Source organism: Planococcus rifietoensis, from assembly GCF_001465795.2.
GTDB classification, from domain to species: domain Bacteria; phylum Bacillota; class Bacilli; order Bacillales_A; family Planococcaceae; genus Planococcus; species Planococcus rifietoensis.
Map to the genome: position 1 here is coordinate 1,280,676 of NZ_CP013659.2, position 115,343 is coordinate 1,396,018.

General features: G+C 44.4%; 127 protein-coding genes, 1 riboswitch and 1 other annotated feature (2 of these 129 cut by a window edge). Of the genes, 109 read left to right on the forward strand and 18 right to left on the reverse strand.

Going from position 1 to position 115,343, the window contains the following annotated elements; translation table 11 throughout:
* From AUC31_RS06225 to AUC31_RS06300, 16 genes are all read left to right on the forward strand, one after another.
* On the forward strand, positions 1–198 hold the 3' portion of the coding sequence (locus AUC31_RS06225) for a M24 family metallopeptidase (protein WP_058380881.1). Its footprint begins 861 nt before the window's first position; only the last 198 of its 1,059 coding nucleotides appear in the window; its start codon lies off the left edge, out of view; it ends in the stop codon at positions 196–198.
* A 20-nt stretch (positions 199–218) separates the two neighbouring features.
* The gene (gene efp / locus AUC31_RS06230; RefSeq protein WP_058380880.1) at positions 219–779 is read left to right on the forward strand and encodes an elongation factor P; all 561 of its coding nucleotides are present in this window, start codon (positions 219–221) and stop codon (positions 777–779) included.
* 125 nt (positions 780–904) lie between these two features.
* Positions 905–1,417, forward strand: coding sequence for an acetyl-CoA carboxylase biotin carboxyl carrier protein (gene accB, locus AUC31_RS06235; protein WP_058380879.1), 513 nt, complete (start codon positions 905–907; stop codon positions 1,415–1,417).
* A gap of 12 nt (positions 1,418–1,429) precedes the next feature.
* Positions 1,430–2,782, forward strand: a complete 1,353-nt coding sequence (accC, locus tag AUC31_RS06240; protein WP_058380878.1) for an acetyl-CoA carboxylase biotin carboxylase subunit — start codon at positions 1,430–1,432, stop codon at positions 2,780–2,782.
* Positions 2,783–2,796: 14 nt separating this feature from the next.
* Positions 2,797–3,192, forward strand: a complete 396-nt coding sequence (locus AUC31_RS06245; RefSeq protein WP_058380877.1) for an Asp23/Gls24 family envelope stress response protein — start codon at positions 2,797–2,799, stop codon at positions 3,190–3,192.
* A 165-nt stretch (positions 3,193–3,357) separates the two neighbouring features.
* Complete coding sequence (gene nusB, locus AUC31_RS06250; protein WP_058383644.1) at positions 3,358–3,747, forward strand: transcription antitermination factor NusB; 390 nt, start codon at positions 3,358–3,360, stop codon at positions 3,745–3,747.
* A gap of 17 nt (positions 3,748–3,764) precedes the next feature.
* Entirely contained in the window at positions 3,765–4,640 is an 876-nt protein-coding gene (gene folD, locus AUC31_RS06255; protein ID WP_058380876.1) for a bifunctional methylenetetrahydrofolate dehydrogenase/methenyltetrahydrofolate cyclohydrolase FolD, read from the forward strand.
* Between the two features lie 72 nt (positions 4,641–4,712).
* Complete coding sequence (gene xseA, locus AUC31_RS06260; protein ID WP_058380875.1) at positions 4,713–6,065, forward strand: exodeoxyribonuclease VII large subunit; 1,353 nt, start codon at positions 4,713–4,715, stop codon at positions 6,063–6,065.
* Positions 6,066–6,302, forward strand: a complete 237-nt coding sequence (xseB, locus tag AUC31_RS06265) for an exodeoxyribonuclease VII small subunit (RefSeq protein WP_058380874.1) — start codon at positions 6,066–6,068, stop codon at positions 6,300–6,302.
* Positions 6,299–7,177 carry a polyprenyl synthetase family protein gene (locus AUC31_RS06270; RefSeq protein WP_058380873.1) on the forward strand — a complete coding sequence of 293 codons (879 nt, stop codon included), beginning with the start codon at positions 6,299–6,301 and terminating at the stop codon, positions 7,175–7,177. Before xseB ends, AUC31_RS06270 begins: the two co-directional genes overlap by 4 nt.
* Before the next feature lie 94 nt (positions 7,178–7,271).
* Positions 7,272–9,182, forward strand: coding sequence for a 1-deoxy-D-xylulose-5-phosphate synthase (gene dxs, locus AUC31_RS06275; RefSeq protein ID WP_058380872.1), 1,911 nt, complete (start codon positions 7,272–7,274; stop codon positions 9,180–9,182).
* Complete coding sequence (locus AUC31_RS06280; RefSeq protein WP_058380871.1) at positions 9,179–10,024, forward strand: TlyA family RNA methyltransferase; 846 nt, start codon at positions 9,179–9,181, stop codon at positions 10,022–10,024. Before dxs ends, AUC31_RS06280 begins: the two co-directional genes overlap by 4 nt.
* 175 nt (positions 10,025–10,199) lie before the next feature.
* Positions 10,200–10,649, forward strand: a complete 450-nt coding sequence (ahrC, locus tag AUC31_RS06285; protein WP_058380870.1) for a transcriptional regulator AhrC/ArgR — start codon at positions 10,200–10,202, stop codon at positions 10,647–10,649.
* Positions 10,650–10,667: 18 nt separating this feature from the next.
* Entirely contained in the window at positions 10,668–12,365 is a 1,698-nt protein-coding gene (recN, locus tag AUC31_RS06290) for a DNA repair protein RecN (RefSeq protein WP_058380869.1), read from the forward strand.
* Positions 12,366–12,398: 33 nt separating this feature from the next.
* Positions 12,399–13,151, forward strand: coding sequence for a sporulation transcription factor Spo0A (gene spo0A / locus AUC31_RS06295; RefSeq protein ID WP_058380868.1), 753 nt, complete (start codon positions 12,399–12,401; stop codon positions 13,149–13,151).
* A gap of 199 nt (positions 13,152–13,350) precedes the next feature.
* On the forward strand, positions 13,351–14,082 hold the full coding sequence (locus AUC31_RS06300; protein WP_058380867.1) for a glycerophosphodiester phosphodiesterase: 732 nt from the start codon (positions 13,351–13,353) through the stop codon (positions 14,080–14,082).
* Between the two features lie 70 nt (positions 14,083–14,152).
* On the opposite strand, the gene AUC31_RS06305 is transcribed toward AUC31_RS06300, so the two are convergent.
* Positions 14,153–14,389, reverse strand: a complete 237-nt coding sequence (locus AUC31_RS06305) for a DUF2627 domain-containing protein (protein ID WP_058380866.1) — start codon at positions 14,387–14,389, stop codon at positions 14,153–14,155.
* Between the two features lie 128 nt (positions 14,390–14,517).
* Between AUC31_RS06305 and AUC31_RS06310 the strand changes: the two genes are divergently transcribed.
* The 13 genes from AUC31_RS06310 to AUC31_RS06370 all read left to right on the forward strand — a co-directional run bounded on the left by AUC31_RS06310 (position 14,518) and on the right by AUC31_RS06370 (position 31,614).
* A complete protein-coding gene (locus AUC31_RS06310; RefSeq protein WP_058380865.1) occupies positions 14,518–16,560 on the forward strand; it encodes a sigma-54 interaction domain-containing protein in 2,043 nt (680 codons plus the stop codon).
* Between the two features lie 131 nt (positions 16,561–16,691).
* Positions 16,692–17,600, forward strand: a complete 909-nt coding sequence (gene yqiS, locus AUC31_RS06315; protein ID WP_058380864.1) for a phosphate butyryltransferase — start codon at positions 16,692–16,694, stop codon at positions 17,598–17,600.
* A 96-nt stretch (positions 17,601–17,696) separates the two neighbouring features.
* Complete coding sequence (locus AUC31_RS06320; protein WP_058380863.1) at positions 17,697–18,797, forward strand: Leu/Phe/Val dehydrogenase; 1,101 nt, start codon at positions 17,697–17,699, stop codon at positions 18,795–18,797.
* A gap of 28 nt (positions 18,798–18,825) precedes the next feature.
* Positions 18,826–19,911 (forward strand): butyrate kinase, encoded by a 1,086-nt coding sequence (gene buk, locus AUC31_RS06325; RefSeq protein WP_058380862.1) that lies wholly within the window; start codon positions 18,826–18,828, stop codon positions 19,909–19,911.
* 23 nt (positions 19,912–19,934) lie between these two features.
* A complete protein-coding gene (lpdA, locus tag AUC31_RS06330) occupies positions 19,935–21,362 on the forward strand; it encodes a dihydrolipoyl dehydrogenase (protein ID WP_058380861.1) in 1,428 nt (475 codons plus the stop codon).
* Between the two features lie 13 nt (positions 21,363–21,375).
* On the forward strand, positions 21,376–22,380 hold the full coding sequence (locus AUC31_RS06335; RefSeq protein WP_058380860.1) for a thiamine pyrophosphate-dependent dehydrogenase E1 component subunit alpha: 1,005 nt from the start codon (positions 21,376–21,378) through the stop codon (positions 22,378–22,380).
* The gene (locus AUC31_RS06340) at positions 22,380–23,363 is read left to right on the forward strand and encodes an alpha-ketoacid dehydrogenase subunit beta (RefSeq protein WP_058380859.1); all 984 of its coding nucleotides are present in this window, start codon (positions 22,380–22,382) and stop codon (positions 23,361–23,363) included. Before AUC31_RS06335 ends, AUC31_RS06340 begins: the two co-directional genes overlap by 1 nt.
* A 344-nt stretch (positions 23,364–23,707) precedes the next feature.
* Positions 23,708–25,054, forward strand: coding sequence for a dihydrolipoamide acetyltransferase family protein (locus AUC31_RS06345; protein WP_058380858.1), 1,347 nt, complete (start codon positions 23,708–23,710; stop codon positions 25,052–25,054).
* Positions 25,055–25,152: 98 nt separating this feature from the next.
* Positions 25,153–26,847 (forward strand): methylmalonyl-CoA mutase family protein, encoded by a 1,695-nt coding sequence (locus AUC31_RS06350; protein ID WP_058380857.1) that lies wholly within the window; start codon positions 25,153–25,155, stop codon positions 26,845–26,847.
* Positions 26,848–28,995 carry a methylmalonyl-CoA mutase gene (gene scpA, locus AUC31_RS06355; RefSeq protein WP_058380856.1) on the forward strand — a complete coding sequence of 716 codons (2,148 nt, stop codon included), beginning with the start codon at positions 26,848–26,850 and terminating at the stop codon, positions 28,993–28,995. It abuts the gene before it with no gap.
* A complete protein-coding gene (gene meaB / locus AUC31_RS06360) occupies positions 28,995–30,062 on the forward strand; it encodes a methylmalonyl Co-A mutase-associated GTPase MeaB (protein WP_058380855.1) in 1,068 nt (355 codons plus the stop codon). The genes scpA and meaB overlap by 1 nt, the downstream gene beginning before the upstream one ends.
* Positions 30,063–30,127: 65 nt before the next feature.
* On the forward strand, positions 30,128–30,568 hold the full coding sequence (locus AUC31_RS06365) for a BrxA/BrxB family bacilliredoxin (RefSeq protein ID WP_058380854.1): 441 nt from the start codon (positions 30,128–30,130) through the stop codon (positions 30,566–30,568).
* A gap of 53 nt (positions 30,569–30,621) precedes the next feature.
* A complete protein-coding gene (locus AUC31_RS06370; protein ID WP_174519999.1) occupies positions 30,622–31,614 on the forward strand; it encodes an aromatic acid exporter family protein in 993 nt (330 codons plus the stop codon).
* Between the two features lie 111 nt (positions 31,615–31,725).
* Here AUC31_RS06370 and prli42 read toward each other — a convergent pair whose 3' ends face one another.
* Positions 31,726–31,821: a stressosome-associated protein Prli42 gene (gene prli42, locus AUC31_RS17680; protein ID WP_156889046.1), complete on the reverse strand. Its 96-nt coding sequence runs from the start codon at positions 31,819–31,821 to the stop codon at positions 31,726–31,728.
* A 165-nt stretch (positions 31,822–31,986) separates the two neighbouring features.
* Between prli42 and mce the strand changes: the two genes are divergently transcribed.
* From mce to AUC31_RS06550, 35 genes are all read left to right on the forward strand, one after another.
* Entirely contained in the window at positions 31,987–32,385 is a 399-nt protein-coding gene (mce, locus tag AUC31_RS06375) for a methylmalonyl-CoA epimerase (protein WP_058380853.1), read from the forward strand.
* Between the two features lie 15 nt (positions 32,386–32,400).
* Positions 32,401–33,942, forward strand: coding sequence for an acyl-CoA carboxylase subunit beta (locus AUC31_RS06380; protein ID WP_058380852.1), 1,542 nt, complete (start codon positions 32,401–32,403; stop codon positions 33,940–33,942).
* A gap of 122 nt (positions 33,943–34,064) precedes the next feature.
* Positions 34,065–35,183, forward strand: a complete 1,119-nt coding sequence (locus AUC31_RS06385; RefSeq protein WP_058380851.1) for a M20/M25/M40 family metallo-hydrolase — start codon at positions 34,065–34,067, stop codon at positions 35,181–35,183.
* Between the two features lie 720 nt (positions 35,184–35,903).
* Positions 35,904–37,145, forward strand: coding sequence for a DNA polymerase IV (locus tag AUC31_RS06390; protein ID WP_058380850.1), 1,242 nt, complete (start codon positions 35,904–35,906; stop codon positions 37,143–37,145).
* Positions 37,145–38,098 (forward strand): ribonuclease Z, encoded by a 954-nt coding sequence (rnz, locus tag AUC31_RS06395; RefSeq protein WP_058380849.1) that lies wholly within the window; start codon positions 37,145–37,147, stop codon positions 38,096–38,098. The genes AUC31_RS06390 and rnz overlap by 1 nt, the downstream gene beginning before the upstream one ends.
* An 84-nt stretch (positions 38,099–38,182) precedes the next feature.
* Positions 38,183–38,890: a DNA alkylation repair protein gene (locus tag AUC31_RS06400; protein ID WP_058380848.1), complete on the forward strand. Its 708-nt coding sequence runs from the start codon at positions 38,183–38,185 to the stop codon at positions 38,888–38,890.
* A 90-nt stretch (positions 38,891–38,980) separates the two neighbouring features.
* Positions 38,981–39,202: a hypothetical protein gene (locus AUC31_RS06405; protein ID WP_058380847.1), complete on the forward strand. Its 222-nt coding sequence runs from the start codon at positions 38,981–38,983 to the stop codon at positions 39,200–39,202.
* 212 nt (positions 39,203–39,414) lie between these two features.
* Entirely contained in the window at positions 39,415–42,150 is a 2,736-nt protein-coding gene (locus AUC31_RS06410; RefSeq protein ID WP_058380846.1) for a tetratricopeptide repeat protein, read from the forward strand.
* A 25-nt stretch (positions 42,151–42,175) separates the two neighbouring features.
* Positions 42,176–42,832, forward strand: coding sequence for an NAD(P)H-binding protein (locus AUC31_RS06415; RefSeq protein WP_058380845.1), 657 nt, complete (start codon positions 42,176–42,178; stop codon positions 42,830–42,832).
* A 388-nt stretch (positions 42,833–43,220) separates the two neighbouring features.
* Positions 43,221–44,300, forward strand: coding sequence for a M1 family aminopeptidase (locus AUC31_RS06420; protein ID WP_058380844.1), 1,080 nt, complete (start codon positions 43,221–43,223; stop codon positions 44,298–44,300).
* Positions 44,301–44,603: 303 nt separating this feature from the next.
* The gene (locus tag AUC31_RS06425) at positions 44,604–45,485 is read left to right on the forward strand and encodes a LysR family transcriptional regulator (protein WP_058380843.1); all 882 of its coding nucleotides are present in this window, start codon (positions 44,604–44,606) and stop codon (positions 45,483–45,485) included.
* Between the two features lie 231 nt (positions 45,486–45,716).
* A complete protein-coding gene (locus AUC31_RS06430) occupies positions 45,717–46,037 on the forward strand; it encodes a hypothetical protein (protein WP_058380842.1) in 321 nt (106 codons plus the stop codon).
* Positions 46,038–46,099: 62 nt separating this feature from the next.
* Complete coding sequence (locus AUC31_RS06435; protein ID WP_058380841.1) at positions 46,100–46,615, forward strand: hypothetical protein; 516 nt, start codon at positions 46,100–46,102, stop codon at positions 46,613–46,615.
* 330 nt (positions 46,616–46,945) lie between these two features.
* A complete protein-coding gene (locus AUC31_RS06440) occupies positions 46,946–48,586 on the forward strand; it encodes a M4 family metallopeptidase (RefSeq protein WP_058380840.1) in 1,641 nt (546 codons plus the stop codon).
* A gap of 251 nt (positions 48,587–48,837) precedes the next feature.
* Positions 48,838–49,662 carry an undecaprenyl-diphosphate phosphatase gene (locus AUC31_RS06445; protein ID WP_058380839.1) on the forward strand — a complete coding sequence of 275 codons (825 nt, stop codon included), beginning with the start codon at positions 48,838–48,840 and terminating at the stop codon, positions 49,660–49,662.
* Between the two features lie 265 nt (positions 49,663–49,927).
* Positions 49,928–50,377: a transcriptional regulator GutM gene (locus AUC31_RS06450; RefSeq protein ID WP_237150718.1), complete on the forward strand. Its 450-nt coding sequence runs from the start codon at positions 49,928–49,930 to the stop codon at positions 50,375–50,377.
* Positions 50,378–50,389: 12 nt separating this feature from the next.
* Positions 50,390–50,917 (forward strand): PTS glucitol/sorbitol transporter subunit IIC, encoded by a 528-nt coding sequence (gene srlA / locus AUC31_RS06455; RefSeq protein ID WP_058380837.1) that lies wholly within the window; start codon positions 50,390–50,392, stop codon positions 50,915–50,917.
* A gap of 40 nt (positions 50,918–50,957) precedes the next feature.
* The gene (gene srlE, locus AUC31_RS06460; RefSeq protein WP_058380836.1) at positions 50,958–52,013 is read left to right on the forward strand and encodes a PTS glucitol/sorbitol transporter subunit IIB; all 1,056 of its coding nucleotides are present in this window, start codon (positions 50,958–50,960) and stop codon (positions 52,011–52,013) included.
* A 24-nt stretch (positions 52,014–52,037) separates the two neighbouring features.
* Entirely contained in the window at positions 52,038–52,403 is a 366-nt protein-coding gene (locus tag AUC31_RS06465; protein ID WP_058380835.1) for a PTS glucitol/sorbitol transporter subunit IIA, read from the forward strand.
* A gap of 19 nt (positions 52,404–52,422) precedes the next feature.
* Entirely contained in the window at positions 52,423–53,724 is a 1,302-nt protein-coding gene (locus AUC31_RS06470) for an NAD(P)H-dependent oxidoreductase (RefSeq protein ID WP_058380834.1), read from the forward strand.
* A gap of 111 nt (positions 53,725–53,835) precedes the next feature.
* The gene (locus tag AUC31_RS06475; protein ID WP_058380833.1) at positions 53,836–54,174 is read left to right on the forward strand and encodes a hypothetical protein; all 339 of its coding nucleotides are present in this window, start codon (positions 53,836–53,838) and stop codon (positions 54,172–54,174) included.
* A 138-nt stretch (positions 54,175–54,312) separates the two neighbouring features.
* On the forward strand, positions 54,313–55,296 hold the full coding sequence (locus tag AUC31_RS06480; RefSeq protein WP_058380832.1) for a thiamine pyrophosphate-dependent dehydrogenase E1 component subunit alpha: 984 nt from the start codon (positions 54,313–54,315) through the stop codon (positions 55,294–55,296).
* A 24-nt stretch (positions 55,297–55,320) separates the two neighbouring features.
* Entirely contained in the window at positions 55,321–56,304 is a 984-nt protein-coding gene (locus AUC31_RS06485) for an alpha-ketoacid dehydrogenase subunit beta (RefSeq protein WP_058380831.1), read from the forward strand.
* A gap of 17 nt (positions 56,305–56,321) precedes the next feature.
* Positions 56,322–57,695 carry a dihydrolipoamide acetyltransferase family protein gene (locus tag AUC31_RS06490; RefSeq protein WP_058380830.1) on the forward strand — a complete coding sequence of 458 codons (1,374 nt, stop codon included), beginning with the start codon at positions 56,322–56,324 and terminating at the stop codon, positions 57,693–57,695.
* 7 nt (positions 57,696–57,702) lie between these two features.
* Positions 57,703–59,091 (forward strand): dihydrolipoyl dehydrogenase, encoded by a 1,389-nt coding sequence (lpdA, locus tag AUC31_RS06495; RefSeq protein WP_058380829.1) that lies wholly within the window; start codon positions 57,703–57,705, stop codon positions 59,089–59,091.
* Between the two features lie 178 nt (positions 59,092–59,269).
* Entirely contained in the window at positions 59,270–60,205 is a 936-nt protein-coding gene (locus AUC31_RS06500; protein WP_058380828.1) for a sugar-binding transcriptional regulator, read from the forward strand.
* 168 nt (positions 60,206–60,373) lie between these two features.
* On the forward strand, positions 60,374–61,198 hold the full coding sequence (locus AUC31_RS06505) for an MBL fold metallo-hydrolase (protein WP_058380827.1): 825 nt from the start codon (positions 60,374–60,376) through the stop codon (positions 61,196–61,198).
* Positions 61,199–61,788: 590 nt separating this feature from the next.
* Positions 61,789–62,184, forward strand: coding sequence for a hypothetical protein (locus AUC31_RS06515; protein WP_237150720.1), 396 nt, complete (start codon positions 61,789–61,791; stop codon positions 62,182–62,184).
* 355 nt (positions 62,185–62,539) lie between these two features.
* Positions 62,540–63,184: a DUF4304 domain-containing protein gene (locus AUC31_RS06520; RefSeq protein ID WP_058380825.1), complete on the forward strand. Its 645-nt coding sequence runs from the start codon at positions 62,540–62,542 to the stop codon at positions 63,182–63,184.
* A gap of 77 nt (positions 63,185–63,261) precedes the next feature.
* Positions 63,262–63,543, forward strand: a complete 282-nt coding sequence (locus tag AUC31_RS06525; protein WP_058380824.1) for a hypothetical protein — start codon at positions 63,262–63,264, stop codon at positions 63,541–63,543.
* Positions 63,544–63,887: 344 nt separating this feature from the next.
* Positions 63,888–64,673, forward strand: a complete 786-nt coding sequence (locus AUC31_RS06530; RefSeq protein WP_058380823.1) for an SMI1/KNR4 family protein — start codon at positions 63,888–63,890, stop codon at positions 64,671–64,673.
* 87 nt (positions 64,674–64,760) lie between these two features.
* Positions 64,761–65,135 carry a hypothetical protein gene (locus AUC31_RS06535; RefSeq protein WP_157073466.1) on the forward strand — a complete coding sequence of 125 codons (375 nt, stop codon included), beginning with the start codon at positions 64,761–64,763 and terminating at the stop codon, positions 65,133–65,135.
* A gap of 75 nt (positions 65,136–65,210) precedes the next feature.
* Positions 65,211–65,951 carry a hypothetical protein gene (locus AUC31_RS06540; RefSeq protein ID WP_058380821.1) on the forward strand — a complete coding sequence of 247 codons (741 nt, stop codon included), beginning with the start codon at positions 65,211–65,213 and terminating at the stop codon, positions 65,949–65,951.
* Between the two features lie 25 nt (positions 65,952–65,976).
* Positions 65,977–66,630, forward strand: a complete 654-nt coding sequence (locus tag AUC31_RS06545) for a hypothetical protein (protein ID WP_058380820.1) — start codon at positions 65,977–65,979, stop codon at positions 66,628–66,630.
* A 44-nt stretch (positions 66,631–66,674) separates the two neighbouring features.
* Positions 66,675–67,223 (forward strand): GNAT family N-acetyltransferase, encoded by a 549-nt coding sequence (locus AUC31_RS06550; RefSeq protein WP_058380819.1) that lies wholly within the window; start codon positions 66,675–66,677, stop codon positions 67,221–67,223.
* 172 nt (positions 67,224–67,395) lie between these two features.
* Here the strand turns inward: AUC31_RS06550 and AUC31_RS06555 are convergent, their stop codons facing one another.
* On the reverse strand, positions 67,396–67,668 hold the full coding sequence (locus AUC31_RS06555; protein ID WP_058380818.1) for a hypothetical protein: 273 nt from the start codon (positions 67,666–67,668) through the stop codon (positions 67,396–67,398).
* A gap of 344 nt (positions 67,669–68,012) precedes the next feature.
* Between AUC31_RS06555 and AUC31_RS06560 the strand changes: the two genes are divergently transcribed.
* Positions 68,013–68,459, forward strand: coding sequence for a VanZ family protein (locus AUC31_RS06560; RefSeq protein ID WP_218916838.1), 447 nt, complete (start codon positions 68,013–68,015; stop codon positions 68,457–68,459).
* 87 nt (positions 68,460–68,546) lie between these two features.
* On the opposite strand, the gene AUC31_RS06565 is transcribed toward AUC31_RS06560, so the two are convergent.
* The gene (locus AUC31_RS06565; RefSeq protein WP_058380816.1) at positions 68,547–69,953 is read right to left on the reverse strand and encodes a bifunctional metallophosphatase/5'-nucleotidase; all 1,407 of its coding nucleotides are present in this window, start codon (positions 69,951–69,953) and stop codon (positions 68,547–68,549) included.
* A gap of 221 nt (positions 69,954–70,174) precedes the next feature.
* Between AUC31_RS06565 and AUC31_RS06570 the strand changes: the two genes are divergently transcribed.
* From AUC31_RS06570 to AUC31_RS06585, 5 genes are all read left to right on the forward strand, one after another.
* Positions 70,175–71,203: a S66 family peptidase gene (locus AUC31_RS06570; protein ID WP_335339137.1), complete on the forward strand. Its 1,029-nt coding sequence runs from the start codon at positions 70,175–70,177 to the stop codon at positions 71,201–71,203.
* Positions 71,204–71,249: 46 nt separating this feature from the next.
* Positions 71,250–71,924, forward strand: coding sequence for an HAD family hydrolase (locus AUC31_RS06575; protein ID WP_418054977.1), 675 nt, complete (start codon positions 71,250–71,252; stop codon positions 71,922–71,924).
* A 46-nt stretch (positions 71,925–71,970) separates the two neighbouring features.
* Positions 71,971–72,099 (forward strand): hypothetical protein, encoded by a 129-nt coding sequence (locus tag AUC31_RS17685; protein ID WP_237150750.1) that lies wholly within the window; start codon positions 71,971–71,973, stop codon positions 72,097–72,099.
* Between the two features lie 58 nt (positions 72,100–72,157).
* On the forward strand, positions 72,158–72,667 hold the full coding sequence (locus AUC31_RS06580; RefSeq protein WP_058380814.1) for an NUDIX hydrolase: 510 nt from the start codon (positions 72,158–72,160) through the stop codon (positions 72,665–72,667).
* Positions 72,668–72,737: 70 nt separating this feature from the next.
* Positions 72,738–73,205, forward strand: a complete 468-nt coding sequence (locus AUC31_RS06585; protein WP_058380813.1) for a GNAT family N-acetyltransferase — start codon at positions 72,738–72,740, stop codon at positions 73,203–73,205.
* Positions 73,206–73,355: 150 nt separating this feature from the next.
* On the opposite strand, the gene AUC31_RS06590 is transcribed toward AUC31_RS06585, so the two are convergent.
* Positions 73,356–74,129, reverse strand: a complete 774-nt coding sequence (locus tag AUC31_RS06590) for a DUF2268 domain-containing putative Zn-dependent protease (RefSeq protein ID WP_058380812.1) — start codon at positions 74,127–74,129, stop codon at positions 73,356–73,358.
* Positions 74,130–74,340: 211 nt separating this feature from the next.
* Between AUC31_RS06590 and pyrH the strand changes: the two genes are divergently transcribed.
* The 4 genes from pyrH to lepB all read left to right on the forward strand — a co-directional run bounded on the left by pyrH (position 74,341) and on the right by lepB (position 77,112).
* On the forward strand, positions 74,341–75,084 hold the full coding sequence (gene pyrH, locus AUC31_RS06595; protein WP_058380811.1) for a UMP kinase: 744 nt from the start codon (positions 74,341–74,343) through the stop codon (positions 75,082–75,084).
* A 30-nt stretch (positions 75,085–75,114) separates the two neighbouring features.
* A complete protein-coding gene (locus AUC31_RS06600) occupies positions 75,115–75,585 on the forward strand; it encodes a GNAT family N-acetyltransferase (protein ID WP_058380810.1) in 471 nt (156 codons plus the stop codon).
* Positions 75,586–75,675: 90 nt separating this feature from the next.
* Positions 75,676–76,425, forward strand: coding sequence for a hypothetical protein (locus tag AUC31_RS06605; protein WP_058380809.1), 750 nt, complete (start codon positions 75,676–75,678; stop codon positions 76,423–76,425).
* A gap of 144 nt (positions 76,426–76,569) precedes the next feature.
* Entirely contained in the window at positions 76,570–77,112 is a 543-nt protein-coding gene (gene lepB / locus AUC31_RS06610; RefSeq protein WP_058380808.1) for a signal peptidase I, read from the forward strand.
* 267 nt (positions 77,113–77,379) lie between these two features.
* On the opposite strand, the gene AUC31_RS06615 is transcribed toward lepB, so the two are convergent.
* Positions 77,380–78,024 carry a hypothetical protein gene (locus AUC31_RS06615; protein WP_058380807.1) on the reverse strand — a complete coding sequence of 215 codons (645 nt, stop codon included), beginning with the start codon at positions 78,022–78,024 and terminating at the stop codon, positions 77,380–77,382.
* A 154-nt stretch (positions 78,025–78,178) separates the two neighbouring features.
* Between AUC31_RS06615 and AUC31_RS06620 the strand changes: the two genes are divergently transcribed.
* The 14 genes from AUC31_RS06620 (at position 78,179) to AUC31_RS06685 (ending at position 86,642) form a co-directional block, all read left to right on the forward strand.
* Positions 78,179–78,619 (forward strand): GNAT family N-acetyltransferase, encoded by a 441-nt coding sequence (locus AUC31_RS06620; RefSeq protein WP_058380806.1) that lies wholly within the window; start codon positions 78,179–78,181, stop codon positions 78,617–78,619.
* A gap of 47 nt (positions 78,620–78,666) precedes the next feature.
* Positions 78,667–78,849 carry a hypothetical protein gene (locus AUC31_RS06625; RefSeq protein WP_058380805.1) on the forward strand — a complete coding sequence of 61 codons (183 nt, stop codon included), beginning with the start codon at positions 78,667–78,669 and terminating at the stop codon, positions 78,847–78,849.
* A 53-nt stretch (positions 78,850–78,902) separates the two neighbouring features.
* On the forward strand, positions 78,903–79,490 hold the full coding sequence (locus AUC31_RS06630; RefSeq protein ID WP_058380804.1) for a GNAT family N-acetyltransferase: 588 nt from the start codon (positions 78,903–78,905) through the stop codon (positions 79,488–79,490).
* Between the two features lie 59 nt (positions 79,491–79,549).
* Positions 79,550–79,957: a hypothetical protein gene (locus AUC31_RS06635; RefSeq protein WP_058380803.1), complete on the forward strand. Its 408-nt coding sequence runs from the start codon at positions 79,550–79,552 to the stop codon at positions 79,955–79,957.
* A gap of 185 nt (positions 79,958–80,142) precedes the next feature.
* Complete coding sequence (locus AUC31_RS06640; RefSeq protein WP_058380802.1) at positions 80,143–80,625, forward strand: RNA polymerase sigma factor; 483 nt, start codon at positions 80,143–80,145, stop codon at positions 80,623–80,625.
* Positions 80,615–81,454 carry a zf-HC2 domain-containing protein gene (locus AUC31_RS06645; protein WP_058380801.1) on the forward strand — a complete coding sequence of 280 codons (840 nt, stop codon included), beginning with the start codon at positions 80,615–80,617 and terminating at the stop codon, positions 81,452–81,454. Before AUC31_RS06640 ends, AUC31_RS06645 begins: the two co-directional genes overlap by 11 nt.
* An 89-nt stretch (positions 81,455–81,543) precedes the next feature.
* Positions 81,544–81,798 (forward strand): hypothetical protein, encoded by a 255-nt coding sequence (locus tag AUC31_RS06650; RefSeq protein WP_058380800.1) that lies wholly within the window; start codon positions 81,544–81,546, stop codon positions 81,796–81,798.
* A gap of 111 nt (positions 81,799–81,909) precedes the next feature.
* Positions 81,910–82,197, forward strand: coding sequence for a hypothetical protein (locus AUC31_RS06655; protein ID WP_058380799.1), 288 nt, complete (start codon positions 81,910–81,912; stop codon positions 82,195–82,197).
* Positions 82,198–82,471: 274 nt separating this feature from the next.
* Positions 82,472–83,308, forward strand: a complete 837-nt coding sequence (locus AUC31_RS06660; RefSeq protein ID WP_058380798.1) for an alpha/beta fold hydrolase — start codon at positions 82,472–82,474, stop codon at positions 83,306–83,308.
* 49 nt (positions 83,309–83,357) lie between these two features.
* Positions 83,358–83,903, forward strand: coding sequence for an NUDIX hydrolase (locus AUC31_RS06665; RefSeq protein ID WP_058380797.1), 546 nt, complete (start codon positions 83,358–83,360; stop codon positions 83,901–83,903).
* 252 nt (positions 83,904–84,155) lie between these two features.
* Entirely contained in the window at positions 84,156–84,518 is a 363-nt protein-coding gene (locus AUC31_RS06670; protein WP_058380796.1) for a hypothetical protein, read from the forward strand.
* Between the two features lie 33 nt (positions 84,519–84,551).
* On the forward strand, positions 84,552–85,052 hold the full coding sequence (locus tag AUC31_RS06675) for a zinc metalloprotease (RefSeq protein ID WP_058380795.1): 501 nt from the start codon (positions 84,552–84,554) through the stop codon (positions 85,050–85,052).
* A gap of 380 nt (positions 85,053–85,432) precedes the next feature.
* The gene (locus tag AUC31_RS06680) at positions 85,433–85,882 is read left to right on the forward strand and encodes a hypothetical protein (RefSeq protein ID WP_058380794.1); all 450 of its coding nucleotides are present in this window, start codon (positions 85,433–85,435) and stop codon (positions 85,880–85,882) included.
* A 235-nt stretch (positions 85,883–86,117) separates the two neighbouring features.
* A complete protein-coding gene (locus AUC31_RS06685) occupies positions 86,118–86,642 on the forward strand; it encodes an SMI1/KNR4 family protein (protein ID WP_058380793.1) in 525 nt (174 codons plus the stop codon).
* Between the two features lie 104 nt (positions 86,643–86,746).
* On the opposite strand, the gene AUC31_RS06690 is transcribed toward AUC31_RS06685, so the two are convergent.
* The gene (locus AUC31_RS06690; protein ID WP_058380792.1) at positions 86,747–87,307 is read right to left on the reverse strand and encodes a hypothetical protein; all 561 of its coding nucleotides are present in this window, start codon (positions 87,305–87,307) and stop codon (positions 86,747–86,749) included.
* Positions 87,308–87,509: 202 nt separating this feature from the next.
* Here AUC31_RS06690 and AUC31_RS06695 point away from each other — a divergent pair, with 202 nt between their 5' ends.
* Entirely contained in the window at positions 87,510–88,259 is a 750-nt protein-coding gene (locus tag AUC31_RS06695; protein ID WP_167549931.1) for a HEAT repeat domain-containing protein, read from the forward strand.
* A gap of 1,306 nt (positions 88,260–89,565) precedes the next feature.
* A complete protein-coding gene (locus AUC31_RS06700) occupies positions 89,566–89,793 on the forward strand; it encodes a hypothetical protein (RefSeq protein WP_058380790.1) in 228 nt (75 codons plus the stop codon).
* A 392-nt stretch (positions 89,794–90,185) separates the two neighbouring features.
* On the opposite strand, the gene AUC31_RS06705 is transcribed toward AUC31_RS06700, so the two are convergent.
* The 6 genes from AUC31_RS06705 to AUC31_RS06730 form a co-directional block, all read right to left on the reverse strand.
* Positions 90,186–90,590, reverse strand: coding sequence for a hypothetical protein (locus AUC31_RS06705; RefSeq protein WP_058380789.1), 405 nt, complete (start codon positions 90,588–90,590; stop codon positions 90,186–90,188).
* A 150-nt stretch (positions 90,591–90,740) separates the two neighbouring features.
* The gene (locus AUC31_RS06710) at positions 90,741–91,415 is read right to left on the reverse strand and encodes an ABC transporter ATP-binding protein (protein WP_058380788.1); all 675 of its coding nucleotides are present in this window, start codon (positions 91,413–91,415) and stop codon (positions 90,741–90,743) included.
* Complete coding sequence (locus AUC31_RS06715; RefSeq protein WP_058380787.1) at positions 91,415–91,963, reverse strand: hypothetical protein; 549 nt, start codon at positions 91,961–91,963, stop codon at positions 91,415–91,417. Before AUC31_RS06715 ends, AUC31_RS06710 begins: the two co-directional genes overlap by 1 nt.
* A gap of 11 nt (positions 91,964–91,974) precedes the next feature.
* The gene (locus tag AUC31_RS06720; RefSeq protein WP_058380786.1) at positions 91,975–92,769 is read right to left on the reverse strand and encodes a hypothetical protein; all 795 of its coding nucleotides are present in this window, start codon (positions 92,767–92,769) and stop codon (positions 91,975–91,977) included.
* 119 nt (positions 92,770–92,888) lie between these two features.
* A complete protein-coding gene (locus AUC31_RS06725; protein ID WP_058380785.1) occupies positions 92,889–94,196 on the reverse strand; it encodes a sensor histidine kinase in 1,308 nt (435 codons plus the stop codon).
* The gene (locus AUC31_RS06730) at positions 94,196–94,915 is read right to left on the reverse strand and encodes a LytR/AlgR family response regulator transcription factor (protein WP_058380784.1); all 720 of its coding nucleotides are present in this window, start codon (positions 94,913–94,915) and stop codon (positions 94,196–94,198) included. The genes AUC31_RS06725 and AUC31_RS06730 overlap by 1 nt, the downstream gene beginning before the upstream one ends.
* 396 nt (positions 94,916–95,311) lie before the next feature.
* Between AUC31_RS06730 and AUC31_RS06735 the strand changes: the two genes are divergently transcribed.
* The 5 genes from AUC31_RS06735 (at position 95,312) to AUC31_RS06755 (ending at position 99,193) form a co-directional block, all read left to right on the forward strand.
* Entirely contained in the window at positions 95,312–95,569 is a 258-nt protein-coding gene (locus tag AUC31_RS06735) for a hypothetical protein (protein WP_058380783.1), read from the forward strand.
* Positions 95,570–96,010: 441 nt separating this feature from the next.
* Positions 96,011–96,568, forward strand: coding sequence for a hypothetical protein (locus AUC31_RS06740; protein ID WP_058380782.1), 558 nt, complete (start codon positions 96,011–96,013; stop codon positions 96,566–96,568).
* Between the two features lie 568 nt (positions 96,569–97,136).
* Positions 97,137–97,390 (forward strand) — a binding site (T-box leader).
* Between the two features lie 84 nt (positions 97,391–97,474).
* Positions 97,475–98,050, forward strand: coding sequence for a GNAT family N-acetyltransferase (locus tag AUC31_RS06745; RefSeq protein ID WP_058380781.1), 576 nt, complete (start codon positions 97,475–97,477; stop codon positions 98,048–98,050).
* Positions 98,051–98,205: 155 nt separating this feature from the next.
* Entirely contained in the window at positions 98,206–98,451 is a 246-nt protein-coding gene (locus tag AUC31_RS06750) for a hypothetical protein (RefSeq protein WP_157073467.1), read from the forward strand.
* Between the two features lie 244 nt (positions 98,452–98,695).
* Positions 98,696–99,193, forward strand: a complete 498-nt coding sequence (locus AUC31_RS06755) for a YcxB family protein (RefSeq protein ID WP_058380779.1) — start codon at positions 98,696–98,698, stop codon at positions 99,191–99,193.
* Positions 99,194–99,478: 285 nt separating this feature from the next.
* Here the strand turns inward: AUC31_RS06755 and AUC31_RS06760 are convergent, their stop codons facing one another.
* Positions 99,479–99,889, reverse strand: coding sequence for an Lrp/AsnC family transcriptional regulator (locus AUC31_RS06760; RefSeq protein WP_058380778.1), 411 nt, complete (start codon positions 99,887–99,889; stop codon positions 99,479–99,481).
* Between the two features lie 452 nt (positions 99,890–100,341).
* Here AUC31_RS06760 and AUC31_RS06765 point away from each other — a divergent pair, with 452 nt between their 5' ends.
* The 4 genes from AUC31_RS06765 to AUC31_RS06780 all read left to right on the forward strand — a co-directional run bounded on the left by AUC31_RS06765 (position 100,342) and on the right by AUC31_RS06780 (position 104,513).
* The gene (locus AUC31_RS06765; protein WP_058380777.1) at positions 100,342–101,544 is read left to right on the forward strand and encodes an MFS transporter; all 1,203 of its coding nucleotides are present in this window, start codon (positions 100,342–100,344) and stop codon (positions 101,542–101,544) included.
* A gap of 49 nt (positions 101,545–101,593) precedes the next feature.
* Positions 101,594–102,172: a GNAT family N-acetyltransferase gene (locus AUC31_RS06770; RefSeq protein ID WP_058380776.1), complete on the forward strand. Its 579-nt coding sequence runs from the start codon at positions 101,594–101,596 to the stop codon at positions 102,170–102,172.
* Between the two features lie 437 nt (positions 102,173–102,609).
* Positions 102,610–103,935: a PQQ-dependent sugar dehydrogenase gene (locus AUC31_RS06775; RefSeq protein ID WP_058380775.1), complete on the forward strand. Its 1,326-nt coding sequence runs from the start codon at positions 102,610–102,612 to the stop codon at positions 103,933–103,935.
* Between the two features lie 293 nt (positions 103,936–104,228).
* Positions 104,229–104,513, forward strand: a complete 285-nt coding sequence (locus AUC31_RS06780; RefSeq protein WP_058380774.1) for a hypothetical protein — start codon at positions 104,229–104,231, stop codon at positions 104,511–104,513.
* Between the two features lie 261 nt (positions 104,514–104,774).
* Here AUC31_RS06780 and AUC31_RS06785 read toward each other — a convergent pair whose 3' ends face one another.
* Entirely contained in the window at positions 104,775–105,311 is a 537-nt protein-coding gene (locus AUC31_RS06785) for a Rossmann-fold NAD(P)-binding domain-containing protein (protein ID WP_058380773.1), read from the reverse strand.
* Between the two features lie 55 nt (positions 105,312–105,366).
* Between AUC31_RS06785 and AUC31_RS17940 the strand changes: the two genes are divergently transcribed.
* A complete protein-coding gene (locus AUC31_RS17940; protein ID WP_237150722.1) occupies positions 105,367–106,188 on the forward strand; it encodes a helix-turn-helix domain-containing protein in 822 nt (273 codons plus the stop codon).
* Here AUC31_RS17940 and AUC31_RS06795 read toward each other — a convergent pair.
* Positions 106,129–107,373 carry an MFS transporter gene (locus tag AUC31_RS06795; protein WP_058380772.1) on the reverse strand — a complete coding sequence of 415 codons (1,245 nt, stop codon included), beginning with the start codon at positions 107,371–107,373 and terminating at the stop codon, positions 106,129–106,131. The genes AUC31_RS17940 and AUC31_RS06795 overlap by 60 nt on opposite strands.
* A 271-nt stretch (positions 107,374–107,644) precedes the next feature.
* Between AUC31_RS06795 and AUC31_RS06800 the strand changes: the two genes are divergently transcribed.
* On the forward strand, positions 107,645–108,193 hold the full coding sequence (locus AUC31_RS06800) for a sigma-70 family RNA polymerase sigma factor (protein WP_058380771.1): 549 nt from the start codon (positions 107,645–107,647) through the stop codon (positions 108,191–108,193).
* A complete protein-coding gene (locus tag AUC31_RS06805) occupies positions 108,168–109,268 on the forward strand; it encodes a DUF4179 domain-containing protein (protein WP_058380770.1) in 1,101 nt (366 codons plus the stop codon). The genes AUC31_RS06800 and AUC31_RS06805 overlap by 26 nt, the downstream gene beginning before the upstream one ends.
* Before the next feature lie 51 nt (positions 109,269–109,319).
* On the opposite strand, the gene AUC31_RS06810 is transcribed toward AUC31_RS06805, so the two are convergent.
* Positions 109,320–110,030: a hypothetical protein gene (locus tag AUC31_RS06810; RefSeq protein WP_058380769.1), complete on the reverse strand. Its 711-nt coding sequence runs from the start codon at positions 110,028–110,030 to the stop codon at positions 109,320–109,322.
* A gap of 299 nt (positions 110,031–110,329) precedes the next feature.
* Here AUC31_RS06810 and AUC31_RS06815 point away from each other — a divergent pair, with 299 nt between their 5' ends.
* The 7 genes from AUC31_RS06815 (at position 110,330) to AUC31_RS06845 (ending at position 114,974) form a co-directional block, all read left to right on the forward strand.
* Positions 110,330–110,974: a nitroreductase family protein gene (locus AUC31_RS06815; RefSeq protein WP_058380768.1), complete on the forward strand. Its 645-nt coding sequence runs from the start codon at positions 110,330–110,332 to the stop codon at positions 110,972–110,974.
* Positions 110,975–111,080: 106 nt separating this feature from the next.
* Positions 111,081–111,509 (forward strand): MarR family winged helix-turn-helix transcriptional regulator, encoded by a 429-nt coding sequence (locus AUC31_RS06820; RefSeq protein ID WP_058380767.1) that lies wholly within the window; start codon positions 111,081–111,083, stop codon positions 111,507–111,509.
* A 29-nt stretch (positions 111,510–111,538) separates the two neighbouring features.
* Positions 111,539–111,835, forward strand: coding sequence for a putative quinol monooxygenase (locus tag AUC31_RS06825; protein ID WP_058380766.1), 297 nt, complete (start codon positions 111,539–111,541; stop codon positions 111,833–111,835).
* A gap of 97 nt (positions 111,836–111,932) precedes the next feature.
* A riboswitch (TPP riboswitch) is annotated at positions 111,933–112,042 on the forward strand.
* A gap of 128 nt (positions 112,043–112,170) precedes the next feature.
* Positions 112,171–113,178: an ABC transporter substrate-binding protein gene (locus AUC31_RS06830; RefSeq protein ID WP_058380765.1), complete on the forward strand. Its 1,008-nt coding sequence runs from the start codon at positions 112,171–112,173 to the stop codon at positions 113,176–113,178.
* Positions 113,178–113,471, forward strand: coding sequence for a thiamine-binding protein (locus AUC31_RS06835; RefSeq protein WP_058380764.1), 294 nt, complete (start codon positions 113,178–113,180; stop codon positions 113,469–113,471). The genes AUC31_RS06830 and AUC31_RS06835 overlap by 1 nt, the downstream gene beginning before the upstream one ends.
* Positions 113,471–114,238, forward strand: a complete 768-nt coding sequence (locus AUC31_RS06840; protein ID WP_058383639.1) for an ABC transporter permease — start codon at positions 113,471–113,473, stop codon at positions 114,236–114,238. Before AUC31_RS06835 ends, AUC31_RS06840 begins: the two co-directional genes overlap by 1 nt.
* Complete coding sequence (locus tag AUC31_RS06845; RefSeq protein WP_058380763.1) at positions 114,231–114,974, forward strand: ABC transporter ATP-binding protein; 744 nt, start codon at positions 114,231–114,233, stop codon at positions 114,972–114,974. Before AUC31_RS06840 ends, AUC31_RS06845 begins: the two co-directional genes overlap by 8 nt.
* Before the next feature lie 38 nt (positions 114,975–115,012).
* Here the strand turns inward: AUC31_RS06845 and AUC31_RS06850 are convergent, their stop codons facing one another.
* Positions 115,013–115,343 carry the 3' end of an alpha/beta fold hydrolase gene (locus tag AUC31_RS06850; protein WP_058380762.1) on the reverse strand. The gene runs 437 nt beyond the window's last position, so the window shows 331 of its 768 coding nt (coding positions 438–768); the start codon falls outside the window, past its right edge; its stop codon occupies positions 115,013–115,015.

Here is a 115,343-nt window from a genome sequence, read left to right on the forward strand (position 1 = left end):
ATCGGCCTTGAGGTCCACGAAGGGCCAGGGCTGTCGTTCCGTTCGGAAACCGTCCTTGAACCCGGAATGGCAGTCACGGTCGAACCGGGCATCTATTTGCCGGGAATTGGCGGAGTGCGCATCGAAGATGATATACTGATAATCGAAACGGGGAATGAGCGCTTGACGCATTCTTCTAAAGAGCTTCGCATTTTATAACAAACGGAGGAACTATTATTATGATTTCAGTAAACGATTTTAAAACAGGATTGACCATCGAAGTGGATAACGATATTTGGCGTGTGATGGAATTCCAGCACGTTAAACCGGGCAAAGGGGCGGCGTTCGTCCGTTCGAAGCTTCGCAATTTGCGTACAGGAGCGGTCAATGAAAAGACATTCCGCGCCGGCGAAAAAGTCGCAAAAGCACAAATCGACAACCGCAAAATGCAGTATTTGTATGCAAATGGCGATATGCACGCATTCATGGATACAGAAACTTACGACCAGATCGAATTGCCGGAAAAAAGCATTGCATATGAGCTGAAATTCCTGCAGGAAAACATGGACGTGCAAGTCATTCAATACCATGGCGAAGTGCTGGGCGTCGAATTGCCGAACACAGTTGTCTTGGAAGTGGCTGAAACAGACCCAGGGATCAAGGGAGACACGGCAAGCGGCGGATCAAAACCGGCCATCTTGACAACCGGGCTTTCTGTCCAAGTGCCATTCTTCATCAACCAAGGGGATAAACTAATCATCAATACGACCGATTCTTCATACGTCTCGCGTGCCCAATAAGTAGAAAAGGCCTCTTTTAGGGGCCTTTTTTTAAAATGTCGGCCTTGCTATTTCAAAATGATTCGAAAAAGTCTAAAATGGTGGAGTAGCTAAAATTAAATACATAACAGGGGAGTAGGTATTATATGAAAATCCAAGAAATTCGTGAAATCATTAAATTGGTGGACCAGTCATCCATCGACGAATTCAGTTATGAATTCGATGGCGTCAAAGTGAAGATGAAGAAAAATTCATCCAGCCCTTCACAATCGGCAGCTGTCCAAACAAAAGCGGCGGAAGAGCCAGCGCAGGCATCTGCACCAGCAGCGCCAAAACAAGCAGAAGCAGTTGAAGCTGCACCGACAGAGCAGCCGGTGCAAACGGAAGCGGCTGATACTGGCAACGCATCAAATGAAGATTTGCACAAGATCCTGTCTCCGATGGTCGGCACGTTCTATCAATCGCCATCACCGGAAGAAGAGGCTTACGTGGCTGTCGGAACGAAAGTTTCTGCAGACCAAGTCGTTTGCATCGTTGAAGCGATGAAGCTCTTTAACGAAATCGAAGCAGAAGTGGATGGGGAAATCGCTGAAATCCTAGTCAAAGATGGCCAATTGGTCGAATACGGTCAGCCTTTGTTCCTCGTAAAAGCAAACTAAGGGGGGCTGACAATGATGAAAAAAGTATTGATTGCCAACCGCGGGGAAATCGCCGTTCGGATCATTCGTGCCTGCAAAGAGCTCGATATCCAAACTGTAGCGGTTTATTCAGAAGCGGATAAAGAAGCGCTCCACGTTGAACTGGCCGATGAAGCTTACTGCATCGGGCCGAAACTATCAAAAGACAGCTATTTGAACTTTTCCAATATCATCAGCGTCGCTAAATTGACGAATTGCGACGGCATCCATCCGGGATATGGTTTCCTCGCTGAAAACTCGAGCTTTGCCGAATTATGCGAAGCGTGCGATATCATGTTCATCGGACCGACAGCGGCCGCAATTTCGAAGATGGGCACAAAAGACGTAGCCCGTGAAACGATGCGCCAAGCAAACGTACCCGTCGTTCCGGGCTCTACAGGAATCGTCGGAAGCGAAGAGGAAGGCTTGGAAATCGCCGAAAAGATCGGTTTCCCGGTCATCATCAAAGCAACTGCAGGCGGTGGAGGCAAAGGGATTCGCGTGGCGAGAACGCGCGAAGATTTTGTCAAAGGCTTGAATATGACGCAAAAAGAAGCCGCCGCAGCATTTGGCAACCCGGGCGTTTATATCGAGAAATTCATCGAGGATTTCCGCCATATCGAAATCCAGGTGTTGGCCGATTCGCATGGCAATGCCATCCATCTCGGCGAACGCGATTGCTCGATTCAGCGCCGCATGCAAAAACTTGTCGAAGAAGCGCCGTCTCCTGCTTTATCAGCCGAATTGAGAGCAGAAATGGGCGAAGCAGCCGTCAAAGCGGCGCAAGCGGTTAATTACCGTGGCGCTGGGACGGTCGAGTTCATCTTTGATGTAGAAAACCAGAAATTCTACTTTATGGAAATGAATACGCGTATCCAAGTGGAACATCCGGTCACCGAAATGATCACAGGCATCGACTTGATCCAGCAGCAATTGAAAGTCGCTTCCGGCGAGACACTCGCCTATAAACAGGAAGACGTCACGTTCAAAGGCTGGTCCATCGAATGCCGCATCAACGCTGAAAACCCGCTGAAAAACTTCATGCCTTCTGCAGGGCGTGTAGATATGTACTTGCCGCCGGGCGGCATGGGCGTGCGCGTTGATTCAGCGATGTATTCAGGTTACACAATCCCGCCTTATTACGATTCAATGGTGGCTAAGCTCATCACATTCGCCGATACACGCGAAGAGGCCGTGGCCAAGATGAAGCGTGCGCTGGACGAATTCGTGGTGGAAGGCGTCTTCACGACCATTCCATTCCATCTTCGCCTCATGGATCATGAGGTGTTCAAATCCGGGGACTTCAATACGAAATTCCTGGAAAAATACGATGTAATGGGCTCCTGAGGAGGAACATTCAAATGGCTGAAAAAGTAATCCCATATGTAAAAATGAAATCACCCGGTGCTCAGGATCTCGGGAATATCGAAGTTGCCTCGGAAGTGTTGGAAATTATTGCCAGTATCGCTGCGACTGATATCGAAGGTGTTGCCAGCATGCGCGGCAATTTTGCCTCAGGCGTCGTTGAACGTTTGGGCAAAAAAGTCCATGGCAAAGGCATCAAAACCGAACTGTCGGACGAAGGCTTGGCGATCGACGTCTATTGCGTTATCGATTATGGCGTATCGATCCCGAATACTGCCAAGAAAATCCAGGAACAAGTCCGCCAGACCTTGGAGACCATGACTTCGCTGCAGACGCAGGAAGTGAATGTGCACATTACCGGTATACATTTCGACAATCCTCAAGTGGACTGATAAGCAGGCTGCCCGGACATGCTGATGCATGTGTCGGCCAGCCTTCTTTTTTATGGATGCGCTGCGCCCGCGGTGATTTGTTGGAACATTTCAAACTTGGAAGTTCCGCGCGATTACCTGTATAATGGGGGGATAATCAGCTTGAAAAAGGAGACCGGAATTATGATGAAACGACACGAAGCACGGGAAAAAGCGCTTCAGACGCTATTCCAGCTCGATGGAACCGAATTAACGATTGAAGAAGCGATGGAACATGTCATGAACGGGGAAACCGACCAGTTCTATAAATTGCTGGTAGAAGGCACCAACAGCAAGCAACAGGAAATCGATGAAAAACTAAAAGGCCATTTGGAAAACTGGTCGCTCGAGCGCTTGCCGAAAGTCGAACGCACCATTTTGCGCATGGCTGTTTTCGAACTTGAATATATGGATGATGCGCCGAGCCGCGTCGTCTTGAACGAAGCAATCGAATTGAGCAAGACCTTCGGGGACGATAAATCAAGCCGTTTCGTCAACGGCGTTCTTTCGAAATTCACTGACCAAACTGCGAACTAATCATTGGAGGAATCTACGTGACTGCTGAATTGATTGATGGAAAAGCCGTAAGCCTGAAAATTAAAGAGCGAGTGCAACAACGTGTAGAGAAACTGAAAACAAACGGAATCACCCCTGGCCTGTCGGTCATTTTAGTGGGCGATGATTCCGCTTCGCAAACGTATGTCAAAAACAAAAAGAAAACTTGCGAATCACTCGGCATGCGTTCAGATCTTCATTTATATCCTGCTTCACTGACCGAGCAGGAACTGCTTAAAAAAATTGATGAACTGAATAACGACCCGGACATCCACGGCATTTTGGTGCAATTGCCGCTTCCTGCCCAGATCGATGAATTCAAGATCATCACGGCAATCGCTCCCGAAAAGGACGTCGATGGCTTCCACCCGATTTCCGTCGGCAATTTGATGATCGGCAAAGACACCTTTTTGCCATGTACGCCCCACGGGGTGATGGTGCTCCTTGAGCATTACGGCATCGATCCTGCAGGCAAGCATGCCGTCGTCATCGGCCGCAGCAATATCGTCGGCAAGCCGGTCGGCCAGCTGCTGCTGCAAAAAGATGCGACCGTGACCTATTGCCATTCAAAAACACCGGATTTGAAGGCGATGACCCAGCAGGCGGACATCATCATTGCCGCCATCGGCCGTGCGAAATTCATCGGAGCAGACCATATCAAAGAAGGCGCAGTCGTCATCGATGTCGGCATGAACCGTGACGAAAACGGCAAGCTGTGCGGCGACGTCGATTTCGAGGCGGTGCGCGAGCGGGCAAGCTTCATCACGCCTGTACCGGGCGGCGTTGGACCGATGACCATCGCGATGCTGATGGAAAATACGTTGCTGTCGGCTGAAAAAGGATTATCAAAAGACAAAGCTAGCGAAAGCGTGTAAAATGAATAGCAAATAGAGCTGTTTTTCGAAAGAAAGACAGCTTTTTACTTTCTATAGACAGGGGTTGACATTTTGGCGACCGACCCGTACTTAAGTGTTGCAGCATTAACGAAATACATAAAAAAGAAATTCGATGCCGACCCTCATTTGCGTGATGTCTACGTAAAAGGGGAGCTATCGAACGTAAAAATCCATACGAGCGGGCATATCTATTTCACGTTGAAAGACCAGAAAGCACGCATGCCGGCGGTGATGTTCTCAGCGAAGGCAAAATCGATGAAATTCCGTCCAGAAAGCGGCATGACCGTCCTGATCCGCGGAGATATCTCTGTGTATGAAGCATCGGGACAATACCAATTATATGCCCAATCGATGCAGCCCGACGGCATCGGCGATTATTATTTGGCGTTTGAACAATTAAAGGAAAAGCTCAGCAAAGAAGGCTTATTCAATGCTGCGCATAAACAGCAACTGCCTCAGTTTCCTGAAAAAGTCGCAGTCATCACCGCACAAACAGGGGCAGCGGTGCGTGACATCATCACGACGCTCAGGCGCCGTTACCCGCTTGCGCGAATTGTGCTGTTTCCGACATTGGTGCAAGGCCAGGGAGCCGTCCAGTCGATCGTCCAGTCCATCCAACAAGCGAACCGCACAGACAGTGACGTTTTGATTGTCGGGCGGGGCGGCGGTTCGATTGAAGACCTGTGGGCATTCAACGAAGAAGCAGTGGCGCGGGCGATTTATGATTCGGCCATTCCGGTCATCTCGGCGGTCGGTCACGAAACGGACACGACGATCGCCGATTTTGTAGCCGATTTGCGCGCAGCCACCCCGACAGCCGCAGCAGAGCTCGCGGTGCCGAGCCGCATCGAGTTGCTCGAGCGCGTCATGGGGCAGCGCCAAGTGATGTTCAGGCTCTTGTCGAACGATTTGGAACAGCGCCGCATCCGACTGACGCAGCTGCAAAATTCCTATCCGATGGCCTATCCAGACCGGCTCTACCGCCCCTTCATCGAACGCATCGAGCGGGCGACGGATGCACTGCAGCGCGAGACTGTGTTGACGGCCAGGCGTTCAAGAGACCGGTTGGCTATGCTTTCGCGCCAATTGGAAAATCGCAACCCGTCTGACCGCATCCGCCAAGCAGAACGTGATTTAGCCAGTCTTGGAGATCGGCTCGACCAGCGCATCACACAAGTTTTCCGTCAGCGGGACCAGCAATTAAAGTCTGCGATCCGTACGCTGGATGCGCTCAGTCCGCTAAAAATCATGGACAGGGGCTATGCGATTCCGTTCAAAGAAGGCGGAGTAGTGAAATCGGTTGGCCAGCTGAAACGCGGCGACCGGCTGAGCCTTTCATTGAAAGACGGGGAAGTCGAGACCGTCATCGAAGCGATCAACCCAAAAGATAAGGAGCGCGACTAAATGGCAGAAAATAACATGATGTTCAACGACGCAATGGAGCAGTTGGAGGAAATCGTCAAGCTGCTCGAACAAGGCGATGTGCCGCTCGAAGAAGCACTGACGCTTTACCAAAAAGGCATGGAGTTATCGAAGCTGTGCCACGATAAATTGAAAAATGCCGAAACCCAGCTGGTGACAATGATGAAAGATGGAAAAGAAGTGCCTGCTGAAATCGAAGGGGAAGGGAATGCACAATGAACTTAAAACAATTCAGAACCCATTATGAACCGGTCATCCAGCAGGAGATGGCGGAATTGATTAGCGGATTGGCCATTCCCGAATCCTTGAAGGAATCGATGCATTATTCGCTTCAGGCAGGGGGCAAGCGCATACGCCCGATGCTTGTGCTCGCCACTATGCATGAACAAGGCGCAGCCCATCCGGATGCTTTGAAAGTGGCGGCTGCAATTGAAATGATCCATACATATTCCTTGATCCATGATGATTTGCCGAGCATGGACAACGATGACTTGCGGCGCGGGATGCCGACGAACCATAAAGTGTTCGGGGAAGCTGTCGCCATTCTTGCGGGAGATGCTCTGTTGACGTTCAGCTTTAGCATCATGGCGCGTCTGGACGATGTTTCTGCAGAAGACAAAGTGCGCCTCATCGACTTATTATCGACAGCGGCCGGTGCAGAAGGCATGGTCGGCGGCCAAGTACTCGATATTGAAGGAGAAGAAAAGCAGCTGGGCTTGGAGCAATTGGAGCAAGTGCATTTACTCAAGACCGGCGCGTTATTGACCTACAGCATCATTTCAGGAGCCATCCTCGCAGGAGCCAGTTCCGAGCAATTGGTGGCGCTTTCAACATTCGGCCGCCATCTCGGATTGGCGTTCCAGATCCAGGATGATATCTTGGATGTCACCGGCACTTCCGAAGAGCTCGGGAAAACGGCCGGCAAAGACGAAACGAGCGAGAAAAGCACGTACCCTGGCATCTTGACCTTGCCGAAAGCGAAAGAAAAATTGGATTACCATGCGCAACAAGCGCTAGATGCGCTAGATGGGCTTCCTGGCCAACAGCAGCTATTGAAGGAATTGACCGAGCTGATCGTCCAGCGAAAAAGCTGAAATTAGGGCTCTTGTTTGTACATTTGCCCAGTCTTGCTATAATATGGGGAGACAACAATACAGGAAAATATAGAAAAAAGGTGTGTGATGGCAAATGGATCTTCATTCGATAACTGGTCCATCTTTCCTAAAAGAGCTGAATCCCGAGCAATTGGAGCTCTTAAGTGAAGATATCCGTCGATTTCTCATAGAAAATCTTTCGAAAACCGGTGGCCATATCGGCCCGAACCTCGGCGTAGTGGAATTGACGATTGCACTTCACCGTGTTTTCAACAGCCCCGACGACAAATTGATTTGGGATGTCGGGCATCAGTCTTATGTCCATAAAATTTTGACAGGGCGTGCAGATCAATTCGATACGCTGCGCCAGTTCAAAGGCCTGTGCGGCTTCCCGAAACGCAACGAAAGCGATCACGATGTCTGGGAAACCGGCCATAGCTCGACTTCCCTATCTGCGGCAATGGGCATGGCGGCAGCACGCGATATTAAAAAAGACAAAAATTATGTCATTCCGATCATCGGCGATGGCGCATTGACTGGCGGCATGGCGTTTGAGGCGCTGAACCACATTGGTCACGCGCAAACCGACATGACCGTCATCCTCAACGACAACGAAATGTCGATCGCACCGAATGTCGGGGCGCTACATAGCGTTCTTGGACGCATGCGGACGGCCGGGAAATACAATAAAGTCAAAGACGACCTTGAATACTTGCTGAAAAAAGTACCGGCAGTCGGAGGCAAGCTCGCTTCAACGGCAGAGCGCGTCAAAGACAGCCTCAAATATTTGGTCGTTTCCGGCATGTTCTTCGAAGAGCTTGGATTCACCTATCTCGGCCCGATTGACGGGCATGACCTCGAGGAGCTTGAAGACAACCTGGAATACGCTAAGAAAACAAAAGGACCTGTTTTGCTTCACGTCATCACGAAAAAAGGCAAAGGCTATTTGCCGGCTGAACAGGATAAAATCGGCACATGGCACGGAATTGGGCCGTATAAAATGGAAACAGGCGATTTGGTGAAATCTTCCTCCACTGCTCCTTCTTGGAGCGGTTTGATCGCCGAAACCACTCGCAAGCTTGCCCGCACCGATGAGCGCATCGTCGCCATCACGCCGGCAATGCCTGTTGGGTCGAAATTGGAAGGATTTGCCTCTGAGTTTCCTGAGCGCATGTTTGACGTGGGAATCGCTGAACAGCACGCGACCACAATGGCTGCAGGACTTGCAACGCAAGGCATGAAGCCGTTCCTGGCAATCTATTCGACATTTCTCCAGCGCGCGTATGACCAAGTGGTCCACGATATTTGCCGCCAGAACTTGAATGTCTTTATCGGCATCGACCGCTCGGGGCTTGTCGGAGCGGATGGCGAAACGCATCAAGGCGTTTTCGATATCGCCTTCTTGCGCCATCTTCCGAACATGGTCTTGATGATGCCAAAAGACGAAAACGAAGGGCAGCACATGGTCAAGACGGCAATCGATTACGATGGCGGCCCGATTGCATTGCGCTATCCACGCGGCAATGGCCTAGGAGTGCCAATGGACGATGAGCTGAAGGCAATTCCGATTGGCAGCTGGGAAGTGTTGGAAGAAGGAACGGATGCTGTCATTTTGGCATTCGGCACGACGATTCCGATGGCGCTTCATGCTGCCGAGCAATTGCGTGAAGAAGGAATCCAGGTAGAAGTCGTCAACTCACGCTTCATCAAGCCGCTGGACGAAGAAATGCTTGCATCGATTTTCAGCCGCAAAGTGCCGGTTCTGACAATCGAGGAAGCGGTCTTGCAAGGCGGTTTCGGCAGTGCGGTTCTCGAATACGCACACGACAATGGCCACGAAGGCGCGGTTATCGACCGGATGGGCATTCCGGATCTCTTTGTTGAACACGGTGATGTTGCTGAGTTGATGGACGAAATCCATCTCAACAGCGACGAAGTGGTCAAACAAGTGAAACTGCGTGCAAAACAAAATTCACAACAGCAGGAGCGGTCGAACGCTCTATGAATAAAGTGAAAAAAGAACGGGTGGATGTCCTGCTAGTCGAGCGGGGCATTTGCGAAACACGTGAAAAAGCCAAGCGTGCCATCATGGCTGGAGTGATTTTCTCTGGAACTGAACGCCTTGAGAAACCCGGCGAAAAAATCCCTGAAGATGCGCCGCTTGAAAAAAAGGGCAACGATCTGCGTTACGTCAGCCGCGGGGGCTTGAAACTGGAAAAAGCGCTCGCTGAATTCGATGTTGCAGTGGAAGGCAAAATGATGCTCGATATCGGTTCATCGACCGGTGGATTCACCGATTGTGCATTGCAAAACGGTGCCCGCCATGGTTATGCGCTCGATGTCGGCTATAATCAACTGGCTTGGAAAATTCGGCAAGATCCGCGTGTCACCGTTATGGAACGCACCAACTTCCGCCACTCGAAACCTGAAGATTTTCGGGAAGGCTTGCCGGAAGTAGCGACCATTGACGTTTCCTTCATTTCGCTGCGCATTATCCTGCCGGTGCTGAAAACCATTTTGATCCCGGGCGGCGATTGCATTGCGCTCGTCAAACCACAGTTTGAGGCGGGGCGTGAGAAAGTCGGCAAAAAAGGCATCGTCCGCGATCCGAAAGTTCATCAGGAAGTGCTGCAAAAAGTGGCTGCCTATGCAATCGACTGCGGTTTCGAAGTCAAGGCGATGACCCATTCACCAATTACCGGCGGTGAAGGCAATATCGAGTTTTTATTCCATCTTGTTTCCAACGAACAGGCAACAAAAAGTGAATTGCCGGATGCGCATTCGTTCGCTCAAACGGTGGAGCGTGCCCATTTAGCATTCAAGGAAAAAAACACACAATCCGATTAACCGGGCAGGGGAATTTATTCCCTGCCTTTTTTCTGTCTGGCCAACGAAAATGAGTGAAGCTTGCCCATAAGGGGTAAATAGTTCTAGTGGGGCCAGGAAGTTTCCTTGTTTTCAAAACGGTTTAGAGGTACGATATAAAGTATATGGAATAATTATTCACTCAAGGGGGAGCACCATGAATAAAGGACAACGTCATATCAAAATCCGCGACTTGATCTCAAATCGCGAAATCGAAACGCAAGATGATTTGGTCGACTTATTGAAAGCTGCGGGCTATGAAGTGACGCAAGCAACCGTTTCTCGCGATATCAAGGAACTGCATTTAGTGAAGGTCCCATTGCAAGACGGCCGCTATAAATACAGCTTGCCGGCGGACCAGCGTTTTAACCCGATGCAGAAACTGCACCGTGCGCTCACCGATGCGTTTGTCAGCATCGATGGGGCCAGTCATTTTCTGGTCATGAAAACCTTGCCGGGCAATGCCCATGCGATCGGTTCGTTGATCGACCATTTGGATTGGGAAGAAATTTTAGGGACCATCTGCGGAGATGATACGTGTTTGATCATTTGCCGTGATGTAGAACACCGCGAAGTGCTGAAACAGCGTTTGATTGAAATGCTTTAATTAAAGAGGTGGATGTATATGCTGCGAGAATTGGATATCCGCAATTTTGCGATTATCGATACATTATCGGTCAGTTTTACAGAAGGCATGACAGTTCTGACAGGGGAAACCGGTGCCGGGAAGTCGATCATCATCGATGCCGTGCACTTACTAGCCGGAGGGCGAGGAAGCCAGGAATTCATTCGCCACGGGGCCCAAAAAGCTGAAATCGAAGGCTTGTTCCAGATCGAGAGCGAAAAGCATCCAGTCCATAAAAAACTGGAGGATTTCGGGATTCAGGCGAGCGACGGGGATGTTTTGCTGCGCCGCGAGCTGAATGGCAAAGGAAAAAACGTTTGCCGCATCAATGGTAAACTGGTGACCATTTCCATTTTGCGTGAAGTGGGGGCCGCGTTGATCGATATCCATGGCCAGCACGAGACGCAGGAATTGATGGATGAAAAGCAGCATCTTCATCTATTGGATCAATTTGCCGGGAAACTTCTAACCAAAGCCAAAGAAGGCTATAGCCATACATTTGAAAAATACACGAAATTAAAGCGTGAATTTGCCAGCTATAATGAAAACGAACAGCAGATCGCACAGCGCATCGACTTGCTGACGTTCCAATTGCGTGAAATCGAAGAAGCCCAGCTCGTGCCTGGGGAAGAAGAAACTTTGCTGGAAGAACGCAAGCGACTGCAGAATTTCACCAAAATCTTCGAGTCGATTTCACAAGCCCATGAAGCGATTCAAGGGGAGTCGAAGGGGCTCGATTGGGTCGGCAATGCGATGAGCGAACTTGAACACGCAGCAGCAGTCGATGAGCAGTTCCAAGAAGCGTCGGAATCGGTTGCCGGGGCCTTTTATCAACTTCAGGACACGTCAACTGAAATCAAGCGCATTTTGGACCAGCTGGAGTTCGACCCGGAACGGCTTAATGAAATCGAACAGCGCCTGGCATTATTGCAATCCTTGAAGCGCAAATACGGCGCATCGGTTGAGGACATGTTGTTGTATCAGGAAGAGCAAGCGGACGAGCTCGATAAATTGCTCAACCGCGACCAACGCCTGCGCCTTGACCAGGAGAAACTGAAGGAATTGACCGAGGATTTGCGCATCGAAGCGGAAGAACTAACGATGCTGAGAAAACAAGCGGCAGCCAAATTATCGAAAGCGATCATGGAACAGTTAAAAGAGCTCCATATGGGTAAAGCCTCGTTTTCGGTGCAATTCAACTTGCTGCCAAAAGGCAAATTCGACCGTTTCGGCCAGGACAGCATCGCATTCCATATTTCGACGAATGTCGGGGAGCCGTTAAAGCCGCTGACAAAAGTCGCATCAGGCGGTGAATTGTCGCGCATGATGCTCGCATTGAAGACAATTTTTTCCAAGCACCAAGGCATCACATCGATCATTTTCGATGAAGTCGATACGGGAGTCAGCGGGCGTGTAGCGCAGGCGATTGCCGAGAAAATCGCTGCCATTGCCCGCCATTCCCAAGTGCTGTGCATTTCCCATTTGCCTCAAGTCGCAGCCATGGCAGATCAGCATCTGTTTATCGAGAAAAAAGTATCAAAAGACCGCACGACCACATCGGTGAAAGAACTGGCAGGGCGCAAGCGCACTGAAGAAATGAGCCGTATGCTGTCAGGGGCGGAAATCACCGAATTGACCTTGCAGCATGCTGATGAATTACTGACTTTGGCGAGGGACCGGAAGCTGTTGATGAAATAAGGGTCCGGAGCCTGTATTTTAGGAGAGAAAAATATGGAGAAAATAAAAATCGCCATTGCCGATGACAACCGAGAGCTTGTCGAATTGATGACCGAATTTCTCGAATCACAGCCGAATATGGAAGTGGTGGGCGTTGCGTACGATGGCAGGGAATGCATCGGTATACTGGAACAGACCGAAGCGGATATCTTGCTGCTCGACATCATCATGCCGTACCTCGATGGGATTGCCGTGCTTGATGTCTTGCGTTCCGATGAGCGTATGAGCAAGATCCACGTCATTATGCTTTCTGCATTCGGCCAGGAATCGATCATGAGCCAAGCAGCCGATTATGGGGCTTCCTATTTTATCATGAAACCTTTCGAAACTGAGCGCCTGGTCGTCCAGATCAACCACATCATGAAAAATGGCGACCAAACAGCGAAGAGCGGCATGGTGACAAAAGACGAGCTCATTACCTTGAGATTGAAAGACATCGGCGTGCCGCCTCATTTGAAAGGCTATATGTATTTAAAAGCGGCGGTGTCGATCGTCGTGGATGAACCTTCTGCGCTTGGCAAAGTGACGAAAGAGCTGTATCCGAAAATTGCTTTGAAATTTGATACGACGGCAGCACGGGTCGAAAGGTCGATCCGCCATGCCATCGGGCAAGTGTGGGTGCGCAGCGAATCCGTAGCCCACATCGCAAACGTCTTTGGCTATAGTGAATCGCACCTCCAGTCGAAGCCGTCCAATTCTGAATTCATCGCCATGATCGTCGACAGTCTCGGCACGCAAGAACAATAATATGCACGAACCGGCGCCTGGAATGGGTGTCGGTTTTTTTTGCGCGATAGCGCGCCAATAATAAATGTATTAAACTACATAAGGTAATAGAAGGAAAACAAAAAACCGCCAACAAGGAAGCCCAACACTTGCAGCCAGTTCATGACATGATAAAATTAATGATTAAAGCTAGGTCCTATCCAGAAAAGGGGAGGAAGCTATGTCTGAAATTGAAATTTATGCGCATCGTGGTGCCTCGGGGCATGCACTCGAAAATACATGGCGGGCGTTTGAATTGGCTCATCAATTGGACGTCGGCATCGAGCTGGATATCCAGATGACACAGGACGGCATTGCGATCATTTACCATGACGATCAATTAAAACGATTGGCCGGTATGCAAGCGGATATTTATGAAATGTCGTATGAATCGCTGAAGTCGCTATCGATCCGCAAAAGGTTCAGGCGCTTCGGGCGCCATTCGATTCCACTAGCTTATGAAGTGATCGACTGGGCGAAAAAGAAACATATTCCCTTGAACGTTGAATTGAAAGCGTCCGTTGCCAGCCATCCAGAAGGGCCTGAAATCGTCTGCGCTTTGCTAGAAGGGGTGGAAGATATCCATCTTTCCTCATTTGACCCAGAGCTTCTTCGAAAGATGAAGAGCTTGTTGCCGCACGTGGAAATAGCATGGATTTTAAAACGCGCCGTGCAGTGGAACGAACTGGAGAATTGCCAGTGGCTCGACAGCTTTCACTTCCATAAGAGGTTTCATAAGCCAAAATGGCTAGAACCGATTGCCAAGCTCGATAAACCGGTACGTCTTTACGGCATATCGGGAAATGAGCGCTTTCTGCGAAGTCTTCATCCTTCGGTTAAAGGGATCATCACAGACTATCCTGCACGCGTAAAAGCTGTATGGGCGCAGGAAACCACCAAATTACAACCGTAACAACGGAAAAGAACGCCAGGAACCTTAGTCCCTGGCGTTCTTTTTAATTTGTTCAAATGCCTGCAGTCATTTAACGCTTTTGGAACCGTTCGGACACATTGCCTTTTTTACGGTCGCGGTTCAATAGAAATCCAGCGAAGAAGCCGATGCCAATTATTGTAAAAAGCGTCCCGAGCGTGAATTGCATCCAAAGAGCCGGATACGGTTCGAGCAATTTATTAAAAAGGGTATCCCGCATTAATTTGATGCCGTAAGCGGCCATGACGCCGGGAATGAGCAAAATGATAAATGCAATCAATCGTCCCATCTATTCCACATCCTTCATGTTCCATTGTTTCCAATCCACTCAAAGTTGTCAAGAATTGTCCCCTGCGGTAGTCTAGAAATATGTGTGCAGTCCATTGCACGAATCGCAGCGGAAAGGTTTGAAGAGAATTGCAAAAAGTGATCATTATCGGCGGCGGCATCGGAGGATCCGCTATCTTAAAACTGCTTGTTGAGTCTGGTTGGTTTCATGTCGAAGGAGTCGCGGATATCCATGCGGATGCCCCGGCATTGAAAGAAGCCGAAAAGTTCCGCATTGCCACCGGCACCGATTATCGGGAGTTGCCGAAAACGGTCGACATTGTCTTTAATGTAACCGGCGACGATGACTTGACTCAGCGGCTGCGCCGCTATTATCCTCCCCGGACCGTCATTATCCCGGGCAGCGTCGCGAACATCTTCGTTCGCCTGATGGATGAAAAAGAGCATTACATCAACCGGCTGAGCAACGAGAGCCATAAAGGATCGATCATTTTCAATTCAATCGATGAAGGCATGGTCGGCATCGACCTCGACAACCATATCAACTTCATCAACCGCAGTGCCGCACGCATGCTTTCGGTCAAGCAGGATGAAGCCATCGGCCGCCATATCCACGAATTGATTTCGATGAGCGAATTGCCAAGAATCATTGAGACCGGCAGGACAGAATTAAACCGGGAGCTCGAGCTGAGAGACGGATCGAAAATCGTCACGAGCCGTTTCCCGATGATCGATGAAACGGGCGAATTGATCGGTGCGTTCGCCGTGTTCAAAGATATTACAGAAGTGGTTTCACTCGCTGAAGAAATTACCGACTTGAAAGAAATCCAGACAATGCTGCAAGCGATCATCCAATCCAGCGACGATGCCATTTCAGTGGTTGACGAAAAAGGCAACGGCTTGCTTGTCAATCCAGCCTATACGCGAATCACGGGACTTGAGATGGAGCAAGTGATTGGCCGGCCGGCATCTGCGGATATCTCGGAAGGTGAAAGCATGCACTTCAAAGCCTTGCAAACCCGAAAGCCGGTGCGCGGGGTCAATTTAAAAGTCGGCCCGGCCAAACGGGAAGTCATCGTCAATGTTGCACCAATCATTGTCGACAATCAGCTGAAGGGGAGCGTCGGGGTCATCCATGACACGACGGAAATTCGCTCGCTCATGAAAGAGCTGGACCGGGCGAGGAGCATCATCCGGACGCTAGAGTCGAAATATACATTCGACGACATCATCGGCTTGTCCCCTGAAATGCAATTATCGCTGCAGCAAGCGAAACTCGCCGCACAGACGCTTGTGACGGTACTGCTGCGCGGGGAGTCGGGAACGGGCAAGGAATTATTTGCTCATGCAATCCACAGCGCAAGCGAGCGCCAATTCAATAAATTTGTCCGCGTCAATTGTGCGGCGGTATCGAGTGAACAGCTCGATGCCGAATTGTTTGGCTACGAGGAAGGTGCGACGATCGAACACAGGACCGGAGCGAAACGCGGTTTATTGGAAGAGGCAAACAACGGCAGCATCTTTCTCGATGAGATCGGGGAATTGTCACCGCAGATCCAAAGCAAATTGCTGCGCGTATTGCAAGAACACGAAACGATGCGCATCGGCGGGACCAAGCCGATCCCAGTCAATGTCCGTGTCATCGCTTCGACCAATGCCAATATGGAAAAAGCGCTGCTTGATGGGACCTTCCGTGAAGATTTGTATTACCGGCTGAACCGCATGCCGATCTTGATTCCCCCGCTGCGCAGCAGGAAACAGGACATTCCGCGCATCGTCGACCGGCTGCTGTTGAAGCTTAACCAGGAATACGGGCGCAACGTCGAAACTGTTTCGGAGAAAGCTGTGCAATTTTTGAAAATGTACGATTGGCCAGGCAATGTGAGGGAACTGGAAAACATTTTGAGCCGCTCGATGATCTTTATGCAAATGAACGATAAAATAATGACAGAAGAACATATCCCCTTGAACATGCTGAAGGCTAAAGAAGCGAAGAACGAAGTGGTCATCCCGGCATCTGCGCCTTTACAGGAACAATTGGAAACAGTTGAACGCGGCATCCTTCACCGTGCACTCGAAGAGGCGAAAGGGAACAAATCAAAAACAGCCAAGCAGCTTCAGATTTCCTTGCGTACTTTATACTATAAATTGGAAAAATTCGGACTACTATAGGGTTTTGCAACTCTTTGCAAGGTTTTGCAAGAATTTGCAAAGAGAACTGCCGTATTTTGCAAATAAAACGCTTACATCCCTTATATCTCAGGCTTTCATCTGTTTTAATTAAAAAGAATGAGGTGATAGACATGACCACTTTGCAGAACATCGTCGATGAAATCGACTTGCAAGAAGAACACGCCGTCGCAGTGGCAGCTGCTGCTGACCACGCAGTAATGGAAGCCATTTCATTAGCGCTCGACCAAAACCTCGCAAGCTTTCATCTATACGATGACGAAGCAACATTGAAGCAATTAATCGCAGCTGATTTCCCGCATTTGAAAGGCCATCCGAAACTGATGCTCCATCACGTTAAAGGGCCAAACCTAGCAGCTAAAGAAGCAGTTCGTGCGGTCTTCATGAACGACGCCAGCGTCTTGATGAAAGGCCATATCCCGACCGCAACTTTGATGAAAGCGGCACTTAACGCGGATTACGGCCTTCGCACAGGCTCGGTACTGTCCCATGTGGCAGCTTTTGAAGTCGAAGGCTATGACCGGCTCATTTTCGTCACAGACGCCGGTATGAACCTCGAACCGTCGCTTCAGGAAAAAGCACAGATCATCCGCAATGCCGTTCAAGTGGCGCGGGCGACTGGCGTCGATTTACCGATCGTAGCGGCGCTGGCGGCGGTGGAAGTCGTCAATCCAGCAATGCAGGCAACTTTGGATGCTGCAGCACTGACCGCCATGAACAAACGCGGCCAGATCACCGATTGCATCGTTGACGGGCCACTCGCCTTGGACAATGCAATCTCTGTCGAAGCGGCAAAGCATAAACGCATTGAAGGGGATACGGCGGGGCACGCAGACATTTTGCTAGTGCCAAATATCGAAGCCGGCAACATCCTCTATAAATCGCTCGTCTATTTTTCCAAAGCCAAAGTCGGCGGCATCATCGCGGGTGCTAAAGCGCCGATCGTGTTGACCTCGCGCGCCGACAGTGCAGAAAGTAAATTATTTTCCCTCGCTCTAGCCTTGCGCTCAGCGACTTTATAAAAAGCAGCATCTATACAAGGGGAATCTTGCCGAATGACTGCTTTTAACCGGATCTATATAAAACTATAAAGCTTACATTATTAGGAGGAATTTACGATGGAAATTTTCAAAAAGATGGAAGAACACGATTACGAGCAATTGGTATTTTGCCAAGATAAAAACTCTGGGCTAAAAGCCATCATCTGCATCCACGATACAACGCTTGGGCCAGCACTTGGCGGTACGCGCATGTGGAACTATGAAACAGAAGAAGAAGCGATTGAAGATGCGATCCGCCTTGGCCGCGGCATGACATACAAAAACGCAGCAGCAGGACTCAACCTTGGTGGCGGCAAAACCGTTATCATCGGCGATCCGTTGAAAGACAAAAACGAAGAAATGTTCCGCGCTTTCGGCCGTTTCATCCAGGGCTTGAACGGGCGCTATATCACAGCTGAAGATGTTGGAACGACTGTTGCTGACATGGACATGATCCACGAAGAGACAGATTTCGTCACAGGCATCTCGCCAGCATTCGGTTCATCAGGAAACCCATCCCCAGTGACTGCCTACGGTGCGTACATCGGCATGAAAGCAGCTGCGATGGAAGCTTACGGCGACGATTCACTTGAAGGCAAAACAGTAGCTGTACAAGGCGTCGGAAACGTCGCTTACCCGCTATGCGAGTACTTGCACAAAGAAGGCGCGAAATTGATCGTCACTGACATCAACAAAGAAGCGGTCCAGCGTGCTGTTGAAGCATTCGGCGCTACAGCTGTCGAGCCAAACGAAATCTATTCAGTGGATGCGGATATCTTCGCACCGTGTGCAATGGGTGCCATCATCAACGATGAGACGATTCCACAGTTGAAAGTGAAAGTGGTCGCAGGATCTGCGAACAATCAATTGAAAGAACAGCGCCACGGCGATGAACTCGAAGCACGCGGCATCGTTTACGCACCGGACTTCGTCATCAACTCGGGCGGCGTCATCAACGTAGCGGATGAGCTTTACGGCTACAACAACGAACGAGCGATGAAACGCGTCGAAACGATCTACGACAGCATTACACGCATTTTCGAAATCGCCAAACGCGACGGAATTCCAAGCTATATCGCAGCTGACCGCATGGCGGAAGAACGCATTGAGCGCGTACGCAACTCAAGAAGCCAGTTCTTGCGCAACGGACATGGCCACGACATTTTAAGCAGACGCTAAGATTGAAGGAAGAAACGGAGGAATCGATGTGCAAAAACAGCTGAATCGAATTCTGGTCATTAACCCCGGCTCAACTTCGACAAAGATCGGCGTTTTTGACAACGATGTCCAGATCCTTGAAAAGACTATCCGCCACTCGACTGAAGAGTTGGCGGATTTCCCTGCCATTATTGACCAGTTTCAATTTCGGAAACAAAATATATTAGAAGCGCTTGATGAGGAAGGCATGAACGTCTCGAAACTTTCGGCCGTATGCGGAAGAGGCGGATTGCTGCGCCCGATCGAAGGCGGTACCTACGCTGTCAACGAAGCGATGCTCGAAGACTTGCGTGAAGGCTATTCTGGCCAGCACGCTTCCAATCTTGGCGGGATCATCGCCCATGAAATTGCCGAAGGGCTCAACATCCCGGCATTTATCGTCGATCCTGTCGTTGTCGATGAATTGTCGCCCATCTCGCGCATTTCAGGCTTCTCATTGATTGAACGAAAATCGATTTTCCATGCCCTGAATCAAAAGGCAGTGGCCAGACGCTACGCCAAAGAAACAGGGCGTGCTTATAAAGATTTGCGCCTTATCGTTACACATATGGGCGGCGGCATCACGGTCGGAGTCCATGAAGATGGCAAGGTCGTCGACGTTAATAACGGCTTGCATGGCGACGGTCCTTTCAGTCCCGAGCGGGCAGGAACCGTTCCGGCGGGCGATTTGGTCGAATTGTGCTTTTCCGGGCAATATTACCGCCACGAAATCATGAAAAAACTAGTCGGGCAAGGCGGACTAGTGGGCTATCTTGGCACGAATGATGCCGTGACGGTCGAAAAACGCATCCAAAAAGGCGATAAGGAAGCAGCGCTGATTTACGATGCGATGGCTTATCAAGTCGCCCGGGAAATCGGTTCTGCAAGTGCTGTGTTAAAAGGTCAGGTCGATGCCATCATCTTGACGGGCGGACTGGCTTACGGTAAAGATTTCGTTAAAGCGATTTCAGATCGGATTTCCTGGATTGCCGACGTCGTGGTTCATCCCGGCGAAAACGAACTGCAAGCGCTCGCAGAAGGCGCCAGCCGGGTTCTTGACGGTGAAGAACAAGCACGAATCTATCCAAACGGTTAATCATTCCAAAGGAGGAATACCCAATGGCTCAAAATTACGATGTCGTCATTCTAGGCGGCGGTACGGGCGGCTATGTAGCGGCTATCCGCTCAGCACAGCTCGGCCTCAAAACTGCGATTGTCGAAAAGGGCAATCTGGGCGGCACTTGCCTGCACCAAGGCTGCATCCCGAGTAAGGCATTGCTCCGCAGTGCGGAAGTGTATGCAACGACAAAGAACCATGCTGCCGATTTTGGCGTCAATACCGGTGAAGTATCGCTTGATTTCTCGCGTGTCCAAGCGCGTAAGCAAGGAATCGTCGACCAGCTTCATGCAGGCGTACAAGGCTTGATGAAAAAAGGCAAAATCGATGTTTACGAAGGCATCGGCCGCATTCTCGGCCCATCGATCTTCTCGCCAAACCCGGGGACCATTTCCGTTGAAATGAACAACGGGGAAGAAAACGAAATGCTCATCCCGAATAACGTCATCATCGCAACAGGTTCACGTCCGCGGACATTGCCGGGCCTTGATATCGATGGAGAGTTGGTCATGAGTTCTGAAGAAGCACTTGCGTTGACCGAACTGCCAAAATCCATTTTGATCGTCGGAGGAGGCGTCATCGGAATCGAATGGGCTTCAATGCTCAACGATTTCGGCGTCGAAGTAACGGTTCTCGAATACGCAGACCGCATCGTGCCGACTGAAGACAAAGACATTTCCAAAGAAATGCAGAAGCTATTAAAGAAAAAAGGCGTAAAATTCGCAACTAGCGCGAAAGTCTTGGCGGAAACCGTTGAAAAAGGCGATGGCCAAGTATCGATCCAAGCCGAAATCAACGGCAGCAACGAAACGTTCACTGCAGAAAAAATGCTGGTATCGGTCGGGCGCCAAGCTAATGTGGAGAATATTGGGATTGAAAACACGGATATCCTCATCGAAAAAGGCTTTATCCAGGTGAAGAATACATTCCAAACAAAAGAATCCCATATTTACGCAATTGGCGACGTCATCGGCGGCATGCAGCTTGCGCACGTAGCTTCTCACGAAGGCATTACTGCGGTTGAGCATATTAAAGGCAATGCGCCACATGCCATCAACTACGACCTTGTGTCACGCTGCATCTATTCGAATCCCGAAGCGGCAAGTGTCGGTATTACGGAAGACCAAGCGAAAGAGCAAGGCTACGATGTGAAAACCGGAAAATTCTCATTCAAGGCGATCGGCAAAGCGCTGGTCTACGGAGAGTCGGATGGTTTCGTGAAAATCATTGCAGACAAAGAAACAAACGATATCCTTGGCGTCCATATGATCGGGCCGCATGTGACGGACATGATCTCAGAAGCCGGGCTTGCCATGGTACTTGACGCAACGCCTTGGGAAATTGCAGAGACAATCCACCCTCATCCAACGCTTTCAGAGGTCATGGGCGAAGCAGCACTAGCGGTAGACGGCAAAGCGATCCATAGTTAAAGGAGGAAATTCAATGGCTACTAAACACGAAGAAGTAGGTTTGACGAACGAAGATGTCTTGAAAATATACGAAACGATGTTGACGGCACGCCGTGTTGATGAGCGCATGTGGCTCCTGAACCGTGCTGGGAAAATTCCTTTCGTTATTTCTTGCCAAGGGCAGGAGGCAGCACAAGTCGGAGCGGCTTACGCACTCGACAATACGAAAGATTATGTCGCACCGTATTACCGCGACCTTGGCGTGGTCCTGCACTTCGGCATGACGCCGAAAGATTTGATGCTATCTGCATTTGCCAAAGCAGAAGACCCGAACTCCGGCGGCCGCCAGATGCCTGGGCATTTTGGGCAAAAGAAAAACCGGATCCTGACAGGTTCTTCACCTGTAACGACTCAGCTTCCACATGCCGTGGGCGTGGCGCTTGCAGGAAAAATGAAGAAAAAGGATTTCATCACATTCAACACGCTTGGTGAAGGCTCTTCCAACCAAGGCGATTTCCATGAAGGCTTGAACTTTGCCGGCGTACATAAATTGCCGGTCATCACGATGGTTGAAAACAACCGCTACGCGATTTCCGTACCATTTGAACGCCAAGTGGCGAGCAAAAACGTTTCAGACCGTGCGGCAAGCTATGGCATGCCGGGTGTCACAATCGACGGAAACGACCCGATCGAAGTGTACAAACACGTAAAACAAGCGGCAGACCGCGCCCGCAACGGCGAAGGCCCGAGCTTGATCGAGACGGTTTCAGAGCGCATGACGGCCCACTCATCTGATGATGACCACCGCCAATACCGTTCAGCGGACGAACTAGCTGCACAAAAAGAAAAAGACCCGATTCTTTTGTTCGGTGCTTATTTGAAAGAAAACGGCATCATGGACGACGAACTTGAAAAAGAAATCAACGACCGCATCATGGCGCTCGTTAACGAAGCGACAGATTATGCAGAAAACGCAGCATATGCACCAGCAGAAAGTGCAATGAAATACGTCTATGCAGAAGAAGGAGGAAACGAATAATGGCAGTTATGAGTTATATCGATGCCATCACGCTTGCCATGAAAGAAGAAATGGCACGTGACGAAAACGTTTTCGTACTCGGAGAAGATGTCGGGAAAAAAGGCGGCGTCTTTAAAGCAACACAAGGACTTTACGATGAGTTCGGCGAAGATCGCGTAGTTGACACGCCGCTTGCTGAATCAGCTATCGCAGGCGTTGGAATCGGCGCGGCCATGTATGGCTTGCGTCCGATCGCTGAATTCCAGTTTGCGGATTTCATCATGCCGGCAGTCAACCAAATCATTTCGGAAGCTTCGCGCATCCGTTACCGTTCTAATAACGACTGGTCTTGCCCAATCGTTTTCCGTGCTCCATTTGGCGGCGGCGTTCACGGCGCACTTTACCATTCACAATCCGTCGAAGCGGTATTCGCTAACCAACCGGGACTTAAAATCGTTATCCCATCCACTCCATATGACGCGAAAGGCTTGTTGAAAGCCGCGATCCGAGATGAAGATCCGGTCATGTTCTTCGAGCATAAACGTGCGTACCGCCTGATCAAAGGTGAAGTGCCGGAAGACGATTACACCATCGAAATCGGCAAAGCCGATGTCAAACGCGAAGGCGAAGACATCACCGTCATCACCTACGGATTGGCTGTGCATTTCGCATTGCAAGCTGCAGAACGTCTGGCTGAAGATGGCTACTCCGTCCACATCCTGGATTTGCGCACCATCTATCCATTGGATAAAGAAGGCATCATCGAAGCAGCGAAAAAGACCGGCAAAGTCCTGCTGGTTACTGAAGACAATAAAGAAGGAAGCATCATTGGAGAAGTGGCAGCGATCATCGCTGAAAACTGCCTATTCGACCTCGACGCACCGATCAAACGCCTTGCAGGACCGGACATCCCGGCGATGCCTTACGCACCGACCATGGAGAAATTCTTCATGATCAACCCGGACAAAGTAGAAAAAGCCATGAGAGAACTAGCCGAGTTTTAAGAAGAAAAGCGGAGTTGCCCATCTAGCCCCGACAAGCGCTGGAGGTCATGTCAGCACTGGCGCTTTTTGCCAGTGCAGGCGGGACCGAAGCGACCTCGAGGGGCTGGGCAACGGAGCTAGACAGAAGAAAAGCGGAAATGGCCGTTTAGCTTCGACAGGCATAAAGCAGGCTGGCGAAGCGGCGCTTTTTGCCGCACAGCCAGAATGATTTATGACCCGAGAAGCTGGCCATTGGAGCTAGACAGAAGAAAAGCGCAGTTGCCCATCTAGGCCCGAGAAGCTGTCCGTTAACGCATAATCCTTATAAATGAATATGCATCACAGATTGAAAAGGAGGAATCCCTTTGGCTATTGAAAAAATCACGATGCCCCAACTTGGCGAAAGTGTAACAGAAGGCACGATCGAAAAATGGCTCGTCCAGCCAGGCGACCATGTAAACAAATATGATCCGTTGGCGGAAGTCAATACCGATAAAGTAACGGCAGAAGTTCCTTCATCCTTTACTGGGACGATCAAGGAATTGATCGCTTCTGAAGGCGATACATTGGAAGTCGGCGAAGTGGTTTGCACGATCGAAACTGAAGGCGGAGATTCTGCCCCAGTGGAAGAAGCACAACCTGCTGAAGGCGAAAAAGCCAATGAAATGCCTGCTGCAGGAGCCGCACCGACCAAGAAACTCGAAGGTGAACAAGGCTCGTCAAAACCGGCTAAACCACAGGGCGGCAAAGCACGCTATTCACCAGCCGTTCTTCGTCTCGCTCAAGATCACGACATCGACTTGAACCAAGTCGAAGGATCCGGAAACGAAGGCCGCATCACCCGCAAGGATTTGATGCAATTGATCGACAGCGGCAATATTCCTCAAGCTGGCGGCGAGACTGCACAAGCGCCACAAGCGGCTGAAACAGCAGAACCTGTTCAGCAAGCTGCGCCGCAACAAGCACCGAAAGCGCCAGCTGCTAAAGAAGAATCCATCGAATCGGCTCCGGGCGACATCGAAATTCCAGTCACCGGCGTGCGCAAAGCGATTGCAGCGAATATGCTCAAGAGCAAGCACGAAGCGCCGCATGCATGGATGATGATCGAAGTTGACGTGACAGACCTTGCGCAATTCCGCGATTCCATCAAAGGCGACTTCAAGAAAAAAGAAGGATTTAACATTACGTATTTCGCATTCTTCGTCAAAGCGATTTCCCAGGCATTGAAAGAGTTCCCGATGATGAACTCGATGTGGGCAGGGGACAAGATCATCCAGAAAAAAGACATCAACATTTCGATTGCTGTCGCTTCAGACAATGCCTTGTTCGTCCCAGTCATCAAGAATGCTGACGAGAAATCCGTTAAAGGCATCGGCCGTGAAATCAACGAACTGGCGCAAAAAGCGCGCACAGGCAAGTTGAAGTCGGCCGATATGCAAGGCGGCACGTTCACGGTCAACAACACCGGATCGTTCGGTTCTATCCAATCGATGGGCATCATCAACCACCCACAAGCTGCCATCATCCAAGTCGAGTCGATCGTCAAGCGCCCAGTCATCATGCAAGGCGGAATGATCGCTGCACGTGATATGGTGAACTTATGCCTATCGCTCGACCACCGTGTGCTCGATGGCCTCGTTTGCGGGCAGTTCTTGGCACGCGTTAAAGAAATCCTTGAAAAAATGAACAAAGATAATACATCGGTTTATTGATGAAAAGTTTGGAGTCTTCGGACTTCAAGCTTTTTTTCCTTTCAGTAACATGCCGTGTCAGGTAAAATGGAGAGAGAAAGCTTTGAGGAGGGAATAGTTTGACGATTGAATCGATGAAAAACATTCAGTTTCCTGAGCGTACATACGAAGAATGGAAACAAGCGGCAGAAGCTGCATTGAAAGGAAAAGATTTTGAAAAGGTGATGAAAACCAGCACCATTGAAGACATCACCCTCGAACCCCTCTATACGAAAGACATGCTCGAGCGCTCCGTATCCGATGTGGATGCGCAAGTAGCGGCTGTCCAGAGCGGCAAGTTCGGTCCCTCTTGGCTTGTGGCGCAGGAAATCACAGCGCATAATGCCGAGCAATTTTTGGCTGTGACGAAAGATGATTTGGCCCGCGGCAATGAAGCGGTCGTCTATTCCGGGGCGCAGCCATTCGACTGGACAGAAGCACAGCTCGAACAACTTGCGGAATTGATTGTTCGCTATCCGATCTATTTCAAACTGACAGAAGACGAAGATCCAATTTTACGCGTGTTCGAGCGGCTGACAGCTGAACAGCGGGCAACCGTACACGGCGTCATTTTCACGGAAGAGCCGATCGAGGCACCTGAAAATGTCCGGACTGGCTTGATTGATACTTTGCCGACCCATAACGCCGGCGGTACGATCATCCATGAACTTGGCGTGGCGCTTAGCATGATGGCTGAAGCGCTGGACCAACAGAATTTCGAAGCGGCGGCAAAGAGCTTTTGGGTACGCTTTGCAGTCGATACGCACTTCTTCCAGGAAATTTCTAAAATTCGCGCATTCCGCGTATTGTGGCAGGCATTCTGCTCTGCCTACGGAAAACAAGCGCCGCGCATACCGGTATTCACGGAAACCTCAGTGCGCTCGTACTCCAAACTTGATCCTTATGTCAATTTGCTGCGGGCGGGCAACGCTACTTTTTCTGCCGTGCTTGCTGGAACGGACGGCCATACTGTGCATCCGCATGATTTCCTGACAGTTCCGACTGGCTCAAGCCGGCGCATCGCACGTAATGTGCAATTGGTCATTAAGGAAGAATCCCATGTTTCGCATGTCACCGATGCTGCAGCTGGATCTTATTACATCGAAAGCCTGACGCGTGAATACGTCGATGCCGCCTGGAGTTACTTCTTGGAAATCCAGGAAGCAGGAGGCTATTCTACAGTGAAGCGGACTGGCTGGCTGACAGACGACATTCAAGCCAAATGGCTCGATCGCGAACAGCAAGTGGCCAATCGCAAAGCTTCCTTGATCGGCACGAATAATTACGCCAACCCACAGGAGCCGGTGAAAGATGCAAAAATCGACACGGCTCATTTGGAGTACATGACAGCCAAACGCTTGGCTACGCCGTTTGAGAAATTGCGTGCGGAAAGCCGTGAAACGAGCGTTAAATCAGCCATTATCTTGTTAGAGCCGTTAAAAGCCGTGAAACCGCAGGCAGATTTTGTACAAGGTTTCCTTTCTGTCGCAGGAATCGAACCCGAAATCAGCCCGTATCTTTCATCTGCTGATGAAGTGAACCGTTACATCCGTTCCGAAGAGCTTGACTACGCCGTTCTGTGCGGAAGCCGGGACACCTTCGACAAGATCATTCCACAACTTGATGCAAAAGCGGCGATTGACGTTGCCGGGAAAATCGATGCGGAAACGCTAAAAACTTGGGAAGCTAACGGCATCCGTGATTCCCTCTATGCGGGTAAACCATTAATTGATAAATTGGACGCCGTTTTGTCACTTGGAAAGGAGGCGCTGTAAATGACGACACCTGATTTTACGAAAATTGACGTCACGAAACTCGATACGGCTAAATTGGGCGAACGGGATGAGAGCGCTTTTATGACCAATGAAGGCATTGCCGTGAAACCGTTTTATTCTTCGAAAGACTTGAATAAAGAACAAACGAGCTATCCTGGATTTGCGCCGAACGTCCGTGGCCCATACCCGACGATGTACGTGTCGCGGCCATGGACAGTGCGTCAATATGCCGGCTTCTCGACAGCAGAAGAAAGCAATGCCTTCTATCGCCGCAATTTGGCAATGGGGCAAAAAGGCTTATCCGTGGCATTCGATCTCGCGACGCACCGCGGCTACGATTCGGACCATCCCCGCGTTGTCGGCGATGTCGGTAAAGCGGGTGTGGCCATCGATAGCGTCGAAGACATGAAAATTCTGTTCGACGGCATCCCGCTTGACCAAATGTCGGTTTCGATGACGATGAACGGCGCAGTCGTGCCAATCATGGCATTTTTCATCGTCGCTGCAGAAGAACAGGGCGTCTCGCCAGGGCAATTGGCGGGCACGATCCAAAACGATATTTTGAAAGAATACATGGTGCGCAATACGTATATTTACCCTCCGGCGATGTCGATGCAGATCATTGCGGATATCTTCAAATACACATCCGATCACATGCCGAAATTCAACTCGATTTCCATTTCGGGCTATCATATCCAAGAAGCGGGAGCCACGGCAGATATCGAACTTGCCTATACCTTGGCAGACGGCTTGGAATACGTCCGCACCGGGTTGGACGCAGGAATAGGCATCGACCAGTTCGCGCCGCGCCTGTCATTCTTCTGGGGCATCGGCATGAACTATTTCATGGAAGTGGCAAAAATGCGTGCTGGCCGAGAAATCTGGGCGAAGATGATGAAGAGCTTTGACCCTCAAAATGCCAAATCTTTGGCGCTCCGTACCCATTCCCAAACTTCGGGATGGAGTTTAACCGAACAAGATCCGTTTAACAACGTGACACGGACGCTGCTCGAGGCGAATGCGGCGGCAATGGGACATACGCAATCCTTACATACCAATGCACTTGATGAAGCGATTGCTTTGCCGACCGATTTCTCCGCACGCATTGCACGCAATACGCAATTATTCCTTCAAGAAGAGACTTTGATGAACAATACGATCGATCCTTGGGGCGGTTCGTATTACGTTGAAAAATTGACGGAAGAATTAATGGAAAAAGCTTGGACCTTGATCGAAGAAGTCGAGGAACTCGGCGGCATGGCGAAAGCGATTGAAACGGGCCTTCCGAAAATGCGCATCGAGGAAGCGGCTGCAAAAAAACAAGCACAAATCGATTCCAATGAAGAGACGATTATCGGTGTTAACCGCTACCGCCTAGACGAGGAAGATCCGATCGATATTTTGAACATCGACAACACGATGGTGCGCAAAAAGCAGATTGAGCGACTCGACCGGATGCGCGATACGCGCGACCAGAAAAAAGTAGAAAAAGCGCTGCTGGAGCTGACACAAGCGGCAGAAACCGGTGAAGACAATATTCTGGCCTGTGCGATTGAAGCAGCTCGCCACCGGGCATCACTCGGCGAGATTTCAGATGCAATTGAAAAAGCTTCCGGCAGACATAAGGCGGTGATCCGTTCCGTGAGCGGCGTATACAGTTCTAACTTCTCCAACCAAGAAGAAATGCAGATCGTCAAACAAATGACGGAGGAATTCATCGAAAACGAAGGCCGCCGCCCGCGTATCTTAATTGCCAAGATGGGACAAGACGGACACGATCGCGGCGCGAAAGTTATTTCGACTGCGTTCGCCGATCTCGGCTTTGATGTCGACATCGGGCCATTGTTCCAAACCCCTGCAGAAACAGCCCAGCAGGCAGCGGAAAATGACGTCCACGTCATTGGTGTCAGTTCGCTTGCGGCTGGCCATATGACCCTTGTGCCGGATCTCGCGGCAGAGTTGAAAAAAGTGGGGCGTGAAGACATTTTAATCGTCGTCGGAGGCGTCATTCCAGCGCAGGATTACGAGTTCCTGCGCAATAACGGTGCCAGTGCGATCTTCGGGCCGGGGACGGTCATCCCGGTTGCGGCCCAAAAAGTCATCGAAGAAATTTACGCGCGCCTCGGGTATGAGGAAGAGGCAGACTGATGGATCGCGAGAAGCAGTCCAGACAAGTCATGTCGGGTGTTTCGGATAAGCATGATGGCATGAAAGCATTGCCAAGGAAGAAATTCAAGAAACCCACTACGAGCCAGTTTGATTTGGGCGAACTCGCACGCGGAGTCGAAAGCGGATCGCGTTTGCATTTAGGGAAGGCGATCACCTTGCTTGAAAGCACCAATCCTGAGCATAAAAAGCGTGGTCAGGAATTATTGAATGCGCTGTTGCCGAAAACGGGCAATAGCATCCGCATCGGCATTACTGGAGTTCCAGGAGCCGGCAAAAGCACGTTCATCGAAACCTTCGGGACGATGCTGACAGAGCTCGGCCACCGGGTAGCGGTGCTTGCGATCGATCCGAGTTCCTCGCGAACCGGCGGCAGCATACTCGGCGATAAAACGCGCATGGAAGAACTGGCGCGAAATCCTAAAGCGTTCATCCGGCCGTCGCCAACTGCCGGAACACTCGGCGGGGTCCATAAAAAGACACGCGAGACGATGCTCTTATGCGAAGCGGCAGGGTACGACGTAATCTTGGTCGAGACGGTCGGTGTCGGGCAGAGCGAAACGCTCGTGCGCGGCATGGTCGATATGTTCCTGTTGCTTGTGCTGACGGGTGCTGGAGATGAATTGCAGGGCATGAAAAAAGGCATCTTGGAGTTGGCGGATGCGATGATCGTCCATAAAGCGGACCGGGACAATTTGCCGCTCGCCAAGAAAACCGTGCGGGAATACAAACAGATGCTGCATTTTTTGCAGCCAGCGACCGAAGGCTGGACAACACGCCCTTTGGCGGTTTCGTCCATTGAAGGAACCGGCATGCAAGATATCTGGGATATGGTCAAGGATTTTGAGAAAACGGTGAAAGAAAGCGGCTATTGGGACACCAGGCGCCAGGAACAGACGCGTGATTGGTTCCATTCGATGATTACCGATGAATTGCTTGGCCGTTTTTACGGCGACCCGGAGCGCAAACAGCAGGTGAAAGACATGGAACAGCGTATTCTTAACGACCGATTGACGGTCTCGCAGGCGGTCACGGAACTGTTCAAGTAAGCTTTTTTGCAACTGTGCCGCCGTCCTGATATGATAAGAACAGCAATAATGAAGGAGTGGTACAGATGAGTATGGATTTTAATTTCCTGATGAATGATATTGTTACACAAGCCCGCCAAGAACTAACTGACGGTGGCTATACACAGCTCGAAACAGCAGAAGACGTACAAGAGGCATTCGCAAAACCCGGTACGAGCCTTGTCATGATCAACTCGGTATGCGGATGCGCAGGCGGCATCGCACGCCCAGCTGCTCTTCATTCGGTCCATTACGATAAACGCCCGGACCACTTGTACACAGTGTTTGCCGGCCAGGATAAAGAAGCAACAGCGCAAGCGCGTGACTTGTTCGGCGATGACCATTTGCCATCGTCACCATCGTTCGCTTTCTTGAAAGACGGTAAATTAGTGGATGAAATCGGCCGCCACGAAATCGAAGGGCACGATCCGATGTCGGTCATTACGCATATCCAGTCAATTTTCGAAGAGCATTGCGAAGAAATGTAAGAAAAAATGCCCCCGGTTGCGGGGGCATTTTTGTATTTTGAGGGGAGACGCCTATGAAACTGAAACCATATCGCATCGGCTACCGGACTATGAAGACAGCGCTCGGGGCCGCCATCGCCATTTATTTGGCCCAGTTGATCGGACTCGAATATTATGTATCAGCCGGCATCTTGGCGATCCTGTGCATCCAGCCGACGAAAAAGAAGTCGGTCCGTGCCGCGTTCTCGCGCTTTGTCGCCAGCATGATCGCCATCGGATTCGCCTTTGTCTTTTTTGAACTGGGCATGTATCATCCCATTACGCTGGGCATCTTAATCTTGCTGTTCATTCCGGTGCTCGTCAGCCTGGGGTTTTCGGATGGATTCGTCTCCAGTGCGGTCATTTTGCTTCATTTATACGACGCCAAAGATTTGACCGGCGCATTATTCCTGAACGAAGTGATGTTGATGATGATCGGTTTCGGTACGGCGTTGATTGTCAATATGTATATGCCGAGCATCGAGAAAAAGCTTGACCGCTACCGTGAAGAAGTCGAACGGCTTTATTCGACGATTTTCCGTGAAACGACCATATACTTGCGCCACGGGGAATCGGGGTGGACCGGCAAGGAATTGATGGAATCGGAAAAGCTGATCGATAAAGCCAAAGCGCTCGCTTATCAGGATGTTGAGAATCACTTACTGCGACACGAAAACAAGTATTATCATTATTTCGATATGCGCGAGCAACAGCTTCAAATCATCGAACGCATCTTGCCGAAAATCACGGCACTCCCGGTGATCGTCGGACAGACTCAGCTTGTTGCTGACTTTTTGGAAGACTTGTCAGAACATGTGCATTCCGGCAATACCGCCGACCAGTACATCACCAAATTGGACCGGCTGAAAGCGAATTTCGCCGAAATGCCGCTTCCGGACACACACGAAAAATTCCTCGCGATGGCGGATTTGAATGCCATCATCCAGGAAATGGAAACTTATCTTGAGATTAAACAGAGTTATAAAGGCTTCCACAATAAAAAAGGGCTAAACCCAAGCCCCGCCTAAAAAAACCGGCCAGAGAAATCACGCTCTGGCCGTTTTTTTGTGTGCACACGAAAAAAGGGCCTCTACAGCGCGTAAATCATGCGCGTAAAAAGCCCTTCAGCAGATTTCAAATTAAATGACGAAGCTTAAGCCCATCATCAGGCTCGACAGCAGCATCAATCCGACCATTGCATAGACAATGACTTTACGGAAAGCTTGGTTTCTCATGGATAGCATAGCTCCTTTATTCCTGTACTTTGAGAGAATCATACCACATCCAGGCAGGATTTTAAACTGCCAGCTTTGCCATTTTCTTAATATTCGATAACAACTAGAGTTTTTGCCTTTGAATGGGTACAATAAAGAGGAAGCCAAAAAAGGAAGTGAATAAGGATGAAGAAAGTCGATCATATCGGAATCGCTGTAAAAAATTTGGAGCAGGTCCTGCCTTATTACACAGAGACACTCGGATGTCCGTTGATGAAAATCGAAGAAGTGGAAGGGCAGAAAGTGAAAGTGGCCTTTATCGACGCGGGCAACATCAAGCTGGAGCTGCTTGAGCCGATGAGCGAAGACAGCCCGATCCACAAATTCATCGAGAAGAAAGGCGAAGGCATCCATCACATCGCATTCGGTGTCGACGGCATCGAACAACGCATGGCGGAACTTCGTGAAAACGGTGTCAATTTATTGAGTGACGAACCGAAACCGGGAGCGGGCGGCGCAATGGTCGCTTTTTTACACCCGAAATCGTCAAACGGCGTCTTGTACGAACTTTGCGAAAAGAAGTGACAGAGGAGTGGGGAAATGGACATTTATGAACGCATCAATGAGTTGTATGACAGAAAAAGAGAAATTGAATTAGGGGGCGGCGAAGCCCGCATTGATAAGCAGCACGAAAAAGGCAAACTGACCGCCCGCGAGCGCATCGACTTGTTGCTCGATGAAGGCAGCTTTGTCGAATTAAGCCCATTCGTCGAACACCGCACAACCGATTTCGGTATGGGCAAAGGCCCAGGAGAAGGCGTCGTCACCGGCTATGGCAAAGTGAATGGCCGCCCGATTTACCTGTTTTCTCAAGATTTCACCGTTTTTGGCGGTGCGTTGGGTGAAATGCACGCGAAAAAGATCGCCAACGTCATGGACATGGCAGCGAAAAACGGCGCTCCATTTATCGGCTTGAACGATTCCGGCGGTGCGCGCATCCAGGAAGGCGTATTATCGCTTGATGGCTACGGCCATATTTTCTACCGCAATTCGATTTATTCAGGAGTCATCCCGCAAATATCCGTCATTATGGGACCATCTGCAGGCGGAGCGGTCTATTCGCCAGCTATTACCGATTTTGTCTTCATGGTCGACAAAACGAGCCAGATGTTCATCACGGGCCCGAAAGTTATAGAGACGGTTACGGGAGAAAAAATTTCCTCGGAGGATCTCGGAGGATCACGTGTACATACTGCGATTAGCGGAAATGCGCATTTCCGTTCAGGTTCAGAACAGGAAGTTCTCGAAATGGTACGCCAATTGGTCAGCTATTTGCCGCAGAACAACCAGGAAATGCCCCCGCGCCTTGAAGTCGACAACGAAGACGATTACCGGCCGGATCTGGCTGATATCGTCCCTTACGAAGCGATTCGCCCCTACGACGTCCGAAAAGTCGTTGAACAAGTCGTTGATAAGGACAGCTTCATGGAAGTGCAGCCGGAATTCGCACGCAATATCGTGATCGGCCTTGCCCGCATCAAAGGCGAAACGGTCGGGCTTGTATGCAACCAGCCGAAAGTGATGGCAGGCGGGCTTGATATCGATTCTTCCGATAAAGCGGCGCGTTTCATCCGCTTCTGCGATAGCTTCAATATCCCGCTTATTACTTTCGAAGATGTCACTGGGTTCTTCCCGGGCATTAAACAAGAACACGGCGGCATCATCCGCCACGGGGCGAAAATCCTTTATGCTTATTCGGAAGCAACTGTCCCGAAAATGACCGTCATTTTGCGCAAAGCATATGGCGGTGCTTATGTGGCACTCAACTCGAAATCAATCGGCGCGGATTTGGTGTTCTCTTGGCCGAATGCCGAAATCGCGGTCATGGGCCCGAACGGCGCAGCGAATATCATCTTCGCCCGTGAAATCGACGCAAGCGACGATCCCGAAGCGACACGTGCAGCGAAAATCGAAGAATACCGCGAGAAATTCGCGAATCCTTACGTCGCCGCAGCACGCGGCATGGTCGATGACGTCATCGACCCGCGTGAAACACGCATCAAACTCATACAGGCTCTCGAGATGATGCGCAACAAGAAAGACGAACGGCCGAAGAAAAAACACGGCAATATGCCGCTATAAAAGACTTTACGACCAATCTCTTCCTGTTAAAGGGAAGAGATTGATGCGTTTTGCATGAAGTCGTCAAATGCTAAGGCTATAATAGGAACTGGACTAAATGGAATAGAAGAGGAGTTTTTGGAATGAAAACCGATCGCTTATTGGAAGAATTTTTGGAGCTTGTGCAAATCGACTCCGAAACAAAAGAAGAAACCGCCATTGCGAAAGTATTGACGGAAAAACTGGAAGCTCTCGGCTTTAGCGTAGTCGAAGATGATTCAAAACAACGCACAGGCCATGGTGCAGGAAACTTGGTGGCGACACTTGAAGGCACGAAAAAAGACGCACCGCCGATTTATTTCACCGTACATATGGATACAGTCGTTCCGGGTAAAGGCATCAAGCCAGAAGTTCGCGACGGCTATGTGTATTCAGACGGCACGACGATCCTGGGTGCTGATGACAAAGCCGGCGTCGCAGCGTTATTGGAACTCGCACGCCATTTGTCAGAAGAAAACGTTGAGCACGGGGACATCCAATTCCTGATCACAGCTGGCGAAGAGAGCGGCTTGGTCGGGGCGAAAGAATTTGATGCATCCCTATTGAAGGCGAAATTCGGCTATGCTGTCGATAGCGACGGCCAAGTTGGCGGCATTGTGACGTCTGCGCCGAACCAAGCAAAATTGTGGACCACGATTTACGGCAAGACGGCGCATGCCGGCGTTGCGCCGGAAAAAGGCGTATCTGCGATTACCATCGCGTCAAAAGCGATCGCGCGCATGAAACTCGGTCGCATCGATGAAGAGACGACTGCAAACATCGGCCGTTTCGAAGGCGGCAAAGCGACCAATATCGTCTGCGACGAAGTCCATATTTTGTCTGAAGCACGCTCGATTAGCGAAGACAAATTGGCAGATCAAACGGCTCACATGGAATCCGTTTTCGAAGAAGTTGCCAAAGAAATGGGCGGACGTGCGGAAACAGACGTCCAGCTCATGTACCCAGGATTCCGTTTTGATGAAATGGACCCTGTCGTAGATATCGCAAAAGCTGCAGCTGAGCGCATCGGGCGCCCATCGCCTGTCCTTACAAGCGGAGGCGGAAGCGATGCCAATATCATCAATGGCCACGGCATCCCGACGGTCAACCTATGTGTCGGCTATGAAGAAATCCACACAACGAACGAACGCATGCCGGTCCTAGAGCTTGAGAAACTGACCGAGCTCTTGGTCGAAATCGTCAAAGAAGCAGCCACACGTTAATCAAACCATAACAACTGCCCCGACAGGCCATTACACATGGCTTATCGGGGCAGTTGTTTAGTACGGGAGATTGCGCTGCAAGGGGCACGCTTGGGGCTCGCAGGATGCGAGTCATGCAGCTGATGCGACAGGACGTCGCGCTTTCAGCTGCCCGGGGATGGGGCGGGTGTTGAGCCAATGTGCCGCAAAGAGCGCGGCACATTTGTCTCGCCAGCCCGCGCGGTCCCTCAGGCGTCGGCCCCTTTCCGCTTCATCTCTAGTTTTAGAAAGTAAATCAAATGCATCTAGCAATGGAATTAATTTGAATAGTTTTGTTCAGGTTTGTAAGTTCAAATTGAATAGCCACGGCAACTTCATAACCATCAAGTCTAGCTAAGCGTCCCCACCAGCGGATGAAAACACTCAACAATGATATTTCCTCGCACGCAACACTCAAGGAAATATTAAAGCCGAACCGCGCACACGGGCGAGCCGAAGCAATAAGACAAGTGTTCTTCTTGGCTTATTGTGAGAGGCCAGCCCAAAGCGGGAGGCGGCTATTCAAAGATGAAACAAACAACGGTCAGCACACCACGCTTACAAGTCCAACTAAGCACTAATTTTATTTAGCAAAGCTTAATAAATCTAGCACAAATCCATTGGAACTGGAAAAGGTGAACAGGATGCCTGTTCGCCTATTTTTTGATACACTGAAAGAAAAAGGAAAGCGAAGCGATTGTTATGGCGGGGCGAGTTATTTTCCACATTGATATGAATAGCTTTTATGCATCCGTCGAGCAGGCGCACGATCCGTCGCTGAAAGGAAAAGCTCTGGCGATTGCGGGAAATCCGAAAGAGCGGAAAGGCATTATCGTCACTTGTTCTTACGAGGCGCGGGCGCATGGCATTTACACGACGATGCAAGTGCACGAGGCGAAGAAGAAATACCCGGGGCTCTTGCTGATGCCGCCGAATTTCGACCGTTACCGGGAAGCGTCGCGGCAAATGTTCGAGATCTTGCGTACCTATACTGATGCCGTCGAGCCGGTGTCGATCGATGAAGCCTATATCGATGTGACGGAACTATCGGCTGACCAGCATCCGGTGGACATTGCGGAACAGCTGCAGCAGCGCATCCTGAAAGAACTTGATTTGCCGTGTTCCATCGGCATTGCACCGAATAAATTCCTGGCCAAAACAGCGTCCGATATGAAAAAGCCGCTGGGCATCACCATCTTGAGGAAGCGCGACATCCAGCGCATCCTCTGGCCAAGAGAAGTCATTGAAATGCACGGCATCGGGGAAAGCACCGCGAAAAAGCTCAATAGCTTGAAGCTGTATTCGATCGGGGATTTGGCGAATGCGCCGGAGGGCTTGATTAAAGAGAAGATGGGGAAAAATGGGGTGCGGCTGCAGGCGCGTGCCAGAGGAGAAGACAGCCGCGAAGTAGATCCCGATTCGATTTATGACCGCAAAAGTGTCGGCACTTCGACGACTTTGCCGTTCGATGAGACCGATCTGGAAAGTTTGAAGAAAATATTCCGGACCCTGAGCACGAAAGTCGCAGGCCGCCTTCATGCGAAGAACTTGGCAGGTCCAACCGTCAGCATCCAAACGCGCAGTGCGGACTGGAAAAATCGTACCCGCAGCGTGACCTTGAACAATACCGTGTGGAAAGAACAAGACATCATGGTGCAGGCGTGGCAATTGTTCGAAACACATTGGAACGGTGAACCGTTAAGGCTTGTCGGAGTCACCGTCTCAAACGTCGTCGATAAAGGCGACATGACCGAGCAATTATCGCTCTTCAATTTCGAGGAACACGCGAAAGATGAGCCGATACTGGATTTGGTGTCCAAGCTCGAAAGCCGTTTCGGGAAAGGTTCCGTTTCCAGAGGGGTGGCCTATCATCAATCGAAACATGACGCACAAACCAGCTTAAGCAAAGATTTTCTGAGTGACCATGAGAGGAAGAAACGCTAATGCAAGTATTATTTTTAGGAACCGGGGCGGGCATGCCGTCGAAGCAACGCAATACATCGGCGCTCGCATTGAAATTGCACGAAGAGCGCGGAGCAGTCTGGCTGTTTGACTGCGGGGAAGCGGTCCAGCACCAAATTCTCGAAACGACCCTCAAGCCGCGCAAAATCGAGAAGATTTTCATTACCCATATGCACGGCGACCATATTTTCGGCTTGCCGGGGCTATTGGGATCACGTTCGTTCCAAGGGGGCGATGAGCCGCTCGATCTGTATGGGCCGAAAGAGCTTAAGGAATACGTAGAAATGACCTTGCGCTTAAGCCGGACGCATTTGACTTACCCGATCCGTTTCCATGAAGTGAAAGAAGGTATCATCTTTGAAGATGACACGATGACAGTCGAAGCCGGTCTCTTGGCACACGTCATCCCGACTTACGGTTACCGCATCAAGCAAAAACCGCTGTTGCCAAAGCTCGATATGGACAAAGCCAAACAGCTCGGTGTCCCGAAAGGCCCGTTGCTCGCCAAGTTAAAAGCAGGCGAAACCGTTGAGCTCGCGGATGGCCGCCAAGTGGAATCCGGAGAAGTGACCGACCCGGCAGAACCCGGTTTTACGGTCGCAATTCTCGGTGATACCCAGTACTGTGCAAAGTCGGAACAATTAGCGCAAGATGCCGACTTGGTCGTCCATGAAGCGACGTTCGATGGCGAAACAGAAAAACTCGCCAAGGAATACGGCCATTCGACGACTTTAGATGCGGCCAACGTGGCAAGACGTGCCGGAGCACAAAAGCTCATCGTCAACCACATGAGCGCACGGTTCATGACGGAACACGAAAAAGAGCTGTTGAAAAGCATGCGGAAGGTTCACGAGAATAGCGAAATCGCTCACGACTTTGACGAATTTGGGTGGAATAAAAAAGAACGCCGGATGGTGAAGATAATAGAGGATTGACGATCAGACGTTTTCCAGTTGTATCGATAACATCGAATATACAGCAAGGAAAACGTCTTTTATTAATGAGAGGGAGTGTAAAAGATGGATTTCCATACAATCATGCAAGAACTCGAAGGCTTAGGGAAAGAACGGACGAAGAAAATGTACCTGTCGAGCGGAGCCAAAGAGCCGGTGTTTGGCGTAGCCACAGGCGCGATGAAGCCGATCGCCAAGCAAATCAAAATCGACCAGCCTTTAGCAGAACAATTGTATGCGACGGGCAATTACGACGCCATGTATTTTGCGGGCATTATCGCCGAACCGAAAACGATGACAGAAGCTGATTTCGACCGCTGGATGGACGGAGCTTATTTCTATATGCTTTCTGATTATGTAGTGGCGGTTACCTTGTCGGAATCCGATATCGCGCAGCAAGTGGCCGATAAATGGATCGCGAGCGGTGATGAACTGCGCATGTCTGCCGGCTGGAGTTGTTATTGTTGGCTGCTCGGCAACCGCAAGGACAGTGAATTCTCGGAAGGCAAAATTTCCGCCATGCTCGATACGGTGAAAGAAACGATCCACCATTCCCCCGAACGGACGAAAGCCTCGATGAATAATTTCCTCTACACCGTTGGCATTTCCTATAAGCCATTGAGCGACAAAGCGGCGGAAACCGCCAAAGCTGTCGGCAAAGTCGAGCTCAAACGGGAAAACAAGAAACCGACGCAGCTCTATGCCTATGACAGCATTCAACAAGGCTTGGAAAAGGGACGTCTTGGATTTAAGCGCAAGTTTGTTAGGTGTTGATTGCAGCGTTTAGGGGTGAATAAACAATAAAACTGCAAACTGTTTGTGGTACAATATGATTCAAATGGTAATTTGAAGGAGATTATAATTATGGCAAATGAGACCAAAACACTTGCAGGACTCAATCTGAATTTCTGGAAACAGGATGAACACACGATTCATATGTCTATTAAAAACCCACATGCCGGGAAAGATTCATGGTTGACGAGCATTGAGCATACCGATAAGCATGAAGGGACTCAAATGGCACGCACACATAATAATTTGTTCAGAGACTTAAAATCAATTCTTGAAGAAAACGGCAAGTGGTAAGAAAACCTTCGTGTTGAACGAGTGAAAAAACCTGAATGGGAGGCATTCAGGTTTTTTTCTTTGTTTTCTTTCTGTCCTCCGTTTGCCGATCCTGGGCGCTTTGGGACCATCTCTTTTTTTATCACTTTGTTTTCCAGAATGTGTTATATGGTAAAATGAGTTGACAAAAAATTCTTACATACCAATAGACCATTTAGAAAGCAGGGAACTCGATGGAACTGCGCCCGAGATTTTCATTACATGCATCAGAAAACCAAAAACATTCTGCGATGCGGGAATTTACCGACCGCGAGGAACCGACTAAAGCATTTATGGATGCGGTGGATGAGAAGATACAAGAACGTTATAAAGTGCTGACGTATTACGGAGTCGGCGGCATCGGCAAGTCCAGGCTGCTTCGGGAATTGGACCGGAAGCTCGAATTGCGAGATCCGTTTATCGTCAAAACCATCTTGGATTTTAAGGAAGAAAAGCACCGCACGCCAAGCGAAGCCATGATCTGGCTACGAGAAGAGCTGAAAAAACAGCATCACATCAAATTCACTAGTTTTGACCTTGCGTATATCATCTACTGGAAAAAACTCAATCCGCAAGTCAGCATGAAGGCAAAAGACGAGGCGCTTCCATTCTTGGAAGAAGGCAGTTTTATCGGCGAAGTCATTCATCAATTGGAGAATGTCCCGGTTGCACAATGGTTCCCGAAAACCTTAAAGTTCATCAGCGGCATTGCGAAATATAAAGAAATTCTGCAATGGTGGATGGGCAACGGAAAAGCAATTCTCGAACAGCTGCAGGATTTATTGCCGCATGAAATAGAAGAGCGGCTGCCGGCTTATTGGGCAGCCGATTTGAGGGCGCATCTTGCTAGCAAGCAAGCGGGCGCGGTCATTTTTATTGATACATATGAAGCCCTATGGGAGAAATCGAGGCAGCAAGGGTCATTTTACGATAAAGACGCGTGGGTGCAGGAATTGGTGCTGCAATTGCCTGAAGTGCTATGGGTCATCTGTGGACGCGAAAAGATACAATGGGCCAAAACAAATCCGGCCTGGGACGATGAACTGTATTTGGAACAGCATTTGATCGGTGCCTTGTCGCCAATGGATTCCGACAAGTTCCTGCAATCTTGCGGCATCCATTCCGAAGAAATCCGTAAGGTAATCATTGAAGCGAGCCACGGCCTTCCATATTACCTTGATCTCATGGTCGATACGTATAATCTATTGGAGGAAACACATGAACCGCAACTGCATGAATTTTCGAGAACACCACAGAAAATCTTGGATCGTTTTCTCGTTTATTTAGAGCTGCCTGAAAAAGAGACCTTGAAAGTGTTGTCGTTTACGAGACATTGGACGATTGAGCTGTTCCGCCATTTGGTGACCGAATTCCATACCGGCTTCCCGCATACCGCGTACACCGAGTTGTTCCGCTTTTCCTTCATTACAAAAGAAAACGAACAGCAATGGCAAATGCACGTGATGATGCGCACCAGTCTGCAAGAACAAGTTCACGAGCAAGATGCCGATCTATGCCAACAAGTGCATGCCGTGCTCTTTGCCTATTATGATGAGAAACTAACTAAAACAAGTGGCCACTACAAACAACTGTATTTTGAAGAGGCGTTTTACCATGGCAAACTCGCACTTACGACAGATGATTTTTTGTCCTGGTTCCTCGCAATAGGGAAGCAATTAAAAAATAGCGGCCATTTCCAGTGGCTGTCTGCCCATTACGGGAAATTGCAAATGGCTTTAACAACAGATGCCGATGAAAAATTGCAGGGAGCCATTCATCAGCTATTCGGTGAAACGTATTTGCTCCAAGGCAATTACGAGCAAGGGGTCTCCCAATACGAGGCCGCCCTCGACAAATATAAAAAGGTGCAAGCGAACCCGGACAACGCCAAATCGCTCGCCCGTTGCTCTATCGACTTAGCTGAAATCAACATACAGCTGAGCCAATACGATGCAGCTTATAGCCTGTTAAACGAAGGGCAGAACTATGCAGCGGATTTTCACGGCAATAAAGACGAAGCATATTATACAGTAGTAATGATGCAATCGGTGCGGCTCGGAAAATTGAATGTCCGTTTCGCTCGTTATGAGGAAGCAATGGAAAACTACCGGCACGCTATTCAAGCGAGCGAACAGGCGGCAGATAAACTCGGCGGCGTTTCCAGTATCGATGCGTTGACGGCGCTGGCATATGAAAAACTAGGTGAGCTCACTCAACTTTTTGGTGATTCCAGTGCTGTAGACTGCTACCTGAAAGCGATTGAATATTACGAGCGGGCACTCCGTTCAGAAGACATTCAAGACAGTATCCGCATCACAGCTAATATGGGACTCGCCCATAAACGCCTTGCCGAGCAGTATTCAGCAGTAGACGAACCAGCAAAAAAAATTCAAAGTTTTGTTCGTGCACTGGCTATTTATGATGCAGTACTTGAACAATCACCTTATTTTGTCGATGCGTTGGAGAAAAAAGGCCATGCAGCAGTCGATTATATGAATCTTCAAATCGAATTGAACTTATACCCCGAAGCCCACTTATCATTCCATATAGCCGTCGAAGCATTCGAAAAAGCCATCGAGCTGTCGCCAAAACAAGGCGGTTCGCGCAATCGACTTGCTTCGGCCTATCGCGAAAGGGGCAAGCTCTATATGAAGCAAGGCCATGTGGAAGAAGCGATCGCAAGCCTTAGTGAATCATTAATGCTAAGTGCTGAAGTGATTGAAAAAACACCGGACTATATTTATTCGCATAACAGCATCGGCAAGACCCACGAACAATTAGCGGATGTCTATGCCGTTTCAGTCCAAGTGGATCTTGCAGAAGAGCATTACAATAAGGCGCTGGCCAATTACAAACAAATGCTTGAACGCGCACCAGGATTAAAAGAGGCGGCTGAGCGAACGCAGATACTGGAGAAAAAACTAAAATGAGTAGAGACAATAAAGGAGGACCATTATGAACGCATTAGTGATTGGTGCAACAGGAGCGACAGGAAAAGATCTTGTAGAGCAATTGATGAAAGATGATTCATTTGAAAAAGTCGATGTATTCGTAAGGCGTCCACTGGATAATCAGCATGATAAATTAACAGACCATGTCATCGATTTTGACCAGCCGGATACATGGCGCGACTTGGTCAAAGGGGATGTGTTGTTTTCCTGCTTGGGCACGACAATTAAAGCCGCAGGAAGCAAAGAGGCACAATGGAAAGTTGATTATGGCTATCAATATGAATTTGCGAAAGCCGCAAGAGAAAATGGAGTCGAGCGGTATGTATTGGTATCTGCTGAGTTTGCATCGCCAAAAGCCCGCAGCTTTTATTCGAAAATGAAGGGGCAGTTGGAGGAAGCGGTTAAAGAGTTAGGCTTTCCAAAGTTAACCATCATCAAGCCGCCGATCTTGATGAGGAAGGGAAGCGACCGCACCTTCGAAGTGCTGGGCTTAAAAGCCATTCAATTCATGAATAAAGCAGGATTGTTTCGTTCCCAACAGCCGCTTCCCACTGAAGATTTGGCTATGGCGATGATCAACTCGGCGAAACGAACACAAGATGAAAATGAGCCATTGATAGGGACAGCCATTCGCAAACGCGCGTCTTTAAAATTTAATTGAATAGAACCATTCAAAAAAGGGAGGTGTTAGATATCGCAAAATGAATATAATTATTCAATTTCTTGTTGAGTGAAGGAGGTGTGCTAGTGAAAAGGAAAATCAGGTTCCTAGCTTTTCTGTTTTTCATTGCAGTTTTCATTTATTTGGTTATTCAATATTATTCAGAGGAACGAGTGAGCAGACGGGGAATGCCAGCATTCCACAAAGCAACACTAGCTACAACATTGACCTCGATATGAAAGAAGCAGGAGTTTTTCAGGTTTCTGCAGACATCCTAATTACAAACGACTCACAGGAAAGTTGGGCAGACATCGCCTTCCACCTTGTCCCCAACGCTATAAATAAAGAAATAACTAACGATTATTCAGGTGAATCAGCAAACTTACAAGTGAATTCAATCACTTCGAGTGAAGATGAATTGCGATATGAATTGAATGGCGGTAGTTTATTCATCGAACTGGAATCGGATTTAACACCAGGCGAGCAACAAGCTGTCACGATTGAATACACACTCACCTTACCTGAAAACGGCATTCGCTTGGCGCAGGTGGAAAACAATTATTACTTAGCCCATTGGTATCCGATGCTTGCTGAATATGACGGGGGCTGGCAAGTCAATGACTATGATCCCAAAGGAGAATCCTATGAAACGGGGTACGGCGATTATACGGTCACTTATCAATTGCCAGAGGATTACCTGATCGCCACTTCTGCACCAGACGGTCCGGCAGAGGCCAGTTCATCTGGAACCTTAACTGGAGAAGCAATCAAGGATTTTTATGCGGCGTTTTTGGATCCAGCCGATTGGCAAGTCGCAGAACGCACATCTGGAAATACGGAGTTGCGTGTGTTTGTGCCGGCTGAGTCGGAAATCCTGGAGGAGACGGCTGAACTGTCAGTCGAAGCATTTGCTTATTTCGAAGAAAACATCGGCGATTATCCGTTTGCTGAACTGGATTTGATTGCGAATGACGGCTATATGGAATATCCGAACATTGTGGAAGTGCCGATGGACGAAGAATTACTTGATTCGATCTTGGTACACGAAATTGCCCATCAATGGTTTTATTATTTGGTCGCTAATGATCCATACGAAAACGCTTGGCTTGATGAGAGTTTGACCGAGTTCAGTACCGGCTTGTTCCTTAGCGACTATTACGGTGATGAGGACAGCGGTTTTCAAAATGCAAAAGCCTATGAAGAATCTTACGAAACGGAAACCTATGCTGATTTGGCGCTTGACGAATTTGACACCCCGGCCTATTATGCGACTGTCTATGGCAAAGTTCCTTTATTGGTGAAAGGCTTTTTCGACGAGCGCGGTGGAAACGAGGCTGCACTGGAATTTCTGGCGGTTTATTATGGAGAGTTTCAATTTCAGCGGGTGACAAAACAACAATTCAGGGAGTTCTTTGAGACATATTTTGAAGGGGACCAGCAGGCATTTTTGGATAGTTGGCTTCAATAAAACAATAAGCATTTTTAGGCGGGGGACTTAGCTGAAATTGAACGGGTTCTCCGTCTTTTGTTTATGCCGCAGCCGTTTAATAAAACAGGAGCGGAGGATGTGAGGGACACATGAAGTAATCGTCCATTATTCAAAAGCAAGACAACCAATCCAATGATGCCCTCGAAGGCGTCGAGCGTTCGGAGCTTTGAAGCTTTCAATAAATGAATGCAGTTGCTGCAAATCTCGCTTTCGAACAGGAGAGCGGGATTTTTTATGGTATGATGAATTGAGAATTATTATCAATTAAAAGGGGTGAATGCCGTGCTGGGGAAATTACATACCTTTCAAGTGCTGGCTGAATGTGGATCCTATACCGAGGCGGCGAAACAGCTGTATTGCTCGCAGCCTTCCGTCAGCCAGCACATCCGCTATTTGGAAGAATACTACGGCGTGAAACTCATCATCCGCAAAAAGCAGCACATTGAGCTGACAGAGCGCGGCATTCTCTTACAAAAACAAGCCAGGCAGCTGCTCGACTTGTTTGAGGCGACGCAGCAACTCATGGCCACGCCTGCCGCCCAAAAGCCAGTTGCCATTTATATGAGCAACCACATTGCCGAAAATTATTACGAAGAATTATTCGATGTCCACGCGGCTTGCTGCAAGGCCTGCCCTTTTGAAATCAACGGCCGATGCTATACGGAATTGCGCGGGCAGTTAATGGCCAAGAAAGCCAAGTTCGCTGTCATGCCGATTTATCCTGCAGATGCGAAATTACACCAATCGTATGACATTCAAGGCTTGTTTGAGGAAGAATTCCAGTTGGTCTTCTCCGCGAGCCATCCTTTGGCGACCCGAAAAGTGATCTATGCCAAAGACCTCAAACATGCAGCGGTGTTGCAGACACAAAGCAGGCATATGCAAACACTCATCCAGCAGGCGCTCGAAGCGAAAGGCGTCGAGGCTTTCTATATGCAGATGACCGATTTCAAGATCATCAAAAAAGCGCTGAGGCAAAGTGATTCGGTTTCCTTTCTTCCGCTAAAAGCGCTCGATTCAACGGACGCTTCCTTGGTTTACCGTTCCGTCAAAGGGCTGCGCATTGTCCGGCAAAACGGGCTCGTCATTGATACGGAACAAAAATTAACCGAAGCAGAACAAGCCTATTGCGATCACATTTCGGAAAAGCTCTCTTCATTTTAATGAGGGGAGTTTTTCTATTATAAGAAATGTTTATGGTGCCATCACGAACAATAATGCAGCTAGCCGCAGCATACGGTCGGAAAGGGGAAAATCAGTTATGACTATCAATCACCTAGTTGATAACAATTCTCAGTGGTGGTAGATTGAAGTGGCACATCAATAGAGAAACCTTGGCTTATGCCAGGGTCTTTTAAAAGGTGCTGAGTTCCACTGGAGAAATGGGGCGAGCAGATGAAAAAATTCCTCTTCTTGTTGATCGTTGGCTTGTCGCTTTCCAGTACAGCCGCTGCTGAAATGCTGCAGGATACAAGGATTGAAATTGAAAGCCCTGAAACTGCGCAGAACCCTGGTGAACCAGCGGACCTGCTGGAGTGGCTCTTTACTTCAAGTGATTTGAAGTCTGCGAATACCGGGCAAGAGGCGAACGTTCTTATCAAAGAAGAAATTGATGAACAAGCAGGAAAGGTAAATAAGACGACGCTTGCCGTTATGGCCGCCGCTGCTGTATTCGCCTATTGGCTGAACAAAAAGAAAAAGCAGGAATTTGATTGAGCTAGAATAAGGAATTCAGAAAAGTCTTATATACACATCATTCATTGCAGGAGGTATTGGAAATGACAGCTATTCATATCTACGATGAACAGGAATTGGTCCACATCGCTTTTGATGATATCCGCAAATACCACGGAGCCAAGGAAATGGCGTCGGTCGGCGTCGCTTACCGCATGGCTGAAGCCGCATTCGAGGCGCTCTACGGCATGGATGTGCCCGAGCGGCAAGAACTATCCATCCAAGCAGGACAGGGATGCGCGGGATTCCGAGATGCTTTCGAATTCATCACAAGAGCCGAAACGCGCGGAAAATACTTCGTAGATCCAGACTATCCCGCTGCCAGGTTCGATCCTTACACGAAAAGTTCCTATGCATTCATCTTTTCGCGTGCTACAGGAGAAGAAGTGGAAGTCAGCTTGAAAAAAGATTTCCTGCCTGCTGTGTTTTACGACTTGGTGAAGAAAGAAAGGGACTGCCTGCTCACACAGGAGGAAGCAGAAACCTTGGAAACGCTCAAGAAAGACTTATGCCTTCGCGCCTTGGAACTGCCTTTAGACGAAGTGGTGGAAGTGCGCTGAACAATTCTGATCGCTATAAAGCACAACTCATGAATCAGGATGGCAAATAAAAACCTCGAAAAGTGCTCACATTCAAGAGGGAACGCTGAGATATTCAGTGTTTCCTCTTTTTGCTTTTTAAAAAGAAGACGGGTTCGGCTCGTATATGTCTTTTATCCTGCCGGAAGCTGTTTTGGTTAAATCCAATATTTTCCTTAGTGTAAAAGGATAGAGGCTCTCCGAAAATTGCTAGGTAGTATTTTTCAAATATACAAAATAATCTGTAATCTTATTGCTTGTCTAAATTTACTTCGGTATACTAAATTTTATTAACGTCGAGGAGGAAAAAATTTGAAGAAAAAATATATTGTACCTGTCATTTTATCATCAGCTCTCGTCGCAAGTTCGTTTACAGCCAGCACCACATTGGCAAATGGCCAACAAGGAAATGGAGCGCCAGATAAAACGTGGAATGAAAATGCCAATGTCCCTGTATTCGTCAAAGAGAAAATTGCCGAGAAGCGGGCATCCAGCAATGCGTCAAATGCGCTTGATTATCTAGCGGAAAACGAGAACAAGACCGGTCTGAAAAATCCCAAGAAAAACTTAAAGCAAAAAGAAATTGAAAAAGATTCACTCGGCATGACACACGTCCGCTTTAACCAGGCCGTCAACGGTGTACCAGTGGAGGGAGCGGAAGTGGTCGTTCACTACAACGCGCAAGATGAATTGGTTTCCGTCAACGGCAGCCATTTCCCTGAAGCGTCCGCCAGCAACGTCGACACGACGCCGGCTGTCAGTGTCTTGACGGCCGTTCAAACAGCTAAGGGTGCAGTCGATGCACCGGAAGAGCTTGAGTATGCGCCCGAATCGGAAGTGGTCGTCTATCCGTTTGACGGTGAAAACTATCTGGCTTATAAGGTCAACGTCAACTTCCTCGGAGACGAGCCCGGCAACTGGTTTGTCTTTGTCGATGCGAAAAACGGTAAAGTAATCGATCAGTACAACGCGATTATGCATGCAGAAGACATCCATCAATCCGTCGGGACCGGTGTACTTGGCGAGCAGCGCAAAATCCACACGACAAAGAGTAAAGAAGCCAAGGGAGGCACAACTTTCAGTCTGTCGGATGAGTCGCACGAAGGCTTGGAAGGCATCTATACGTTTGATGCCAACGACGGCGAAATTGTCACGAACTACAGCGCTTCGTGGAAAGATGAATACTTGCGCCCAGCTGTCGACGCGCATTATAACTCGGAGCAAGTGTATGAATATTTCCATGATGAACACGACCGCAACTCGCTCGACGACAACGACATGGCGATCATTTCCTATGTGCATTACGGCGAAAACTATAACAACGCATTCTGGAATGGCCGCCATATGACTTACGGCGATGGCGATGGCTCGTTCATGGTGCCATTGTCAGCCGGCTTGGACGTCGCAGCACACGAAATGACGCACGGCGTGATCTCCAATTCCGCGAATCTCCAGTACCGTTTTGAATCCGGCGCGTTGAATGAATCCTTTGCAGATATTTTCGGCGCCTTGGTTGATGAAGACGATTGGGAAGTCGGGGAAGACATCATGGGTCCTGACGCTATAGAAGACGGAAGGGTGTCGCTGCGCAGCTTAAGCGACCCAAGCAAATATCCAGTTAACGCGGCTTACGTTGAGTACGGCGACGGTGAAGGTAACTATCCTTCCCATATGGATGAATTCTATGACTTGCCGAGAAGTTTGGATAATGGCGGCGTCCATATTAATTCATCCATTACCAACCACGCAGCTTACTTGATCGGCGAAGAAATCGGCAAGGAAAAACTCGGCCAGATTTTCTACCGTGCCTTGACGGTCTACTTGACACCAACTTCCAACTTTAGCGAAGCCCGCAAACTCATTGTCCAGTCAGCAGCCGACATTTATGGAGAAGGAAGTGCGGAAGAAAAAGCCACGGCTAAAGGATTTGACGATGTAGGCATTACCGAATAAGGATTCTAAAACCCGCTAGCCGCTTGTCTCCTGGGACAGGCGGCTAGCGGGTTTTGATTTGGAGTGGAAGATGGCACTCGAGCGATTGAATGTGTACAAAATACCGGGTTTAGTTAAAGGTGAATGCGATCGGTAATTAAAACTTTGTTAGTTTGAAGAAAAATAAATTCAGGCTTGGAACTTTGTGCGGAACCCAAATTAAAAAAAAGCGTCTTCATATTGTCCGTCTATTACGTTTAAAAGGAGCAATTATGGAGATCATCGAAATATTGAAAGCGCTGGTGCTCGGGATAGTGGAAGGCCTAACCGAATTTGCGCCCATCTCATCAACAGGGCATATGATCATCTTTGATGATTTATGGCTTAACACGGAAGGGTTTTTAGGGGCTCCATCAGCCAATACCTTCAAAATCGTCATTCAGCTTGGATCCATACTCGCAGTCGTTTTCGTCTTCTGGAAACGCATGTTGAGCCTTGTCGGTTTATACAAAATCGAGCAAGATACGCCCGCAAAATTTAATATCCTGCACGTCGTAATAGGCATTATTCCAGCGGGGGTTTTCGGCTTGCTGTTTGAAGACTTTATTGATGAGAACCTTTTCAGCATCGAAACAGTTCTGGTCGGTTTGGTCGTCGGCGCATTCTTTATGATCATTGCCGACAAATTCGGGCCCAAAAAGCCATCCATCAATTCACTGGATGAAATTAGCTACCTCAAGGCATTAAGTGTGGGGGCGGTTCAGTGCTTCTCGCTGTGGCCAGGCTTTTCCCGTTCTGGTTCGACCATTTCAGGAGGCGTACTCCTTGGGCTGGACCATCGAACCGCAGCTGATTTCACTTTCATCATGGCTGTCCCGATTATGCTTGGAGCTTCGATCGTTTCCCTCGTAAAAAATTGGGAAGCCATTTCGTTCGATCATCTCAGCTTTTATGCCGCAGGATTTGTCACGGCATTTATCTTTGCGTTGATTTCCATCAAGTTTTTCCTGAAATTGATTTCACGCATCAAACTTGTGCCTTTTGCTATTTACCGCATCGTGCTCGCGAGCGTTTTGGCGTTCATTGTGTTTCTTTAAAAATCGATTACTTTCATAAAGAGTGAAGTAAAACAGCGGTGCGAATTCAATATTCGCACCGCTGTTTTTGATGGTAAACAATAACGACTGAGTTGGCATATAGAACAACGCACAAAAACAAGCATAATTATATAGTAGAAAGTTTGCTGCAAGCCATCCAAACACATGAACAATATAAGATTCCAGCAAAGCAAAAATTTTATTTGGCAAAATAATTAAAATATTCTTTCAACGGCTATTGATTTATTTTGTAAGCGCTTTTATAATGTTTTTAATAACATTTGTGCTGGTTAAGAACAAATGTAAAAAAGAGTGGAGGGGATTTGTTTTGTGGGGATGGTTTATCGCTTTGTTTGCAGGGATATGGATCCTTCAAATTTTGATGACAAAAGTCCAATTGAAAAATTACCAAGCTACATTAAAGAAAATGAGCAACCGGCCTTCAGGATATTTAGGGGTAGGCATACAGAAACAAAAAATGGGGATAGGCGTAATCGCTATCGTGGTAACCAATGAAGAAGGCTCATTGATCGAGAGCCAACTCATGAAAGGCGTGACGGTGTTCAGCCGGTTTGAAGCCTTCCCTAAATACAATGGGTTGGATATAGAATCGTTAAAAGAAAAACTGGACGAAGATACCGACGGCCAGGCTTTTAAAATGGCAATTGAAAAAATTGAAGCGCAAATGAGCAAAAAGACAAATCTAGCAGTATAAGGAGGAATAAGGATGGATTTTTTAGTATCGCTCGCTGAAGGCTTTATCGGCATGTTCCAAGCAGGTGCAGATACATTTACAGGGCTTGTGACAGGGATTATTCCATTACTGATCGTCTTGATCACAGCAATCAATGCATTGATCCGGTTGATCGGTGAAGAGCGCATCAATCGTTTGGCCGCAAGAAGCACCAAAAATATTATTTTGCGCTATACGATCTTCCCGGTTCTAGCAGTCTTCTTTTTAACAAACCCAATGGCTTATACATTCGGTAAGTTTTTGCCGGAAAAACAAAAGCCGGCTTTCTATGATTCCGCTGTATCATTTGTGCATCCGATCACCGGACTATTCCCGCACGCAAACCCTGCCGAGCTGTTCGTCTATCTTGGAATCGCAGCAGGTATCACGGAATTGGGGCTATCGTTGGGGCCTTTGGCGATCCGTTTCTTCTTAGTGGGCGTCATTGTCATCCTGATTCGTGGAATCGTCACGGAATTCATTACGATCCGCATGATGAAATCTAAAGGCATGGAAGTCTAATAGGTTATAGAGGCGCTTATTTGAAAAGGGGGCAAGAAAAATGGCAGACAATCAATCACCATTAAACTTCAAAGCGATTTCCGTGACCAAAGGCCGCGGAGGATGGGGAGGGCCGCTGACGATCCGGCCGAATGAAACACAGCGCTATATCGTATCGGTTACAGGCGGCGGGATTCACCCTGTGGCGGCGGAAATAGCGCGTTTGACGGGTGCTGAAGCGGTAGATGGATTCAAAGGTTCGTATCCGAAAGAAACGATGGCTTGCGTCATCATCGATTGCGGCGGAACAGCCCGCTGCGGCGTCTACCCGAAGATGAACATCCTCACGATCAACGTAAATCCGACATCACCATCGGGCCCATTGATGAAATTTATCAATGAAGAAAATTTCGTCTCTGGGGTAACGGTTTCAGATATTAGCACCGAAGCGGCACCATATGAGGACCAAAATGAAGTGAAAGATGCAGTCGATGAAACCATCGCGCCCGCTGTCCGCAAAACACCGCAGGAATTGAAAGAAGAAGCGAGAAGAAAAGTGGCCGCAAACAGCAGCGGCGAACCGCCTAAAAAGATGAATATCGTCGAACGGGTCGGACGCGGCGCAGGAAAAGTGGTCGGGGTTCTTTACCAGGCAGGACGCGAAACGATCGATCAGGTAATCAAAAATATTTTGCCTTTCATGGCGTTTGTCAGTATGTTAATCGGAATCATAACCTTTACAGGCATCGGGGATTTGATCGCCAACTTCGTAACGCCGCTTGCCGGGAACTTGGTCGGCCTCCTTATTCTGTCCGTCATTTGTTCCTTGCCAATTCTATCGCCATTGCTCGGGCCAGGTGCAGTCATTGCCCAAGTCGTCGGTGTTCTGGTCGGTGTGGAAATCGGGCGCGGCAATATTCCGCCTGAACTGGCACTTCCGGCATTGTTCGCCATCAACCCTCAAGTAGGCGCCGATTTTGTTCCAGTCGGTTTGACACTTGGAGAAGCAGAACCGGAAACGATCGAAGTCGGGGTTCCTGCAGTATTGATTTCCCGATTGATTACGGGGCCATTGGCTGTCGTCATCGCCTATTTACTGAGCTTTGGGATGTATTAAAAAAGAGATTGGGTGGAATAGCTTATGATTACAAAATATGAAGCAAAAATTACGGAAATTGGCGAAGAAGTGGAATTATTCGCAGAAGAAAACATGATGGTCATTTTCAATAACACCGTTCCGGAAGAACTGCGCTCATTCGCCGTCATCCATGAACAAGCGGATTTGCTTGAAGGGGTCGAAGCGGGCGATTTTTTAGAGATCAACGGGGAGCGGTTCGAGATTCTTTTCGTTGGCAGTAAAGTGAACGAAACGCTGCGGGACATTGGCCATTGCACAATCGCCTTTACAGGAGATTGCAATGCCGATTTACCTGGCACGATGTGTGTAGAAAAGACGCCACTGCCGGAATTAGCGCTCGGAGCCGAAATACGGATATTAAAAGCCTGACTTATGAGGAGAGTGGACCATGCTTGGCATCAATAGAAAGCTAGAAGAATTAGAGAAAGCAGGAACAATCATCAATGTGGGGCTTGTCGGTGCAGGCCAAATGGGCAGAGGGATGGTTTCTCAAATCGAAAACATGGCGGGCATGAGGGTCGTCCTCACGGCGGACATTCAACTGGATAATGTCGTCCATGCTTATGTAAAAGCTGGCGTGGCGGATGTGGACATTGTCCAAACCAATTCGGCCGAAGAGGCAGCTGAAGCGATCCGTTCAGGAAAAGTGGCAGCCACGACTGACGCGCGCTTGGTGACATCTTCAACAGAAGTGGATGTCGTCGTCGATGCAACGGGGGTGCCAGACATCGGCGCGAAAATTGCCTGGGATGCCATTCTGAACAAAAAGCATATCGTCATGCTCAATGTGGAGGCTGACGTCACAATCGGTCCTTTGTTGATGAAAATGGCGGATGCCAGCGGCGTTGTCTATACAGGGACCGCAGGCGACGAACCCGGTGCCATTATGGAATTATATGATTTTGCGGACGCCCTTGGCTTTGAAGTGGTAGCGCTCGGAAAAGGAAAAAACAACCCGCTGAACTTAGCGGCGAATCCCGATACCGCAGCAGAGGAAGCGGCACGAAAAGGTGCCAGTGCGAAAATGCTGGCATCGTTCCAGGACGGCACGAAAACCATGGTTGAAATGACGGCTGTCGCCAACGCCACAGGATTCCTACCCGATACGCCGGGAATGCACGGATTTGTCAGTGACGTGAAAGGGCTACCGGAAATCTTTAAATTGAAAGAAGACGGCGGGCAAGTCAGCAACAAGAAAATCGTGGAATACATCAACGGCGTAGCACCAGGCGTATTTGCGATCATTGCCTCGGAAAAAGAAGAAGTCAATCACGAAATGCAATACTTGAGCATGGGAGCAGGGCCGAATTACGTGCTCTATCGCCCGTATCATTTGACCAGCTTGGAGACGCCGATTTCCATTGCCCGCGCGTATATTTACAATGAAGCGACGATTGCCCCATGGAAAGGGCTTCAAGCAGAAACGGTCACGATTGCCAAAACCGACTTGGAAGAAGGACAGTTCTTAGATAGCATCGGCGGGTTTACGGTTTATGGCCGTATTCTCTCAGCCGCGGATGCAAAGGAAAAGGATGCCTTGCCTTTGGGCTTGGTCGACCGCCATGTCCAATTAAAGCGTTCCATTCAAAAAGGTGAAATCATTTCCTATAGCGATGTAGTGCAAACCAAGGAGTCGACCATTTGGCGCTTGCGGCGCATGCAGGATGAAACCTTCGGAGGAAATCTTTAACTAAGCATTTAGTGGAGATGTGCCGCTCAGTTTATTGCTTCGACGCTACTAGACAAATGTTCCAATCATCGTGGAGACATGGTAACTATCTTAACGAGAAGGTGTTCTAGTATGAAAGTGAAAAAGATGGAAGCTGGTCTATACTGTGTCCATTGCAAAGAAGACGTAAATCACGAAATCACCTATATTAACGACGACATTAAAAGAATTCGCTGCACGGAATGCAACCGTACAATAGAAATGAACATGGACCTCAAAAAAGAGTTCTACAAGGAATTGTACGAACGCATTTCCACGAAGCCAACACGCGTCACAAATGAATACCGGGAAGATCTCAGCCACCTATTGCTATCGATTCCTTTTCGCGCCATCAAAAAGCCGTATCGTGTGCTGAAAGAAGTTCATTCTTCCCGACGAGTCATCAATACGTACAAGCCAAAGAAAAAATAACGCGCCAGGGACAAAGGGTCAAACTTCTGAAACACAGGGAAGTCTGGCCCTTTTGTTCTTGACGAATAGTCAGAAAAGACTTATAATTTTTACATATGTTACGAGTAAGTACAAATGTAAAAAATAGGAGGAATACAAATGACATCACTGATCAATTTGCCAGCGCATCTAAAAAGAGATGATTTAACGGATTTGCTGAAACAAATGTGGCAGATTCGATTTTTTGAAGAGAAAGTCGATGAATTCTTCGCCAAAGGCATGATCCACGGTACGACGCATTTAGCGGTAGGACAAGAAGCTTCCGCGGTAGGTTCGATCGCCGTTTTAGAAGAACGCGACAAGATTACGAGTACGCACCGTGGCCATGGGCACTGCATTGCCAAAGGAGCGGAAGTGAACCGAATGATGGCTGAACTGTTTGGGCGCACGACAGGATATTGCAAAGGCAAGGGGGGCTCCATGCACATTGCCGATGTCGAAAAAGGCAACCTGGGTGCCAATGGAATTGTCGGAGGCGGGTTTGCGATTGCGGCTGGCGCGGCTTTGACATCCCAAATGAAAAATGAAGGATATGTCGTACTATGTTTCTTTGGCGATGGAGCCTCCAACGAAGGCAGTTTCCATGAAGCGCTGAACTTGGCATCCATTTGGAAGTTACCGGTTGTCTTCGTTTGTGAAAACAACCAGTATGGCATGTCCGGCCCTGCTAAAGAAATGATGAACATTGAAGACGTGGCAGCGCGTGCCGAGTCCTATGGAATTCCAGGGAAAGTTGTAGACGGCAATGATGTGTTCGATGTCATGAATGGCGTTAGCGAAGCAGTGGACCGCGCACGAACTGGACAAGGCCCATCGATTGTCGAAGCAAAAACCTATCGCTGGAAAGGGCATTCAAAGAGCGATGCCAAAAAATACCGGACGCGTGAAGAAGAACAGAAGTGGCGGGCAAAAGATCCGATTGCACGTCTCCGGGATGCATTGATTCAGGAAGGATTACTGACAGAGGAAGGTGCGACTGAAATCAAAGCTGCAGCGAAAAAAGAAATTGAGGATTCGGTCGAGTTTTCAAAACAAAGCCCAATGCCGACAATCGATGATTTGATGGAAGACATTTATGCATAAAGAGCAGCAAAGGAGCGGAAGACTATGAGGGAACTGACTTATTTGGAAGCCGTTAGAGAAGCGATGAGCCAAGAGATGCGGCAAAACGAAGACGTGTTTATTCTGGGAGAGGATATCGGTGTTTACGGCGGGGCGTTTGGCGTCACTCGCGGAATGATTGAAGAGTTTGGCCCAGAGCGTATCCGCAATACCCCGATTTCTGAAGCGGCCATCTCGGGCACAGCGGTAGGAGCCGCGTTGACGGGCATGCGCCCGATCTTGGAGCTTCAATTTTCCGATTTCATGACCATCGCGATGGACAATATGGTCAACCAAGCAGCCAAAATCCGCTATATGTACGGCGGGAAAGGAAAAGTACCGATGGTTTTGCGCACACCGGCAGGATCTGGCACCGGCGCAGCGGCCCAGCATTCTCAAAGCCTGGAAGCGTGGATGGCCCATGTTCCTGGCTTGAAAGTCGTCCAGCCATCCACCGCATACGACGCCAAAGGGCTCCTGAAAGCGGCAATTGATGAAGACAACCCGGTCATTTTCTACGAACATAAACTATGCTATAAAACAAAATCGGATGTACCCGAAGAATTGTATTCCATTCCCCTGGGCCAAGCAGATATTAAACGGCAAGGCAGCGATGTAACGATAGTCGCTACAGCGATCATGGTCCATAAATCATTGGAGGCGGCTTTAGAGCTCGAAAAAGAAGGAATCAGTGTCGAAGTGATCGATCCGCGCACGCTCGTGCCATTGGATACCGACACCATCATCGAGTCTGTCAAGAAGACAAGCCGCTTGGTGGTCGTGCATGAAGCGGTCAAGCGCGGCGGTTTTGGAGGAGAGATTGCCAGTGTGATCGCCGAAAGCGAAGCATTCGATTATTTGGATGCCCCGATTAAGCGCCTAGGCGGCAAGGCCGTCCCGATTCCGTACAATCCTGAACTTGAAAAATCCGCCATCCCTAGTGTCGAGGATATCGTGGCAGCTGTTAAAGAAACATTAAACCACCGGTAAGAAGGAGGAGCGGGCTGATGGCCAAAGAAATATTCATGCCAAAACTGAGCAGCACGATGCAGGTAGGAACACTTTTGCAATGGTATAAAAACGAAGGCGATTCCGTTGATGTCGGAGAGCCGTTATTTGAAATCATGACGGACAAAATCAATATCGAGGTCGAATCCTACGAAGAAGGCATCCTTCTGAAAAAGTATTTTGAAGAAGACGACGAAGTGCCTATTAATCACGTGGTCGGCTATATCGGTGAAGCTGGCGAAAAAGTACCGGATTCACCGCCTGGGGAATCGGGTGCTGCCAAAGAGCAAGAGGATGTAAGTGATTCACGGGAAGCTCAAGTAGAAGATTTAACGGAGCAGGGCATCAGCGAAACGGTTACTGAACATATTAGCGATGATTCACATGGAGAAAATGCTGCTGCTGAAAAACCTCGCGCGACACCTGCAGCTAGAAGAGTGGCGAGAGAAGAAAACATCGCATTATCGGATGTGTCAGGTTCTGGGCCGAACGGGCGAATTCATCAAAACGATGTAATGGAGTTTGCTGCATCCAAAACTTCCTTTAAAGCGACACCGCTTGCACAAAAAGTAGCAACTGCTGAAGGCGTCGACTTACAAGCAATAAAAGGCTCAGGCACAAACGGTAAAATTTATCGCGCCGATGTGGAAAATGCCAAACAAGCATCGCCTGCTGCTGGAACAGGCGGCAAACGAATTAAAATGGAAGGCATTCGAAAAGTCGTGGCGCAGCGCACATTGCAAAGTAAAACGACTGCTCCCCATGTGACATTGACAACCGAAGTGGATATGTCCGAGGCCATCAACCTGCGCAAACAATTGCTTGGAATGATTGAACAGCAGACTGGATTCCGCATTTCGTATACGGAAATCATTATGAAAGCTGTGGCATTTTCTTTGAAACAGCATCCGAATGTCAATGTATCGTTAGAAGGCAATGAAATTGTCTATAAAGAAGACATCAATCTGGGGCTTGCAGTAGCCGCCGATAATGGCCTGGTGGTACCTGTGGTTAAACATGTCGATCAAAAAGGCTTGTCTTCTCTAACAGCTGAATGCAAACGCCTCGGCAAGGCAGCTCGTGACAATCAGGTCAAACCGGATGAAATGTCGGGCGGGACATTTACCGTCAGCAATCTGGGAATGTATGCCATCGATGCTTTCACGCCGGTCATCAATCAGCCGGAATCAGCTATTCTTGGCGTCGGACGCATCAATGAAAAACCAGTAGGCGTTGACGGTGCCATCGAACTACGGCCAATGATGGTCCTGAGTTTGTCGTTTGATCACCGAGTGATCGATGGCGCCCCTGCCGCAGCCTTTTTGACGGAATTGAAAGAAGCGCTCGAACAACCGGTTATATTATTGGTGTAAGGAGTAGATGCTAGTGAATAGTTACGAAGTGGTGGTACTTGGCGGAGGGCCGGGAGGTTATGTGGCGGCGATACGCGCGGCGAAACTCGGAAAAACAGTGGCGCTGATCGAAGTACGCGAACTCGGCGGCACGTGTTTGAATCGAGGCTGCATCCCATCTAAAACTTTATTGAGGCATGCGGAAGTGATTGAAACAATCGAAAAAGCCAAAAGCTGGGGCATTGAAACCGGGGACATGACTTTTTCTCTTTCTAAAATGCTCGCCCGCAAAGACGCGGTCATTAAGCAATTGAGAACTGGCATTGACCATCTATTGAAGCAAGGAAAAATCGATGTCTATAATGGCGTCGGGAAAGTTCAAGCGGCCGGGAAAATCACGGTTCAGCTGGCTGACAAAGAGGAAGTCCTCCAAGGAGAAAAAATTATCCTGGCAACCGGTTCACGTCCGCTCGTTCCGCCAATCGATGGCATTGAAGAAGCGGCATATTTCACGAGTGATACTATATTCGACATCGAGAAAATTCCGAAATCGATGGTGATTATAGGCGGCGGCATCATCGGAGTGGAACTCGCATGCATTTTTGCCAGCTTGAACGTGCCGGTAAGCATCGTGGAAATGAACGACCGGATTGTGCCGAGCGAAGAACCGGAAGCCTCTAAAGCGCTTGCGAGATCTTTGAAAAAGAAAAAGATTAGCATCATGACGAATACCAAAGTGACCAAAATTGAACAGCAAGGTGCCCGTCAGCTCATTCATATAGAAACCGCTCAAGGAAAAGCAGAAACATTGGATACCGAAGCGATTTTGATGGCTGTCGGCAGAGCGCCCAATACTTCGGCCTTTGCGGAATTGAAGCTCGAGATGGATGGTCCTTTTGTGAAAGTGGATAGCGCCATGCAAACGAGCGACCCTACCATTTATGCGGTTGGTGACGTGACGGGTGGCTGGCAGCTTGCCCATGTCGCGAGTGCGGAAGGGGTCGTAGCAGCTGCCAATGCAGCGGGTGGAAAACAGACCGTTGATTACCGGATGGTTCCGCGCTGTGTCTACACCAGTCCGGAAATTGCCAGTGTCGGTTTAACAGAAGCCGAGGCGAAGCAGCAAGGAATCGACTACAAGGTCGTGCGAGTTGACCATGCAGGAAACGGCAGGGCGTTAGCGCAGGATGAGAAGGAAGGGTTCACGAAGCTGATTGCTGGAACACAATATGGAGAAATTCTAGGTGTTCTCATGGTCGGTCCGCATGTAACGGAAATAATCGCGGAACCTTCTGCGTTTATTCATTTGGAAGGAACGGTGGACGAACTGGCTTCGATGATTCATGCCCACCCGACTATTACCGAAAGCTTATACGAAGCCGCCGCGTCTTGGATTGGAAAAGGCGTTCACCATTAAGTGCGAGGCAGTCGAAAGAAATGGAAATCATTTGTCATTCAGCCGACAAATGGGTGGACACATATAGTATAGTTGTTCAGAAGAGTGAAAACTGGCAAATACAATCAGTTGCCACAAACAAATGAAAGCGGTTTACTAACCGCCTTTAAGTTTATTTAAAAGAGAAGGTGCAGTGACAATGAATTGGGACGAGCGCAGGCAAATCGTGAAAGTAGCGACATTGTATTATTTTGAAGGGCTCACGCAGGCAGAAATCGCCAAAAAAGTGGGTGTGTCCCGTCCGTTAATCTCCAAACTGCTGAACAAGGCACGGGAAAATGGGATTGTCGAAATTTACATTAGAGATGAAAATGCGCACACCGTAGAACTGGAAAACCGTCTTGAAAAGAAGTACGGATTGAAAGAAGCCATTGTCGTGCCGGCAGCTGGGCGGGATGCTGAAATGGTCAAGCAGTCACTAGGGAAAGCCGCTTCATTCTACGTCTCGAAAAATATGAAAGGCGTCAAGAAACTGGGGATCTCGTGGGGGCTTACCTTGGCGAAATTTGTGCAGGAATATCCGTATGAGCAGCACCAGCAGTTGAAAATCATTCCACTGGTCGGCGGCATGGGGACCAAGCTCGTGGAGATCCATTCCAATTTGCTGGCGTATCAATTGGCGCAAAAGATGAATACGACCTGTTCATATTTATACGCTCCGGCGATGGTAGAGAACGCGGAATTGAAAAAGCGCTTGATCGAGTCGGAAGATATTGCCCTGGTCCTTGAAGAAGGACGCAATGTGGATATGGCAGTAGTCGGAATCGGAAACCCGTTTGAACAATCCACGATGACCACCATGGATTATTTGAAAGCCGAAAGTTTGGTCTCCTTAAAGAAAGCTGGAGCGGTCGGGGATATCGGTTCACGTTTTTACAACCAGGCCGGAAACCAGATCGACCACCCCTTGAATGACTTGGTCATCGGGCTTGATATCGACGAATACAAACGCATACCCGAAGTAATCGGGATTGTAGAAGGCACCCATAAAGCGGAAAGCATTAAAGCCGCTTTAAGAGGCGGATATTTTGATGTACTAGTCATCGATGATACGACCGCAGCCTTAATCTTATAAGCGAAAAGCTGTCGAAGCAGGAGAACGTGGGCTGCTTCGACAGCTTTTTTGTGTTTAATTATCAGCAAGCGAAAAATTGAAAAATTAGACCTATGAATGAATTTAAATTGAAAATTCTAGGATATACTAATTTTAACTATATAACCGAAAATAGGAAGGATGAAGAATATGAATAAGTTTATTTGCAATACGTGTGGCGTCCAAACCGAGAGCGCTGAGTCAGCACCAGAGCATTGTTCAATCTGTACAGAAAAACGGCAATACGTCAGCGTTAAAGGACAAAGTTGGACGACTTTGGAAGAGATGGTTCAATCCGCTGCTTATCAGAATGAGATTACGTCAGAAGAACAAGGGCTCTTAAGTATCACGACGGTGCCAAGTTTTGCGATTGGTCAAACAGCGTATTTGGTTCAGGGGGAGAACTTCAATATCCTGTGGGATTGTCTAACATATCTCGACGCTCCAACTATTGAAAAAATAAAAGCTCTGGGAGGAATCGATGCCATTGCCTTGTCCCATCCCCATTATTATTCGACTCAAGTGGAATGGGCTGAAACCTTCGATGCGGCAATCTATATTCACGAAGACGATAAGCAATGGGTAACCCGGCCAAGCGATCGCATTATCTTTTGGTCAGGCGAAACGCTCAAAGTTGCGGAAGGGTTCACGCTGCATCGGATCGGTGGTCATTTCAAAGGTGCAGCCATTCTGGAATGGAAAAATGGAGATGACGGCAAAGGCGTATTACTGACAGGCGATATTGTCCGCGTCGTTGCAGACCGCGAGTGGGTCAGTTTTATGTATAGCTATCCGAACTTCATTCCACTTCCTGCGTCCACTGTCGAAAGAATGGCGGAACAGTTAGATGAAATCCGTTTTGATCGCGTGTATGATGCGTTTCATCGAATCGTGTTGACGGACGCGGGAGCAGCCGTGCAAAGATCAGCTAAACGGTATGTGGATGCGTTGAATGGTGTGCTGTTCAAGACCTGATGTCCGGACTTTTGTTTTTTGTAACATAATAAACCGTATACTAGAAGAAACCAAATATAAAAGGAGCAAAAAATGCATCAATCATTCTATCTTAAGAAACCAAGTACTTTTACATTCGATAAGAGCTATAAAGTGTTTATTAAAGAAGGGAAGATTTTCTTCTTTAAAATTGACTATAAATTCGATGAAGACAATGACGTTTGGTTTTCCTATTCGGGTTTGATTTACATGTTGCGTGATATGATTTTTTAAAAAACAGCTGAGCATAGCGAAAACAAGATTGACCAGGCATTTCAAAACGATCAACTAGAACTACTAAAGCATAAAAATAATTTTCAACTCAATGTCGTTGATATCAAGAGCATCGAAATAAATGAAAAACCCACTTCTCATTCATTTTTGCAGGACAACGGGACATTGTTGTTTATTTTAGATGACAATAAGCGTTATCGGTTTATTATGCCTTCGAGTATATCGAGAGAACTTATCATGAATTTACTGGAAGAGGCAGGGGTTTCACTCGATGTCCAAAAATAATCTAATAAATAGACGACCATAAAATTTAAAATATCGAATGTAGCAATATACAGTTGGATATATGTAATAGTGAAAGAGGTGGGATTAAAATAGATAATAAGAAATTGACGGAATTTACTTTAATAGATATTATTGAGCGGCATATAAAATTCACTAAAGTGAATACCCTATATGATAAAGAAGAATACGATGGAGCTTATGATAAAGGTCAATTGTCAGCATTCGCTGAGCTTTTAATAGACGCTAAAGAGATGAGAGAAATTGAGTTTGTTGATAAGTATAGAGTGAAAATAACTACACTCGGCAACCATTTTGATCAACTAACTATCGATGATAAATCTTCCACCGATGATAAAACAGAAATTGAAAGATTATCAGGTTATAACAACGCAATCGTCGCGATTTTAACGTGTATTGATCCTTTACATGAATTTGATTTGGAAAGTTAAGAGCAGATAGTTTGTTGGGTTTTTAAGCGATTTAGATTTGATTTAAATTTTTATAGTTAAATAATAAGTCGATAAAAGTATTAACTAGGCTGAGCCTTGAGAGTTAGAGTGAAAATCTAACTCTCAAGGTTTTTTAATTTTTATTCGCTAGGAGCAATTTTCAATATTAATAAAGTAAGGAGCACTACTTCAGAAAGTGTAATATTCCCAAGTTTAGCTAGCTTACAATTTATTCGAACAGTATATTTAAAGAGTGGAGTATAGGAGATATTTAGCGTCTAGTTATCAAAATACCTTAGGAATTACTCATCTAACTTTCAAAGCTTAGCTAAAAATCTAATGAGGAGGATTTTAAATGATTGGTTCCTCGGAAATCAATAAAATGATTAGAAAGAAATTGACGCCTGTGTTGAAAGGAAGTGGATTTACTAAAGTAAATACTCGGCATAACTTTTCTTGGCTTGATGATTGTATATGGGTACTGGATATCACTGCTGTTGGTAAATACTTTTCAGACGTTACGGGCTGGCCAGCTATGTCTATACACGTGAATTTGGGTATTTATTATAACTTTATCCCATCGATTGATGACTCTATAGAGGTTGAAGAGAATGGAAAATTTTCTCCTAAGTCACACCAATGTCATTTGCAACTCGAATTACTTTCCACACTCGATCAAGATAGATATATTTCCAGTTTGTCCAATGCTGCAGAGCAAAAGCGGAAAGATCTTTGGTGGATTGAGCCGGATGGTTCGAATCTGGAAGAAGTGATTGAAAATGTAAGGCAATCGTTTTTGACCGAGGGGATCGATTGGCTTATCAAGAACACAGATATAGCTCAGGCTTTCAGAGAGATTGAAAAAGAGCATAATTGTTTGGACAAGTACTTCAAGGCGCAACATATGGCAGCGTATTTGAATCTGAACTCAAAGTTTGCAGGTTACGAAGACCTTTATGCAAGAGAGAAAAAAAGATTACATGGCAACTTGAACTCGTAAGAACTTATGACGGTACTATAAACACAGTTAAATTCCATGCAAGTCCAAAGGGATCCTACTCAAAAAGGAGGGATCAGATGCCAAGAACCATAATGGGTAAATTGTCTTTAGTTATGCTGCTGATTCTCGTCATTCAAATCATCTCAATCGTAATCATGTTGTTCGTTAATGGCTTAGCAGCGTTAACAATTATTTTGTATGCATTTGTTAGCGCACCTTTAGGGATACTATTTGGCATAGCAGGGATTATAAAAGAATCAGGCAGCATCGTGATCGTACATTGGGTAACAACAATTATTAGCGTCACTTTACTTATCTTGTTTTTCATTACTCTTTTTGGTTTTTCGTTCGGCGGTTAGATATTTAAGATTATTTTTTGGTTTTCTATATCAATAATCGTTTTAAAAGATAGAATATCAGGAATCGCTGATCAATTACGTCCGCTAATTAAGTTCCTTGTGACTAGTATTGGAATATTTTCTAATTAATATTTACTTTCCAAATTCTAGTGGTAATCTAATGATAGATTGAATATTACAATTTTTATTAGGGTCATTTTTCAAAAACTGAAATAGTTAGCTGCAAACTCATTCCATTAGATTTCTATCACTGAGGAAGTGAGTTTTTTTGAGATTATTTGCCGGTCTTGATTTAAATAATTGAATGAATAAGGAACAGATAAGCAGTTTACGGGAGGTAGGGAATGGAATTCTGGTTAGAGAGGGATGTCACTGAATTCAAAGAAACCGCTGGAATTACTCGAGAAGAGTTAACGGCAATTGAGCAGGAGATAGGCAAAATTATACCCGCTTCGTATAAAGAAGTACTTTTGCAACGAAATGGGGGGCCCTTGCAATATCGTTGGGTTAGAGTAGCTGAACCAGCCGCTGAAGTAGAGCTATTAGAAATTGATCACCTTCTCGGCCTTGAAACAGATGGCAATCTGAGCTCTGATTACTTAATAGAAGAATGGGGATTACGTGGTGATATCCTTGTGATAAGCGGCGACGGCAATGGCTTCTTTGTATTGGATTACGGCGAGGACGCCCAAAATCCGCCAGTCATTTATTTGGAAGTGGACTCTAGAGCGAAAGTGCGGGTAGCCAATAACTTTGATGACTTTTTGAGCCAGCTTATTGCTGAAACACCAGCTGTTGATTCAGATGATGAGAATTGGGGAGGTGTTACCCAGGAAGAAGCAGAACGAGTTTTCTATGGAACGGATGTCGCGGCGATCGAAGAAATGCTGTTGAATCTTATGTGGCCAGAAGACCATGAATGGTATTTCACCAATCTTTTAAAATTGAGTCGCCATGACGATGTATTCGTTAGACAAACAGTGTCAAATATTTTAGATAATAATATGAAGATTTATAAAATAGATGCTGACAAAAAGTGGCACCCACTGCTACATAAAACGATTATCAATTTACTACAGGATGCTGATCCAGATATCCGCGAAATGGCAAAAAGCATTACTAATCAGTGAATGCAAAGATTAGTTAGTCGATGCATTCGGTGTTGGAGTCAAATTTCTCGTGTGATTGCTTAAATCAAGTGTAGGGAGAGGGCGAAGTTGAAAAAAGCATTAGTCATTTTAGTAACCACAACACTTTTATCCGCGTGTAGTTCCACGACTTCAACGCTCAGTTTTAGTGAAATGGAAATGGTCCAGCAAGAACTGCAGAACGTGATTGATCCCACGGCCCCTCTCCAGCTTATTAACGAAGGAGAAGATATCGCTTATATTGTTTATCAGTTTGAAGCTATTGTTGCTGCCGATATTGAAGAAGATGGAGAAACGATAAAAGTGAATTTGAATGTGGCTGAAGAAGGGAATGATGTATCTGAGCAAACCATCTACAAATTAACACTCAATGAAGATCACGAAATCATTGAGGTTTTTGTAGATGGCGAAGCTACGCCGATTGATGTGGTTTCTAGAATTTAACACCATCCACATCATCATGTTATCGCAAAAGTGGAACTGTTTTGGAAGCCGTATTGGGGAAGGGTTAAAACGTAAATGATGAAACCATTCGTATCTGTTATGTCGATAATGATAAGCATCTTCCTATGCAGTGGCTGTTCTAGTGCTCCGGACGGATTAGAAGAAGTAGAGGGCACTGGTCTAACCTATAGCGAAAATTTCAATGCCTATGACGGGTTGAATGAGAGAGAACATGTGGAGTTTTTTAAACCTGCAGAAGCACAACCATTGCCTACGTCGATTTTAAGTGAACATCACCTGCTCGAAAAGGGAATCGATCTTGATTTACTGCCTTTTGAAGTAGATGGAGAAAATGCGTATGTGGTCACTTCCGAAGACCGAACCGGAAAAGTTACTCATCAAGTCCAGTTAAGCTATCTTGGGAAATCGGAAGAGGGCAATCTAGATGAATTTTTCATCGTCTCGGTAACTGAAATGGACGAAAATCCGGTCGAGAATTATGAAGTTGCAGCAGCAACCGATTCGGTCGGAAATCGATTTGAAAAACAAGAGCTGAGCGGAGATGATTTTATTTTCCAGCAAGTGCTGACAACAAATAGTGCTTTATTGTACCGATATTATGAGTATGATGAAGCAGAAGAAAAGTTGAATGTGGTCGGAACCGCCGCTAACGAGTTCTATTCCTATCACAATGGATTCGTTTACCATGTTGGTTATTTAATTGATCGACAAAAGAATACTGAGAAGGTACAAGACAATATGCCCAACTTGACACGTAATATTATTCTAGGAAAAGATATATCGAAAGGAAGATGAGCACGTCTAAAAGAGAGGAAAAACCATGATTAAAAATAAAACGGCATTCGTGGGTTCGTTTATTGTGTTCGCCATTTGCATGTACTTATTTTTTCCGTTTCCAAATACAGCGATGAAAGAGGCTCAATTTGTCTTTATGTCGTTTCCGATTCAAGATCAAGAAGGATACAAATTGTTGGGAATCATTGGATCTATCATGTTTATTGGTGCTATCATTTTGTTGTTCCGTAGCCTGGAAAAATACCGATTTCGGATAGTGTTCGCAGTCGTCATTGTCTATATGTTTTTACCGAATCTATTGATTGCGACGTACCAGGAAACTCTAGCAAATGGCATTTCAGCTATCTCTTATGACGGAAATGGCCAGTGCAACTTTGTCACGTTGGATGATTCCATGGATGCCGAATGCAATCTGGTATTACATAATCGCAGTGATGAGGCTGTGACAGTGGAATTGGAATTTATCGATTCGTTGTTTACGGAAGAAGAAGACATGCGGATAGAGTCGCTGATGAATTTAGCTGGCCCTTATTCCGTTACACTAGCAGCCAATAGCAAAAAGCACATTCATTTAAAAGAATTAATCGACTTATCAGGTGTTCCCGATCATATCGACTCTGGAACTTCATTCGGTATAAATCTAAAAATCAAAGCCGGAAATAAAACGAGGATTTTATAGAACGTACATAAAGAAACGGTAGGATCTATCGAGAGGAGTTATGTATGGAACTTAACGAAAAGGTTTCAATAAAGCAGTTAAAGAAGGAATTGATCCCTGTTGTAAATCAAGCAAATGAGCCTTTTTCCATTATCGGCAACATTCTCCCGAGCTTTTCGAATGGAAAATGGTCATACAAAGAACGATTATACGACAACCCATCGGAAACGTGTTTTCCTGATGACCAGCTCAATTGGGAAGAATATATCGACAGTGAGAAGAAAGTGGTGTTCCTGGCGATGCAGGGGGAGAAATGCGTCGGGCAGATTCGCTTGGTGAAGGACTGGAACCGCTTTGCATATATTGAGAATATTGCCGTCTGCAAAAGTTTCCGAAAAAAAGGTGTCAGTCAGCTCCTGTTAGAAGCTGCACAAAAATGGGCAAAGGGACAATCATTGATTGGCCTATCTCTTGAAGCACAGAACGATAACGTAATCGCATGTCGTTTCTATGCAAATCAAGGATTTGTATTGGGTGGTGCTGATACCTTAAAGCAAAAAGCGAATCCCAATATCGATATTACTTTGTACTGGTACAAGGTGTTTGAGTTTTAAGAAGCAGTGTGGACAAAAATGTTTTGGCTAACAATCTGAGCTTGTAAAATCCAGGGTTTAAGTGAAATGCTTCAACGAAGTGAACAGTACGGTTTATTCATAAAAAAGGGGGAGAAACTGCGCTAATATAAATGCGCATCTTCTCCCTCTTCATTTCCGTAAAATTCTGTTTTCACGAGTGCCCGGGGTTGGCCGTATATCCAATATATAAAAAGACGAACCCAGTGATACACGTAGCGGCTCCAAATAACAACCCAGCAGCAGCGGAACCCATTCCAGCTCCTGTTAAAATGCCTAGAATGTTAAGAAGGAGAAAGAAGACGACCAATGGCAAGACAAAAGCAGTAAGAAACCCGGCATTGATCCACTTCTCCCTGTTTTTTCCTGCAAATTTATGGACTGCAAAACTTAATAAGGCAATATAGGCAGCGAGTATGAGAATCATTTGATTCCTCCTAATCAGCAGTATGGAAAATCTACTCATATTCTTTATCCAATAATATACAAAGTATAACATTTCCATAAATTAGGTGAAAGGAGAAGCGGGATATAAAACCATTCTTTTTGCTATATTCAGTTCTTTTTAAAACTCTTTTGGTAAAATATAGATATACAAGCTATCTGGTTACGAGGTGAAAAGATGAATATTTTTAGAAATTCCATTTTAATTGTTCTATCACTGCTGTTGTCCCAAGTTTTGATGTATTACATGTGATGTTCGCTGTGTCCCCAGTGCCCTATATACTCGGCAGATTCCTGTTGGCTTTCTTCATTTTTATGAGTTTTAAGTTGTTATTGAAAGAATATGAAGTCGATCCGATCTATATAGATTTGGCGTTGGTCCTTTACTTAATCTTTTTGTTCTCTGCGACTTTTTATAGAGGAGATGGAAAAACAAGTGATTATAATTTGATGCCTTTTGACTTTTTAAACTATATCTCTGAAGTGAATCTATCAACGTTTATTGCGGCCTTGCTGATTAGTGTGATGCTCTTTGTACCTGGAGGAGCTTATTTATACATAAAGAGAATCAAATTTGCTTATTCGTGGCAGATTCTTCTCTCTAGCAGTCTGGTGATAGAACTGCTGCAGTTCTTCACTAAGCGCGGATCGTTTGATATAGATGATTTACTATTAAATACAGCTGGTGGTTGTTTAGGCTTCCTGTTGGCAAAGGTTGTCCATAAACGAATCACACATGAAAAACAAACAACAACTACAAAGCTGTCTCATTGAAACAAATAAAAGTCCGAATTCGAATAAAAGAAGGGTCAATTATCAACAGATAATTGACCCTTCTTTATTGTTCCTGCAGTGGCTGTCTCACAAGGGAGGAGAACCGAGTTCTGCATGTTCAGCTTGTCTTTCCGTTCGCATTTTAAAAGCCTGCTCAAGGAACTTGGGCTGGTTCGCATAAATTTGAATGACATCTTTAATTTCTTCGGCCATATAGACCTGGTTTCGATTTTCGGCCAAGTCCGGATAGCCGGATCCGCGCTGCAGGTAATCGGAACTGGCGACTTTGTACCACTGCTCGTCCTGTATTAATTCACCATCAATCAGGATGTCTTGAACACGTTTGCCATCATGGATGATCGAAGCTCCTGAAAAGTGCAACCGGCCGACAAATTTCCCGCGGAATCCAGGTCCACGACCATCCGCCAGGCACGCTTGTGCATCCAAAGATTGCGTGAATGCTTTTTTTAGCTGCTTGCCTTGAACTTCAAAAGAAGTCGGATTTAGTGGAGATGGACAAACTTCAATCAGTTTTTGACGGGAAATATTGTGAAACAGGCCTGCGTTGGCGATGCCGCTATTGATCAATCCGATATCGCATTGCATCATGTCCCGCAAGCCGTCCGCGATCAAATTGGTCAATGGATTTTCTTCAATGACGTCGTGCCAAAGCGGCTCCGGTAAATCGTATAGGGACTTCCCTAAAGAAGCGAGCGCTTTCACTTTATTATCTTTCAAAATATCCATTACCACAGAATCCGGCGCAGCATCTATTGTTGAGTATGTGGCTGAATGAAGAAGCTCAACCTTGCCGTTCGCCACTTCAAGCTCGATCACACCGATGTGTTCAGCGTAATTTCCTGCGCTGTTCATGATCGTCTCGTTCACCAGTTTGGCTTCTGAATACAGCTGGTGATCGTGTGCCGAAATCACGACATCAATTTCAGGAATCGCTAGAGCCAGTTCTTCATCGGCAGCTGTGCCCACATGACTCAACAAGATGCAAATATCATACGAACCGGCGCGGCTTGAGATTTCTTGTTGTGTCATAGTGACGTAATCCGAAACACTGATTCCAAGCCCGTCATTGAAAACATCCATGTCGGGGGAAGCGCCGGTAACTAATATACGCAAGCCATTTTTATGTAAAATCGCGCTTTTGACAACGCCCTGAATTTCACTTCCATCTTTTTTTCGGAGATTGTTGCTAATGAAAGGGAGTGGGCTGGTTGTAGCCATATGCTCCAATGTCTCTATGCTATTGAACATCTCGTTATTCCCAATTGTCAAAGCGTCATAGCCGGTCGATTGAAGCAATTCAAGCGCTGCGACACCGCGTGTTCCTTGCAATTCAATGCTTTTGAAATCGGCGAAATCGCCGCCATCAAGGATGAGCGTATTTTCGTCTTTTAATTCCTTAATCATGCTTGCTGCTCGCGCAAAGTTTTCATAATTACTGTGAACATCGTTCGTATGGATGATTTTCAGTTTCATAAGAACCTCCTGTTAGTTATTTCCTTTTAAAGTAAGACCAATAGTCTACCACTATGGTTTCAAAAAATCCTTATCAATTTTCTGACTACTTGAAAAATTTGTAAGAAAAATTATTTTAATCAAAACAATCATACAATATATTTAGAGAATTACAGTTATTGTAAAAAATATTCTGATACAATAAATGAAAACTGAGTTAAAAAGGAGCGTTTGCTTTGAAAGTGAAGTATCCTAGGTCATTGAAAACGGGAGATACAATTGGGGTGACGGCTCCATCAAGCGGGGCACAGGAGCCACTGCATATTTTATTGTCCAAAGCAAAAGAAAATGTAGAAGCACGCGGATATAGGGTAGTTACAGGAGAAACGGCCTGGACTCAACAAAAAGGAAGAAGTGCATCTAAAGAAAAGCGGGCAGAAGAATTGATGTCATTTCTGCTAGATGAAAATATAACGGCGATTATTCCCCCTTGGGGAGGCAGTTTCGCTATGGAGATCCTTCCCTTAATTGACTGGGAGAAATTGAAGTCTGCTCCGCCAAAGTGGCTGCTTGGGTATTCTGATATTAGTACCTTTCTTTTTGCTTATTCCACTATTACAGGAAACGCCTCAGCTCATGGAATTAATTTCGCGGAACTTTCTTCACCTCAATGGGACTCAACAAGCTCTAGGTGGACAGATGTACTAGGGTGTTGTGAGAACGGGGAAGTAGCCCAATACTCTTCTGATCACTATCAATCAAACTGGCAAAAAGTCTACGACAATCCAGCAACAGGCTTCTACTTTGATTCAAAAACGGAATGGAAACATCTAAGTGGATTATCAGAAGCAGAGTTCTCAGGAAGACTACTTGGAGGATGTATCAGCACCCTTCGCACATTAATTGGGACGCCGTTCGATCAAGTTAAAGACTATGTGTCTAACTACGCAGCTGAAGAAGGAATGGTGTGGTACTTAGAAAGCGTTGGTCTTGATGCAATTAATATCTACCGAAGTTTATGGCAAATGAAACAAGCAGGATGGTTCAATAATACGAACGGGATTTTAATCGGACGACCATCGCGTTATAAAGCAAATCAAGAATTTGAATTAGTGGATGCATTAAGTGATATCTTTGCTGAAGACAATATTCCGGTGATCTACGATGTAGACATTGGCCACTCGCCACCTCAAAATATTCTAGTGAACGGCGCTTTTGCAAAAATAACTTACAAAAATATACAAGGCACTATCCATATGAAGTATCAATAAGATGATAGCTGGTTAATAGTATAGATATAAGAGGAGGTGGCGGGATTTGAGTTCTATCTCAACGATATTATTTGACTTAGATGACACGCTGCTTGATAGAGAGCAGGCAATAGAAAAGCTATTTTTGGTTCTTTTAGAAAAATTCTATGAAAATATAAAACATACGAATAAAAACGAAATGTTGAGAAGGTTTAAAGAATACGACAAGAAAAATTATGGGATTAATGATAAAACAAGAGTCTTAGAGCCGTTTTTTAATGAATTCCCAACTAAACGTATAGTTTCTCAATATGACATGCAGGATTTTTGGAATACAAATCTGCCCCTCTGTTTTTCTGTTGATGAAACTATACTCGATTTTTTAAGTTCTCTTAAAGAACAGTATCAATTAGCTATTATTACCAATGGATCAACCGAGAGGCAATATGCGAAAATATCGAATACTAATTTAAACAACTATTTTGAAGAAGTCTTTATTTCTGAAGAAGTTGGGTTTACTAAACCAGATAGACGTATATTTGAAGTTGCCCTGAATAAATTAAATATCCAACCAGAACACGTATTGTTTATTGGGGATGACTTAGAGAAAGATATCGAAGGATGCCAAAATGCGAATATCAAAGGCATATGGTTTAATTCGCTTTCACTGGAGAATCATACTGATATAAAGCCATATGCTGAAATTAAGTCACTTAAAGAGCTATTAAATTACCTTTCGTAAAAGGTCATAGCTAGCGGCTCCTCATGGAATTCAAGATTTGATCAGTTTGGATGCTAAGCCCACACCATATTTTTTAGAAAACGAGGAACGTTTAAAAATATATGAAGAGCGGGTTTCCAAGAAGAATTGGCCATCAATTTGGAATCAGTTGAAAGTACATTATGGTAAATCTTAAATTTTGAAATTGGTTTGTGCAAAGTTAAATTATGGACAAAACTGAGGAGGGAAACAGGATGGAGTTGTGGGATTTAGTAGACGCTTCAAGAAAACCACTAAACAAATTACATACACGCGGAGAGGAACTTCAACCGAATGAATTTCATGTGGTTGTGGAGGTCTATACAATTAATGCAGACGGGTGCATGTTAATGACTCAAAGAGATGCCACTAAGCCTTTCCCATTGCTTTGGGAAAGCACAGGAGGTTCAGTACATGCAGGGGAAAGCAGCGTAGAAGGTGCTGTCAGAGAACTTGCTGAAGAAACGGAGATTGCCGTGGCAGCAGCGGATCTTCAATACTTAGGCGAGAGGTCGAAGGGCAAATCATTTCTGGACAGCTATTTGTACGTAAGCAAGAGAACTATTGAAATCAATGAACTAACTCTGCAGCCTGGGGAAGTCTGTGATGCCAAATGGGTCCGAGTTGAAGAATTGAAGGAAATGAATCGAACAGGCCAGGTAGTGCCGCCGGTTTGGGAAAGGTATCAACTGTACTGGGAAGAATTGAAATCCTTATTTAGATAAAAGATGTGAGCAGATAATTTTAGAAGTAGTGGTAATAATGGACGATATATATTGCTGGGGAGTGTAAATAATGAAAATAGAAATGCAGCCAATGTCAGAAGAAGAATTCGATCAGTTTATGGCGTTCTTGATCCCTGATTATGCGAAAGACTTATCGGAAAACTACATGATTCCAGAGGATGCAGCGATGGAAGAATCAAGAGCTTTAATGGCAAAACTGTTTTTAAACAAACAAAATACAGAGGGGCAGTCAGTTTGTCATGTTGTCTCAATGGAAGAAGATAAAGTAGTTGGCTCCCTTTGGTACAATATCGAGCCCAGTACGAATAAAGCTTACATCTATCATATTTTAATTGGAGAAGAGTATAGAAAACAGGGGATGGCTACAGCGGTATTGCAGAAACTAGAGGAAGATATGCGAAATCGCGGCGTAACTTCCATGGGGTTAAATGTGTTCGGGACCAATCCCCATGCTTATGAACTTTATGAAAAGATGGGTTACCGAGTGCAGTCAACATCCATGGGAAAAAGAATATGAATCGAAAAACTTTAGTCTAACCAAATGGCACAAAGGTTTCCACGTGAACAAAAATACACATACGAAAAGACAAGAAATTCTGTAATGAATTTCTTGTCTTTTTAATTTGGATCATCCTCATCTCTAGAACTGGTTATTTCATTTCGAAAACTAAACTATAAAACTATTGCTAGGCAGTGACGTCATATCTTCTATCGTATTACCTTCATTTTTTTCTAAATACCATTTCACCAAATAGTAGCCAATGGCATAACCGGCCCAAAAAGGTATATTTTCTTCTTTGCTGCCAAACATATAGACATCTGTTTTTTCGCCCACTTCATTGTGATTGGAGTGATAAGTGGTCTCCCACAGAACTCGGGCTTGCTTTTCCGTGAGTGCATCTTTATAAGGGCCTAAATAGTCATTGCCCAACCTGATTTTTACAAAATGTTCTGCTAGGCCTTCCAATATTAACCGGTCTAACAAAGTTTGGTTTTGCTCTGTTATAGCCAAGGCGTGTATGCGCCAGTGATGATGGTACTCATGCGTAATGACTGACTTTAGTGTGGAACGAACTTGAGCATCGGGCAACACCGCGAAAAAAAGTCTGCCATTCCAATCGGTATATGCTGAGACGCCGCCGAGTTTTTCTCGCACGAAGTGATCTTGGTCGTCTAGAATGAACAATTCAAACTCTAACGCTTTTGATACTGAAAACTCCAATTGCAGAAGGGTTAGTTCGTCTTTGATGAACTTTTCATAAGCAAGACAGTGCATTTCTTGGAGTTGTTTCTCGAGAGTTTCAATCTTCTTTTCAAGATTGAATATACCGAAAAACGCCATCGTTTCAAATTCCTGATTCAATACCTTGAATGTATCCAGGAATAAGTCTTTTCTATTGGCCTGTGGATTTGAGGCTATTGTTTCAAGAAAAGTTTCCATCTGTTTAAGCCTTGGGATTACGTTAATTGCCGTCTTTTCAATACTGATGATGGCTCACTCCTTTCAACGCATCCTTTAAAAAATGCTGGGAATTTCTTTATATTTACAAAATAGTAATTAAATATATCAAAAAGAAGCGCGGTATTAGTATAATGTAAAAAGTGTGAAAATTCAAAGCGGCTAGTGGGTAGCTGTCAGAAGGAGTGTCTGGATGAAAACGATTAAAAGAGTGTTGATCAAGCTCAGTGGTGGGGCATTGGCAAGCGAAAGTGGAGATAGCTTTGACCATCAAAAGCTTGACCATATTGCTAATGAGATTCTTTCCATTAGCGATATGGACATCGAGGTGGCAGTTGTTATTGGCGGCGGCAATATCTTCCGCGGTAGCTTGGCGGAGCAATGGAATATCGACCGGGTGGAAGCGGATAACATCGGAACACTTGGCACCATCATGAACAGCTTGATGTTAAGAGGCGTTTTAAAAAGCAAGTCCGGAAAAGATGTCAGGGTGATGACTTCGATACCTGTACCGTCTGTAGCAGAACCGTATATTCAGCTACGAGCCAAGAGGCATTTGGAGAAAGGTTCCATTGTCATCTTCGGCGGAGGCAACGGGCAGCCGTTCGTGACGACTGACTACCCAAGCGTCCAGCGGGCAATCGAAACGAATTGTGATGCCATTTTCGTTGCCAAGCAAGGCGTGGACGGTGTATTCAATCTGGATCCAAATCAGCACAGTGAAGCGAAAATGTATCGGACATTGCATTTCGACGATATCTTAAAAGAAAACATCAAAGTCATGGACCAGTCTGCTCTTCTTCTGGCGAAAGACTTCAATATCTCCGTCAACATATTCAACTTCGATAAAAAAGGTGAAGTGAAGAGAATCGTCGAAGGAAAACAGACTGGAACCTTGGTTTCACAACAAGCTTCAGAGTTTTATGTGAAGAGCTAGTCAGCACAAACTCATAGGATGTGAGCATAAGTGGATGTAGCGGAAGTGAGTAAAAAAATGAAGATACAACAAATTACGGGGCCTTTCAAAAACGAAGCGAGGGCAGTCGTTTTAAAAGGCTTGGAGGAGCGATTCGGATTTATCGATCCTTCCTACAATCCTGATTTAAAAGACATAGTGAGCAGTTACAGCCGGGAGAAGACGATGTTTTTTGTTTGTGTCTTTGATAATGCAGTAATTTCTACTGGAGCGGTTTCGTATGAAGCCACTGGTATTGGCAGAATAGAACGCATGTCGGTTCTCAAAAAATACAGAAGGAGCGGCATAGCCAAAATAATGCTCCAACATTTAGAATCGTGGGCACAGCAACAGGGTTACGAAAAACTGGTTCTGGAAACGAATAAAAGCTGGACGAGTGCGATTGAATTTTATAAGAAGCAGCATTATGAAATCTACTTGAACGAAGGGGAACGCATCCACTTTTCCAAGTGCTTGGTTTAATACAGTTAATAACCTTTAAACAGATGGATTTTAAATCTGCTAGTTTCTTTAGGGAAATACAGACCAGTACAAAAAGAAAGGACTGCTTGGATGAAGCACATATACGCTTTTGAAGAAACAAGTGAATACGATAAGTTTCAAACGATTATTCAAGACTTTACTAAGAAACTGCAGAACTACGAGCAATTCTTGGAAGATAAGTATGAATTGATAGAAAAGCCAAAAGGAATAGTGTGGACGTCTTTTGATGAGGCTACCACTATTTTCTCGGATCTTCCGATTCCTGCTTTTACGAATAAAGACACTATCTACATAACACCTGATTTAAATGCTTGGAGAAATATGTTTCTAGAACAATTGGATGGAAAAAGTCTTCCTTCTATCCAAGCTTTCTATGAGCATCTATCCGAGAAACATCTACTGACGATATTGGGACATGAATTAACGCACCACTCAGATTTGTTCTTAGATGAATTTGAAGATGCACGGGAAGATAATACCTGGTTCGAAGAAGGCATGTGTGAGTATCTTCCAAGAAAATTCTTTCTAACTGATAGTGAGTTTGAGGAAATCGCAGTAATCGAAACCGAACTGGTCAACTCATTCACGTCTGAATATGGAAGCCGTTCTCTAAGCGCTTTTGGAAGCAATTCCTATCAGGCAAGGCTATCCAGTATCATGTTTGATTACTGGCGAAGTTTTCTTGCTGTAAAATACCTAGTGGAAGAACGCTTTAATCACAATATACAAGCCGTTTTTGAGAAATACCATGAATGGGATACAGAAGGGCGCAAGAGGACACTACTGGAGCATTTCGAATTGGACCATGTTTTTTCGTAGAACGTTTCAGCTAAAGCTTTAGTTTTTGTTTTGAATATGAAGAAATCTAAAAGAAATAGAGGAAATAGGAGAACAAGTAATCAAGTTTCACCAATATGCACTGCACAAAACTTAAAAACTGTCTGATCGGAGAGGATTCGAATAATGACGCGTTCAAAGAAGGAAAAAAATGAACTGTGGGAATGGGGAAAAGCGATTTTCATTGCTTTTGTTGTAGTAGGGATCGTTCGCTTTTTTCTTTTTGCCCCCATTGTTGTCGATGGCGAGTCGATGATGCCGACTTTGGAAAACGGAGATCGAATGATTGTAAATAAAATCGGATATTTGATTGGAGAGCCTGATCGATACGACATAATAGTGTTTCATGCTACAGAAGATAAAGACTTTATTAAAAGAGTGATCGGACTACCAGGGGATCATGTGGCATACGAGGATGGCCAACTGTTAATAAACGGAGAAGCACAAAAAGAACCTTATGATGGTGACATAGAAACATTCACTGAAGATTTCTCGCTTGAAAAAGTAACAGAATTTGAAACGATTCCAGAAGGCTATGTCTTCGTATTGGGTGATAACCGAAAAAACAGCACGGATAGCCGTATCATTGGGCTGATACCGATTAAAGAAATAGTGGGCAGCACAAATTATGTTTTCTGGCCATTCGACGATGTAGGCTTTGTTGAGTGAAAAAGTTACCGTTAGATTGTGTTCAAAGTGAATGTAAATACGAAGATTTTATCTATAGCCGCATCGCATCCATCATCCAATATGATGAATTAACATTATAGAAGGTGGGTGTTTTAATTTGAAAGCACTTTTAGTTATTGATGTGCAAAATGGTTTAGTGGAAAAAGGGGAATCCCAAAGAGAGGAGATACTGGTGGCTCAGTATCTCCTCTCTTTGTTCATTGAATTAACAAGCACAGTAAAAAAACGGATATAAATACGAATCCCTTATGGTTCTTGAATTAATGAACTCATCTTCTCAAGCCTTTCATAGGCTTCCGCATAGACCTCGGCTCTTTCCTGTTCGGTTTTGATGTCATCGAAGTTCAAAAGGATGTTTTCTGTCTCGATCAACCATTGTTCTAAGGGTTCGAAGTCATTCAGGTCTTTGATTTGCTGGAGCCTCGAAAGTGGAGCAGCGACTTGTCCGTCTGCATTTCCGCCCACTCTGTTCTCAGGAGAAGGTATCCCAGAAGCATCTTGAAGCCAACCCATAATGACACCCGTTTTTTGGCCTTCCGTTGGTTCGGTGGGGCCAGATTCCGAATGAATTCGGGCCACCATGGCTTTAGTGTCTTGATCAAAGGTATAGCCATTTTCGTATTCAACCGCATTCACAAATTCACTGTCCGCCAAACGACCTTCCTCAGGCAGTTCGTAACTGTCGAAATGCTCCTTGATCTCTTGATAAGGAGATTCCAATTGTGGATCTTCTTGTTCAGGCGTCTCTTCCTCAGCCGTGGCTTCAGGTGTGTATTCCTCAGCCACTGTTTCACTTTCATTAACAGCAATATCAGCCGTTTCTTCAGAAGCACTGCATCCTGCCATCAGCAAGGCGGACAAGATTCCTAATCCTATAGCAAATTTCTTCATTGTATCTCCTCCAATTAATCGCTAATGTATAGTATAAAGAACATTCTTTTTTTATCCAAATAAGTTATTTTGCGCCATATGAATTTCAGTCAAAAATCAAGATGACTATAATCGCGGAACAAGTATAGCCCCACTAATGGAGATGACACCAAATATGAACATTCGAAAAGCGGATCACAGCGACTTGAACGCCATCTTATCCTTATCACCGCAAGCTATTTTCGATGGAACTTTAGGTGAAGTGATGCCTTCAAGTGAAAAAGTCGAAAGCTTGGTTCAGCCTTTATTGGATAAAGGCGGGTTTTATTTTATCGCAGAAGCGAAAGATGAAATCCTTGGTTGGGTTCTAGTAGGAACCACAAAAGATCAGTTTACTGAAAAGCAGATTGGATTCATTTACGAACTGTATATCCGACAACAACACCGTGGCAAAGGACATTCAAAACGGTTGATGAATGCGGCCATTGAGCATTTTCAAAAAGAAGGGTACGCAGAAGTACGGTTAAGCGCAAAAGCAGAAAATCCAGCTGTGCATATGTACGAGAATATGGGATTTACGACAAGGAGCGTCACCATGTGCCTGAATCTCGAATAAAGTGAAGACGCATTATCTAACCATTAAAGCTAAAAAGGGGGATTTCAATGTCATCTGATCCACTGATTATTTGGGTTATGCTTTCGGTTATTTGGGTTGTGTTGGCCTTATATGGAATAGACCGCATGCAAAAATCCAAGGGAAAGCGTGAGTCTGATATGGAAAAAAGAGTTCGCCAACTAGAAGAAGAAAATAAAAGGCTAAAAGAAAAAGAGGAGGATGAATTATAAAATTTATCCCAGAAGAAGTTAAAAAATCTCATTTACTTGAAAAGAGGTTCACTATGAAAATTGAAAATCACTTAAAAGACATGCCGACATTTGAAACGGAACGACTGCTGCTAAGAAAAGTGACACGGTACGATTTGGATGATGTGTTTGAATTCTCTTCCGATCCCGAAGTAGCGCAACGTATGACCTGGGAGAAGAACGATTCAAAAGAAGAAACCTTATCCAACTTCCTGCAGCCGACTGTGGACGGATATAAAGATGGCCAAAGCGGTGTATGGGCGATTGTGTATAAAGAAAGCGAGAAAGTCATCGGAACTTGCTCGCTGGTCGAGTGGTCGAATGAACATCAAAAAGCAGAAATAGGTTACGTGTTAAATCGCAAATTTTGGGGAGCGGGAATCGCTACAGAAGCGCTAAGGGAAGTCCTGAGTTACAGTTTTGGCGTACTTCAATTGAACCGGATCGAAGGCGGCTGCGATTTAGACAATATCGGGTCTGAAAAAGTCATGTTGAAAGCCGGCATGACCTTTGAAGGCGTTTTGAGAAAGAATGAACGTATCAAAGGAGAATTTAGAGACACAAAAATCTTTTCGATCTTAAAAAGTGAATTCGATTCTGTGTCTATACATAGTTCAAAATAAATTCGCTGTTTCCACTACAGACTTCAATTAAAAAAAACATTGTAGCAAGGCGTGATGTGATGAAAGATTTTACAACAAGATTTGTCAGTGTTCTGCTTGCGATTCCAAGCATGCTGCTGATCAATTTGATCATTGAATATTTAAGTGGGGGCCTTGCTCCTTATACAGGTGAGGGAGTGGACTACAGTGGCCCAGTTTGGTTGGGATTGCTTGTAGTGGGCTTGTATTCTTTCCCTGTCTACCTCATTCTGGGCATTCCCGTTTCGTATCTAGTGGATTTTCTTTCCGTTAACACGCGCGGATACAGCTATTTGGATAAGTTAATTATGTATATGCTAGTCTGTATCATCTTAATTTATTTACTAGACGATATGGAAAATATATTCAGCTTAGCGCCGGTAATGTTGGTTATTGTGCCCGTCATGAGTTATTTCCATGTTCTTTATTTTTTGAAAAACCGCAAATAAGCAGGGCTTAGAAAACCAGGTGTTCAATTGAATGTACATAATCCAGTATATAGAGATTTTTTTGTAAAGTACCTGTGATGAAAGAAGCTCAGAAATGAGTTTCTTCTTTTTTTTACTTATTTTTGGTGATTCGGTGTAACGAAAAGAGATTTTTTCAGATATATAGGGTGAAAGGAGGTAGAAGAGTGGATGGCCTTACGGAAATATATGAGAAACACGCAGAACAGGTTTTCAAATACATAATTACCTTATGTCGAAATGCAGATGTAGCAGAGGAATTAACTCAAGAAACTTTTTATGAAGCGATCCGGTCGATCGACAACTACAACGGCCAATGCAAAATGTCGGTCTGGTTATGTCAAATCGGCAAGCATACTTACTACAAATATGTCGATAAACAAGTGAAGCAAGCGGATCAAATACAGTCTACTGAATACGTGAACTCCATTGAAGATGACATTATTGCTTCTGAAAATAAGATAGCAATATTCCGGATGGTCCATTTGCTTGATGAGCCATACAAAGAAATAGTTTTGTTGCGTCTATTAGGTGGTTTAAGTTTTAAGGAAATTGGAGAAGTTCATCAACGAAATGAAAATTGGGCCAGAGTATCATTTTACAGAGCTAAATTAAAGTTAAGAGAGGGAGTGACTTCAGTTGAGAAATGAATGCTACATCGTACGTGATTTATTGCCTTCCTACATAGATCAATTGTGCAGCGAGCAAAGCAGAATTTTTGTTGAAAAGCATATAACGCAGTGTGAATCATGTGCTCAAATTTTACAACATATGAAAGTCGAGTTTGATGATGCTGAAGACGTGGAAATACCTGTACGTCTTGAACAGAAAAAGCCATTTGAAAAAGTGTCTCAATTGATAAAGGCACAAGGAAAGTTCTCAAATATATTAGGGTTCTCTTTTTGGTCCGGGATAGTTATTACAGTAATACTTTTAGTGTTTTCTTTGAACCACTTAGTTTTGTGGCAGAATGATCAAGAAGAAGTTCAACGTGTAGCGCAAGAACAGCAAGATATTATGGATAAAGTCTTCGCTGTATTAATGGAACCAGAAACTCCTAATGAGCAGTCATTGCAAATCGTTTTTCAGCAATATAAGGAACAATTACAGCATATTGCAGTATTTCCCTCTGGAGCAGTAGAAGATACCATTCTCGATTTGCAAACCCCAAGCACTACATACCCTGTTGAATACGAACGAGCTTCCATTGTCATTGGTGAATACGGAGAAATCACAGAACCAATTGTTCCAATTGATTACGATATCGGTACAATGGCTATGGCGAACGAAGAATGGGTCGTCCAATTCGAATATAAAGAGTCCTACTTAGCAACAGTGGAAAATGCTCATCAAATTAAACACTATGCACCTAGTAGTTGGGAATTATTTTTAATGCCTATTATTTTTAGTGTGATAAGCTTCTTTATATTTTTGATTTGGGTATATCACAAGCGAATCATGAAACCAATGGAAGTTTGAGTAAGTTGTTGCTATAGGGGAGAGGAAAATGAACTCTTGTGGTAAAATAAGTAAAAAATAATTGTCTTATTAAAGGGAGGTAGGCAATAATGAACTCAGGCACAATCTCGGTCGCAGCGTTTTTGATTTCTTTGGCTGTTTATACAATTTGGTTTTTTAATGAAAATCTATTCTCTAATATAGCAATGATTGTAGCTGTTGCTCTGCCGCTTATCGGAATCGTGGCAGCACTTTTTGCCAAGAACAGATCGCTCAGAGTAGTGGGCTTAGTTGGAAATTCTTTGGTTCTTCTTTTAGCGGTTGTCCTCCCGTTTATCTCTACGCTATTTTGGAAAACTCCTTAGGTTGCTGATTGTGACACTGTATTTTCATTAAGGTCATGTTGATTCTGGAAAACTAATGTCTACTTTCTATTAAAGAATCACCATGAGATAAGGCAAAGGAGTTGAAGCTGTATGAGAAGATTTCTTTTATTGCTTGCTGCATGTCTTCCGATCATGATAATGATGGGATGTTCTGAAGAGGAAATAGTTCGTGTAGGCACTCCTTTTAACGATGAAGGCACGACAGGGGCGGAGTTCAATACAGGTTTCACGGACTCAGAAACGATATCTGAGTTGCAGGTGATTATTGAAATGGAAGAGAAAATAGAACCACCCAAAGAGTTAGCTCCAGTCGCAGATCTTGTTCTTACCTTGGATAAACCGGAAGAAAATGTTTCTGAACTTTGGCGGTACATATAGTATATGGATGATGGCAGTGCCGTTTTGTGCAATAGAGAAAGCGCAGTGGTACGAGAAGACGAGCAAGAGTTCTATACTCTAGATGAAGAACAAACAATGGAGTTAAAAAGCATACTAGAATAAATGGAATATAGGGGACGTAAAAGAAGCTGATGATGAGAAGCTTCTTTTTTTGTGCGTTTAATAATGTTTGGATTTGTTTAATGATTGTGATTTTAGTACTGTATTTAAAAACATCAAATGGTAAAATAAGTATGTATAAAAGAAGCATCTTATGAAAAAGGAAATTATTAAATTTGAAGATGGATTACAGGTAGGCATGCGTTCATGGGGAAACATGAACCACACAACGCTTCTTTTTCTTCACGGCCTTGGAAGTTCGTCAGCCAGCTTTACTGAACTGGCTAACTTACTTTCCCAAAAGTACAGGATCATCGCATTAGATTTGCCAGGTCATGGTTCATCTACAGCTGAACAAGCAGAAGAATCCTTTTCAGTAGCATCGGTGGCTAGGTGGGCAAAGGAAGCAATGGAACAACTTGATATTAAAGATCTTCATGTAATCGGACATTCTATAGGCGGAAATATAGCATTGGCATTTGCTGAAATTTTCTCTGTTCAATCGGTCGTTCTCTTAGACGGCGGTTATATACGCTCAAGCAGTATTCCTGGTAGTTTAATCACTGAAGAAGTTCGCTTCGCAAAAGAGCATTGTGATAATTATGCCTTTGCATCCTGGACGCAGTTTGAAGCAAAGATGGCAAAAGAAGGCTTGACGGAACGATTGATTGAAATGGCGAAACCGAGCATGAAAGTAAAACGTGATGCTATTAAGTTGATTTTAACGAGTGAACATGCCGGATATTATGTGAAGCAACATTTCAATGAGCCGAGTATAGATACTTTAAGTGAGGTCGATGTACCGGTCTTGCTGCTTAGAAGCACTTTGCCGAAGGCGTTTAATTCCCATCGTGATAGTGAAACTGCGAGACTCAAGCAGTACTTGGCTCTCTCTGTGGAAGAAGTGAAAGATACTTCCCACGATATCTATTGGGAGAACCCGAAAATGGTGAGCAAAAAAATATCCCAGTGGATTAGCAGTAAAAAATAGACCTGATAGCTTAATAGTATCTCAACCATAATAAGCGGGGGATTCAAAGATGAAAGCATGGGAAACGCTGTCCACAGAATATTTATACAAAAATTCGTTCGGAAATTTGAGGAAAGAGCAATGTAGGCTGCCAAACGGAATTATCATTGATAACTTTTACGTAAATGAGTATTCGGATTGGGTGAATGCCGTAGTCCTTACAGAGAGCATGCAACTCGTACTTGTAAAGCAATATAGGCATGGGACAAGAGGTTTTTATTTAGAAATTCCTGCTGGAAAGCTTGAAGAAAACGAAACAAGTGAGCAAGGAATTCTAAGGGAAGTTCTTGAAGAGACCGGATTCACTTCAAACAAAAATCCGATATTGCTAGGAGAACATATGGTGAATCCGGCCATTCAAAACAATAAAATTTCTACATACTTAATCACTGATGCATTCAAAACAAAAGATCAGCAATTGGATGATACGGAAGAGATCGATGTTAAACTGATCGGTTTCGAAGAGTTTGATGACTTGATACTGAATCAGACTATCGAAACACAGTTGTTTACAGCGAGCGCTTATTATATGGCAAAGTCGTTTCTAAACAAATAAGAGTGCAAGTGAAAATTGAAAGGAGACCGATTAAATGAACAAGCAGAAAAAGAAGAACACGAATAAAAGTGATTTTTTCGATGTAGTCTTATTTTGGATCCCAGAACTGCTATTTCTACCCTTCAGAATCCTGTTTATGGCGGTAAGGGGAATCGTTAGGTTAATTGGAGGATTTTTTAATGTCATCTAATTGCCTGCTTACATGGTTCTGATAAGCTCTTTACGTATTTAGTAAAGTCGGGAAGTGATGAGATGAACCGGTTGTGGAAAGTATTGCATAGGTGGATTTTCGAAAAATACGACCAGTTTGCCAATGAATTAGGCTACGCAGACTGGAAGATTACTTTAGAAAACACCTTTGGCATTTTTCAAATGGAGGGGGATGCGTTTTATCATGCCACACAGCTGCCTAATAGCGAATGGGCAGTATGGAATGATAGCTGGGGAGACCCGCCATATGCCTTTCAAGTATTTTCGACTTGGGCTGAAGCGATTAGCCATCTCCAAAAATTGTTTAAGGAAAGCCAATTGCCTGAAAGTTATTGGCGGCCAGAAGGATTTGATGTGGAAGAAGATGTTTTTTCAAAAGAGCCGAACCGAGAAAAAATGCTGTGAAAGCATAAATATAGAAACGGGGAATATAATTTGATGTTGATTGAAATAATTATTGTCTTACTCGTTGTGAGCTGCTCTTTATTTATACATGAAATGGGACATGCAATTGCAACAGTCACAGTGAGCAAAAATTCCAAAGCTGAAGTATTTCTGGGTTCATCCAGCAAAGCGAAAAAGCTAAGGCTGTCTTTTGGAAGAATTACCTGTTATCTGACCGTTGCCATATCGGGCTTCTGCGAGTACTCCATCCCTAAAGAGTCACCGCCGTTTACATATAAACAAAAACTCGTCTTCTACCTTGGCGGGCCAATCGCGTCATTGCTTTGTTTTGTGACATTATTCATCGCTTCTCATTTTGTTTCCGGAATAGCGGGAAATATCATTATCAATAGCGCAGGCGCAAACTTTTTTCTCTTCATCACATCATTGATTCCGTGGACTTATCCCCGCTTTTTAGGTGGCCTTCCGAGTGATGGCTTACAGATTTTGAATTTAGTGAAAGCGAATAGAAAACAGCGAGAATTTAGTACTTAATAAATTGGATGCTCATTAATTCTTAATATCATATTTTTTTATGATCCAGCAAGTGGAAGTGAATATATTCGCTAACTAGTCTTTAAAATGATACTTCTTCCTAAATAGGCTTGAAATAGTTCGCAATAGTGGCTGCAATTTGCCGAACGTTCGTAAAGTGTTTCTTTACATTTACGAACGTTATTTTTGTTCATTTTTTTGCTGTATTGCTGTGTTCGCAAAGGTGTACTTTTACGAACGGTTTGACGGAGTGAAATATAAGTATAAATAACTGAAAGTTTTGATTTTGACATAGTTTAAAATGGATGAAATTGGTATAGTTAAGCTAACTAATAGTTTTGGATTAAATTTTCTGATAATAATATGAGGGAGGGATATATGTGAGTAAAACAGTAAAATTAATTATTAGCTTGGTAATTGTAGGACTTATATTTTTGGGAGGTTTTTTCGTAGGAAATATTAGTAAGGCAGAAATTATGAAAGAAATAAAAATTGGTTATGAGGACGTTGAGAATTCAAGCAAAGTAATTTACGAAAAAGTTTTTACTGATGTAGAAAATTCAACTACTATCGATAATTTCATCATGATTTATTTGAACGCCAAGGAGATTGAGAATCCAAATATAGACTTGGAAAATCCAGATATGTATATTGTGTTAAATAATCCAAATGCTTCTGTCGGTTTAATTGATTCAAAAGTATGGTTTGTCGATGATGGTGCGATTATTGGGAAACGAGCAGGTGAGAGCTGGGATCAGATTGATTTTTATAAAACTGATGAAAGTGATGTTGAGTATATAAAAGAAACCGTTGAATACGAGGGAAAATAATAAGCCCGTACGAGCTTACTAGAGATTTAGAAATCGAGAGTGATACTATGCAAGGGTTTTGAGTTGCCTTTTTAGTATGTGCGAGTTTATATATACCTGAATTATCAGTAGTCCGCCAGAGTCAGATTTTGGGGATAAGTGGAATGAGCTAAACTAGAAAAGTGAATGTAACTTAAGTGCAGATAAGTTACATTCAATTTAAGGAAAAACAGGAGCGATCAAAGGAGGAATAATGATGTCTAAAATAAAAACTACTTTAGAAACATTAAAAAAAAGGCTGGATTCAAATAACCTTTTAGAAGTCCAACAAGAAGACGGCTATATCGAAAAAGTAGAGATGATTTTTAATCCTCCAGCAACTGAAGATGATTTGCAAAAGTTACCATTTAGTGTGCCAAAAGATTATGAAGAGTTTCTGCGACTTCATCACGGTGGACTTATTTTTAATAGTCCAGAAGGGGGAGGTGGTCTGAAACTCCTTACGGTAGATGAAATACTGGAATACCGAGCTATCCCTGGGTACGAGGACTACCCTGCTAACTGGTTTCCAGTTGCTTATGGGTATGATGGATGCTATTTGATTATTACGGATAAGAAGGTAGGAAGAGGTTATCTCTTTTGGATGGAGACAGGTAATGACTTTGAAGATGATATGTTTCTCGGTATGAACTTTGAAGATTTTCTTGAAAATATCATCATGGCTCAGGGATCAAAGTTTTGGGAATGGGGGTTCAGAATTCCACCAACGTTTAATTTTTAAGTTGACTACAGTTAATAAACTGAATGTAACTTATTGTGAATTAAGTTACATTCAAAAACTTCATTCTACTGAACTTTGAAGAGTACTAAGAGAAAGTGGATTTGCTAGTTTTCCAGATAGATTGTTTTTCCATTTACATCCACTGAAATTGCTTTCTCGTCAACTTTCAGATTCGAAAGGTCTTTAAAATCATCCGGTTCAATCGCTATGGTTGTCTGACCGATTCTTTTGTACACATGAGGTGTTAATTTCTGATACAAATAAACTTCTCTCGGATCTCCCACATTGGGATGCAGTCCCTTCACGTGATTAACAATAAGTAAATGTTTTTCATTTTGATCATAGAGACTTATAGGGTGCCGACTTTGTTCATCTTGTAAGATTACAGATAAAAACGAAACAACAATTGAAAATGGAATAAAAAATATCATAAGAGCAATCGAAATATATTTCATTGCAAGAACTTCTTTGAAATAGGCATAGAGGCTGAGAAAGAATAGGACAGTTAATGTTACATCGGTATAGGGCAGCAACAACTCTAAATTATGTGCATTGTAGACAAATGTATAACTTTTCTCGATTAAGGCGATTTTCATTAGAAGCCTAATCATGAAATAGAGAGAAGTAAAGATTAAAATAATGAGGCAAATCTTCCTTTTCTTCATGCAACTTCTCCTTTTTTCATACGTAAGATTAGACGAAGTCTGAAAGCAGATAGTTTCTTATTTATCCCAAAAGAAGACTGCTTAAAATACTTGTTGAATGTAACTTAATAGCAATTAAGTTACATTCAAATTCAGACAAAAAGGTTAATCTCTTTGCCCGAAATATTGTAGGAGAACATCGAAGGAGATGAAATGTTCCGTTATGAAATCCGAACAAAAAATAATGATTATCCAGGGATTTCTCGAGCAGGCTGGTCCGGATGCTATTGAGAACATTGCCACCTTTTTAGAAGACGAAGATCCTCACGTTATTTGGATGGCCATCGAAGCTCTGGGAACATTACCGATCAGCGAAAAAATCCAATCCATCCTGCTGCCCCTGACCGAAAATCCGGATGAAGAAATCCGGTTTAAAACGCTCGAAGCGCTGTGGGGTTATACGGGAGACGCTGTTTTTAACGCCGTGGTCAACCGATTAAAAGATGACGATGAACTCGTGCGTATTTCAGCGGTGGAAGCCTTGGGTGAGATGCGGGATAGCAGAGCGAAACAGCATCTAATCGATGCCTTAACCGACGTGGAAGGGATTGTCCGTAGGGAGGCTGCAGAAGGGCTAGGCAAACTTGGAGATGCATCGGCAGTCCCTGTACTGCAAGCCTTTCTTCAGAACGAAACAAGCAGCACTGTGAAAGTCGGTTTCTATGCTGGTCTCTATCTTTTGGGTGCTGAATTCCGCCTGAAATCTCTTTTGAATCTTTTGAAAGACCCCTCCTATCAGGTGCGTTGTTCGGTTGCCAACTGCGTTTTGAACTTGGTGGATGAAGAAAATAAAAAGCTGATTATAAAAGCGCTGGGCGCTGCACTCAGAAGGGAAACGACAGTTGCCGCCCGTTCCACTTTGCACAGTGCGCTAGAGGAACTTAATTCCTCAAGTGATTTAACTATGAAGTGATTATGTAAATATCTGAATGTAACTTATTAGTAATTAAGTTACATTCAATCTTCCAGTTTCATGCGCTTGACTAGAAAATTCACCGAAACTGATTTTGAACGAAAATAAGATACATTCAAAATGCAATGACAGTAAGTTTGAAAACTCACTTTTTAAAAGGATTGTGGTTTACCTATCAAGCGTTATTAAAAGAAAAAAGATAATAAATCTAGCGTTGAAATTATTGAAGCCGTTATTAACTAGCTTAGTATTTGCAGCGAAATGATCGCTGTATATAAGACAATTTCAGCAACAGCATCTAATTGGAGGTGAAAGGATGCTTATGAATACTGTAATCATCCAAATAGTATGAGATTATCTGAACGAAAAAGTGAGATTTTTCTTTTAGTGAACCGCACCCCAAATGGTAGACACTTTTTTAAAGTTTCTACCATTTGGGGTGCGGTTCACACAATATCTAATGCATCTTCTTTGTTTTTTTCATAGACATAGGCCATGTGGTAAATGTCCAACTCATATTGTTGAAACAATGCAAAAAAAGGCTTCTTCTTTTCGTGTGATTTTTTAGGATTGGGATGGAAGATGCAATTCACCTACTTTTTTTGTGTCTACTTTTTAGACGAGATAGAATTAACTTTGGACGAAATATTTAGATGTTTAAAAACTTTGTTTTGCACAACTATGTAAAAAAATAAAACTACAGATGAAGTAAAAGCTTAAAATACTTTAACAACGAAGTATTAGGACCTATAAAAGGTTCTTCGTAAAAATTTCAAATTTAAAAAGTTATAGGAAGTTTTTTTCTTACAGTCTTCGGATAAATTAATCTCAAGAAAATACTGTATGGTAAAATAGTGGAAGTAATTAATTGGCTAATAGTAATTGCTACAAAAACATTTATAATTGCGCTCATCTATTAGCACTATATACTTTATAAAGTTCCGATAATATGTAAAGGGTTCTTAGAAAAGGCAAAGACGAAACTAATATGAAAAAAACATAATATGTAAGTTTTAATGAAGATAGTGAATAGACTTTATGTGGATAGAAATATTTTACATCACTTATTGAAAAATTAATTTCTTTAAGGTTATAGACAAATGTCAGACCAATGTAGAAAAAAACAAGTAGTATTTGATATCTAGTAAAGTTGTAGCAATCAATACCGGCAACTATAGTGGGTTCAATAGATGATTTTATAAACTGCAAAATAACAAATTAATCATTTATTTAGTTACATAAATTATATCCGATAATTTTAATCTCCTTATTCCTTTAAATATAGCAAAAATAGGAGGTGTGACATATGAAGAGCTACATGCAGCGAAAAATCCAGCAAAAATACCGTAAGGCTAAAAAAGTAGACAAAAAAGCAGAGATCTTAGAAGCAGCTATTGTAGTCATGATCCTAGTGCTTCTAGTAGTACTTAGTTTAAAAACTCAAACGGTTCCAGTGAAAGTGGAAGCACCTCCAAATGCAAACCTTATTTCAGTCTGGAAATCAATTTCAAATGAGATAATGATAATTAAGTGATACTATTCATTACTAAGCAATAATCTAAACAATAGAAAGAGCAGCAATCAATTGAAAAGATTAGGTTATACAAAATATCTGTCTAGTCTTTTTGGATTTATAAAGATGTATTTTAAGACGAAGGTATTAAAAAAGCGATTGTCTGTCGCCCATCGCTTCAGACTTTAGACAAAAGGCAAGGCAACTCGATTGAGTCGCCTTGCCTTTTGCATTTTATGAATGATAAGAGGTGAAATAACGTACTTTTAGCAGATTTTATGCTGTTTCTAGCTCGGACTACGGCCACAGTGCAATCCTTTTGAGGTTCATCGGAGTGTCGGTAAACATCACCTGAACGGACAATTTATTGAGTATCCTCAATATTGCCTATCACTTGTTTACGAACTACTGATTCAATCCCAAAAATCTGCATTTTTCGATACGTCTTTATAAAGCATAGACTGTAAATAGAGCTCTGCTTTGTTATTCGCACCATCTACAAAACTTGAAATTCCTGAAAAATCCATTCGATAAACTCCACCTTCCCTGGGAAGGGTAAAGATATCAACCTGATCATCAAAAGAATTCCCATCATCTTCATTAAGTTCTAAACGATAGTTTGGTTGTAAGAAAGATTGTGAGGGAACGTCTATGTATATTTTCACATTTCCTCCGCCGGAGTAAACAAGGAACGAGAATTTAGTGAAGCCATCATTACCTATCCACTCCCATTCTCCCGCCCCGTATTGAATAACGTTATCTAACGTAGATAAAACATTTGCATCCGACTTTGGAGGACCAACTTTTATTATTTTCACCTCAACTTGTTCTTTATCATTTTTACCGTCTTGAAAATTTCCACCCTCTTTTTCTGAGTTGTGAAAATTAATTTCTTTATTATTTACATTTTTGATTTATCTTATACTTTCTAGATTGTTCCTTTAAGAAGTGGGGCATCAATAGAAAAACTACTGCCTACTATAGTAAATGTATTTCAGATCCTCTGTCAGTGGTTGCAATTCGCCATTCGCAATATGATATACTTCGTCGCACAATTCTTCAATATCTTCAAAATGATGGCTTGTGAGCAGGATAGTCCGCTCGTCAGCTTGAAGACTTTTAATAATTGCCTTAATATCATTATATGTTTTATAATCCAGTGCATTGAATGGTTCATCCAGGATAAGGATATCCTGATTTTCCATGATTGCTTGAGCAATGGCTAATTTTTGTTGCATCCCTAGTGAATAATCTTTTACTTTCGTCTTATTATCCGGGTTCAACCCCACTAATGCCATGGTATCCTTGATCTGTTTATCGGAAATCTTATTATTGATGGCGGCTAAAAACTGCAGGTTCTTAAAGCCACTAAAAATTTCAATGTAACCGGGTGTATTGATCAGTACCCCAACATTTTCAGGGAAATCAATTTTTTTTCCGAGTGTTTCTTTCCGAATTTTTATAGTACCTTCAGCCGGTTTGATAAACCCACATATGAGCTTGAACAAAACGGACTTGCCACTGCCATTACTCCCCACAATTCCGATTGTTTTACCTTTCTCGACTTTTAAATCCACATTTTTTAGAACAGGTTTCCCTGAAAAGATTTTTGACACATTGTGTACCTCAATAATAGTTTCCATTATTCCATCTCCTTAATAAGAACTCTTTTTCCAAAAAAATGATGGAAAGTCTGCATTAGGAAGCTAAGAAAACTTAATCCTGCCAACATAAATAACACGGAAACGAATATCGCACTTAGTGGTGTATCAAAATGCTTGGCATACTCGTTCAAAAGAATATTTGACGTAGTGTCCGAAACCATGAAGAGATTTTGCGAGCTCAAGCCTAAACCAAGTAGGCAAATAACCAACACATGCACAGAAACAAAGAGACCTGTATTAAACAAAATAGCAAATGACCTCGTAAAGAAGTAGCTGGAAAAGGTTTTAAAACGAATGACTACATTTGGCAGTCCGGGTTCTAAATTTACATATATACTCAGTAAATACAGTGGAAGCATGAAAAACAAGAGGTAATATTGTTCAGACACCATTCGCAGCAAAAACAGTTCATAACTATCCTCAGTCAATTGACGCTCAGAAAAAGTTAATAAAAAGATTCCGCCTATCGCCAGGAATAATGGCCAGGAAATGAATCTCCGAATGTCAGTCCAAAAAATTATAGACATGTTATCACCACCTAAACCCAGTCAGTAGTTTTTTTCACATAGCGCATATAGAGTATGAAGAGTGTCATTAGAAGAAGCGCGAGCAACGGTCCTGTAAGGAATGAAAAAACAGTGATTGCAGAAGTTGTCACACTAGTAGGTTCAAATGAAACTATAAAACGGTACGCTTCTAATCGAAGCATAGCCAAAATATAATTATCGAGCATAAGATAGACAAATGGTCCAGTTAAAATAATGAATAAGTTTTGGATATATAAACTGAAAATAAAACCCATTGTAGCTAAGAGGGCAGCCAAAATACCTTTCCAAAAACTCAAAAGAGCTGCATATACTAAGGGCTGGTTTACAAATAGAGAGCCTGCCAGATGATTGGCCTCGGTGGATGGAACAATGTTTACAGTGATTGGATCTATCAGGCCGTAGTGTACATCAATCGGGTTGTTTACAAATAAAACCACCAATGCACTGACAAAAAAAATGGTGAAAACTAAAGTAAATGCACTGCCACTCATTACAATCCATTTGGCCAAGAGATATTGTTTTTTACTGGTCCTTGGCAATGTGTAATTTAAAAAGCCATTTTTCTTTTCATAATATAAAAGCCATCCGGTAGGAATAACAGCAATCAAAGGGAAAAGAAGATTAAAAATGGTGGTGCCTACTTCCCATGCTTCCAGCTGTTCTTCCAACGCATAACTTTTGTATATAGAACTGCATAAATAAATCGATAAAACTGTGCAAAAGAATAGAACTGTTAGAACGGGAACTTTGACCTTTCGCCATTCCAGTAATAATAAGTTCTTCATATAAGATCACCTCTACCCCCACTATAATGAGCAAGATGTCTAATCGCAATACGATAGAAATAAATAAGGGTTTTAAAGGAACGAACAAATTACGTTCCCTTAAAACTCCTGTTTATGCATTAGAATTGTATTCCTAGTGTAATCATATTCACTTCCGGGCTTTCGTTTCGGGCAATGATCCGCGCATTGTAACGTGCGGCAATCTCTTTTACGTTGTAAAGGCCATATCCACGAGGTTCAGAAGAAGCCGACTTGGATGAATACCCCATCTCGAACATGTTCATAAACTGTTCATTGCTCATATATCCCGCCGGATTACTGACGGTCAATTCCAGGTGGCCGGCTCTTTCTACCATGGATAGATGGATCTTATCTCCTCTAACGCTCGCTTCCAAAGCATTATCTATTAAGATTCCCAACACTTCAATCAGATCTGCGTCTTCGCATTTAAATTGATGAACGGGAATTGTCCGTTCAATGTGGAGCTCCCTTTTCAATTGTTCAACTCGTTTCATTTTTGTATAAAGGAAACCAGCCACTACTTTATGATCCATATTCAATAGCTCATACTGGCCGTTAGACAGATTAACGCTTTCAACATATGAGTGCATCTTTTCGCGAGCCACTTCAATCGTATCCGCAGTTTCGACCAAGCTTGAGATGGCTAACAGCTTATTGGAGAATTCATGCTGCCGCGCTCGCACCTCCATCACCAAATCATCAATAATTGGAAGGTATTGTTCTGTCGCTTGGATCCGATTTTCTGTCATTTGAAATTTTCGTTGTACCAATAAAATCCAGCTCATAAAAGTGCCGACAAAAAACAAGAGAAGAAGGAGGATGACCCGATTTTCAAAAATCACGGCAGCTTCAAAATTAGCGGAAATGATTAACAGCAACAGGAGAGTAAACACGTTTGTCACCATAATTTTTGTGAATCCACTGGATTTATCCGATAACATTCGGTTTATTTTTGATGACAATAACCAGTAACCAATAAGGATGAAACACATAGTGAGAATTCTGATGGAGGTAGTCCCGAGACCAGCAAAATCTATGCTTGCAATGCTGAACATTCGAACCAGTGACCAAACGATAAACCCGAGGAATGTAGTAAAGATAACTTCCAAGTGATTCAATCTAAAAGCTACACTATTCAGCAAAAGCAATACGCATACTAAGCCGATGATGCCGGCAAGGGAATTTACAGGGAGGATTTCGAAATTCCGAAAAGCGATTGTTGTCTTAATCCCCATGTCTGTTGGGTCTATACTGACTCTGGATAAAAAGCAGAAAATGAACAGGAGAGCGCACCAAACAAAGGATTTTTTGTTGGCAGCCAGTTCTTCTTTACCAAAGCAAAACATTACTATGTAGATGCTTAGAACATCCAGGCTGATCTGTAAAAGTAATTGAGACATTGCCATTAACCTGCACCCATTACAGTGTCTCTGAATTTATTGCCTATCGGAAGGTCTATGGAGAATCCTCTAAGATATAATTTGTTTTCAACCTTGGAAATGCGTTCAATTGAATCCGTGTTGATAATATAGCTTTTATGGCATTGCTGAAAAGGGCCATCCTTTAAAAGTTCGAATATTGATTTTAAAGAATATCCAGCAATATGTTCCTGGACCAAACCGCCCTCTGAGTTCTTCATGTGGAAAACCATTTTCTTTCCAAAAGATTCGATGTAAAGAATGTCTTGTAACCGGTATTCAAAAATAAATCCCTTCTGCTCCAACCGAATGGTGCGGGAATCGCCATGGACATTCTCCAAATAATCAAGTACACCGAAAATTGCTGTCTTAACCTCTTCTTTTGTGAATGGTTTTACAAGATAATCGTAGCATTTTATTTCCCGGTAAGCCCGGAGTTCTTCGGTCGCAATGGCTGTGGCAAAAATCATAGGTGTGTATCTGTATTTTTGTAAATTTCTTAGTTTGTTCGCTAAGTCGGTTCCTTTATAATCGGTTAATTGTATATCAATAATAAAAAGCGAGATATTATATCGATTTGCAATATCTAGGGCTTGTTCTGCACTTGGGGAAATATGTATATGGAAATTTCGGTTCATTTCCAACAAGATAAACCGCAAAAATTGTTGGATTTGTTCATCGTCTTCGATGATTAAAATATGGTTCATCCTTAGTATTCCTCACTTTCCGGATCATCTTGATACTCAATGAAAATATGAGAATCAATAAATGTCTAATATTGTAATCATTTTACTACAAATTAATAGTTCATGTATTTTCCGTTGAAAGGAGATAGTAAAACACTAAAATTTCACATATGACCCCTTATCGGAAGAGAAGAAGCTAAGTATAAGCTTCTTCTTTTTTTGTACGCATAAGTGTATATTTACGAACGCTTTAAAACAGAAATTCATATACACATCTTCTTTAATAGAAAAAACGTTTAAAAATTATAGTGTTCTTCTATTCCATCCATATTAGAGCATTAGAAATTGTTTTTTCTTTATATTTTGGTAAAATAAGTAAGGGTGCGATATAATTTTATTACTGAAAGGAAGATGAATATGCTAAAGTCTGGTGTCATATCTATTGCAGCTTTTTTAATTTCTTTAGGTGTATATACAACCTGGTTCTTTAACGAAGATTTATTTTCAAAGTCAGTAATGATCATAGCAATTGCGCTACCTATTATTGGAATTATTACAGCCTTACTTGCCAAGAAAAAATCGCTAAAGATAGTAGGACTAGTCGGAAATACATTTGTATTATTATGGGCGGTTGTAATTCCATTTGCATCTACTCTATTTTGGAACACTCCGTAAACTACTAGATTTTCTGCAATAGTGGATAGCAACTACTATTCGCTTGTAATCTACTAGTCTTTGAGTTTACATATCAAAACTTATCGGAAGCTGTATAAATAGAAAGGGGGAGTAGATACATTTTTGTTCGCATATACTCTCCCTTTTGTTTGCAAAAATGAACTTTTATGAACGGTCAATTTAACAAAGAATACGATTTATGAATACTTATGGAGAATTAAATATTTATAAAGAATTGAGACCTGATTGTGATATGGTATTTATATGGAAGTGAAATTACTGAAAATAGTAATAAAGAAAATTGGTTTTAGGTGATGAGGTATTGAAATATAGATTTTGGCGGTCCGTCAATTAGTTTTAGTGGTGTATCTTTAACTTCATTTAGCATTCAAGATAACACATACTATACAAATATTATGCTGATTTAGGGAGTGAGTAAAATTGAAAAAGAAAAATATTTTATTTCTTATTACTGTCGTAGTATTCCTAACATTATTTATAGGTGTTAGCGGTTATGTGTATCCTTTTTCACCCATCGGCTACACAAAATCCGTCACCGTTCAGCATGGTTTTACGGATAAATACGATAGCAAATTTGAAGAAATAGAAAGTATGCTCAATAATACAAATTCGAATGATATTTTTCTGGATCAAATAGAGGTTACTCTAGAGACAGTAGATTTAAACTGGCTACGGTCAAATGAAATGCAAAAAGTGAATCTAAATCAATTGCAAAAAATGGAATTGGAAGCTCAAGATCAATACCAAGGAAATTTAGGATTATCGAGAGGGTATGAAAATATTGACGCGAAATCTTTGCAATACTTAAACGCATTAACAGATGGATTTAAGAAAGCGGAGGATGAACTACAAAGAATTATATACCCTGAATTAAGCTCACGATCCAACATCGAAGAGAAAGTGTCTCATTTACCGTCAATCTATTACGTTATCCTTGTTAACATTGAACGTTTAGTTGAAGAATACCAAAAAAATTAAAGGGCTTGTCATAACAACAATAAAGCTGCACTCAAATTAGGTGAAACCTAAAAAGTGCTCCCTCTTGGAACAAACCCAAAAAGTTAGAGAAAGAATTAAGCCATAGGTTCGGTATTCGTCCGGACTCATGGTTTTTAATGATTCTCCACTAACTATTGAGATGTTCGAACAGGATGAATGAAACTATATACAATAAAAGGATTTACTTATTTACATGTAATTCTTGACGGTCTCATTTGGAATTTAACTTAATATCAAGTAAGTTATATACCAAAACTTAATTCAAGAAGCTTCGAAGCTCAAGAAAAGAAAGTAGATTAGCTAGAAAAAATCATATATTCAAAAGATCGCTCCATAAAGTTTTTAAGGTTGAATTCCAAAAGAATATAAGTTTACATATGATTCCTTATCGGAAGAGAACCAGCTCAAACATGGGTTTCTTCTTTTTCTTTATACCTGGGAAAATGTATTTTAAAGAACAATTTTATTTTAAGGTTAATTACTATGAAAGCTTTTTAAGATAAGTATTTACTAATTTGTTACAGTTGTAATAATATTATGGAAATTATTAAAAGCATTGAAGAGAGAAGTACCTAAGGATTGATGATTTAAAGAGAGCTCCGTTTTGCTGAAAAGGAGTAATGATCAACTTAGCGAAATAAAGTCTCTGAGCTTCTTGCCAAGCTAATCTTTTGGATTAGGGATAGCAAGACGGAATCCACCGTTATAAGGATAGGGTATGACTGTACCCAATAAGATTGGCTGCAGCAATGCACCAATAAACTAAGGTGGTACCACGAAATGATAACTTTCGTCCTTAAGATTAAGTTCTTGGGGGTGAAGGTTTTTTATTTTGTTTGAATGTAAGCTTGTTACTACTAAAAATTTGAAATGAGGAGAATGAGCATGAATTCTATCTTATTAAATCTACCGTCTGAAGTAGAAGCCGCACGACTAATTTTGAGAGCCCCTTCTTATTCTGGAGATGGAGAAGCAGTAAATAAAGCAATTAAAGATTCTATTCATGAACTGAGGCAATGGTTGCCGTTTGCACAAGAGATTCCAACTTTGGAAGAGACTGAAATTAGTCTCCGTGAGGCTCACATCAAATTTCTTGAAAGAGAGAGTTTTCGCTTTTTGATCTTCCACAAGGATTCTCAAAAGTTTATCGGAACAGCAAGTTTACAGAGCGTGGACTGGGAAGTTCGAAAATGTGAGATTGGCTACTGGATCCACACAAAATTTAGCAGCAATGGATATATAACAGAAGCAGTAAAGACATTAATGGAATATGGGATTAATGAGCTAGGGTTTAACCGACTTGAAATTAGATGCGAATCTGCCAATTTGCCAAGTCGAGCGATACCTGAAAAATTAGGGTTCAAACTAGAAGGAATTCTCGCGAATGAGGATTTGTCAGCAGATGGAAAAAATCTGACGGACACATGTATATATGCAGTCACTCAAAAAAGAAGATTTTAACATCAAATCTTTAATGGATTTGTTCGAGTATCAGTATTTATCAAGACATCCAAAGGATTCCTTTAGAATATAATAAAGAAATAAGATTGAGGGAGTGAGTAATCATCTTAATAAAAGTTGTTTTTCCTTTGATAATTTTAGGCACAGGGCTGGTCGTGGCTTATAAGTTGAGCAGACATAAGTCAGAGAAAAAGAAGCAAATTATATTGGGGATCACTTTAATAGTGGTGGTTGCACCCTTTCTTTCTTGGCTTGTCGGAGGCTTGTATGCAACATTTGGATCTATTGAAACTACAGGCTGGGCAGAAATCGTTTATCCTATGATTATTTTTCCTTTGATCGGCTTACTTGGAATTGGATGGTTGGTAAAAGGGGTTCTTAAGAAGAAGGAAGCCAATTAAGTTGGATGTAACTTATTGGGAATTATGCAAGCTTCAAAGAGCTGGTTGTGCCACTCTTTGAAGCTTGCATTGTGAAAAGCGCAATTTATATATTAAAAATATTAGTTATTATTCTTTTTAAAAAAATTTAAACGAGCTGCATTTATTGATTTTAAAATATCAGTTAACAGTCGAAGATTTATTCGCGCTCTAAAATAATTATTTTCGCACTAGAAAGTACCACCTTAATAGGGGCAGACTAGCTTTGGTCGTCTTGTTATTGTTTTCATATCTTACGTTTAACTCCTTATTGCTGATATTCTTGCCGGGAAATGTTTCACCTGATTTAATTGGTCCGATCTCGATAGGAGGGGGAATCCTTTCGGCTTTGATTCTGCTGCGGTTCGTCCAAGACTTGTACTTAAAAATACAGGTTTGGCGATTTAAAATAGCTTTTAAGCGATTAAAAAACAACGGTTGGCCAAAAGGGTGTCTCACCAAACTAACTCCTGAAGGTATCGAGCTGAACGTTCACAACAGCCAACTACACGGAAAGACTCAATTGAACTGGAATGCAGTTCAGAAGGTAGAAGAAGACGAGTACCGATTTTTTCTCTATCAAACGGATACGGATACTGTTGTTCTTCCAAAGCAAACAGACTCACCGAATGAAGAAATACATAAAGAACTGAAAAATTTGCCCGCACAACATATCGGTCACTTGCTTAACAATAACTCGAAGAAAACAGCCAATATTTTATAGATGTGAATATCTCTTCTTATGTACTCGTAAAACATAAGCAAGAACAGAGTTCACTGTATTCAGTTGATACAAAAGATCTGATAAATGCGCCACTTATTAGTTTACATATGACGCCGAACTTAAGCGAAGAAGCTCAAACATGAGTATCTTTTTTTTTTTTTTTTTTGAAAATTAACTTTCACAGATTATCACGTACAAAAGTAAACTAAGTAGCAATTGATAAGACCCTCAGGCAATAAAAACTTTTAAAGAGTTTCATTGCCTGAGGGTCTTAATTTGAGAATATTATTTATTAATGATAATGGACAGTTTATAGTTTACATGCTCATTTAAAAGGACTAGAAATTCGTCCAATTTTTCGATGGATGGAAATCTGCATTCAAGAGTATAGCAGCTATCTCCACTGATCTTATAATTATGAATCACATATTGCTTTTGTGTCTCTAAGAAAGCGAGGTACGGCTGATGATAAGTGCTTTTCGTAAAGATATTAATCAAGGCATGGACATGGTAGCCCAGTTTTGCCTGATTTATTTTAACTGTATAGCCCTGAATGACATCGTTGCTTTCTAGCTTTTCCACGCGTGCTGATGCCGCTGGACCGCTCAAGTGAATTCGTTCGCCTAATTCTTTCATCGAAATGCGGCTATTTCTGGAGAGCTCTTCTAAGATCTGAAAATCCGTGTGATCCAGCATGTGTCACAAATCCCTTCATTGATAAAGTAAAACGGCTAAAAGACTTAATTTATCCCGTGTATTTCTAAAGTGCTCTTATTATACACTTAACGATATCCAAACTAAAGGAGTTCAGAATCTGAACACACAGTAAAGTCAGACACGTTTTGTCTTCAAAATCGATGCTGTTAGAACCATTTTTACTGGGTGTTTTGAGCAAGGGATTGGGAAAATTTCAGGAAAACAGGAGAGTTATTGCAAAGCGGTTAAAGATCTTTTAATTTGGCTATTACCACCCAGGGCAGGAATTATCGCTGTTCGCTTAATGTTAGCTACCCATTGACAACTGTCGAAAGTATCGATGAAAAAGTTGCACAGTTGAAATTGTTTCGTCGATCGAGTTTTCCGTCCAATTGTAGGGCCAACCCTTCCTTTTTTTAGATAAGCAGAAATTTGAGAGAGGAAGTTAATCAGTGAATCATTTACAGCAGAAATTATGGACTAAAGATTTCATTATTCTATCTTTGATCAATTTTTTCTTAATCTTTGTCTATCTTCTATTAAATGCCACAATCGCTCTATACGCGCTACAAGAATGGAATGCTACTACCGGACAAGCAGGACTGGTGGCGGGAATATTTATCATTGGCGCATTGGCGGGTCGGTTGCTAACTGGATCGATCATTGAAAAAGTCGGTTATAAATCCTTATTGATCGTTGGGCTTATCTTTTTTACGGCAACGATTCTCCTGTATTTTGTGAATTTCGGACTCGCGTTTTTCATGGTTAGCCGTTTTTTGAATGGTGTGACACTGGGGGTTGCGACTACTGTCATCGGCACGCTTGTGGTGCTTACGATTCCGGAGTCGAAGAGAGGAGAAGGAATTGGCTATTTCTCCGTCAGTACTGCTATGGCTACAGGGCTTGGCCCATTTACGGGACTTTATATGACACAACATACCGAATTTGTGATGATTTTTCTCTTCTGCCTAGTACTGGGGATTGTGAGTACGCTGGTTGGCTTTTTCATCACTGTGCCTAAAATAGAGAAAACAGAAGTGGAACCAACTAGAAAAGGCTGCAAGCTTTCTGATCTTATTGAACCGAAAGCCATTCCCATCAGTTTTATTGTTCTGATCATGACTTTTTGTTTCTCAAGTGTTCTTTCTTTTATAAATTTATATGCGATTGAATTGAATTTGGTGGATACAGCTAGTTTTTTCTTTATTGTTTATACAATCAGCGTCTTGATATCACGGCCATTTAGCGGGCGGTTGATGGATAGTATCGGTCCGAATTACGTGATCTACCCGGCTTTTTTCATGTTCGGAGTTGGAATGATTCTTCTCAGTACAGCAAACAGTTCTGGCACGTTGTTAGCCGCAGCTGCTCTAATAGGGCTTGGTTTTGGTAATATTTCGTCCATCAGCCAGACCATCGCAGTGACTGTCGCTGCGCCCCACCGGATGGGTCTTGCTACTGCAACGTTCTTCATCTTCTTTGATATTGGAAATGGATTTGGCCCTTCTCTTTTAGGGATTGTCATTCCGGTAATTGGCTTTCCTGCCACGTATGCAATATTGGGTTTTGCAGTTTTGGCGATGCCCTTCCTTTATTATGTATTGCATGGAAAGGAAGAGAAGAAAGCCCGCATGAACTTGATAGATAATAAATAAGCACAAGCAATAGGTACTGAAACAAATATAAAAAAAGGGATTGAATGAGATGAATTTAAGAGTTGAATCGTTACTAGATAATCGCAAGGACATCAAAAAGGTTAAGGAACTATACGAGGGTTCATTTCCTCAGAATGAACGGATGCCTATGAACCTATTGCTATGGAAAGCGAAAAAGAATTTTGTGGATTTTCTAGTTATCTATGACAAGGAAGAATTTGTTGGATTTACCTATTTAATCACGCGTGAAGATTTGACGTATGTCCTGTATATAGCGATTGACAGTACTGTGAGATCAAAAGGATATGGCAGCTTGGCACTTGCCCAAATTAATGAGAAGTTCCCAAACAATCGAATTATACTCAATATTGAAGTCGTCGATGAGACCGCAGACAATTACGAGCAGCGGATTACAAGAAGAAAGTTCTACACCCGAAACGGTTATGAAGGTTCATCATTCCAATATAGAGACCGCTGGGGTTTATATGAAATTATGATCCGTGGAGACAAGATGAATACGGAAGAATTTTATGCTTTATTGAAAAAATTTGCGGGATCGTTGCTGTTCTCGATCTTCAAACCACATATTACGGCATCTGTAAAAAATCCGAATTCTTCCTTTAAATAACACAGTTTATGAATAACTTGAAATGTGGAGAGGTGAAGCCGATAAATCACATCTACTCTACATTTGTTTTTATTTGCAAAATTGCATTGAGACTACTTAAAATGAAAACCCTTAATTAAGTTATTAAAAGAAGCCCCACATTAAGGAAACAGATCTTGAAAGTTTTCAAAACGCACCGTATCTTATACAGATTAAACGACTGAGATTTTGATTGTTGAAACGGTCTTTTTAACATAAAATTCTTTTATTTCCTTTTTATCATGCGAAAAAGTCAAATTGTTTTCTATTACCCTAAAATTATGATAACGTTATTTACAAATGTGTTTCATATGTTTCATTATGATATAAAAGTCTTAACCATTTTAGATGTTAAATTTCGGGAAACCGAAATTTGATATATATTCAGTCGAATATTCTAGAAATGGGGAGGAAAAACTATGACAAAATTATCATGGTCAAGATTAATGTCCCTCACAGTGCTAAGTTCTGTATTGGCTTTAGCAGCATGCGGCAATGACGATTCTTCAAACGAAGAGTCAACAACAGATGACTCAGATGCTGCAACAGAGGAGAGTACAGATGAGGGCACTACAACAGAAGAAGATGCAGATGAGGGCTCTAATGAAAGCGCAGAAACTGAACCCAAAGTCACTGAGTTTGAACCAGCATTTCCAGAACAAACTAGAGCACCTGCAGTAGAAACTGAAACAGAACTTAATGAGGAAGTTGTGGTTGAGGGTCTTGGCGTATCTTGGGGGATGGTAGAGTTTGAACCAAACCGCTTGCTTGTGACGCAAAGAGATGAAGCAGAACTTCTTATTGTAAACCTTGAAGATGGTTCTGTTTCAGATCCAATCGAAGGTACACCTGAAGTGAATAACTCAGGCCAAGGCGGGTTGCTTGATATAACCGTTGCACCTGATTTTGACGACTCAAGATTAGTATTTATGACGTTTTCACAAGACTTTGAAGACGGTACTGTCACTGCTGTTGGTAAAGGTGTTTTATCAGAAGATGAATCTTCGCTTGAAGATTTTGAAGTCATCTTCCAAGCGACTCCGGCATATGATGGCGACCTACACTATGGCGGTCGTATTATCTTTGATGAGGCTGGCAACCTATTCCTAACTACTGGAGAGCGTTCAGACGAGCCAATTCGTGAGCGTGCACAAGACTTGGATGCTTACTTAGGTAAAGTCATTCACATTACACAGGACGGGGAACCAGTAGATTCAAATCCTTTTGTCGAAGATGAAGACGCACTGGACGGGATTTACAGCTACGGTCACCGTAATATTCAAGGTATCGACTACAATCCTGAAACAGGAGACTTATGGATCGTGGAATTCGGTCCACAAGCTGGGGATGAACTGAATATCATCGAACCAGCGAATAACTATGGATGGCCTATTGTTTCTTATGGTATCGAGTATACTGGTGAGTTAATCAATGATGGTATCTCAGAACACGAGGCGCAAGGCTTTGTTGAACCAAGATATTATTGGGATCCAACAAGTGCGCCAAGTGGTATGTCATTCTATGATAATGACGCAATTCCTGAATGGGAAAACAATTTGTTCATCGGTGGTTTAGCGCCGAACTATATTGTACGTGTCGTTATTGAAGATGACATCGTTGTTGGAGAAGAACGTCTATTGACTGATGAAGCGCAGCGTTTCCGTGATATTCTTGTCACTGAAGATGGCGCGCTTATTGCAAGCACTGATGGCGGTCTGATTTACCAAATTACTGCGGCAGAATAATTTATGATTCTTAAAGAGCAGCTAGTCTTAGCTTAAACCTATGACGGTCAATAATAGTAGAGAAGCAGGCATTTATGGGAATCCATGAATGCCTGCTTTTTTGTGCCTGAAAATATAAAAGATGTATGATCGAAATAAAGATAAATGGATTGTCACCATCAGCATCTCCTATTTCACTTTATGGTATAATTACCCAAATTAACAAGCGTTTATCGATTGCTTAAATTACCATACGTTTCTCTAATAAGGTTATTTATGCTTCGTATTCAGTTTTATGAAGAGGAGGTTTCTTTATGAAATTAACCATCGTACTTCTGCGTTTTGTGTACCTTCCTATAGCTGGACTTTTTATACTTCCCGTATCTTATTGGTTTGCAGCTGGCTTCATCTCTGAATATGGGCCGGAAGCACCTGAAATTCTCTTTCCACTCTGGCTAATCCCCGCTGCTGTGTTCTTGCTCGGCGTCGTCATACAATGTTGGAGAAAGTATTTTTGGTTAGGAATAGGGATTACTGTGTTTTCGTTCGTTTTATTCTTTACGGATATTATTCCTTATAGAGCAATTGATTTGTTTTGATTAGATGTTAGGAAGACGATCCTAGAGAAAGCATTGGAAGCTCCAGTCGGATTTAGTTTCTCTAGCATTATTCGTTAGTCGACCAGATACATATTGAAAAGGCCGAAACAAACTGGCTGTCTTCGGTACCAGTTTTTGAAGAGCAACTTTTTTGTTTACTCATTAATAAAATCAGCCAAATGGATGAAAGTTTTGCACCCAAGTTTCCCGTATCATTTTAAGTGAGATGAAAACTAAAATTTTTGCAGAGTGCATTCAGCTTTATGGCCGTTGCTCCCAAGGGCTTACCGTGCCGATCACTTGATAGCTTTTATTGCCTCGCAGTGCGTTTATGACGCCCGTTGAGATTTCGTCATGAGTCAACCAGCGGGACACGCCCTTTTCGATTTCGAACCCGAGCTGCACTTGATAATAGCTTATGTGGGAGGGAATATTGTGGTTAGCAACGGGATTTAATCTTGAACTGCTTCCAATCACATGGACTAGTTTACAAGGAGTGGAAATGGGGATGAGTCTGGTTAAGCAGGGAATGACTTCATCTCCTGACGCGTGAACCCAGGCAACGATCAATCGGAATGGACCATATAGGTGCTGAAGGTCAACAATTTTGGCAGCAAATTCTTTTGTATTTGTGTAATCGACGAAGACGGGTGTTAATTGACCTAAATTTTGATCCAGGAGATGCTGCATTTTCTGCTCGCTGCGCCCAATTACAGAAACTTGATAGCCATTTCTCGATAACCATAGCGTGGCTTTGGCGAGCATTCCGGTGCCACCGATGACAAGTGCATGTTGCAAACGAATCACTCCTTATTTGAATTGAATACTTGAAACGATAGAAAGGATGGAATGGATGGCTATCATTATGGAAGCTTCCGATTGTTTATTGTTATCAACTGACCAAAAAAAGTCAGAAAGCCTGTGGCGCGACGATCCGTGTTTTAAGTTCATGTTTTCGTTGAAAGGCTCGATGCATTATCAAAGCAACCGCAACGATTTAACTATAGCGGACCAAGAATTTATCGTGTTTAATCCGCATGATGGACACCGGCAGCTTGCAGTAGACGATCACAAGTTTTTGGTTGAACTGGATGCCGCGTTTCTCAAGGAAGCGGTAACGGCCATTACCGGAAACGACAGGGAACTGTATTTTGCGCAAACTCCTCAGAAAAACCCCCTCATTGAACAATGGGTTCATTTTGTGCAGCAATACGTGTTGATGGAAAAGGAGAGCGGAAATGGTTCTTCTAAAATTTTCTTGGAGCACAGCTTTTCCCAATTGAGTTTATTGCTCGCAAAAACCGCAATTGGAACGCATACACCCGCTATGGTCACTGATCCTTTCCGCACGGTCCAGCCTGCGCTCTTTCAAGTGATGGTAGCGTTAAAAGATGATTATCAGCATGCGTGGACATTGGATGAGATGGCGGCGATTTTGGACATCAGCAAGTTCCAATTGGCGCATCTATTTAAAGAAAAAATCGGCGTTTCCCCGTATTCCTGGCTGCAGCTGTACCGCCTCGTGAGGGCCCAAAAACTATTGATGCAAACTAACCGGACCATCACAGATATCGCCTATGATTGCGGATTTTCCTCTATCGGATCGTTTAATCAATTATTCAAGCGCCTTTACGGCTTTTCGCCGCGTATTTTCCGTCAAGAGAGCTCGAAATAAGTAAAATATGGCTGTAATAACCATCAAGCTCCCGCACCATATAAACAGTTTCTGAATGCCGATGACTGAAGCAAGTGCCCCAAAGATCGCTAGCGACAAAATATTGGATCCATACAAAAGAACCGCATTAAAGCTGAAAGCACGGCCGAGCATATCTGCGGGCACAAGGGTTTGAATCAAATAAACTCTGGCTAGGCTGGATAACGGCAATCCGGCCGCTGCAATAAATACCCCAGCAATATAAAGTGGCGGGTAGCTCGCGAATCCAAGTACCACGAGGCCAAGTCCCCAAACAATCGAGCCCCATAAATAAAGCGAGAAGGTCAGGGTTTTCCAGAAAAACGGAATGGCAATATTCGTCAAAATTACCCCGAACCCGTACCAGCCCAACAACAGGCTATAAATTTCTTGGCCGCTTCCTGGAAAACGATCAAGGAGCAGCAATAATAAGCCAACTTGCCAAACCCAGGTATTGAAAAAGACCATCCAAAATGTCGCGAAGAATAGATGTGTTACGGTCCCTTCGCGTTTTGCCCACCAGAAGAAAACTCCAATTGAATAGAAGAGCCCATCTCTTTTTGTCTCATTCATATTCTCTTGATCTATTGGCACCACCCAGTGAATTTTCAAGATAAGAAGAGCGCTCGCTAGATAAGTCATGGCATCTATCGTATAAAAATGGATAGCATGTCCGGCGTTCAACAAGCCAATTGCAAAAAGCGGCGTGACAACTTGAACGCCTCTTGTCACCGTATCGAGGAGACTATTGACTGTCGTTTGTTGCTCGATAGGCGTAATCAGCGGCAACACGGCACGGTAAGCGGGATTATAAAAACAACCCAGAGTTTGAACTGTAAAAGCAGCCGCAAGCAAATGCCAGAAAGCCAATATGTCCAATTGAAATAATACGACTAGTGACAGAATAAGAGGAATCCGTAGAAGATCAATCGCTACGAGCATCCGTTTTTTATTCACACGGTCCGCGCATGCTCCGCCAATCAAGCCGAAGAGCAAGTACGGCATTGCTTGCGAAATAGCGATTATTGTCGTTAAAGCAGCGGACTCTGTCAGTTCGTAAGAAATAAAAAGAAAGGCAAGCCCAGCTAACACATTGCCGAGTTGCGATATCCCTGCTCCAGCTAAGTAATACAAAATGTTTTTGTTTTTCAGTACATGTCGATACATAACAACCACCTCCCGTTCAGGTTACGCTGAATTTCAAGGGGGCTCTATACGAATCTTGCTGCTTGATACCGCAAGAATTCGCTAGTTTAAAGATAAGAGCGCTGCAGATTCGCAGCGCTCTTGTTTTGATTAAATCGCCATAATGAAATCGTTATTGCGAATTTTTAAAGCTATAGTTTAATTAGGATTACCAAGTTTTACAAAAAATAAAAAATAATCGAAACGTTTTAAAGCGCTGGCATCTCTAATATACAAAGGGAGGATGAGGCAAATGCAGCACGATGAAGAAATAATTTCTGCGGCGATTCAAGGAGACCGAATCGCCCTTCAGAATTTATTGAAATCCGAAAAAGAAAAATTATACAGAATGGCCTATACATATGTGAAAAATGAAGACGATGCTCTCGAGGTTTTTCAACAAACTGTACTTCAGGCTATCGAATCAGTGCATCAATTGAAAGAACCGCAGTATTTCTCAACTTGGCTGGTCCGCATTTGCATAAATAAAGCACTGGCGTTTTTGAAGAACAATAAAAAGTTAATCTACATGGATGAAGTGGAGGAGCGGAATTTAGATAATGGTGCCAGCGCCGATGTGGCCGAACAAATGGATGTGTCGAACGCATTGGATTCATTGCCTGAAAAATTCAAGACAGCGTTGATGTTGAGATATTATCAAGACTTTACAGTCAAGCAGATCGCCACCGTAATGGAATGTCCAGAAGGCACAGTGAAAACAATTCTTCACCGTGGATTGGGGATGTTGAAAAAAGATTTGAAAGGGGTGTATGCAGATGAACGACAAAGAGATTTCAATTAAAAATGCTATGCAAAATATCAAAGTGCCAGAAGACCGCTTGGAGTCAATCATTGATGATGCCTTTTATGAAACGTCCAAGCCTAAAAAGAACAAACGGTGGAAGTGGCTGATGCCAGCCATCGCTGCGGCGATTCTATTTATCGGCTTGTTTACGGCCACTCTTTCTGCATCTCCAGTTCTTGCAAATTATATGGCACAGGTACCCGTCATTGGAAATGTCTTTTCCATTTTCGCCGAAGAAGAGGAGGGACTTATCCAATACGAGCGCTTTAGTGATGACGTGAAATTAACCCAATCCAGCAATGGCGTAACCATTTCTATAGACAAAGCTGTATATGATGGAACGAATGTCACCTTCACTTATACGGTAACTTCAACTAAAGAATTGGATGACTCTGCTCACCTAACTGGTTTTCCGCAATTGCTCGAAGGAGAAGGTCCTACAGGCTCCATGGATTGGAAATTGGCAGAAGGTTCATTGATTGGGATCAATACCATTCCGCATCTTGATGAAGAAGCGGCTCAAGTCAACGTGGTTTGGGAACCAGAGAGCCTATTTACGGATGCGGGAGAGATAGAAGGCGATTGGAAATTCGAGTTCGCGGTCGATCAGTTAAAAACAGATCCAATTATCTTAGACGAAATCAATTCAGAAGGCGGCGTCACGGTTCACTTTACTGAAGTGACGTTTACGGACGTTGCTGTGAATGTCGCCTACCAACAATTGGTGGACCCGGCTTTACTGGAAGTATGGGAAGCTGTGGAAGTCGAGCTGATTGCTGCGGATGACTTGGGGAATGTCTACCTGGTTCCTTATAATGGAGGGACCACTTATGGCGACGCAAGGACTCGGGAAGATTTTTTCTGGACAGCCACAATGAGAGGGCTGGATCCTATGGCCACCTCATTGACCTTTTATCCCTTTGGCCACATCAGCAGAATGGAGGAAGGCAAAGAGCCGGAATCGATTCGAATAGAATTTGATGCACTTGAAATCAATATGCTGGAAGGGACCTATCAAATTATTGAAGATCCCGAGTTCCCGGTTTATGATGAAGAGGAAGAAGAGAAGTGAAAATAAACAAGCCCGGCGCAGTTTATAACTGTGCCGGGCTTGTTTTGGTATCTACCATTCGAACACAAATTTCAGTGTAATCGTAATCGCAGAGTATATGATGACGGAGATAAGGAAAGTCGGGAAATGCGTATCCTTTTCGCTCGGCAGTTCGTGCTTGAAAACCGTGTAGATCATTGCGCCGGAAACGAGCGAGAAGACGATCGATTTGAAAAGCGGCGTCAGTTCAGTCGTCAAAGCGACGATCCAGCCGGCGACAATTCCGACAGCCAATATATAGCGGCCGTATTTATTGTATTCCACGGGAAACTTCCGCCACATGTCATGAGCGACCGCCATGAAATGCGGACCGATCGCGACGCAGTAAAACAAAGCTTGAACAGCTGATACTTCAAATGACAGCACAGAGTAGGAAACGAGCGCATTATAGAAAGCATAGAACACGATGACCGACCAGAAAGTAGAGGTATGGGAAATGTAATTTTGCTGGATGACGATTTGAATGCCGACAAACAAGACGACACCGAGAAGGCCGACGAAATAGATTTCCGACTCCATCGTCAACTGCCGGTATGGTTCTTCGATGGCGGCTTGCTGTTTATGAAGAGTAGGGAGCAAGTAAATGAAAATATACGAAACGGCAAGCCCGCCTGAAAACGAGAACCATTTCACTTGCTTCAGTTTATCTCGAGGCACCAGGACGCTCGCGAAGAAATGGATCAAGATGAATACAATACCGATCAAAAACGGAATCAACAGCATGACCCAAGCCTCCTGTCAGATGGAATGATCTGGTGAAATGGCGAGCTTTTGTTAAATTAAAGGGTACTATAAATTACGTAAATTGATTTTCTATATTGTACTGCTTCGTTTAGAAATAATGAAGCCGCTTTTACATAATTTTAGCAAAAAACTAACCGACTTGGCCTTGGCGATTCGATTTGTGAAACTTTCTGGTTGCATTTTTTCTGTAACGGGTTTATATTGTGTGAGGCATCAATTAATGAGGGGTCAATTAATAACCCTCAAAACAATTAGGATAGAAAAAGGAGCAATTTACCATGAACACACTGCAAAACAAAAAAACCAATGATTTCAATGAAATCGTCAATGGACGCCGTTCCATTAAACAATACGACCCGGATGTGAAAATCAGCCGCGAGGAAATGACCGAGATCCTGGAACAGGCGTCCACAGCGCCTTCTTCCATCAATATGCAGCCTTGGCGTTTTGTTGTTATCGACAGCGCAGAAGGAAAAGAAAAGCTTGCGCCGCTGGCATCTTTCAACTTGGAAAAAGTAATGAGTGCATCAGCTGTTATCGCCGTGTTCGGCGACCTCAACAACATTGAGTACGCAGAAGAGATTTATGGCAAAGCCGTAGAACTCGGTTATATGCCCGAAGAAGTGAAAGAATTCCAAGTCGGCTACTTCAAACCTTTGTACGAAGGCATGTCCAAAGAGCAAATGAAAGACATCGTGCTGTTGGACTCAGGGCTTGTATCCATGCAATTGATGCTCGTTGCCCGTGCATTTGGCTACGACACCAACCCAATCGGTGGCTACGACAAGCAGAAGATCGCTGAGACGTTCGGCCTGGACAAAGAGCGTTATGTGCCAGTCATGCTTCTTACGATTGGCAAAGCCGCCAACGAAGGCTTCCAGTCGTACCGCTTGCCGGTCGAGGCGACCACGACCTGGAGCTAAGCCAGACGACCTTGAGTATTCGGGAGTTATGTATTATATTTGACTGGTCAATGAATAGTGGGCACAGCTATCAATTGACTTCATCGATCATTTAGGAGGTCTTTCAATGCCGTGTTCATTTTCAAAGCAGGAACAAGTGCTGCACCAGTTTAAGGGTCTGACCAATCAGATCAGCCCGAAGTTTGAGCGTTGCACAGGCATCAGTGCGTCGCGTTATGAGTTATTGTCGCAGCTTTATAAAGTTGACGAAATCAACCAGTCAACGTTACAAAAATTGGTCAATATCGATAGCGCCGCGGTCACGCGCCATTTAAAGCAGCTTGAAGCGAGCGGCATGGTCACAAAGCGCAGAAATCCAGAAGACAATCGTGTAATCTTTGTCAGCCTGACCGATGAAGGACGCGAGCGCATCGTCGAATACCGGAAAGAAAATACAGGCTTCGTCAAGCAAATGCTCCACGATTTCACGTCTGAGGAAGTCGATGCGCTTAGCGATATGTTGCGGCGCATGCAAGACAATATCGTTGATTATTAAAAATACAGATTAAAGGATGGCGAAATGAAATGATGATTATCCACGCACATTTGCAAGTAAAACCTGACCAGGAACAAGCCTTTTTAAACGAAAGCAAAATTTTGATCGACGCATCGCGTCAAGAACCGGGCAATGTTCAATACGATTTGATGAAATCAGTGGAGAAGGACGGCCATTTCACAATGGTGGAAGTATGGAAAGATGCGCAAGCAATCGAAGCCCATAACGCGAGTGAACATTTCACGGCTTTCTCCAAAAAAGCAGCTGGATTCATGAGCGCGCCGATGGAACTGAAAGTCTATAGCGGTGAAGCTGTCCGGATGTAAGAAAAGCTTGTTCGTTTAAACGAGATGCCAGGCAATGCTTGAACATCTTGGTGAACTGTGACAAGATAGACCTTGAAAGACAAATGCTAATTTCATAAAACACATGTGGGGGAATCGGTGTTGCCGATTGAGAGAATATCCGTGAGATATTGACCCTTGGAACCTGAACTGGCTAATACCAGCGGAGGGAACATATTCAAATCGGTCTATTCTGCGATGATATGCGCCCAAGGTTTCTATAACCTTGGGCGCTTTTTTGTATCCGCAATTGGATATGTCCCCTGAATCAGCTTCTGAAATCATCTTTTATGAATTCATTCAAAGGGGGAAACAAGATGAAAAAATGGACGATTGCCATTGCACCGGTGTTGCTGATCGCGGCATGCACAGAAGAAGCGGAAAGTCCGGGCAGCGACGTGGCGAATGAACAACAGGAATTAGAAGAAGTGACGATGGTGTTGGATTGGACGCCAAATACCAATCACACCGGCTTGTATGTGGCACAGCAAAAGGGCTATTTTGAAGAGCAAGGGCTAGATGTCGAGATCATCTTGCCGGGTGAAGCGGGCGCCAATCAATTGGTCGCTTCCAACCAGGCGGAATTCGGCATCGGCGCACAGGAAAGCTTGACGGAAGCGAGAGTGCAAGACATTCCGATCGTCTCGATTGCGGCGCTCATTCAGCACAACACGTCCGGATTTGCATCCCCTAAAGACAAAGGCATCGAGTCGCCGAGCGATTACGAAGGGAAAACTTACGGCGGCTGGGGAGCGCCAGTCGAAAAAGCGGTGCTCGGGTCCATCATGGAACAGGAAGGGGCTGATGTGGAAAACGTCGACATCGTCAATATCGGCAATAGCGACTTTTTCACGGCGGTCGAACGCGACATCGATTTTGCTTGGATCTATTACGGCTGGACGGGCATTGAAGCCGAACTGCGCGGCGATGAATTGAACATGCAGTATTTGACGGACTACTCGGACAAACTGGATTATTACACACCGATCCTAATGACTAATGAAAACTTGATTGCAAAAGATCCGGAAACCGTTCGTGCATTCACCAAAGCAGTGTCGCAAGGCTACGAATTCGCCATCGATGAGCCTGAACAAGCAGCTGAGATCTTGATCGAGTCGGTCCCGGATTTGGATCCGGAACTGGTGAAAGCGAGCCAAGAATGGCTGTCGCCGAAATATCAGGACGATGCCGCGAAATTCGGCGAACAGCAAGAGCAAGTGTGGGCGGATTACGCTGCGTGGATGTTCGACAACGGGCTACTGGATGAGGAATTGGACGTGGAGCAGGCGTACACCAATGAATTTTTACCGGAGGAGGAAAACTGATGGGCAATGCATTATTAAGTATTCAAATCATCCCGAAAACGAAAAACGGGGAAGACGTCATTCCATATGTAGACAAAGCGATCGCCGTCATTGAAAAGTCGGGCGTCCCGTACCAAGTCAATCCACTGGAGACGACGATGGAAGGGGATCTGGCGCAGTTGTTTTCGATCGTTGAGGAAATGAACGAGGCGATGATCGAAAACGGCAGTTCGAACGTCATCTCCCAAATCAAAGTGCTGTATCAGCCGAGCGGTGCCTCGATGGATAAATTGACGGAGAAATACCGGCCGTGATGATTGTGCGAAAAGGATGGAGACCGGTTCTGGTCCTCATCCTTTTATTGATCGTCTGGCAAGCGCTGGTGCCGCTGTTTGAAGTGCCAGAGTGGTTGCTTCCGACCCCTTATCAGATCGGGGTAGAAGCGGTAAACAGTTGGCCGAATTACAGCGGGCATTTGCTTGCGACGATCCGATTATCGATCCTCGGCTTTTTCATCGGATCGTCGATCGGCCTTGGCGTCGCGATGATTCTTCATCTCGTGCCGAAACTGCGGGAGACTTTTTATCCTTTGCTGATTTTATCGCAAAATATCCCGATTATCGTTTTGGCGCCGCTATTGGTCATTTGGTTCGGCTTCGGCTTGTTGCCGAAACTGATCATCATCATTCTCGTGTGCTTTTTCCCGATCACCATCGCGGCACTTGATGGGTTCAGGCAGACGAGCGGCGAATTGCTTCATTATATGAAAATGGCAGGAGCCGACAGACGCCAGATTTTTTGGAAGCTCGAATGGCCGCATGCGATGCCGTCGATTTTCTCGGGCTTGAAAATTGCGGCGACCTATAGCGTCATGGGTGCCGTCATTTCCGAATGGCTCGGTGCGCAGGAGGGCATTGGCGTCTATATGACGCTCGCCTCGTCGTCGTTCCGGACGACGCAAGTATTTGTCGCGATCTTGTTGATCATGAGTTTGAGCATGCTGTTTTTCGCGGCGATTGTGTTACTCGAAAAGTGGATCATCCGCTGGAAAACGAGCGGGGGAGGGAATTTGAATGGCTGAATTGGCGATTGAACAATTGACGAAAAGCTTTGACGGGACCGAAGTGCTGAAAGAGTTATCATTGAATATAGGAGACGATGAATTTGTCGCCGTGCTCGGCCCTTCCGGCAGCGGCAAAAGCACGTTATTTCATTTAATTGGCGGGCTTTATGAGCCGGATGCAGGAAGTATTCTATTGGGCGGCGAGAACATCAACGGCCAAAAAGGCTCCGTCAGCTATATGCCGCAAAGCCCGTCGCTGCTTCCGTGGCGCACCGTGCTGGACAATGTTTTGTTAGGGGCTGAGATCGCTGGACACAAAGATCAGCAAGCAGCTATTCAAATGATGGAAAAAGCAGGACTGGCAGGTTATGAGCAATCTTATCCGCACCAATTGTCCGGCGGAATGAAGCAGCGCGCCGCCTTTATCCGTAGCCTCTTAAGCCCACAGCCACTCATTTTGCTGGACGAGCCGTTTTCAGCGCTGGATGAATTCACCCGTTCAGAAATGCAAAAATGGCTGCTTGATATTTGGCAGCACAATAAACGCTCGATTCTTTTCGTCACGCATAATATAGAAGAAGCTTTGTTTCTCGCAGACCGCATTCTGGTGTTATCGGAAAAACCTGCGCGTGTCGTCGCTGAGTTTAAAGTGGGTTTCGCGAGGCCGAGAGCAGAAGACATCACTTTGACAGAAGAGTTTCTGCAATACAAGAAGGACATTTATAAAGTACTGAAGAAAGAGGAACCAAAATAGAGATAGAGAAGGCCGCTGAGATTTCTCGGCGGCCTTCTCTATTCCCTTGGTGAATTTTTCTCTTCGTTTGGATTGTTTGTTATCCATTTCCGTAATAGGCGATTGAATTCTGTTGCTTGCTGAATTGGCCAATCATGTCGAGCGCCTGGAATAAGCATTCCGACCGCATTCGGCATGACAACAGGAGCCATTTTAGTCGAAGCGATTATGGCGCGCGATTCGTACTCTCCAGCCGCAAACAGTGCGGGCTTGCAGAAAGAACTATACGATGCATCGAGACGGAAGCGAATGATTTCCTTAAATATGGCTTCATATGTCTCGCGCGTTAGCAGTTGATAATTGGAGATGAAGTCAGGGATCTTTTGAGGT

Excerpts from the sequence above, each read along its gene's own strand:
- efp (WP_058380880.1), top strand. The coding sequence starts at position 219 with ATGATTTCAGTAAACGATTTTAAAACAGGATTGACCATCGAAGTGGAT.
- accB (WP_058380879.1), top strand. The coding sequence starts at position 905 with ATGAAAATCCAAGAAATTCGTGAAATCATTAAATTGGTGGACCAGTCA.
- accC (WP_058380878.1), top strand. The coding sequence starts at position 1,430 with ATGATGAAAAAAGTATTGATTGCCAACCGCGGGGAAATCGCCGTTCGG.
- AUC31_RS06245 (WP_058380877.1), top strand. The coding sequence starts at position 2,797 with ATGGCTGAAAAAGTAATCCCATATGTAAAAATGAAATCACCCGGTGCT.
- nusB (WP_058383644.1), top strand. The coding sequence starts at position 3,358 with ATGAAACGACACGAAGCACGGGAAAAAGCGCTTCAGACGCTATTCCAG.
- xseB (WP_058380874.1), top strand. The coding sequence starts at position 6,066 with ATGGCAGAAAATAACATGATGTTCAACGACGCAATGGAGCAGTTGGAG.
- AUC31_RS06270 (WP_058380873.1), top strand. The coding sequence starts at position 6,299 with ATGAACTTAAAACAATTCAGAACCCATTATGAACCGGTCATCCAGCAG.
- dxs (WP_058380872.1), top strand. The coding sequence starts at position 7,272 with ATGGATCTTCATTCGATAACTGGTCCATCTTTCCTAAAAGAGCTGAAT.
- AUC31_RS06280 (WP_058380871.1), top strand. The coding sequence starts at position 9,179 with ATGAATAAAGTGAAAAAAGAACGGGTGGATGTCCTGCTAGTCGAGCGG.
- ahrC (WP_058380870.1), top strand. The coding sequence starts at position 10,200 with ATGAATAAAGGACAACGTCATATCAAAATCCGCGACTTGATCTCAAAT.
- recN (WP_058380869.1), top strand. The coding sequence starts at position 10,668 with ATGCTGCGAGAATTGGATATCCGCAATTTTGCGATTATCGATACATTA.
- spo0A (WP_058380868.1), top strand. The coding sequence starts at position 12,399 with ATGGAGAAAATAAAAATCGCCATTGCCGATGACAACCGAGAGCTTGTC.
- AUC31_RS06300 (WP_058380867.1), top strand. The coding sequence starts at position 13,351 with ATGTCTGAAATTGAAATTTATGCGCATCGTGGTGCCTCGGGGCATGCA.
- AUC31_RS06305 (WP_058380866.1), bottom strand. The coding sequence starts at position 14,389 with ATGGGACGATTGATTGCATTTATCATTTTGCTCATTCCCGGCGTCATG.
- yqiS (WP_058380864.1), top strand. The coding sequence starts at position 16,692 with ATGACCACTTTGCAGAACATCGTCGATGAAATCGACTTGCAAGAAGAA.
- AUC31_RS06320 (WP_058380863.1), top strand. The coding sequence starts at position 17,697 with ATGGAAATTTTCAAAAAGATGGAAGAACACGATTACGAGCAATTGGTA.
- lpdA (WP_058380861.1), top strand. The coding sequence starts at position 19,935 with ATGGCTCAAAATTACGATGTCGTCATTCTAGGCGGCGGTACGGGCGGC.
- AUC31_RS06335 (WP_058380860.1), top strand. The coding sequence starts at position 21,376 with ATGGCTACTAAACACGAAGAAGTAGGTTTGACGAACGAAGATGTCTTG.
- AUC31_RS06340 (WP_058380859.1), top strand. The coding sequence starts at position 22,380 with ATGGCAGTTATGAGTTATATCGATGCCATCACGCTTGCCATGAAAGAA.
- scpA (WP_058380856.1), top strand. The coding sequence starts at position 26,848 with ATGACGACACCTGATTTTACGAAAATTGACGTCACGAAACTCGATACG.
- meaB (WP_058380855.1), top strand. The coding sequence starts at position 28,995 with ATGGATCGCGAGAAGCAGTCCAGACAAGTCATGTCGGGTGTTTCGGAT.
- AUC31_RS06365 (WP_058380854.1), top strand. The coding sequence starts at position 30,128 with ATGAGTATGGATTTTAATTTCCTGATGAATGATATTGTTACACAAGCC.
- AUC31_RS06370 (WP_174519999.1), top strand. The coding sequence starts at position 30,622 with ATGAAACTGAAACCATATCGCATCGGCTACCGGACTATGAAGACAGCG.
- prli42 (WP_156889046.1), bottom strand. The coding sequence starts at position 31,821 with ATGAGAAACCAAGCTTTCCGTAAAGTCATTGTCTATGCAATGGTCGGA.
- mce (WP_058380853.1), top strand. The coding sequence starts at position 31,987 with ATGAAGAAAGTCGATCATATCGGAATCGCTGTAAAAAATTTGGAGCAG.
- AUC31_RS06380 (WP_058380852.1), top strand. The coding sequence starts at position 32,401 with ATGGACATTTATGAACGCATCAATGAGTTGTATGACAGAAAAAGAGAA.
- AUC31_RS06385 (WP_058380851.1), top strand. The coding sequence starts at position 34,065 with ATGAAAACCGATCGCTTATTGGAAGAATTTTTGGAGCTTGTGCAAATC.
- AUC31_RS06390 (WP_058380850.1), top strand. The coding sequence starts at position 35,904 with ATGGCGGGGCGAGTTATTTTCCACATTGATATGAATAGCTTTTATGCA.
- rnz (WP_058380849.1), top strand. The coding sequence starts at position 37,145 with ATGCAAGTATTATTTTTAGGAACCGGGGCGGGCATGCCGTCGAAGCAA.
- AUC31_RS06400 (WP_058380848.1), top strand. The coding sequence starts at position 38,183 with ATGGATTTCCATACAATCATGCAAGAACTCGAAGGCTTAGGGAAAGAA.
- AUC31_RS06405 (WP_058380847.1), top strand. The coding sequence starts at position 38,981 with ATGGCAAATGAGACCAAAACACTTGCAGGACTCAATCTGAATTTCTGG.
- AUC31_RS06410 (WP_058380846.1), top strand. The coding sequence starts at position 39,415 with ATGGAACTGCGCCCGAGATTTTCATTACATGCATCAGAAAACCAAAAA.
- AUC31_RS06415 (WP_058380845.1), top strand. The coding sequence starts at position 42,176 with ATGAACGCATTAGTGATTGGTGCAACAGGAGCGACAGGAAAAGATCTT.
- AUC31_RS06430 (WP_058380842.1), top strand. The coding sequence starts at position 45,717 with ATGAAAAAATTCCTCTTCTTGTTGATCGTTGGCTTGTCGCTTTCCAGT.
- AUC31_RS06435 (WP_058380841.1), top strand. The coding sequence starts at position 46,100 with ATGACAGCTATTCATATCTACGATGAACAGGAATTGGTCCACATCGCT.
- AUC31_RS06445 (WP_058380839.1), top strand. The coding sequence starts at position 48,838 with ATGGAGATCATCGAAATATTGAAAGCGCTGGTGCTCGGGATAGTGGAA.
- AUC31_RS06450 (WP_237150718.1), top strand. The coding sequence starts at position 49,928 with ATGTTTTTAATAACATTTGTGCTGGTTAAGAACAAATGTAAAAAAGAG.
- srlA (WP_058380837.1), top strand. The coding sequence starts at position 50,390 with ATGGATTTTTTAGTATCGCTCGCTGAAGGCTTTATCGGCATGTTCCAA.
- srlE (WP_058380836.1), top strand. The coding sequence starts at position 50,958 with ATGGCAGACAATCAATCACCATTAAACTTCAAAGCGATTTCCGTGACC.
- AUC31_RS06465 (WP_058380835.1), top strand. The coding sequence starts at position 52,038 with ATGATTACAAAATATGAAGCAAAAATTACGGAAATTGGCGAAGAAGTG.
- AUC31_RS06470 (WP_058380834.1), top strand. The coding sequence starts at position 52,423 with ATGCTTGGCATCAATAGAAAGCTAGAAGAATTAGAGAAAGCAGGAACA.
- AUC31_RS06475 (WP_058380833.1), top strand. The coding sequence starts at position 53,836 with ATGAAAGTGAAAAAGATGGAAGCTGGTCTATACTGTGTCCATTGCAAA.
- AUC31_RS06480 (WP_058380832.1), top strand. The coding sequence starts at position 54,313 with ATGACATCACTGATCAATTTGCCAGCGCATCTAAAAAGAGATGATTTA.
- AUC31_RS06485 (WP_058380831.1), top strand. The coding sequence starts at position 55,321 with ATGAGGGAACTGACTTATTTGGAAGCCGTTAGAGAAGCGATGAGCCAA.
- AUC31_RS06490 (WP_058380830.1), top strand. The coding sequence starts at position 56,322 with ATGGCCAAAGAAATATTCATGCCAAAACTGAGCAGCACGATGCAGGTA.
- lpdA (WP_058380829.1), top strand. The coding sequence starts at position 57,703 with ATGCTAGTGAATAGTTACGAAGTGGTGGTACTTGGCGGAGGGCCGGGA.
- AUC31_RS06500 (WP_058380828.1), top strand. The coding sequence starts at position 59,270 with ATGAATTGGGACGAGCGCAGGCAAATCGTGAAAGTAGCGACATTGTAT.
- AUC31_RS06505 (WP_058380827.1), top strand. The coding sequence starts at position 60,374 with ATGAATAAGTTTATTTGCAATACGTGTGGCGTCCAAACCGAGAGCGCT.
- AUC31_RS06520 (WP_058380825.1), top strand. The coding sequence starts at position 62,540 with ATGATTGGTTCCTCGGAAATCAATAAAATGATTAGAAAGAAATTGACG.
- AUC31_RS06525 (WP_058380824.1), top strand. The coding sequence starts at position 63,262 with ATGCCAAGAACCATAATGGGTAAATTGTCTTTAGTTATGCTGCTGATT.
- AUC31_RS06530 (WP_058380823.1), top strand. The coding sequence starts at position 63,888 with ATGGAATTCTGGTTAGAGAGGGATGTCACTGAATTCAAAGAAACCGCT.
- AUC31_RS06540 (WP_058380821.1), top strand. The coding sequence starts at position 65,211 with ATGATGAAACCATTCGTATCTGTTATGTCGATAATGATAAGCATCTTC.
- AUC31_RS06545 (WP_058380820.1), top strand. The coding sequence starts at position 65,977 with ATGATTAAAAATAAAACGGCATTCGTGGGTTCGTTTATTGTGTTCGCC.
- AUC31_RS06550 (WP_058380819.1), top strand. The coding sequence starts at position 66,675 with ATGGAACTTAACGAAAAGGTTTCAATAAAGCAGTTAAAGAAGGAATTG.
- AUC31_RS06555 (WP_058380818.1), bottom strand. The coding sequence starts at position 67,668 with ATGATTCTCATACTCGCTGCCTATATTGCCTTATTAAGTTTTGCAGTC.
- AUC31_RS06565 (WP_058380816.1), bottom strand. The coding sequence starts at position 69,953 with ATGAAACTGAAAATCATCCATACGAACGATGTTCACAGTAATTATGAA.
- AUC31_RS06580 (WP_058380814.1), top strand. The coding sequence starts at position 72,158 with ATGGAGTTGTGGGATTTAGTAGACGCTTCAAGAAAACCACTAAACAAA.
- AUC31_RS06585 (WP_058380813.1), top strand. The coding sequence starts at position 72,738 with ATGAAAATAGAAATGCAGCCAATGTCAGAAGAAGAATTCGATCAGTTT.
- AUC31_RS06590 (WP_058380812.1), bottom strand. The coding sequence starts at position 74,129 with ATGGAAACTTTTCTTGAAACAATAGCCTCAAATCCACAGGCCAATAGA.
- pyrH (WP_058380811.1), top strand. The coding sequence starts at position 74,341 with ATGAAAACGATTAAAAGAGTGTTGATCAAGCTCAGTGGTGGGGCATTG.
- AUC31_RS06605 (WP_058380809.1), top strand. The coding sequence starts at position 75,676 with ATGAAGCACATATACGCTTTTGAAGAAACAAGTGAATACGATAAGTTT.
- lepB (WP_058380808.1), top strand. The coding sequence starts at position 76,570 with ATGACGCGTTCAAAGAAGGAAAAAAATGAACTGTGGGAATGGGGAAAA.
- AUC31_RS06615 (WP_058380807.1), bottom strand. The coding sequence starts at position 78,024 with ATGAAGAAATTTGCTATAGGATTAGGAATCTTGTCCGCCTTGCTGATG.
- AUC31_RS06620 (WP_058380806.1), top strand. The coding sequence starts at position 78,179 with ATGAACATTCGAAAAGCGGATCACAGCGACTTGAACGCCATCTTATCC.
- AUC31_RS06625 (WP_058380805.1), top strand. The coding sequence starts at position 78,667 with ATGTCATCTGATCCACTGATTATTTGGGTTATGCTTTCGGTTATTTGG.
- AUC31_RS06630 (WP_058380804.1), top strand. The coding sequence starts at position 78,903 with ATGAAAATTGAAAATCACTTAAAAGACATGCCGACATTTGAAACGGAA.
- AUC31_RS06635 (WP_058380803.1), top strand. The coding sequence starts at position 79,550 with ATGAAAGATTTTACAACAAGATTTGTCAGTGTTCTGCTTGCGATTCCA.
- AUC31_RS06650 (WP_058380800.1), top strand. The coding sequence starts at position 81,544 with ATGAACTCAGGCACAATCTCGGTCGCAGCGTTTTTGATTTCTTTGGCT.
- AUC31_RS06655 (WP_058380799.1), top strand. The coding sequence starts at position 81,910 with ATGAGAAGATTTCTTTTATTGCTTGCTGCATGTCTTCCGATCATGATA.
- AUC31_RS06660 (WP_058380798.1), top strand. The coding sequence starts at position 82,472 with ATGAAAAAGGAAATTATTAAATTTGAAGATGGATTACAGGTAGGCATG.
- AUC31_RS06665 (WP_058380797.1), top strand. The coding sequence starts at position 83,358 with ATGAAAGCATGGGAAACGCTGTCCACAGAATATTTATACAAAAATTCG.
- AUC31_RS06670 (WP_058380796.1), top strand. The coding sequence starts at position 84,156 with ATGAACCGGTTGTGGAAAGTATTGCATAGGTGGATTTTCGAAAAATAC.
- AUC31_RS06675 (WP_058380795.1), top strand. The coding sequence starts at position 84,552 with ATGTTGATTGAAATAATTATTGTCTTACTCGTTGTGAGCTGCTCTTTA.
- AUC31_RS06685 (WP_058380793.1), top strand. The coding sequence starts at position 86,118 with ATGTCTAAAATAAAAACTACTTTAGAAACATTAAAAAAAAGGCTGGAT.
- AUC31_RS06690 (WP_058380792.1), bottom strand. The coding sequence starts at position 87,307 with ATGAAGAAAAGGAAGATTTGCCTCATTATTTTAATCTTTACTTCTCTC.
- AUC31_RS06695 (WP_167549931.1), top strand. The coding sequence starts at position 87,510 with ATGAAATCCGAACAAAAAATAATGATTATCCAGGGATTTCTCGAGCAG.
- AUC31_RS06700 (WP_058380790.1), top strand. The coding sequence starts at position 89,566 with ATGAAGAGCTACATGCAGCGAAAAATCCAGCAAAAATACCGTAAGGCT.
- AUC31_RS06710 (WP_058380788.1), bottom strand. The coding sequence starts at position 91,415 with ATGGAAACTATTATTGAGGTACACAATGTGTCAAAAATCTTTTCAGGG.
- AUC31_RS06715 (WP_058380787.1), bottom strand. The coding sequence starts at position 91,963 with ATGTCTATAATTTTTTGGACTGACATTCGGAGATTCATTTCCTGGCCA.
- AUC31_RS06720 (WP_058380786.1), bottom strand. The coding sequence starts at position 92,769 with ATGAAGAACTTATTATTACTGGAATGGCGAAAGGTCAAAGTTCCCGTT.
- AUC31_RS06725 (WP_058380785.1), bottom strand. The coding sequence starts at position 94,196 with ATGGCAATGTCTCAATTACTTTTACAGATCAGCCTGGATGTTCTAAGC.
- AUC31_RS06730 (WP_058380784.1), bottom strand. The coding sequence starts at position 94,915 with ATGAACCATATTTTAATCATCGAAGACGATGAACAAATCCAACAATTT.
- AUC31_RS06735 (WP_058380783.1), top strand. The coding sequence starts at position 95,312 with ATGCTAAAGTCTGGTGTCATATCTATTGCAGCTTTTTTAATTTCTTTA.
- AUC31_RS06745 (WP_058380781.1), top strand. The coding sequence starts at position 97,475 with ATGAATTCTATCTTATTAAATCTACCGTCTGAAGTAGAAGCCGCACGA.
- AUC31_RS06760 (WP_058380778.1), bottom strand. The coding sequence starts at position 99,889 with ATGCTGGATCACACGGATTTTCAGATCTTAGAAGAGCTCTCCAGAAAT.
- AUC31_RS06770 (WP_058380776.1), top strand. The coding sequence starts at position 101,594 with ATGAATTTAAGAGTTGAATCGTTACTAGATAATCGCAAGGACATCAAA.
- AUC31_RS06775 (WP_058380775.1), top strand. The coding sequence starts at position 102,610 with ATGACAAAATTATCATGGTCAAGATTAATGTCCCTCACAGTGCTAAGT.
- AUC31_RS06780 (WP_058380774.1), top strand. The coding sequence starts at position 104,229 with ATGAAATTAACCATCGTACTTCTGCGTTTTGTGTACCTTCCTATAGCT.
- AUC31_RS17940 (WP_237150722.1), top strand. The coding sequence starts at position 105,367 with ATGGCTATCATTATGGAAGCTTCCGATTGTTTATTGTTATCAACTGAC.
- AUC31_RS06795 (WP_058380772.1), bottom strand. The coding sequence starts at position 107,373 with ATGTATCGACATGTACTGAAAAACAAAAACATTTTGTATTACTTAGCT.
- AUC31_RS06800 (WP_058380771.1), top strand. The coding sequence starts at position 107,645 with ATGCAGCACGATGAAGAAATAATTTCTGCGGCGATTCAAGGAGACCGA.
- AUC31_RS06805 (WP_058380770.1), top strand. The coding sequence starts at position 108,168 with ATGAACGACAAAGAGATTTCAATTAAAAATGCTATGCAAAATATCAAA.
- AUC31_RS06810 (WP_058380769.1), bottom strand. The coding sequence starts at position 110,030 with ATGCTGTTGATTCCGTTTTTGATCGGTATTGTATTCATCTTGATCCAT.
- AUC31_RS06815 (WP_058380768.1), top strand. The coding sequence starts at position 110,330 with ATGAACACACTGCAAAACAAAAAAACCAATGATTTCAATGAAATCGTC.
- AUC31_RS06820 (WP_058380767.1), top strand. The coding sequence starts at position 111,081 with ATGCCGTGTTCATTTTCAAAGCAGGAACAAGTGCTGCACCAGTTTAAG.
- AUC31_RS06825 (WP_058380766.1), top strand. The coding sequence starts at position 111,539 with ATGATGATTATCCACGCACATTTGCAAGTAAAACCTGACCAGGAACAA.
- AUC31_RS06830 (WP_058380765.1), top strand. The coding sequence starts at position 112,171 with ATGAAAAAATGGACGATTGCCATTGCACCGGTGTTGCTGATCGCGGCA.
- AUC31_RS06835 (WP_058380764.1), top strand. The coding sequence starts at position 113,178 with ATGGGCAATGCATTATTAAGTATTCAAATCATCCCGAAAACGAAAAAC.
- AUC31_RS06840 (WP_058383639.1), top strand. The coding sequence starts at position 113,471 with ATGATTGTGCGAAAAGGATGGAGACCGGTTCTGGTCCTCATCCTTTTA.
- AUC31_RS06845 (WP_058380763.1), top strand. The coding sequence starts at position 114,231 with ATGGCTGAATTGGCGATTGAACAATTGACGAAAAGCTTTGACGGGACC.